Below are 115343 nucleotides of genomic sequence, written 5' to 3' on the forward strand. Positions count from 1 at the left end.
CGGTGGATCTTGCCGCCGTCTTCTTCGATCAGCTTGGTGTAACGCTCAACCATGCCGCCGACTTGCTCGCTCTGGTCCGGGTGAACCAGAAAGATGATTTCGTAATGACGCATGAATGCTCCTTACGGGTTGTAGCCTGCCGCCAGAGCGGTCAGACAAGGAGTGAAAAACACTGGTTTATCTTGCACAGGAACAGGCACATGAGCGCCTGCCATGACAGCAAGGGGCGCAATTGTAGAGAAGGGGCCGGAACGGCGCAAGGAAATTGGTGAATATTTGAGCAGAAGCAGCTTCGAGCCATGAGCCGCAAGCTACAAGCCTGAACGCGTACCGCCTTAGCTTGAAGCTTGCAGCTTGAGACTCGTCACTTCCGCAAAGCGGCAGCCTTGGCAGCGCGCTGACGCATGGCCTCGAACAGGCACACGCCAGTCGCGACCGACACGTTGAGGCTGCTGACACTGCCTGCCATCGGCAGACGCACCAGGTAATCGCAATGCTCACGGGTCAAACGACGCATGCCTTTGCCTTCGGCGCCCATGATCATGATGGTCGGGCCAGTCAGGTCCTGCTGATACAGTTCCTGTTCGGCTTCGCCCGCCGTACCGACGACCCACAGACCGCGCTGCTGGAGTTTCTCCAGCGTACGCGCCAGGTTGGTCACCGCTACCAGCGGAATGACTTCGGCCGCGCCGCAGGCCACTTTACGCACGGTCGGCGTCAGAGTCGCGGACTTGTCCTTGGGCACGATCACCGCCAGCGCACCGGCCGCATCGGCCGTGCGCAGGCAAGCGCCCAGGTTATGCGGGTCGGTCACGCCGTCGAGCACCAGAATCAGTGGCGCGCCTTCGGTACGATCCAGCAGCTCGTCGAGCATGGCTTCGCCCCAGACCTGGCTCGGGCTCACTTCAGCTACAACACCCTGGTGAACGCCTTCGACCCAGGCGTCCATCTCGCGGCGCTCGGCCTGCCCCACCTGCACACGGTTCTGCGCGGCCAGATCGACCAGGACTTGAACACGCGGCTCGCTGCGCCCTTCTGCCAGCCAGATCTGCTTGACCCGCTTGGGGTGATGGCGCAACAGCGCTTCCACGGCATGCACGCCGTAGATTTTTTCCAACTGACTCATGACTTGGCCTTCGGTTTACGTGACCCGCTGCTCTTCGCCGCCGGCGCCGACTTGGGCGGACCCTTGCGGTGCTTGCTCGGCTTGGTCGCCTTGCCGGCCGCTGCGGAATCACCGCGAGCGGATTTGCCGCCGCTCTTGGCTTCAGCCAGCAGGGCTTTCTTCATCTCGCGACTTTTGCGCACTTCGGCGTTCTTCGCCGCAGCATCGCTGGCACGGTAGGCCTCGACAGGTTCCTTGGCCGGGCGACGGCTCGGCTTGGACAGCGAGAGTTTTTCTTTCTCTTTTTCAACCTTTTCGGTCTTCTGCGCCGGCGCAGGCTCTGCAGCCTTGCGCTTGCGGGTTGTCGGCGAGACAACGGCCTTATCCGACATTTCGAAGTCGATCTTGCGCTCGTCGAGATCAACGCGCATGACCCGCACTTCCACGGTGTCACCCAGGCGGAAGCTGCGACCGGTGCGCTCGCCCGCCAGACGGTGATGGACCGGATCGAAGTGGTAGTAATCGCCCGGCAAGGCCGTGACGTGTACCAGACCCTCGACGTAGATGTCGGTCAGCTCGACGAACAGGCCGAAACCTGTCACTGCGGTGATAACGCCCGGGAACGACTCGCCCACGCGGTCTTTCATGAACTCGCACTTGAGCCAGTTGACCACGTCGCGGGTGGCTTCGTCGGCACGGCGCTCGCTCATCGAGCACTGTTCGCCCAGTTGCTCCAGAGTCGCTTCGTCGTACGGATAGATGCGCGCCTTCGGAATGGTCGCTGCACCGGCACGCCGTACATGCGGGGTGTCCTGTTTCGAGCGGATCACACTGCGAATGGCACGGTGGGTCAGCAGGTCCGGGTAACGACGGATCGGCGAAGTGAAGTGCGTGTACGCCTCGTAGTTCAGACCGAAGTGGCCATTGTTGTCGGAGGTGTACACCGCCTGACTCAACGAACGCAGCATGACGGTCTGGATCAGATGGTAGTCCGGGCGATCCTTGATCGACTCCAGCAGCGCCTGATAGTCCTTCGGACTCGGACCGTCCTTGCCCTTGTGCAGGGACAGACCCAGTTCGCCGAGGAACGCACGCAGCTTTTCCAGACGCTCCGGCGGCGGACCATCGTGAACGCGATACAGCGCAGGGATTTCATGCTTCTTGAGGAATTCGGCGGTGGCCACGTTGGCCGCCAGCATGCATTCCTCGATCAGCTTGTGGGCATCGTTGCGCGTGGTCGGGCGGATTTCCGCGATCTTGCGCTCGGAACCGAAGATGATCCGGGTTTCCTGGGTCTCGAAGTCGATGGCACCACGGGTATGGCGGGCGCCCAGCAAGACCTTGTACAGCGCGTAGAGCTGCTTGAGGTGAGGCACGACTTCGCCGTACTCGCCGCGCAGGTTTTTCGCCTCGGTGGTCTTCGGATGCTCCAGGATGGTGCTGACCTTGTTGTAGGTCAGGCGCGCATGGGAGTGGATCACTGCTTCGTAGAAGACGTAATCGGTCATCTCGCCGGTCTTGGAGATGGTCATCTCACAGACCATCGCCAAACGGTCGACCAGCGGATTCAGCGAGCACAGGCCGTTGGACAGCTGCTCAGGCAGCATCGGCACCACCCGCTCAGGGAAATACACCGAGTTGCCGCGCACCTGGGATTCGGCGTCCAGTGCCGAACCGATCTTCACGTAGCTGGAGACGTCGGCAATCGCCACATACAGCTTCCAGCCGCCGGAGAACAGGCGCAGCTTGCCGGGCTTGGCTTCGCAGAACACCGCGTCGTCGAAGTCGCGTGCGTCTTCGCCGTCGATGGTGACGAACGGCAGGTGACGCAGGTCGACGCGATGCTCCTTGTCCTTCTCCAGCACTTCGGGCTTGAGTCGGCCAGCTTCCTTGAGCACAGCTTCCGGCCAGACGTGGGGAATGTCGTAAGTGCGCAGAGCGACATCGATCTCCATGCCCGGCGCCATGTAGTTGCCCACGACTTCGATCACGTCGCCTTGCGGCTGGAAGCGCGGGGTCGGCCAGTGGGTGATTTTCACCTCGACGAACTGACCGATCTTGGCGCCGCCGTTGCGACCCGGCGTGACCAGCACTTCCTGCTGGACCTTGGGGTTGTCCGCAACGACGAAACCGATGCCGCTCTCTTCGAAATAACGACCGACGATGGTTTCGTGGGCACGGGAAATGACTTCGACGATCACACCTTCACGACGGCCACGGCGATCAAGGCCGGAAACCCGCGCCAGCGCACGGTCGCCATCGAACACCAGACGCATCTGCGCCGGGCTCATGAACAGGTCGTCGGAACCGTCGTCCGGCACCAGAAAACCGAAACCGTCGCGGTGACCACTGATGCGCCCCAGGATCAGGTCCAGCTTGTCCACAGGTGCGTAGGTACCACGGCGGGTGTAAATCAGTTGCCCATCACGCTCCATGGCACGCAGGCGGCGGCGCAAGGCTTCGATCTGGTCCTCGGTGGTCAGACCGAACTCGGCGACCAGCTCCTCACGGGCAGCCGGCGACCCGCGCTCGGAAAGATGCGACAGGATCAGCTCACGGCTGGGGATGGGGTTTTCATATTTTTCCGCTTCACGAGCGGCCTCGGGATCGAGGGACTGCCAATCGGCCATTAGAATGAGTTCACCTTATCTGTATGCAATTAGTTTGGCATATACCCGATTGAAACGCGAAGCCAGCGTTTGCTGAGACTTTTCGCTATTTCAAAAAAAATTTCGTCATGGGGGTTTACAGCTCCAAAACTCATCCGTAAGATGCGCCCCACAACGACGGCAAGCGCCACGTTGTAGTTGAAATCAAACAGCTTTTTCAACAAAAAGCCGAGTGAAATCAACGATTTGCCCAGATGGTGAAATTGGTAGACACGCCAGCTTCAGGTGCTGGTGACCTTACGGTCGTGGAAGTTCGAGTCTTCTTCTGGGCACCAATTCAAACAAAACCGAGCTTAGGCTCGGTTTTGTGCTTTCTGCGGTTTGAAAAATAGCACGCAGCGCAAAACAGTCGTCAATTTCTCTTAACTTCCTTTCCTCTCCTTCGCTCACGGGCAGGCACTTTGCGTGCGCGGATTATTTTGCCGGCATACGCCCCTCGCTGACTTTTGCAGACCCGTCACAATAGCGAGCCATGCATCACATGCAGACACTCTCCTGCTCGATCACGATAAATCGATGTTTTGCCCACTCTTTTTAAAAAAATCTGAAAATTCAGTTGCGCTCGGACGAAAAATCTAATTAAATCAGCGCCATGCCCAGGTGGTGAAATTGGTAGACACGCCAGCTTCAGGTGCTGGTGACCTTACGGTCGTGGAAGTTCGAGTCTTCTCCTGGGCACCAAACAAAACGAAACCGAGCCAAGTGCTCGGTTTTGTGCTTTCTGGGGTTTGGAAACTTTCCCAGTCCACGTGCGGCATCTTGTAGCAGCCTGGCTTGCCAGCATCAGCACTTGTTAAATCGCCGACGCCGGCAAACCGGACCGCTACAGAAATCTGCGCTACGCCTTGAACTGCCCCAGACTCGCCTTCAATTGCGCCGCCAGCCTGTCGAGCGTCTTGCCGCTCGCCGTGGTCGCCACCACCGCTTGCGCCGCTTTTTCGGCCTGGGCATGAATCACTTCCACGCGCCCTCTCACGGCTTGCGCCCCTTGCGCCTGGTGCTCTGCCGCCTTGGTCGCCAGACCGATAGCCGCGTGCACCTGCTCGACCGACGCCTGAACGGTTTGCTGCAGGCGCGCACTGTCACGCAACACTGCCAGACCTTCTTTGGCCTGACGCCCCGCCAGGCCAATTGTCGCCACCGCTTCTTTCGCACCCGATTGCAGCTTGGCGATGTGCTCCTGAATATCCCCGGTCGAACTCTGGGTCTTGCTGGCCAGCGCCCGCACCTCGTCGGCCACTACCGCAAAACCACGGCCGGTTTCCCCAGCGCGAGCCGCTTCGATGGCGGCGTTGAGCGCCAGCAGGTTGGTCTGCTCGGCGATGCCATGAATGACTTCAAGGACGACTTCGATCTGCTCGCTTTGTCGAGCCAGACGCTCGATCACCTGAGCGCCGTTATCGACCTGCCCAGCCAGCGCTTCGATCAGCCCGCCAACCTGATTCGAGGTACGAGTGTTTTCATCCGTGGCCTGACGGATATCGATCACCTGACGCAGCGCCGCCTGCATGGCGTGGCTCTCGGCCTGTGCTTCGTCAGCCATTTGCGCCAATGCCTGGAGACTCGCCGCCACTTCGTCACGCTGCAATTCCGCTGCCGCATCAGCTCCGGCATTACGCTTGCTCATCGCACCGATTTCGACGCCGGTCTGCTGCGCCACATCCCCCGCCTCACGAACGATCGGCTGCAGCTTGTCGACAAAGCGGTTGACCGCCGACGCCATATCGCCAATTTCGTCGTTGCTGGTGATCTTGACCCGCTTGGTCAGATCGCCCTCGCCCGCCGCCAGGTCGTCCAGCGCACGGTTGAGCAATTGCAGACGCAGCACCACGCGACGCCCCAGCACCACCGCCAGCGCCAGCAAAACGCCCAGCCCAACCAGCGCCAGGCCCATGCCAATGCGCCAGCGCAGATCAGCCGCGGCATCCTGAACCGCAGCACGCGTATTGGTGACCATTGCTGAAGCAGCCGTCTGCGCGGTTTGCAGACGCGAGCGCAGCGCCGTCGAGCTCTCTGCTGCGGCACCACCCAGGCTGTCGGCCACCAATTGCTCACCACTGCCAATGAGCGCGTTGAATCGCTTGTCCAGCGCAGCCAGGTTCTCCTCCACGGACGCAGTGGAAACGCCCATGCGCACCTTGCCGATCTCGACCCCGTTGGGGCTGATCGATGCTTCGACATAGAACACCGAAGCATCTTTCTGCGCCGCGTTGAGCACCTTGTCCATGGCCCGCTCACCCTCGCCTTTGGCCAGCAGCGCCTTGATCAGCTCGTTGTCACGGTTCAGGTAACGAGTCAGGTGCTCGCCCTGAGCATCGTCATACACCACGAACAGCACGTTGGGATTGCGCTGAGCGCGCCGTGCGAATTCGGACAGCGTGGGCGTGTCACCGTCCCACATGGCCCGTGGCGCTACAGCCGCCAGCAATTCAGCCATGTCGGTGGCCGATTCATGCAGATCCTTCTCAAGCGTGGCCCGCAGCTGTTTCTGCTCATCTTTAAGACGTGTGGACAGCCCGCTGCTCAAACGCTGACGGGTATTTTGCGAAAGACTGTCCAGACTGGCGGTGACATCGCGGCTTGCCTGTTCCAGCTCGGTCGACAAGTGTTGCGAATCTACACCCAGACGTGTGGTCAGGTCGGCTTCCAGCGCGGTAACGGTGCTCCGGGTCAGAGCGACAGCCACCAGCACCTGCACCAAAAGGGCGATGCCAAGGGCAATGAATACGGGACGCAGCAGACGGCTGCGCAGAAGCGAAAGGACGGCTGACACAGGAGGCTCCCCCACAACAGACGCCATTAAAATGATGGCATCTTTTCTGACGGTATTTACAGCAAGTGCCGTGCCGATGTCGTGACCACGATCAAGCAGAAAAAACAAAGGGCCGCCTGAGCGACCCTTTGTTTGCATTTCAACGACTTATCAAGCGAACGGATGACGCAGGATAATGGTCTCGTTGCGATCCGGACCTGTCGAAATAATGTCGATCGGCGCACCGACCAACTCTTCCAGGCGCTTGATGTAAGCGACGGCGTTGGCTGGCAGCGCGTCCAGGGTCTTGGCACCCAGGGTCGACTCCGACCAGCCCGGCATTTGCTCGTACACCGGCTCCAGGCCGATGTAGCTGTCGGCATCGGTCGGCGCGTCGATCACTGCACCGTTTTCGTTCTTGTAACCGACGCAGATGTTGATGGTCTCCAGACCGTCGAGCACGTCCAGCTTGGTCAGGCAGATGCCCGAGATGCTGTTGACGTCGATGGCGCGACGCAGGATGACGGCATCGAACCAGCCGCAACGACGGGCACGACCGGTGGTTGCACCGAATTCATGACCACGCTTGGCGAGGAAAGCGCCAACATCGTCGAACAGTTCGGTCGGGAACGGACCGGAACCGACGCGAGTGGTGTAAGCCTTGGTGATACCCAGGATGTAGTCGATGAACATCGGACCGACACCCGAACCGGTGGCGATACCGCCGGCGGTGGTGTTGGAGCTGGTGACGTACGGGTAGGTACCGTGGTCGATGTCCAGCAGCGAGCCTTGCGCGCCTTCGAACATGATGTCTTTGCCAGCACGACGCATCTCGTGCAGCGCAGCGGTCACGTCCAGCATCATCGGCTTGAGCTGTTCGGCGTACTCCATGCACTCGTCGAGCGTCTTCTGGAAGTCGATGGCCGGCTCTTTGTAGTAATTGACCAGCACGAAGTTGTGGTAGTCCAGCAGCTCGCCGAGCTTGGCAGCGAAGCGCTCGCGGTGGAACAGATCACCGATACGCAGGCCGCGACGGGCAACCTTGTCTTCGTAAGCAGGGCCGATGCCGCGACCGGTGGTACCGATCTTCTGCTCGCCACGGGCTTTTTCACGGGCCTGGTCCAGCGCGACGTGGTACGACAGGATCAGCGGGCAGGACGGGCTGATGCGCAGGCGCTCACGCACCGGGATGCCCTTCTCTTCCAGCTTGGTGATTTCACGCATGAGCGCGTCAGGCGCCACGACCACACCGTTACCGATCAGGCACTGCACGCCTTCGCGCAGGACACCGGACGGAATCAGGTGCAGAACGGTTTTCTCGCCATCGATCACCAGTGTGTGACCGGCGTTGTGACCGCCCTGATAGCGAACTACCGCGGTAGCATGTTCGGTCAGCAGATCGACGATCTTGCCTTTGCCCTCATCACCCCACTGGGTGCCCAGGACTACGACATTCTTACCCATAACACTTGTCCTCATTCACGCAAACTTGGGTGCCGGCTGCGCCGACAGGAAAACTCAAGAGGCCAGCGGCATTACCTGCCAGTGCTCGCCGTGCTGAATCAATTGCCGATCACAGTCGGCTTCTTTGGCCGCCGACACCGACTGACCCGGCAGCGCCTGCACCACGCGCTGACCTTCGCTGCGCAGCTGGCAAACGGTCTGCCACAGTGCCGCATCGGTGCTGTCAGGCATCCAGATACCGCCAGACGGCAGCTCGATCTGCGCCTGTCCGAGCGTGACCAGGGTTTTCAGATCGGTGGAAAAACCCGTTGCCGGGCGCGCACGACCGAAATCGGCACCGATGTCATCGTAACGACCGCCCTGAGCGATGGACTGGCCCACACCCGGCACGAACACGGCGAACACGACGCCGGTGTGATAGTGGTAGCCACGCAATTCGCCGAGGTCGAAATACAACGGTAGCTCAGGGAAACGAGCTGACAGGCGTTCGGCGATTTCCACCAGATCATCCAGCGCTTCGATCACTGCCGCCGGCGCACCGGCCAGACGCTCGCGCGCCGCTGCCAGCACTTCACGGCCGCCACACAGATCGACCAGCGCACGCAGCATGGCGGCGAGATCGCTCGGCAGGCCCTCGGTCAAAGTAATGACCTCGTCGATGGCCTTGCGTTGCAGGGCATCGAACAACAACTGCTCGGCTTCACCGGACAGACCAGCCGCACGAGCCAGACCACGGTAGATACCGACGTGGCCCAGGTCCATGTGCACATCCGGCACATCGGCCAGTTGCAGCATCGCCAGCATCAGGCTGATGACTTCGACATCGCTGCTCGGGCTGGCGTCGCCGTACAGCTCCGCACCCAGCTGAATCGGGCTGCGCGAGGACGACAAGGCGCGTGGCTGGGCATGCAGCACACTGCCGGCGTAGCACAGACGGCTAGGGCCTTCGCGGCGCAAGGTATGTGCGTCGATGCGGGCAACCTGCGGCGTGATGTCCGCCCGGAAGCCCATCTGCCGGCCCGATTGCGGGTCGACCACTTTGAAGGTGCGCAGATCCAGATCCTGGCCAGCACCTGTGAGCAGTGATTCAAGGTATTCGATGTGCGGGGTGACGACGAACTCGTAGCCCCAGCTTTGAAACAGATCCAACACCTGACGACGCGCCACTTCAATGCGCGCAGCTTCCGGCGGCAGTACTTCTTCGATGCCATCCGGCAGCAGCCAGCGGTCAACCGTTGCCATTACGCCTTTCCCCTATCATCCGGGCGGCCAACCCTCGGGCGGGCCTTGTGTGAAGCAGGCCGTGCTCTGCAGACGCCTGCCCGGGATTTCCATCTCCGGACAAAACACGTCGCAGCGTTGCCAGCACGGCCCTCGAAAAAACTGCCGCGCACGAACAACGCCACGGCCAATCAATCGTGTAGACGCAAAAAAGCCGGGAATTCCCCGGCTGCCGCATCATACACACGTTTTTACGCAGGAACACCCCGTCAGGCGGTTTTACCGCCCGACGGGGTCGTGATTCACGGCTTGGCTTTTTCCAGGTAGCGGAAGAATTCGCTGCCCGGATCGAGCACCATCACGTCGCTCTTGTTGGCGAAGCTTTCACGGTAGGCACGCAGGCTGCGGTAGAACGCATAAAACTCCTGATCCTGGCCGTAGGCCTTGGAGTAGATCGCCGCTGCTTGCGCATCGCCGTCACCGCGGGCCTCTTCCGACTCACGATAGGCTTCTGCCAGCAACACGCGACGCTGACGATCGGCGTCGGCACGAATACCTTCCGCCAACTCGTTACCCTTGGCGCGGTGCTCGCGAGCCTCACGCTCACGCTCGGTACTCATCCGCTCGAACACGCTGCGGTTGACTTCCTTGGGCAGATCGATGGCCTTGACCCGGACGTCGATGACTTCGATGCCCAGCTCTTTTTCTGCCATGCGATTCAGCGTTGCGGTGATGTCCGCCATCAGTGCGTCACGCTCACCCGACACGGCTTCGTGCAGGGTGCGCTTGCCGAACTGGTCACGCAGACCGGATTCCAGACGACGGGACAGGCGCTCATCGGCGATCTGCTTGAGGCCGGAGGTCGCAGTGTAGAAACGCTCGGCGTCCTTCACTCGCCACTTGGCGTAGGCATCGACCATGACCGCTTTCTTTTCCAGAGTCAGGAAACGCTGAGTCGGCGCATCGAGGGTCAACAGGCGACCGTCGAACTTGCGCACCTGGTTCACGTAAGGAATCTTCACGTGAAGACCCGGTGGCACATCGGTCTGAACCACGCGACCGAATTGCAGCAACACTGCACGCTCGGTCTGGGAAACGATGTAGAAGCTGTTCCACGCGACCACAGCCAGCACCACGCAGACAATCAGCGCTACCAGAGATTTATTGCTCATCAACGAGTCTCCCTAGTGCGCGTGTCACGTTGCTGTTGCATGTCCGCTGCTCGCGAGCCCGGATCCACGACCGTCGCGGCCGAGCCGCCGGTGGAGGATGCCGCACCGCTGCGACTGCTTTCGATCATCTTGTCCAGTGGCAGATAAAGCAGGTTGTTCTGCCCCTTGTCGCCGGTCACCAGCACCTTGCTGGTGTTGCTGTAGACCTCTTGCATGGTTTCCAGATACAGGCGCTCGCGAGTGACTTCCGGTGCCTTGCGGTACTCGGCGACCAGCTTGGTGAAGCGGTCGGCCTCACCCTTGGCGCGCGAGATGACTTCGTCACGGTAGCCGTTGGCATCTTCGAGGATGCGCTGAGCCTGACCACGGGCTTCCGGGATCACACCGTTGGCGTAGGTTTCAGCCTGGTTGCGTGAACGCTGCTCGTCTTCACGGGCACGGATCACGTCATCAAAGGCTTCCTGAACTTCACGCGGCGCCGCAGCGCTCTGCACGTTCACCTGGGTCACGGTGATGCCGGTGCGATAGGTGTCTAGGAAACGCTGCAGGCGCTCCTTGATCTCGCCAGCCATCTGCTCACGCCCTTCGGTCAGCACCTGATCCATGGCAGTCGAACCGACCACATGGCGCAGCGCGCTCTCGGTTGCGTGCTGCAGGCTGACTTCAGGCTGATCGACGTTCAGCACGAAATCCTGCAGGTTGGTGATGCGGTATTGCACGGTCAGCGGCACCTCGACGATGTTCTCGTCTTCGGTGAGCATCTGGCCCTGCTTGCTGTACGCACGCTCGCGCGTCACGTTTTCGAGGTACTTGCGGTCGAACGGCGGGAAATAGATGTTCAGACCCGAACCGACCGTTTCGTAGTACTTGCCGAAGCGCAGAATGACTGCCTGCTCCTGCTCGTCGACGACATAGATTGCGTTGTAAAGCCAGATGGCGAGCAGCACCACGAAGCCGATGCCGAGCAGGCCGAAGCCACCGCCCTTGCCCGACCCGCCGTTACCACCACCATCACTGCTGCGTTTCTTGCTGGCACCGAACAACCCATTCAGGCTTTCCTGCAGCTTTCGGAAGGCCTCGTCGAGATCCGGTGGCCCCTTGCGGTCGCCGCCCTTGCGTTTTCCGCCCCAGGGATCCTGATTATTCGAGTTGCCACCCGGCTCATTCCAAGCCATAGCGCTCTCCATCTGATAAAGCAAAGACGCGCCCGCGGCGCGCCGACCAATGCTACAGAATGCCTGTGGAAGCCGTACAACCGCTTCTTCAGGCTTTTATTGCAAAGTGTGTTGCTCGATGAATTCCAGCGGCTGCAGTCCTTCGCGACTCACCAGGCGATTGAATTCAACTCGGGGCAGCCTTACAGCCAGCAGACTCTGGCCTTCTTCGTCATGCTCCTCGCTCTGCACCGCACCCAGCTGAAAGAACTGGGCACGCAGCCGTGCGAAGCGTTGCGACAGGCACAAGGTGCCAATGAACAGATCGTCCCCCAACAGCTCGGCGATGGCCTGTTTCAACAGGTCCAGACCACGCCCGTCACGCGCAGACACCCAGACCCGCTGCGGCTTGCCATCGGCATTGCGCTGAATCTGGGGCTCGACCCCTTCGAGCAAATCGAGTTTGTTATAGACCTCCAGCATCGGCAAGTCCTGGGCACCGATCTCGCCCAGCACCGCCATCACCTGTTCGATCTGCTCCATGCGGTCCGGCTCGTGAGAGTCGATCACATGCAGCAACAAGTCCGAGTTGCTCGATTCTTCGAGCGTAGCCCGAAAGGCCTCGACCAGCTTGTGCGGCAGGTGGCGAATGAAGCCCACGGTGTCAGCCAGCACGATCGGTCCCAGGTCGTCGAGATCGAGACGGCGCAGGGTCGGGTCGAGGGTTGCGAACAACTGGTCAGCAGCGTAGACGTCGGAATCGGTCACCGCATTGAACAGGGTCGATTTGCCGGCGTTGGTATAACCGACGATGGAAACCGTAGGGATTTCGGCACGGGAACGGCCACGACGGGCCTGATCACGCTGGCTGCGAACCTTCTCCAGACGGCTCTTGATCTGCCGCAGGCGTACCCGCAACAGGCGCCGGTCGGTTTCCAGCTGGGTTTCACCCGGGCCGCGCAGACCGATACCGCCACCCTGACGCTCAAGGTGAGTCCAGCCGCGAACCAGTCGGGTACTCATGTGCTCGAGCTGTGCCAGCTCGACCTGCAGCTTGCCCTCGTGAGTCCGGGCGCGCTGGGCGAAGATGTCGAGAATCAGCCCGGTACGGTCAAGCACGCGACACTCGAACACACGTTCAAGGTTACGTTCCTGACTGGGCGTAAGGACATGATTGAAGATGACGAGATCGACTTTCTCGGCACTGACCAGGTCACGCAACTCTTCGACCTTGCCACTGCCTACGAGAAACTTGGCGGTTGGCCGATGTCGTGGCACGTTGACGAATGCGACGATATCGGCGCCTGCCGACAGAGCCAGTTCCTGGAACTCCTGCGGATCTTCGCGCGCCTCAGGGTCCTGACCATCCAAGTGAACGAGGATTGCCCGCTCACCACCACCGTGGCGCTCAAAGAACAAGGCAGACTCCTATCAGACGTTACCTGGCTCAGCGTCACCCTGGTCGGACTCGGATGCGCTAGGCAGACGAATCGGACGGACAGGAACGACGGTGGAGATAGCGTGTTTGTAAACCATCTGGCTGACAGTGTTCTTCAGCAGAATGACGAACTGGTCGAAAGATTCGATCGTGCCCTGCAGCTTGATGCCGTTGACCAGATAGATCGAAACCCCGACCTTCTCTTTACGCAAAGTATTCAGGTAAGGGTCTTGTAGCGAATGCCCTTTTGACATGTGCCGCACTCCTTTAAGGATCAATAGAATAAATTCGAAAACATTGGCTTGGGCCGTTACCCCCCAAGGATAGACGGCTATTGCAGAGACTCAGCTCAATATGGAGAGTGATCCCAGGTATTTCAAGGTGCGTGGCAGATTGTCGCAAGCCAGGCTGTCCAACCAGTGTAAATTTTCCCAGCTTCGCAACCAGGTGAACTGTCTCTTGGCCAATTGACGCGTGGCGATGATGCCGCGTTCCTGCATCTCTTCACGGTCCAACTTGCCGTCCAGATAATCCCAGACCTGGCGATACCCTACAGCTCTTATAGACGGTAAATCCGAGTGCAGGTCACCCCTCGAACGTAACGTCATCACTTCTTCAATGAATCCTTCGTCGAGCATTTGCCGGAAACGCAGGGCGATCCGCTCATGCAAGACCTTGCGATCCGTCGGTGCGATCGCAAGATTCGCGACAGTATAGGGCAATTGATGTCGCCCCGAAGCGCTGGCTTGAGCAGTTTGCGCACTTTGTTGCTCACGGTGCGCGGTCATACTCATGCCGCTGACCCGATAAACCTCCAGCGCACGAACCAGCCGCTGCGGGTCATTGGGGTGAATCCGCGCCGCCGACACCGGGTCGATACGCGCCAGCTCGTCATGCAACGCCTGCCAGCCAAGGCTGGCCGCTTCGGCCTCCAGCTGCGCACGCACTTGGGCATCGGCGGCCGGCATGTCGGCGAGGCCCTCCATCAGAGCCTTGAAATACAACATGGTGCCGCCCACCAGCAGAGGAATTTTTCCTCGACCGGTGATTTCTTCCATCGCCTGCAGCGCATCGGCGCGGAAATCCGCCGCCGAATAGCTTTGCGACGGGTCGAGAATATCGATCAGCCGGTGCGGATACTTGTCCAGAAGCGCTTTTGAAGGCTTCGCCGTGCCGATGTCCATGCCGCGATAGACCAGCGCCGAATCGACGCTGATCAGCTCGCAGGGCAGCACTTTGGTCAGTTCGATCGCCAGGTCGGTCTTGCCGGCGGCGGTCGGCCCCATCAAAAAGATGGCAGGAGGGAGAGCACTCATCAGCGACCGCGCAGGAACAGTTTGTCGAGATCATCCAGACCCAATTGGGTCCAGGTCGGCCGTCCATGGTTGCACTGACCGCTGCGCTCGGTGTTTTCCATGTCGCGCAACAGGGCGTTCATCTCCGGAATGGCCAGACGCCGGTTGGCGCGCACCGCGCCGTGGCAGGCCATGGTGCCCAGCAATTCGTTCATGTGCGCCTGCACGCGGTCGCTGGTGCCAAACTCCATCAGGTCGGACAGCACGTCATGCACCAGCCGGTTGGCCTCGGCCTGTTTGAGCAATGCGGGGATCTGCCGGATCGCCAGGCTTTCCGGGCCCAGACGCTGCAACTCGAAACCCAGTTGCTGGAAAGTCGCCATGTGCTCCTCAGCGCAATCGGCCTCGCGCTGACTCACCGCAATCGACTCCGGCACCAGCAGCGGCTGGCCGCTCAGGCCTTCGCTGGCCATGGCGATCTTCAGCCGTTCGTACATGATCCGCTCGTGGGCAGCGTGCATGTCGACCAGCACCATGCCCTGAGCGTTTTCCGCAAGGATATAAATGCCTTTGAGCTGCGCCAGTGCATAACCCAGCGGCGGTATGTCGCCCTGAGACTCCGGCAGCGCCACCGCGCCAGAAGCCATCGGCGCCGGGGCAGCCGGCGTACCGGGCAGCGGCGCGAAGAATTCGCGATAGGCCGCCTGAGCCTCTGCCGCCGGCAATACCGATGCCGGACGCGGCGTGTATTGATACTGATAACCCGCACCACTGCCGGAACCGGCCGGAGGGTTCCAGGCCTGCCCCTGCGGGGTTTCCAGCACGTTATTGGCCAGACGCATCTCGCCCTGCGGGCCGAACTCGCCGGCTTCCGCGCCGGTCGGACGCACCAGCGCCGTCACCGACGTGGTACCGGCCAACTGGTCTTCCGGGCGTACATCGCCCAGCGCACGGTGCAGCGTGCCATACAGGAAGTCATGCACCATGCGGCCGTCACGGAAGCGCACTTCGTGCTTGGTCGGGTGTACGTTGACATCGACCGCCGCCGGATCAATCTCGAAAAACAGCACAAAGGTCGGATGGCGACCGTTGAACAGCACGTCGCGATAGGCCTGACGCACCGCGTGGGCGACCAGTTTGTCGCGCACCGCACGGCCGTTGACGAAGAAATACTGCAAGTCGGCCTGGCTGCGCGAGAAAGTCGGCAGACCGACCCAGCCCCACAGCCTCAGGCCATTGCGCTCGATCTCGATCGGCAGGGCCTGTTCCAGAAAACCCGGACCGCAGACCGCCGAGACACGCCGGGCACGGGCCACTTCATCGCGGGCCTCGTGCAGGCTGAGCACGGTCTTGCCGTTGTGACGCAGGTGAAAAGCCACGTCGAAACGGGCCAGCGCCATACGTTTGATCACTTCTTGCAAGTGATCGAATTCGGTTTTTTCGGCCTTGAGGAATTTACGACGCGCCGGGGTGTTGAAGAACAGATCGCGAACTTCCACCGAGGTACCCACCGGATGCGCCGCCGGCTGCACCCGCGAAGCCATGTCGCGGCCTTCGGTTTCCACCTGCCAGGCCTGGTCGGCATCACGGGTACGGGAAGTAAGGGTCAGACGTGCGACCGAACTGATCGACGCCAGCGCCTCGCCACGGAAACCCAGGCTCATGACCTGTTCCAGGTCCTCCAGTTCGCGAATCTTGCTGGTGGCATGTCGCGCCAGAGCCAGCGGCAGGTCATCGGACGAGATACCGCCACCGTCATCACGCACCCGCAACAGCTTGATGCCGGCCTGCTCGACGTCCACGTCGATACGCCGCGCACCGGAGTCCAGGCTGTTTTCCAGCAGCTCCTTGATCACCGAGGCCGGCCGCTCGACCACTTCGCCGGCAGCAATCTGGTTCGCCAGTCGCGGGCTGAGCAGTTGAATACGCGCCGCCTGGAGTGCCGGACTGTCAGTTTTCGCAGTGATGTCGAAGCCGTGTTCGTCGAGCAGCAGATCGGTCATGGCTCGCCCGCCAGTTCCCCGCTCGGGATTTTCAGTTGCTGGCCAACCTTGAGCTCGTCGGAGCTCAGATTGTTGGCCGAACGCAACGCCGCCATGCTCATGTCATAACGCACCGCGATCATGCTCAGCGACTCGCCGGGACGAACGGTGTGCTCACGCGGGCCCATGGCCAGCTTGCCGTTATCACGCAGCCAGGCAATGTAGGTGCCCTGTGGCGGGTTCTGCTGGAAGAATTGCTTCACGCCGGCCGTGATCGAACGTGCCAGCGCCTGCTGGTGGCTCGCACCTTCCAGCTTGTTGGCTTCGGCGGCGTTGGAAATAAAGCCGGTTTCGACCAGGATCGACGGGATGTCCGGCGACTTGAGCACCATGAAGCCAGCCTGCTCGACTCGCGATTTGTGCAACGAAGTCACGCGACCAATGTTGGTCAGCACTTTCTGCCCGACGTTGAGGCTCGACGTCAGCGACGCGGTCATCGACAGGTCCAGCAGCACGCCGGCGAGCATGCGATCCTTGTCGTCGAGGCTCACGGCCCCGGCACCGCCGATCAGGTCGGAGCGGTTTTCGCTGTCCGCCAGCCAGCGCGCGGTTTCCGACGTCGCGCCGCGCTCGGACAGGGCGAACACCGACGCACCGAAGGCGGCGGAAGACGGCGCGGCGTCGGCGTGAATGGACACGAACAGGTCAGCGCCCTTGGCCCGGGCGATCTCGGTACGTTTACGCAGCGGAATGAAGTAGTCGCCAGTACGGGTCAGCTCGGCGCGATAACCTTTTTCGGCATTGATCTGGCGCTGCAACTCCTTGGCGATGGACAACACCACGTTCTTTTCCTTCTGCCCGCGACCACCGGACGCACCCGGGTCTTCCCCGCCATGACCGGCGTCGACCACGACCACGATGTCGCGCTTGCCGTTGGGCACTGGGGCGAGCTTGATTTCAGGCTTGGACGGGCTGACCGGCACCGCAGGCGTGGCTGGAGCCGCCGTTGCCGGGGTGTCCGCGACGGTCGGCGTCGGGTTGGCATCGGCCGGGTTGTCGTACAGATCGACCACCAGACGGTTACCGTATTGCTGGTTCGGCGCCAGGGTGAAGCTTTTCGGGGTCACGGCCTTTTTCAGGTCGATGACCACGCGCAGGTCGTCAGGCGTACGCTGAGCCGAACGCATGCTGGTGATCGGCGTGTTGGCGGTGCCGATGTTCAGCGAACCGGCCAGCGTCGCGCCATTGATGTCGATCACCAGACGGTCGGGCGATTGCAGGGTGAAAACGCTGTGCTGGACCGGACCGGACAGGTCGAACACCAGTCGCGTGTTATCCGGCGCACGCCATAAGCGAACACTTCGTACCTGTGAAGCGGCCAACACGTCGACAGCCAATGTCGTCAACAGCAGTCCTATCACAGTCACCAGCGCGCGCATGCGCATACCTAACCCCATATCTATTTGAATTCCAAAGCCAAAGCGGCACACCATCGCTCACCGCGCGAGCTCTCCGGGCTCAGCGTCAGCACTCGACCTTCCGCGTGCGGCCTAATGGTAATGATCAGGTCAGGCTTTGGCAAAAAGCCTGCACCGAGATTGGGCCACTCGATCAGGCAAAGCGCGTCTCCCTCGAAGTAGTCGCGTATGCCGAGGAATTCTAGCTCTTCTGGATCAACAAGTCGGTAAAGATCAAAGTGATACGCGCGATTCTTGCCAATTTCATAAGGTTCCACGAGCGTAAAGGTCGGACTTTTCACCGCCCCCGTATGGCCCAGACCACGAATGATGCCTCGGGAAATCGTCGTCTTGCCGGCGCCGAGATCCCCTTCCAGAAAAATAATCCCATTACTTTCAGTCACTTGGGCAAGTTGAGTGCCCAGGTTCGTCATGGCTTCTTCACCGACCAGGTGCAGGGTTAGCTCAGACACGGTTGTTGCTCCTCCAGAAGCAGACGAATGACAGGAATCAGATCAGCGGCAGCCAGCCCGCGGCCGGTGCGGCCGCATTGCTCGCCGGCACGGGCGTGCAGCCACACCCCCAGGCACGCCGCGTCGAAAGGTGACATGTGCTGCGCCAGCAGGGCGCCAATCAGCCCGGCCAGCACATCGCCCAGACCGGCGGTCGCCATCGCCGGGTGACCATGGTCGGCCAGCGCCAGCTCGCCGGCGGGGTTTGCAATCAGGCTGCCGCTGCCTTTGAGCACACACACGGCGTTGAATTTCTTCGCCAGCGCCCGCGCAGCCGCCGGGCGATCCGCCTGGATTTCCCGGGTACCGACGCCAAGCAATCGCGCCGCTTCGCCGGGGTGCGGGGTGATCACACAACCCTTCGGCAAGCTGACCTGCCCGGCGGCCAGCAGATTCAGCGCGTCGGCATCCCAGACTTGCGGGCGTTCGGCATTGGCGGCCGCCGACAGCAGGCTGCGGCCCCACGCCTGCTGACCGAGGCCCGGCCCGACCACCAGCACGCTGGCCGGTTCGATCAGCGCCATCAATTGATTGGCCGAGCCGACCGCGGCGGTCATCACTTCCGGGATGCGCGCCAGCGCCGCAGAAACGTGCTCGGCGCGGGTCGCCAGGGTGATCATCCCGGCACCGCTGCGCAGGGCGCTCTCGCTGGACAGCAACGCAGCACCGCCAAAACCGCGATCACCGCCGATCACCAGTACCCGACCGAATTGCCCTTTATGGGCAGAAAGCGGTCTGGACGACAGTTTTGGCAGGCTGCCATGGTCCAGACGCTTCACGCTGACCGGTGTGGCGGCCACGATAGCGGTATCCGCCTGAAGGTCGTCGAATTCCAGCTCGCCGATCAGATCGACCGCTTCGCCGGTAAACAGGCCGACTTTCAGGCCAATGAAGGTCACCGTCAGGTCGGCGCGGACCGCCACGCCAAGGATCGCGCCGGTATCGGCACAGAGCCCCGAAGGAATGTCCACCGACACCACCGGCAGGCCGCTGGCGTTGATGGTTTCAATGGCATTGCCGTAAGGGGGGCGAACCTCGCCGGTCAGCCCGGTGCCCAACAACGCATCGACGACGATTCCGCTCAGCGTCTGCGAATGCCAGGGCTGTACGTCGACGTGAGCAGCCAGCGCTTCTTGATAAGCCGCCTCGGCATCGCCCTTGAGCACGGCACAGCTGCCGACTGCCAGTACCACGACCTGCCAGCCGGCACGCTGTGCCAAGGCTGCAATCAGATAGCCATCACCGGCATTGTTGCCATGTCCGGCCAGCACCGTCAGCTGCCGGGCATCCGGCCAGCGCCGACGGATCGCCCGCCAGGCGGCATGGGCCGCGCGCTGCATCAGTTCAAAGCCCGGCATGCCGGCGGCGATCAGGCGTGCGTCGAGGTCGCGCACCTGCGCGGCGCTGTACAGTGCGTCGGGTAATGGGGGTTTGCTGTGCAACATGCGTCTTTGGGCTCCGATGTCTGGCAGAATTATACGCACCTGCGCCCCGGTGTCCCCTTTGCATGTCCGCGATTACTGTAGATCCAACCACAAACTCAGCGCCGTTGACGGCGGCCGAACTGACTGACCTTGCCCAGAGCATCAAGGACTGGGGGCGTGAGCTCGGCTTTCAGCAAGTCGGTATCTCGGGACTGGACCTGGGCGAACACGAACAGCATCTTGAGCGCTGGCTGGCGGCCGGTTACCACGGCGAGATGGACTATATGGCAGCCCATGGCAGCAAACGTTCGCATCCCGACGAATTGGTGCCGGGCACGCTGCGCGTGGTTTCGCTGCGCATGGACTATCTGCCCGGGGATACCGAAATGGCGCAGCGTCTGGCCCAGCCGGAAAAAGCCTACGTCTCGCGCTACGCCCTGGGCCGCGACTACCACAAGCTGATCCGCAAGCGCGTGCAGCAACTGGCCGAACGCATCCAGCAGGCCATCGGCCCGTTCGGTTTCCGTGCCTTCGTCGACAGTGCGCCAGTGCTGGAGAAGGCCATCGCCGAGCAGGCCGGGCTGGGCTGGATCGGCAAAAACACCCTGGTGCTCAATCGCAAGGCCGGCAGCTACTTCTTCCTCAGCGAGCTGTTCGTCGATCTGCCGCTGCCGGTGGATGAACCGCACAAGACCGAGCACTGCGGGCGCTGTCAGGCCTGCCTCGACATCTGCCCGACTAACGCCTTCGCCGGCCCCTACGTGCTGGACGCCCGCCGTTGCATTTCCTACCTGACCATCGAGCTGAAGACGTCGATTCCGGAAGAGCTGCGCGCGATGATCGGCAACCGGGTGTTCGGTTGCGACGATTGCCAGATCGTCTGCCCGTGGAATCGCTTCGCCCGCCCCACCGACCAGACCGATTTCAAACCGCGCCACGGCCTGGACAATGCCGAGCTGACCACGCTGTTTCTGTGGGACGAGCCCACCTTCCTCAGCAATACCGAAGGCTCACCCCTGCGACGCGCCGGTTACGAACGCTGGTTGAGGAATCTGGCGGTGGGACTAGGGAACGCACCGTCGACCATCCCGGTGATCGAAGCCCTGAAAGCGCGGCGGGATGACCCGTCGGAGATGGTGCGTGAGCATGTGGAATGGGCGTTGCGTCAGCATGAACAACGCTCTCCTTCGTAGGAGTGAGCTTGCTCGCGATTGCACTTGATCAGACAGAACATTGCCGTCCGACACGCCGTCATCGCGAGCAAGCTCACTCCTACTCAGATCAAGATCAGTGCCCATCCTTGTAGACAAACTTGGGCATTTCCCAGTGAAAGCGGATTGCCAGCAGCCGCAGCAATAGCCCGCCGAACAGGGTAATCAGCGTGCCCTGCTCCAGCGGCAACCCTGCGTACTGACACAGCAGAAAGCACCAGGCCGCAGCAAAGGACACACTGGCGTACAGCTCGCGGCGGAAGATCAGCGGGATGTCGTTGCAGAAGATATCCCGCAGGATGCCGCCAAATACGCCCGTGATCACCCCACTGACCGCCGCCACCGGAAAGCTCAGGCCCATGTCCAGCGCAGTCGTGCAGCCAATGACGGTGAACGCCACCAGCCCCAGCGCATCGAGCACCAGAAACAGCGAGCGCAGATGCCGCATCAGTGGGGCGATGAAAATCGTCACCAGCGCCGCAACGCTGGTGAGAATCAGGTATTCCGGGTGTTTGACCCAGGTCAGCGGGTAGTGCCCGAGCAGCACGTCACGCACGGAGCCGCCACCCAGCGCAGTGATGCAGGCGATCAGCACCACACCAAACCAGTCCATGCCGCGACGTCCGGCGGACAAGGCGCCGGTCATGGCCTCGGCGGTGATGGCGATCAGATAGAGCATCAGCAACATGGTGGCAGTCCCTGCAAGAAAGCGCGCAATCTAAAACGGTAGGAGCGCGCTTGCCCGCGATTGCTTCGGGCCTGTACCGCATGGGCAATCTGACAACACGCTATCGCGCCCCTGCATCGCGAGTCACACCTTGATGAAGTGCTCGCGATAGAAACGCAGCTCGGCGATGGATTCGCGAATGTCGTCCAGAGCCAGGTGCGTGCTGCCCTTCTTGAATTTCAGCTCCGGCGACCAGCGCGCAGCCAGTTCCTTGAGGGTCGACACGTCAAGGTTGCGGTAATGGAAGTAGGCTTCCAGCGTCGGCATGCGCTTGTACAGGAAGCGGCGGTCCTGGCAAATGCTGTTGCCGCAGATCGGCGAGCTGCGCTCTGGCACCCACTGCTTGATGAAGTCCAGGGTCATGGCTTCGGCTTCGGCCGCAGAAATCCTGCTCTCGCGCACGCGCTGGGTCAGGCCCGAGCCGCCGTGCTGGCGAGTGTTCCACTCATCCATGCCGTTGAGAATCTCGTCGCTCTGGTGCACGGCGATCACCGGCCCTTCGGCCAGGGTGTTGAGTTCGCTGTCGGTGATGATGGTGGCCATTTCGATGATGACGTCGTTGTCCGGGTCCAGACCGGTCATTTCCAGGTCGATCCAGATCAGGTTCTGCTTGTTCTGCATATGTCGGCTCCTCAGCGTAGGCGCGCAGTTTAGCCCAGACAGGCGTGGTAGACTCGCGGCGTTTTATCTTCTGCAGTTTTACGCGTCATCAAAACGGAACACTGAATTTCCATGGCCAAACGCCAACTCAACCGCCGCCAGAACTGGCGCATCGAAAAGATTCAGGGCGAGCGCGCCGCGCGTGCCGCCAAGCGTGAATCCCAAGCTCTGGAAACCCTGGAAGGCGGTGATCTGGGCCCGGAACAGACCGGCCTGGTGATCGCGCACTTCGGCGTGCAGGTCGAGGTCGAGGCGCAGGATGGCGAACTGAAAGGCCAGGTGTTCCGTTGCTATCTGCGGGCCAACCTGCCGGCGCTGGTCACCGGTGACCAGGTGGTCTGGCGGGCCGGCAATCAGGGCACCGGCGTGATCGTCGCGCAACTGCCGCGCGATACCGAACTGTGCCGCCCGGACTCGCGAGGCCAACTCAAGCCGGTGGCGTCCAACGTCGACCTGATCGTCATCGTCTTTGCACCGATGCCGGAGCCTCACGCCAATCTGATCGACCGTTATCTGGTGGCCGCCGAGCACGCCGGCATTCGCCCGCTGCTACTGCTGAACAAGGCCGACCTGATCGACGAACAGAACGCCCCGGCGCTCAACGCCCTGCTGGCGGTGTATCGGCAATTGGGTTATCCGCTGCTGGAAGTGTCGGCGCACCATGGCGACGGCATGCAGCAACTGCAGGACTTGCTGGATCACCACACCAGTGTGTTCGTCGGCCAGTCCGGCGTGGGCAAGTCGTCGCTGGTCAACAGCCTGCTGCCGGAAGTCGGAACCCGGGTCGGGCCGCTGTCGGAGTTTTCCGGTCAAGGCACGCACACCACCACGACCGCGCGACTGTTCCACTTCCCCCGTGGCGGCGACCTGATCGACTCGCCGGGCATTCGCGAATTCGGTCTGGTCCATGTCAGCCGCGCCGATGTCGAAGCCGGGTTCATCGAATTCAACGACCTGCTGGGCCGCTGCCGCTTCCGCGACTGCAAACACGACCGCGAACCGGGCTGCGCGCTGCTCAAGGCCCTGGAAGAAGGCCGCGTGCAACAGCAACGGATGAACAGCTACCGCTCGATCATCGCCAGCTTGCCGGAGAACAGCTACTGAACTCAGGCGACGCCACTGACTGTAGGAGCGCGGCTTGTCCCGCGACCGGCGACGGAGTCGTCGTAAATCCAGTAAACGTGGTGTGTCTGGGCTGCATAGTCGTCTGGGTTTACGACTGCTTAGCAGCCGGTCGCGGGACAAGCCACGCTCCTACAGGTTGACCAGCAGCCACAACGAAAAACGCCGCGATGATCGCGGCGTTTTTATTGGGGACGAGCCTCAGTTCTTGGTTTCGTCGATCTTCAGTTGCCCTTGATCGAAGAGGTTCAGCTTCTGCCGGATCTCGTGAGGTTGGGCGTAGGCCTGTGGATCGACCGCCGGTGCGCCGTTCGATGCCCCCGGTTGGCCGGCCGGTGCAGCCGGTGCCGGAGCCGGGGTGGTCTTCGGTGCTTCGCCGGCGTTCTGGTCGCCTTCGATGCGGCTCTGCGCCTTCTTGGTCAGCACCACGATGTCGATGCGGCGGTTGATCGGGTTGTTCGGGTTTTCCTTGTCGTACAGCGACGACGAGGCATAGCCGACCACCCGTGCAACCTGCGGGTCCGGATAGCCACCGGCGATCAGCGCACGGCGAGCGGCGTTGGCGCGGTTGGCCGACAGCTCCCAGTTGCCGAAACCGTTGTTGCCCACATAAGGCGTCGCGTCGGTGTGACCACTGATGCTGACCTTGTTCGGCACAGCCTTGATGGTGTCAGCCATCGCCAGCAGGATGTCCTCGAAGTACGGCTTCAGACGCGCACTGCCGATGTCGAACATCGGGCGGTTCTCGGCATCCATGATCTGGATGCGCAAACCGTCCTGGGTGATCTCGAACAGGATCTGGTCCTTGAACTTGGCCAGCTGCGGGTTCTCGTTGACCTTGGTCTGCAACTCTTGCAGCAGCATCTCCAGACGCTCCTGCTCGACCTGCTCGGCCGCCGCATCCTGCTGATCGGCATCCACCGGCACCTTGTCCGGTGCAGGCGTGGACTTCACCTCGGGATTGAGGGTCTGGTCCGGCGACATTTCCGGCGAACCGCCAAGGTCGATGACGTAAGGCGAGCCGCTGTCGGAGAAGCCCACCGGGTCCTTGAAGTAACCGGCGATGGCAATCAATTGCTCAGGCGTGGCCGAGGACATCAGCCACAGCACCAGGAAGAACGCCATCATCGCCGTGGCGAAGTCGGCGAAGGCGATTTTCCAGGCGCCGCCGTGGTGGCCTCCGCCGAAGCGCTTGACGCGCTTGACTATGATCGGCTGATTATTTTCCATGGATCAACGACCGCGAACAGCTTGTTCCAGCTCGCTGAAGCTGGGGCGGTGGGCCGGATACAGAACCTTGCGACCGAATTCGACAGCCAGTGAAGGCGGTACGCCGGAAGCCGAAGCCACCAGAGAAGCCTTGATCGCTTCAAAGACGTTCATCTCTTCCTTGGCGTCGTGAGCCAGGCACTGTGCCAGCGGGCCGAAGAAGCCGTAGGCCGCGAGAATACCGAAGAAGGTACCGACCAGCGCCGCACCTACGTGCATGCCGATCGCCGCCTTGTCGCCGGAACCCAGCGACGCCATGGTCACCACGATACCCAGTACCGCCGCGACGATACCGAAACCGGGCATGCCGTCGGCAACGCCGGTCACCGCGTGGGACGGGTGCTCCAGCTCTTCCTTCATGCTCAACAGTTCCATGTCGAACAGGCCTTCCAGTTCGTGGGGAGCCATGTTGCCGGACGACATGATGCGCAGGTAGTCACAGATGAACGCGATCATCCGCTCATCCTTCAGCACGCCGGGGTACTTGGCGAAAATCGGGCTGTTGGCCGGCTCTTCGATGTCACCCTCGATGGCCATCATGCCTTCACGGCGGCTCTTGTTGAGGATCTCGTAGATCAGGCCGAGCACTTCCAGGTAGAAACCGTGAGTGAAGCGCGAGCCGAACATCTTCACGGACTTCTTGATGACGTGCATGGTCATGTAGCCCGGGTTCGCTTGCAGGAATGCACCGAACGCGGCACCGCCGATGATCATCACCTCGAAAGGCTGGATCAGCGCAGCGATCTGACCGTGTGAGAGTACGTAGCCGCCGAGGACGCTCGCGAAAACGACGATGATGCCGATAATTTTTGCCATAGAGAGAGATTACTTACTTGAAGTCCGGTTCATGGTCATTGTGCGAGAGCGCTGAAAACTCTTGTTCTACTTATCGGCATGAGTGCGCCAGACTATAGTCAAAACACATGAAAATCCTGACTGGCGCCTGGCTCGGGCACTGCAGCGCGAAGGCCAGCATGATGCCACTATTCATCGCCGTTCAAAACCTCCCAGCCGTATGGGTCTTGTGAATGCAATCAGAAAACGCTTCGACGCTCCCGGTTCCGCAAACCCTCGACAGCTGGATCAAGCAGCTGGACGGCCTGCCATTGCCGGTCCCCGCCGTGGCCCATGGCAAGGTGCTTGCCGCGCTGAACGACAGTCGCCGCTCGCTGCGTGACATCGCCGACCTGATGCAGAACAGCCCGGCGCTGGTGCTCAGCGTGCTGCGCGAAGCCAATCTCAACAGCGGCGGCCTGGCCGAACCTGCTGAAAGCCTGGAAGTGGCGCTCAATCGCCTCGGTCTGGCACGCACCGCCACCCTGCTCGCTCGCCTGCCATGCGTGGAAATGCAAAAGATCCCGGTGGCGCTGCGTCAGCTGCAATTGATCAGCCAGCATGCCACGCAGCAGGCGTATGGCCTGTTCGCCAACCAGTTGGCCCGCCTGTGGCAGGACATTCAACTGGGCAGCCTGCTGTTTCTCTCGCCGCTGTGGCCGCTGGCCCTGGCGCACCCGAAACTGCTGGAAGAGTGGGAGCTGAGAGTTATCCACAAAGGCGAATGCGCGAAGCGTGTGGAAAAGTCGCTGTTCGGCGTGCGCCTGCTGAGCCTGTGTCAGAAGCTCGCCGAGCACTGGCGTCTGCCGATCTGGGTCACCCAGGGTTACAGCCTGCTGATCCGCGAACAGCGAAGCCTGGTCCGAGTGCTGCACATCGCCCACGAAAGCGACGACCCGCTCAAGCAGCAACAGAAACTGGATGCCAACCTGCCGCTGCGCCGCTGGTTCAACCAGCCGGCCAACACCATTCTGCTGGCCAACGGTCTCGCACTGTCGGCCCAGCAGTCCTGGGATTCGCCGCACAACCTGCGCTGGCAGTTGCTGACCAGCCTCTATCTGCAACAGCCGTTGATGGAGCTGCAACAACAGGTGCACCAGAACGCCGCTGCCAGCGCGCGCCAGCATGCGGTGCCCGGCGTCTGGCACCCGGCCGAGGCGCTGCTCTGGCCCTGGGATTTCCGCCGCGTGCAAAAAGGCGCGCTGCCGGCGCCGCCGCCATCGGCCGAAGCCTTGCAGAACTGGCGCAAGCTCTGCGGCGATCTGCTCAAGGAACCCACCCTGTTCACCAACGCCATGCACCTGACCATCTGCGCCCGCGACGCCCTGCTCGCTGCCGGCCTGCGCCGGGTCGCACTGTTGATGATCGACCGCAAGACCGACAGCCTGCGGGTGCACCAGTTTGCCGGTGTGGATAACTCTGCCGCAGCCCTCACACTCCCTTACAAAGACAGCACCGTCCTGCAACGACTGCTGACTCAGGCCACGCAATTGCGCCTGACGCCGGCCAACAATGCGCAGTTCTCCGCTCTGCTACCGCCTCAATTGCGCAATCTGTTCAGCGGGGAAAACCTGCTGATCCGCTCGCTGGCCAGCCAGGGCCGAGTGCTGATGCTAGTGGTGGCCGATCAGGGCGGCGGGCCGTTCTCGGAAGTCACCGTGCAAGCCTTCGGCAAGACCGGGCAATGCATCGAGAAGGCACTGACCACCTTTAGCCAACGCAATGGCTGACGGCTGAGCTACAATTCGCCTCTTTTTTCATCATCTGGAGACGTTACATGTCTGCCTTCTCAAGCTTGCCGCTGGTGATCGAGCCCGCAGACCTGCAGGCACGCCTCGGCGCTTCAGAGCTGATTCTGGTCGATCTGACCAGTGCCGCCCGTTACGAGGCCGGCCACATTCCGGGCGCGCGTTTCGTCGACCCCAAGCGCACGCAACTGGGCCAGCCCCCGGCACCCGGCCTGATGCCGACCCAGACACAACTGGAAGCGCTGTTCGGTGAGCTGGGCCACAACCCCGATGCGGTCTACGTGGCCTACGACGACGAAGGCGGTGGCTGGGCCGGCCGTTTCATCTGGCTGCTGGACGTCATCGGCCACTCGAAGTACCACTACCTGGACGGCGGCCTGCTGTCCTGGCAAGCGGCAGGCCTGCCGCTGTCCACTGAAGTGCCTGCCGCTGCCGGCAGCCCGTTGCCGCTGACCCTGCACGACGCACCGACCGCCACTCGCGAATACCTGCAAAGCCGCCTCGGTGCTGCCGATCTGGCGATCTGGGATGCTCGTGGTCCGACCGAATACTCCGGTGAGAAAGTGCTGGCGGCCAAAGGCGGCCACATTCCCGGCGCGGTAAATTTTGAATGGACTGCCGGCATGGATCAGGCACGCCAGCTGCGCATCCGTAAGGACATGCCACAAATCCTCGAAAGCCTGGGCATCACGCCGGACAAGGAAGTGATCACCCACTGCCAGACACACCACCGCTCCGGCTTCACCTATCTGGTGGCCAAGGCGTTGGGCTACCCGCGCGTCAAGGGCTATGCAGGCTCCTGGGGCGAATGGGGCAATCATCCGGACACGCCGGTCGAAAAATAATCTGGCGCACCAGACTGTCGCACCAGACCGTATGGAACGCCGCCTTTCCGAAACGCTTTAGGATCTCTGATGAAACAGCGTCTGTTTATCCTCTTCCAATACCTGCTGCCCCATCACCTGCTGTCGCGCCTGGCCGGCTGCGTCGCCGAGTGCCGGGTGCGCTGGTTCAAGAATGCCTTCACCCAGTGGTTCGTGCGCCGTTATCAGGTCGACATGTCCCAGGCGCTGGTTGAAGACGTTACCGCTTATCCGCACTTCAACGACTTCTTCACCCGTGCCCTGAAACCGGGCGCGCGCCCGCTGGACGAAACACCGGGTGCAATTCTCTGCCCGGCCGATGGCGCCGTGAGCCAGTTGGGCCCGATCGAACACGGCCGGATCTTCCAGGCCAAGGGTCACAGCTACAGCGCGCTGGAGCTGCTGGGCGGCGATGCGCGCCTGTCAGCACCGTTCATGGGCGGTGAATTCGCCACCATCTACCTGTCGCCGAAGGACTATCACCGCGTCCACATGCCGCTGGCCGGCACCCTGCGCGAGATGGTGTATGTGCCGGGTCGCCTGTTCTCGGTCAACCAGACCACCGCTGAAAACGTACCGGAACTGTTCGCCCGCAACGAGCGCGTCGTCTGCCTGTTCGACACCGAACGCGGCCCAATGGCCGTGGTACTGGTCGGCGCGATGATCGTGGCTTCGGTGGAAACCGTGTGGGCCGGTCTGGTCACCCCGCCAAAGCGTGAACTGAAAAGCTTCAAGTACGATGAAGCCTCCCGCGCGCCGATCCATCTGGAAAAAGGCGCCGAAATGGGTCGCTTCAAGCTGGGCTCCACCGCCATCGTCCTGTTCGGCCCGAACCAAGTGAAATGGGCGGAACAATTGGTCGCCGGCTCTCCTGTACAGATGGGCCAAGCCTTGGCAGCACCTGTCCAGGCCTGATTCTTGCCTTCCAAAAATTGTCTGCGATTTCTCTGACGGGGCTGCGTTCATGCAGCCCTGTCAGAGGCTGTCATCAATCTGATGTAACAGTTCTGAGACAATGTCACTTTGATATTAAAGCTGCGATATCTGACCGATGCTGTTACAGTCGTCTGTCGGTGCTGTAGGAAACTTCGCTTTAACTTGACGTACACTTGCTCGTTTTTCGCTCGGCCGACGTGCCACTGCCCTGCAGTTCACCCAGCCACCCGAGCCAGTAGTTGTTGGAGTTTGCCTGTCACATGAACCAATTAAGTCTCCCACTGTTGTTGCGCGCCCCCGTGCCGACTCAGTCGAGCCTGTCGTTCTGTGATGCGACACCCAAAGATCTCAAGCGCTGGATCGCTACCCTTCCCAAAGCCAACCTCGGCGAAATGGCCCGCCAGCTCTATCAGGGCCTGGGCGAGCTGAATCAGTTGCTGACCCCCAGCGAAAACCGCCTGCAATTGCTCGAACTGCTGCGCCCGGAAGTATTTTTCGTGTGCAAGCACCTGGAGCGGCATTTCCTCAACCAGTCGGTGGTGCTGGAAGAACGCCCGCGCAAGGTCGCCAACCTGTGCCAGGCCCTGCAAAACCATCTGGCCATCGGCTACAAACAGATCATTGCTCGCGTTGCGCCTCGGCCCAGCAAGGACCGCATGCAACTGCTGACCACCGCATTGCAACGCGCGCTGCATTGCCTCAACGGCCCGCTGATTCGCGCCAACCAGCTGTATTGCCCGGTACAGGACGGCCTGTGGCTGGAGTTGCACCTGATCTATCAGATCGCCCGGCAAAATCAGCTGCACACGATCCCGGTGGCCGACAACCAGGCACATCACACTCGCACACTGACCGTCGAACAGACCTATATCGTCGCGCTATTGATGGGCTGCTCGCGCTGCAACCAGATGCGCCAGCACAACATCGGCAAACTGGCCGACGCACTGGACGCCTGGAGTTCGATGGTCACGCTGCAGGCGCCAGCCGACAGCACCAGCCTCTATGCCGTGTCGCCGACCACCGACACGGCGCCGCGTTACACCTCGCTGTACGCCGAAGAGCAGCGCGGCAACCTGCTGGGCTTCGACCCTCGCGCACTTTCGGCAGCCCTGCTGCGCTATGTCGACATGCCAGCCGAGCAGCGTTCGCAGTCCTATCTGCATGTACCGCCCGGTCTGTCGCTGGACGTGTTGCAGCATCTGGCCGCAGCCTGGGGTGACGTTGCCGAGCGTGCATTCCAGCGCACACCGGGCCAAGGCACGCTGACCGTCTGCATCGGCATGAGCGCACTGCACTATTTCGTCGGCGGGCAGAAATGCTTCAGCGACCTGCTGCTGGTCCCAACGGCCGAAGTCAGCAAGATCACCGAATACACGCTGGAGCCGCTGGAATCCACCAAGCATGATCCATGGGGTCAGGCGATGGACGTGCAACGCAGCGGCACGGCGAGTCATCTGCTGCCGTTCGAGGAAATCGAATATCAGAGCGGCGAGGCTGACAACAGCTCACCGCTGGACGGTCAGAAGGGTTTTCCCACTTACAGTCTGCAGATCGTCAACCACAGCCCGGGCGGATACTGTCTGGCGTGGCCGAAGGATGTGCCAGATCAATTGCAGGCTGGCGAGATGATCGGCATTCAGGATCACGGCCACGGCTGGAGTATCGGTGTGGTGCGCTGGGTCCGTCAGGTCCGTGGCGGCGGCACGCAGATGGGCGTCGAGCTGATCGCGCCTTTCGCCCAGGCGTGCGGCATGCAGTTGCTGCGCGCCGAACAGAGCAGCCAGTACCTGCGTGCCCTGTTGTTGCCGGAAGTGCGCGCCATCGACGTGCCAGCCACCGTGATCGCGCCGCGCCTGCCGTTCGAAGACGGCTGCAAGGTGATGATCAACACCTGCGGCGATGAGCGTCAGGCCAGCCTGAGCAACCGCAAGGCCACGACCGGCAGCTACAACCAGTTCGAATATCAGATGCAGGAAGACCCGAAAAAGAACGACGCCAAGGCGGGGCCGGAGCAGGAATTCGATTCGTTGTGGACGTTGCTGTAAGAACGACGAACATATTGTCGAGATCGCACACCTTGTAGGAGTGAGCTTGCTCACGATTGCGTTGCAACAGTCAGCACAGTTGGCACTCAACAATGGCAATCGCGAGCAAGCTCACTCCTACAGGTCATGCATCACGCCACAAGCGCTACTTACCGCCCCTGCCCTTCACGATCACGGAAGCCCAGCAGGTACAGCACGCCATCCAGACCCAGGGTCGAGATCGCCTGCTTCGCCGACTGCTTGACCAGCGGTTTGGCACGGAACGCCACACCCAGACCGGCAATCGCCAGCATCGGCAGGTCGTTGGCACCGTCGCCGACTGCAATGGTCTGCTCCAGGCTCAAGCCTTCCTTCGCCGCCAGTTCACGCAACAGATCAGCCTTGCGCTGCGCATCGACAATAGGCTCGATGGCATTGCCGGTGCACTTGCCGTCCACCACTTCCAGCTCGTTGGCGAAGATGTAGTCGATGCCCAGTTTCGCCTGCAACTGACGGGCGAAATAGGTGAAACCGCCGGACAGGATCGCCGTCTTGTAGCCCAGACGCTTGAGCTCGGCGAACAGGGTTTCGGCCCCTTCGGTCAGCCGCAGCGACGCACCGATTTCGTCCAGCACCTTGATGTCCAGGCCCTTCAGCAACGCCAGACGCTCCTTGAAGCTGGCACGGAAATCCAGCTCGCCGCGCATGGCCCGCTCGGTGATCTCCGATACGCGATCACCCACGCCATGGGCCTTCGCCAGCTCGTCGATCACTTCGGCCTCGATCAGCGTCGAGTCCATGTCGAACACCGCCAGACGGCGATTGCGACGGAACACCGAATCCTGCTGGAAGGCGATATCGACGTTCAGTTCCTGGGCCACATGCAGGAATTCGGCACGCAGTTGCTGCGGATCGGCCGGTTCGCCGCGCACGGAAAACTCGATGCAACCCTTGCCCTTGTCGGTCGGCATGTCCAGTGCCATGCGCCCGGACAGACGATCGATACGGTCAATGTTCAGGCCGTATCGGGCGGTGATGGCGCTGACCGTTTGCAGTTGCTCGGCGGTGACCTTGCGGGTCAACAGCGTCACGATGTGCCGGTCCTTGCCCTGGTCCTCTACCCAATGCTGGTAGTCGTCATCGCTGACATGGGTGAACAGCACCTGCAGGCCAAGCTCGTCGGCCTTCAATTGCACCCGGTCCAGCACCGTCGAGCCGCTTTCGGTGTCCGGAATCTGCACAAGAATGCCGAACGACAGCGTGTCATGGATCACGGCCTGACCAATATCCAGAACATCGGCGCCGCCTTGAGCCAGAACGCCGGTGATGGCCGCTGTCAGACCCGGACTGTCTTCGCCGGTAATGTTTATCAGGACAATTTCGCGCAAGGCGCACCCCCGCTGTGGAAAAAAACCGCATTCTACGCACTTTCAGTGACCGCCGGGCACAGCGAGCGCTTTGCCGCCTCCGGGTCGCTCGCTATACTGCGCGGCAACTTCTCCAAGAGAGCCGTGCTCAGTGAACCGGCCCACGCCAGTAAAAACCGATAATTTCTTCTTGCTGATCTTCCGGGCATTGCGTCATCGACGCGTTCCGATTGCTTTGCGCATCGCCAGCCACAACGTGATTCTCGTCGCGCTGGCGCTGGTGATCTACGCCTGCGTGATGGGTCTGCAATTCAAGCAGGCCATGCACGAACAGGCTGACGCGCTTGGCCAGGCCCTGACCACGCAAACCGCGACGTCCGCCACGGAGCTGTTGGTGTCCAACGACATCCTCAGCCTCAACGTGCTGCTTGGCAATCTGGTGAAGAACCCGCTGGTGGCCCATGCGGCCATCTACAGCATGGACAACCGCATTCTGGCCGAAGCCGGCCAGCGCCCGAAAAACGGCCTGCTGGGTGAAGCCGAAGGGCTTTACGAGATCAAGATCACCTTCCAGGACGTGGTTGCCGGTACGCTGCGCATCAGCCTGGACATGAGCCAGTTCCAGCAGCCGCTGACCATCAGCCTGCAAAGCATGGGCATTCTGGCCGGTATTCTGCTGGCGCTGGCGCTGGCCTTGAGCCTGCGTCTGGGGCGGCACATTTCCACGCCGATGCTGCAATTGCGCATGTGGCTGCGTTACATCGACCCGTACACCCCGGCCACCGACCGTCAGGACGAGATCGGCGACCTGGCCCGCCAGCTCAAGGCCTCCTACGCACCGCCAGAGCCGGAACCTGCGCCATTGCCTGAGCCTGTGGCAGCGGACGATGAAGATGAGATTTCACCTGAATTCGACGCCAGCGACCTGCGCGACCCTGACTTCGACGACGAGCCGAAGCCACGCGCCACGGCAATCCCGGCCCGACGCATCGTCGCCGAGGAAGATCAGGACGACGAAGAAGATCCGTTCGCCGATTTGCGTGACGAAACACCGGTCGCGCAGAAACCGGCGCCTCGCCCGATCCTGCCGGTCGTACCTTCGCAACCGCAATACAGCGCCGTGCTGGCCGTGCAGCTGGGTTCGCAGGAGCAACTGCGACGCCTGCCTCGCGCACGCCTGACTGAACTGCTGGAGCGCTATCGCGATTGCATCGATCAGGCCGCTTCGCTGTACGACAGCGAACTGCACACCCTGAACGACGGCAGCTCGCTGATGGTGTTCAGCACCCAGGACAGCGGCGACGACTACCTGACCAACGCCATCTGCTGCGGCGAGCTGCTGCGTGCACTAAGCCATGCCTTGCAGATCGAAGTGGCCGACAGCGGCATCACCCTGCAGCTGCAACTGGGCCTGACCCTGGGCGAAGGCCTGCACGGCATGGACCAGATCGACCTGCTGCTGACCGAAACCGCACAGGATGCCCTGGCCCTGTCGCAACACAGCCGCAACCTGCTGCTGGTGGAGCGCAAGATCAGCGAAGACCACACCATCCGTCAGCGTGCGCGTATCCGCCCGATTGCCAGCCCTGAAGGCGCCAGCTGCGTGGAACGCCTGATGGAGCCCTACCCGTCGATGCTGGAGCGCCAACTGGCGCGCATGCATGAGGCGCGCAAGGCCTGATCGAATCGGCTGCCGCCGGATAGGCGGCAAGTACGACCTGTGGGAGCGGGCTTGCCCGCGAAGAGGCAGTAACAGTCGCAACATCTGTGGAGGGCGGGCATAGCTTTCGCAAGCAAGCTCGCTCCCACAGGTCACAGGTCACAGGTCACAGGTCAGCCTTCAGCCGCCCACAAAAAAGCCCGCATCGCTGCGGGCTTTTTGTTGTCTGGCTGAACCTCAGAAGCGGAACACTTCCAGATCGGTGCGGATCGGCGAGGCCATCGGGATCTTTGGCTTGTCCTGATCGGTACGCGTCTTGGCCGGCTGCGCGGCTTTCTTCGGCTCATCGGCGACCAGCGGTTGCGACGCAACCGGTTTGACCGCCACGCTGAGCTGCTCGGCCAGACGCTGCAACAACACGCCCTGAGCCTTGACCTGCGCGGCCGACGTGCCGGCATGCGGCTCTTCCAGGTGGACCAGCTTGCTGTCGCGCACAGTGCCGCGACGATCAAGCAGACGCCACTGAGCATCCAGTACCGCCGGTTGGTTTTCGCCGGAATCCAGACGGGTGATCGACAGCACGACCTGCACGTCCGGCGTGAAATTGGCCGCCGCTGGCGCCATCACCACACGCTGGCTGTCGAGTTTCCAGGCCAGCTGACGCAACAGCAACTGATCGATATCCGCCGACAGGCTGCCGGCCCAGCGACCATCCGTCGACGCCGTCAGGCTGCCGTCGGGCTGACGCTGAAGCAATGTTTCCCGTTGCAGGTAGTCGGCAACGGAGACCGGACCCAGCAATACCGCCACGCCCGCACTTTGTTTAGGTTGTCCAGGATCGCCACTGTCGAGTTGATAGAGCGATGTTGGTTGATGAACGCTGCACCCGGCCAAACCCAGAACGCCGGTCAATAACAATACAAAAGGAACGCGTAGAAAATTCATCATTCCGTCCAGGTGGACGCATACGGCGCGCCCACAAATGTCAAATACTCGAAAAACATGAAGGCACACAGCCACGCCTGTGCCAAAGGACGTCATATCATCCGTGAATATGCGCAATGACTCCAGCGATTCTGCGTCGATCTTCGTGACGAAACGAAGATCGACAGCCGAAATCGCCGCTTTAAGTAGCGCTTTCCACCAACAATGCGTCCACACGCTGGAATCCGCGCGGTAGCTTATTGCCACGTCTGCCACGCTCACCCTTGTAGTGTTCCAGATCGTCGGGCTTGAGTGACAGCGTACGCTTGCCGGCCTGAAGCACCAAGGTGGCGCCGTCCGGAATCACTGCCAAATCGGTCACATATTCCTCACGACTGGCGACGCGCTCACCCGGAATACCAATGATCTTGTTGCCTTTGCCCTTACCCAACTGCGGCAGGTCGCTGATCTTGAACACCAGCAGGCGACCTTCGGTGGTCACCGCCGCCAGCCAGTTCTGCTCGCGGTCAGCCACAGGACGTGGCTGCAGGACCTTGGAGCCGTTCGGCAGGCTCAACAGCCCCTTGCCGGCCTTGTTCTTGGCCTGCAGGTCTTCGCCCTTGACCACGAAACCGTAACCGGCATCGGACGCGACGACATACAACGCGTCATCATCGGGCAGCAGCACGCATTCGAAGGTGGCCGCTGGCGGCGGCGTCAGACGACCGGTCAGCGGATCGCCCTGTCCGCGCGCGGACGGCAGTGTGTGGGCTGCCAGCGAGTAGCTGCGCCCGGTGGAGTCGATGAACACTGCGAACTGGTTGGAACGGCCTGCCGCGGCAGCCTTGAAGCCGTCGCCGGCCTTGTAGGAAAGCCCGGTGGCATCGATGTCATGACCCTTGGCGCAACGCACCCAGCCTTTTTCCGACAGTACGACGGTGACCGGCTCGGTCGGCATCAGCTCGTTTTCCGACAAGGCCTTGGCTTCGGCGCGCTCGACGATCGGTGAACGGCGCTCGTCGCCGTAGGTTTCGGCGTCCTTGATCAGCTCGCTGCGGACCAGCTTGCGCAGTTTGCTTTCGCTGCCCAGCAGCGCCAGCAGTTTGGCCTGTTCCTTGAGCAACTCGTCCTGCTCGCCGCGCAGCTTCATCTCTTCCAGCCGCGCCAATTGGCGCAGACGGGTGTCGAGGATGTAGTCGGCCTGAATCTCGGACAGTTCGAAACGGGCGATCAGGTCGGCTTTCGGTTGATCCGACGTGCGGATGATATGAATCACTTCATCCAGGTTGAGGTACGCGGTGAGCAAACCTTCCAACAGGTGCAGGCGCTTCTCGACCTTGTCCAGGCGGAACTGCAGGCGGCGGCGCACCGTGGTGATACGGAACTGCAACCACTCGGTCAGCAGCGCCTTGAGGTTTTTCAGCTGCGGCTTGCCGTCCAGACCGATGATGTTGATGTTGACCCGGTAGCTGGATTCCAGCTCGGTGGTGGCGAACAGATGCTGCATCAGTTCGTCGGCATCGACGCGGTTGGAGCGCGGGATGATCACGATTCGGCAAGGATGCTCGTGGTCAGATTCGTCACGCAGGTCGGCGACCATCGGCAGCTTCTTGGCCTGCATCTGCGCCGCGATCTGCTCCAGCACCTTGGCACCGGAGACTTGATGCGGCAGCGCGGTGACGACGATATCGCCATCCTCGACGCGATAGACCGCACGCATGCGTACCGAACCACGGCCGCTTTCGTAGATTTTCAGCAAGTCGGCGCGTGGCGTGATGATTTCCGCCTCGGTCGGGTAATCCGGGCCGAGCACGTGTTCGCACAGCTGCTCGGTAGTGGCCTTCGGCTCGTCGAGCAGACGCACACAGGCAGCGGCGACTTCACGCAGGTTGTGTGGCGGCACGTCGGTGGCCATGCCCACGGCGATACCGGTGGTGCCGTTGAGCAGGATGTTCGGCAGACGCGCCGGCAGCACGGCCGGTTCGTCGAGAGTGCCGTCGAAGTTCGGCACCCAGTCCGCGGTGCCTTGACCCAGTTCGCTGAGCAGCACTTCGGAGTAACGCGACAGGCGCGCTTCGGTGTAACGCATCGCGGCGAATGACTTCGGATCATCCGGCGCACCCCAGTTACCCTGGCCGTCGACCAGCGTGTAGCGGTAGCTGAAGGACTGTGCCATCAGCACCATGGCTTCGTAACAGGCCGAGTCACCGTGGGGGTGGAATTTGCCGAGCACGTCACCGACGGTACGCGCCGATTTCTTGTGCTTGGCGTCGGCATCCAGGCCCAACTCGCTCATGGCGTAGACAATCCGCCGTTGCACAGGCTTCAGACCGTCGCCGATATGTGGCAGGGCACGGTCCATGATCACGTACATGGAGTAGTTGAGGTAGGCCTGTTCGGTGAAGTCAGCCAGTGAGCGGCGTTCTACGCCATCCAGGCTGAGGTCAAGGGAGTCGCTCATGCGGGCCTCATCATTTTGTCGTCTGGCGCAGCAGCAAGATGCCACCACGCTGGGTAAATTCGAGTTGTTTCATGGCGCTCATGCCCAGCAGCACCTCGTTGCCGTCAAAGCCCGACACCACCACCGCGCTGACATCGTTGAGCACGATGTCGCCGATCTGCACGCGCTGCAGCGTGGTGCGGAACGCTTCCGTACGGCCATTGGCGGTGCTGACCTCGACACGTGCGCCGCGCGGCAATTGCAGGGTATCGGCCACCGCCTCGGGAATCGCGACATGGGTCGCGCCCGTGTCGAGCATGAATTGCACGGGGCGGGCGTTGATCTGCCCGCTCATGACGAAATGGCCCTGACGATTGCTCGCCAGCTGCACTTCGACATAACCGTCGCCGTGTTGCGACTCGACGACGGTATTGGGATTTTCCTGACGCTGCTCCCATTCACCGAAGAACCGCGTCGCCAGAAACAGCGCCGCAGCCCAGGCCAGGATCAGCATCACGCGCCCAGCGCGTTTCCCGGGTGGATTCTGGGTCAAGGCTTGCCGACCCAGCCGCCGGCCGGTGCGGCAAAGCGCCAGACAATCGGGCGTTTTTCACCGTCGGCACGGGCACCGAAATTGTTGTCGATGCCGACCCAGGCGCCGCTGTCGTCGACGATCAGCGCTTCGGTCAGGCCGTATTTCTGGTCGTACAGCCGATTGGGCTGCAACGCCTCTTTGGCGAACGACCAACAGGTTTCCAGCTCGCCGGTTTCCAGGCTGCGGCGGCAAATGCGATAGGCCGCGCGCTCCAGGCTGAACAGCTTGCCCTTGTACAGCGAGATATCGGAAAAGTCCTTGGCCACGGATTTGCCGCCCAGTTGTGGCGGCAGAATGTCGTTGCCGGACTCGACCCGCAGAATGCAGCTGCCATCGCAGTCCCAGCCATCCTGCCCCAGGCGTACGCTGAGCAGACCGCGCTTTTCACGCTCGGCCGCCAGCCATAGCTGATCGCCGGCCGGGCTGATGGCAATGCCTTCGAAAATCGCGTTGAAGTGCTGCAACATGCCAGCGGACTGAGCTTCCTGAACCACCTTCTGTGGCAGTTCCAGCCAGCTTGGCGCACCATTGACCGGGACTTTCAGCACCGTCGCATAGGCTTCGCTGACCAGATAACGATTGCCGGCGGCGTCGCAGGTCACCCCCTCGAAATCCAGATCACCGCCGCGCACCAGCGCCGAAGCCTTGGCCATGCCGCGCAGGGTCGAAGACAGGCCGCTGTCGGGAATCGGCGGAATCTCCAGCACCTGGGCGCGGGCCTTCCACGTCGTCGCCGAAGTGTCGAGGCTGTACAGCAGCGTGTCGTCGCGGTCGGACACCGTCCACAGCACGCCATTGCACGACGCCAGACCCGACAGGTTGCCGCCGACCATGTCGTCGACCGCATGCTCGGACAGCAGCTTCAGCTCTGGCAGCGGTGCTGCGAAAGCGGGGGTGGCAATCAGCAGCAGCGCTGCGAGCCAGCCTCGCATCAAACCAGCACCTCGGCCAGGTTGCCCTTGGATTCCAGCCAGGTCTTGCGGTCGCCCGCGCGCTTCTTGGCCAGCAGCATGTCCATGACCTCGGACGTCGCTTCGAAATCTTCCAGGGTCAGCTGGACCAGGCGACGGGTGTTCGGGTCCATGGTGGTTTCACGCAGCTGCGGCGGGTTCATCTCGCCCAGACCCTTGAATCGCGTGACCTGCGGCTTGCCGCGTTTCTTCTCGGCCACCAGCCGGTCGAGAATGCCGTCGCGCTCTGCCTCATCCAGGGCGTAGTAGATGTCCTTGCCCAGGTCGATGCGATACAGCGGCGGCATGGCGACGTAAACGTGACCTGCCTCTACCAGCGGACGGAAATGCTGGACGAACAGCGCGCAAAGCAACGTGGCGATGTGCAGACCGTCCGAGTCGGCGTCGGCAAGGATGCAGATCTTGCCGTAGCGCAGTTGGCTCATGTCTGCAGCGCCCGGATCGACACCGATGGCCACGGCGATGTTGTGCACTTCCTGGCTGGCGAGCACTTCGCCGCCGTCGACTTCCCAAGTGTTGAGGATCTTGCCGCGCAACGGCAGGATGGCCTGGAACTCCTTGTCCCGCGCCTGCTTGGCCGAACCACCGGCGGAATCACCTTCGACCAGAAACAGCTCGGCGCGCATCGGGTCCTGCCCTGCGCAGTCGGCCAGCTTGCCCGGCAACGCAGGGCCCTGGGTGATGCGCTTGCGCTCGACCTTTTTGCTCGCCTTGAGACGACGGCCGGCGTTGCTGATCGCCAGCTCGGCCAGTTGCATGCCCATTTCCGGATGCGCGTTGAGCCACAGGCTGAACGCGTCCTTGACCACGCCGGAGACAAACGCCGCCGCCTCGCGGGACGACAGACGCTCCTTGGTCTGGCCGGAGAACTGTGGTTCCTGCATCTTCATCGACAGTACGAAAGCGATGCGCTCCCAGACGTCTTCCGGCGCCAGCTTCACGCCGCGCGGCAGCAGGTTGCGGAACTCGCAGAACTCACGCATGGCGTCGAGCAGGCCCTGACGCAGGCCGTTGACGTGGGTGCCGCCCTGGGCGGTCGGGATCAGGTTGACGTAACTTTCCTGAACGCTCTCGCCACCTTCGGGCAGCCACAGCAGCGCCCAGTCCACGGCTTCCTTGTTACCGGCAAAGGCACCGCAGAACGGCTCCTCCGGCAGACGCAGGAAGTCGTTGACCGAATCCTGCAGGTACGAGCGCAGACCGTCTTCGTAATGCCACTCGACCTTCTCGCCAGTGCCTTTGTCTTCAAAGCTGACGGTCAGGCCCGGGCACAACACCGCTTTGGCCTTGAGCACATGCTTGAGGCGGCTGACCGAGAATTTCGGGCTGTCGAAATATTTCGGATCCGGCGAGAAGTACACGCTGGTCCCGGTGTTGCGCTTGCCGACCGTGCCGACCACCGCCAGTTCGCTGGCCTTGAAGCCGTCGGCGAAGGTCATCTCGTATTCGTTGCCTTCGCGCTTGACCCGCACCCGTACCTGGGTCGACAGCGCGTTGACCACGGAGATACCCACACCGTGCAGGCCACCGGAGAACTGGTAGTTCTTGTTGGAAAACTTGCCGCCGGCGTGGAGCTTGGTGAGGATCAGCTCGACACCCGACACACCCTCTTCCGGGTGAATGTCCACCGGCATGCCGCGACCGTCGTCGGCCACTTCCAGCGAGTTGTCGGCGTGCAGGATCACCTGCACCGATTTGGCGTGGCCGGCCAGGGCTTCGTCGACGCTGTTGTCGATGACTTCCTGCGCCAGGTGGTTCGGCCGCGTGGTGTCGGTGTACATGCCCGGCCGTTTGCGGACCGGGTCGAGGCCCGAGAGGACTTCGATGGCGTCTGCGTTATAAGAGCTAGCGCTGGGATTGGCCATGGGGTCTCGTCGTCAAGTCGTTCATGAAATTGTGCAGTGACACTGTTCTACAGGTTTGTTGCATTACGCGCTTGGCTCACAGCACCGAAAGGTCGATGGCCTGGAGCAGTTCCGGCGCGAAACCGGCAAAACTCAGCAGCGCTGGCAGTTTTTCGGCAAAACCCTGGAAACCATGATCGCCGCCGGCCTCGATGCGCAATGCACAGGCGCGGTAGAAGGCTTGCGCGCGGCGATAATCCAGCGTCTCGTCGCCGGTCTGCAGCCACACCTGAATACGCTGCGGGTCCTGCGGGGCCGGCACTTCAAGCTCGGCCAACGCATCGACATGGTCGTGCGTCAGCTCCCAGCGTTCGCCGGTGTAGAGGTTTTCCTGGGTGCCGAGAAAGCCGTCGAACAGCTGATGCGGGTTCACCGCCGGGTTGATCAGCACAGCCTTGAGGCCATGGCGCTCAGCCAGATGAGTCGCATAGTAGCCGCCGAGCGAGCTGCCGACCAGTAATGGCCGCCCGCCCAACTCGTCGATGGCCGTCTCCAGCTGCGCGATGGCCTGGCGCGGATGGTGGTGCAATTCCGGCACGCGCAGTTGTTCGCTCAAACCCAGCGCCTGCATCAGCGCGGCCAACTGGGTGGCTTTTTTCGACATCGCCGAGCTGTTCAGGCCATGTATATAAAGAAGAGTCGAGTGATCCTGGTTCACGCTGCCGCCTCCGTAAGCCGCCAATCGATACATCTTCTGCAAGAGCCGGCTCCCACAGAGATAAAGCCACGCAGTCTACAGCGACCGTGGCGATAAGACTTGTGGTCGTGAACGATGGCGCAGCAACTAAGGAAATTTCCTTCAATATCCGTCGCCATTGAGGTCGACTTCGAACCGCCCTGCCTCGATCCGCGAGACACCGGTGTCGATCTGGCCGTCATCGTGCAGACGCAGCCAGCGATAACCCGGCGCCAGATTATCGAGTTTGAAGTCTTCGCTACCGGGCGCGAACTGAATGCAGGTTGACGGCGAAGCCATCAGGCGCAGGCCGTTTTGCGTCTGATCGAAGGCCTGATGCACATGCCCCCAGAGCAAGGCGCGGGCCTGTGGAAAGCGCTCCAACACGGCAAACAGCGCCTCGGGATTGCGCAGGCCGATGGGTTCCATCCACGCCGCACCGATCGGCACCGGGTGATGGTGAAGACAGACTAAATGATGCCGCTCCGGCGCCTCACTCAACGCCTGCGCCAACAACTGCAACTGCTTGTCTTCCAGATAGCCGGGCACCGAACCGGGCACCGCCGAATCGAGCATGGTGATACGCCAGCTGCCGACGTCGGTCACCGCATCGAGAAAATCGCTCTGCTGCGCAGCAATCGCCATCTCACGCAGCTCGTCATGATTGCCCGGCAACCAGCGCTTGGGCGCGTCGAGCCGGTCGCTCGCCTCGCGAAACGCCTGATACGACTCCACCGAACCGTCCTGAGACAAGTCACCGGTTGCCAGCACCAGATCGATCAGCGGCTGTTCGTCCAGCACCCGATCCACTACGGCATGCAGACTGTCACGGGTCGTCATGCCCAGCAGACGACCGTCCGCCTCGCCGAACAGATGACTGTCGGACAGTTGCACCACCAGAACGGAAGACGAAGGTAAGGATGCGCTCGGCAAAGGCCATCTCCTTGAGCAGATATGGCCGGATTATGGTGGTTGATTGTTTCAACGGCAAACCCGCAAAAGGGCCGCAGTTCTCATTTGCACGACATAGCCCCGGGGTTGAGGCTCACCTCACGCAGAACACAAGCAGCCGTAGCCGCCACGCGCTGCTTGTGCCCCCCTGTTTTCACGCCGCAATACTGGAATCGAGAACACCGCGTGTCGCTTTTGATTCTGCCCGGAGGGCGTAGGAGCGCGGCTTGTCCCGCGACCTGGCGCGAAGCGGCAGTAAACCCGGTGAATGCGGTGTTTCAGATAGATCGCGTGGGCAGGCTTTACGACGACTTCGTCGCCGGTCGCAGGACAAGCCAGCTCCTACGCCCTTCGGGCAGATGCGGTGCGTACCGCCATTGGAGGTCTGGTTTGCGAGATGAAAGCGAGAGGTCGCACGCTCAACGCACCACCTCAAACTCATGCCCGCACGCCAGGCAATGACTCAGCCACTCCCCGAGAAACAGGTTGAGCTGGGCCTTTTCATCCGGTTGATGCATGTGGGCATTCGGATACGGATAGATGCCGCGAAAGCGTCGGGCGTGTTCGGCGCCGATGACTTCGGCCATGCGGGCGTCGTGGTAGACCTGCACTTCCAGTACCGGCACCGGCAGCCACGGCAGGCTGTGTTCCTGGCGGACCAGCAGGGTGGAGGTGTACGGGCAGTTCTGCACGACTTCGATCGCCAGCACGCCCAGCATCTGATCGCCCTGGGTGACGGCCACCCGGCGGGCACGTTGTTCGTTGCGCATGTCAGGTAACAGACGCATCAAGCGCGCGTAGTTGGCCTCGCAGGCTGCCTGCAGCCCGGCAAGGTCGACACGATAGCGCTCGCGCAGAAGATTCACGACCACAGCCCCCTGATTTCGGCACGGTTCAGTGCCAGCCACTGTATTGCGATGATAGTTGCCGCGTTGACGATACGTCCGTCTTTCACGGCCTGAAAGGCATCGTCGAACGACCAGACCGACACACGGATGTCTTCGGCCTCTTCCTCCAGACCATGCAGCCCCCCTGCTCCCTCACTGTCGCACTTGCCCAGGTACAGATGAACGAATTCGTTACTGCCGCCGGGCGAAGGAAAGTACTTGGTGATCGGCCACAACGCGTTGAAGACAAGTCCAGCTTCCTCCTCTCCTTCGCGGTGAGCAACCTCCTCGGGCTGTTCTTTTTTATCGATCAGCCCGGCAACCATTTCGATCAGCCACGGGTTGTCATGCTTGCCCACGACGCCGACACGGAACTGCTCGATCAGCACCACTTCGTCGCGTTTGGCGTCGTACGGCAGTACACAGACAGCGTCGTGGCGAACGAACAGTTCGCGGCTGATTTCCGGGCCCATTCCACCGTTGAACAGCTCGTGACGCAAGTGCAGCCGGTCGAGTTGATAAAAACCCTTGAAGCAGGTTTCCCGCCGGATGATCTCGTGTCGGGTCGGAGTCGAACGGGTGGTATCGGTCATAAGGTTCTCACTGCGCAAGCGTGGCTGCTTTGCCGTCATCCTAACGTGCCGTCACGCCGGATGCAGCCCCTAAAGTCCGTCAAATCCAGCCGGCGGACTGGACGGCGGCGGGCGAAACGCACTCTAATCCGCCCAGCGGCGAACTGATGGCGCCGCGTGTAGTCGAAGCACGTTGCCATTGCGCTTACGCGATGGCCTTGTCTGCCAACGCCAAGGATCAACATGTCGTTTTTGAAGATCATTTCAATGGCCTGCCTGGCCCTGATACTGGGCGCCTGTCAAAGCCTGTTCCAGCCCAACTTTCGCAGTCCGCTGACCGTTCAGCGCGACGCGTCCGAGCTGATCAAGCCCGGCTGCACCACCGATGATTGCCCGCTGGTGAACATCGACACCGTGCACTTTCCGGATGAGCCGAAACTCGACGCCATCGTCCAGCGCACCCTGCTGCAATTGACCCGCAGCGACAGCGACGGCCCGGTGCCGGCGAGCCTGAAGGACTACCAGGAGCAGTTTCTGGCCCGCGCTCAGGCGCGTAACGCCAGTTATCTACAGGCCAAGGTACGCGAACAGCATGACGGAATCGTGGTGGTCGAGCTGTCCAGTTACCTGGACAGCGGCGGCGCTCACGGCAATCCCGGTCGTGCCTTCATCAACTATTCGCGCCAGCAGCAACGCGTGCTGACTCTGGCTGACATGCTGGTGCCGGGTCAGGAAGCGGCCTTCTGGGAGAAGGCGCAGCTGGCGCACCAGGCCTGGCTGGTCAGCACCAAGCTGGACAAGGACGCCGAGTTCCAGAAGACCTGGCCATTCAAGCGCACCTCCAACGTGGCGCTGACCTACGGCGCGGTGATCCTGAAATACCCGGTGGTGACCATCGCTCCGTACGCCATGGGCCATATCGAGCTGAAGATTCCTTATCCGCAGCTCAACGGCATCATCAAACCGGAACTGTTCCCCGGTCGGAGCTGATCGCTTTACCCAACACCAGTTGCAGCACGCCAGCGACGATCAGCGCTGGCAGTGTTGCCCCCACGTCCGGATACAGATTGGCCAGCAGGTGATAGGTGGAAATCCCGCCGAGCCAGGCCAGCAGGCTCATCCAGCGCAGCCCCACCGCCGTGCCGCCATGGCTGCGACGGCGCAGGACGAAGTGATCGACCAGCACCACGCCGAACAACGGCGCAAATACCGAGCCGATCAGCAACAGGAAGTTCTGGTACTGCGCCAGCGGCGCGAAGCAGGCGATCAGGGTGCAGATGACGCCCAGTGCCAGCGCCAGGTGCTCGACCTTGGCCTTCAGCAGAATGCCGCTGGACACCGCCGCCGAGTGGATGTCGGCAAAGGCGTTTTCTGACTCGTCGAGCAGGATCAGCAGCAATGGAATGCCCATGCCCGCCCCGGCCAGCGCCAGCAACAGCGCGTTGGCTTCACCGCTCGGCGCGAACGCCAGGGTGTAGGCCACGCCCAGGCTCATCAGCCAGAAATTGCCGATAAAGAAGCCCAGCACCGTGCCGCCGAACACGCCGGTGGCGCGCTTGCCGAAGCGTGAGTAGTCGGCGATCAGCGGCAGCCACGACAACGGCATGGCGATGGCGATGTCGAAACCGACGGCGAACGGCATCGAACCATCGCCGGCGCGAACCCACAGCGCGGGCAGATCAGCCTTGGCCAGCAGGTTCCAGGTCAGCCAGACGCAGGCGGCCAACAGCAACCAGATGCCCCACTTGCGCAGGATCTGGCGGACGAACGTCAGCGGCCCACTGACCGCAAGCAGTGTCGCTAACCCGCCGAACAGCAGGGTCCACAGCAATGGGCTGGCCCACAGGCTGTTTTCGGAAAAGGCGCCTGCACTCAGTAGCGTGGCGGCATCGCGCATGACGATGATTTCGAACGAGCCCCAGCCGACCAGTTGCAGCAGATTGAGCACCGCCGGCAGACCGGCACCTTTACTGCCCAGGCTGAGCTTGAGTGCAGCCATGGACGACAGGCCGGTGTCACTGCCGATGACACCGACCGCCGCCAGCAGCAGGACGCCGACCAGGGTGCCGAGAAAAATCGCCAGCATCGAGCCGGACAGGCCCAGCCCCGGCGCGAGCAAGGCGCCGGTCTGCAGGACCATCAGGCCGATGCCGAGGGAAAACCACAGGGAAAACAGATCGCGCCCGCCGAATACACGCCGGTCGGCGGGTACGGGGACGTCGGGGGAGTAGGTACCGGGTGTGTTCACGTTGTTGTCTCGGATGAACAATGACGCATTGATTTGTGGTGTTTGATCCATCGCTATCGCGAGCAAGCTCACTCCTACAGGAACGCGTGGTCCTGTAGGAGTGAGCTTGCTCGCGATAGGGTCGACGCGGTGTTCGTGACACACCGCATCAGTGTCAGACCTTTTTGTACAACTGACTGCCTTCCTGCCGGAACCGCTCGGCCTGCTCGCGCATGCCTTCGGCCACCGAGATATCCACCGCCTCGATCTTTTGGTTGGCCGCGTACTCGCGGACTTCCTGGGTGATCTTCATCGAGCAGAATTTCGGCCCGCACATGGAGCAGAAATGCGCGACCTTGGCCGAGTCCTTCGGCAGGGTTTCGTCGTGGAACGAGCGCGCGGTGTCCGGGTCAAGACCGAGGTTGAACTGGTCTTCCCAACGGAATTCGAAGCGCGCCTTGCTCAGGGCGTTGTCACGGATCTGCGCGCCCGGATGGCCCTTGGCAAGGTCCGCCGCATGGGCGGCGATCTTGTAGGTGATGATGCCGGTCTTGACGTCATCCTTGTTCGGCAGGCCCAAGTGCTCTTTCGGCGTCACGTAGCAAAGCATGGCGCAGCCGAACCAGCCGATCATCGCCGCACCGATGCCCGAGGTGATGTGGTCGTAACCCGGCGCAATGTCGGTGGTCAGTGGGCCAAGGGTGTAGAACGGCGCTTCGTCGCAGCATTCCAGCTGCTTGTCCATGTTCTCCTTGATCAACTGCATCGGCACGTGACCCGGGCCTTCGATCATGCACTGCACATCGTGTTTCCAGGCGATCTTGGTCAGCTCGCCGAGGGTTTCCAGCTCACCGAACTGCGCTTCGTCGTTGGCGTCGGCAATCGAGCCCGGACGCAGGCCGTCGCCCAGCGAGAAGCTGACGTCGTAGGCCTTCATGATTTCGCAGATTTCTTCGAAATGGGTGTAGAGGAAGTTTTCCTTGTGATGCGCCAGGCACCACTTGGCCATGATCGAACCGCCACGGCTGACGATGCCGGTGACGCGCTTGGCGGTCAGCGGCACATAGCGCAGCAGTACGCCGGCGTGGATGGTGAAGTAGTCGACGCCCTGCTCGGCCTGTTCGATCAGGGTGTCGCGGAACAGCTCCCAGGTCAGGTTCTCGGCAACGCCGCCGACCTTCTCCAGCGCCTGATAGATCGGCACGGTGCCGATCGGTACAGGCGAGTTGCGAATAATCCACTCGCGGGTTTCATGGATGTGCTTGCCGGTGGACAGGTCCATGACCGTGTCCGAACCCCAGCGGATGCCCCAGGTCAGCTTGGCCACTTCTTCTTCGATGGACGAACCCAGCGCGCTGTTGCCGATGTTGCCGTTGATCTTCACCAGGAAGTTGCGGCCGATGATCATCGGCTCCAGCTCGACGTGGTTGATGTTGGCCGGAATGATCGCGCGGCCACGGGCGATTTCCTCGCGGACGAACTCGGGGGTGATCTCTTTCGGAATGCTGGCGCCGAAGCTGTGTCCAGCGTGTTGCTGCTTGAGCAGGCCGGCGGCGCGGGCTTCCTGCAGCTTCATGTTCTCGCGGATGGCGACGTATTCCATCTCGGCGGTGATGATGCCCTGACGCGCATAGTGCATCTGGCTGACGTTGGCCCCGGCCTTGGCCCGACGCGGGTTGCGCACATGGGCGAAGCGCAGGCGAGTCAGCTCGGCATCGGCCAGGCGCTGCTGACCGAAATCCGAACTCAGACCGGCCAGACGCTCGGTGTCGCCACGGGATTCGATCCACGGCGAACGCACATCGGCCAGGCCTTTGCGCACGTCGATGATGACGTTGGGGTCGGTGTAGGGGCCCGAGGTGTCGTACACACAAACCGGGGCGTTGATCTCGCCACCGAAGTCGGTCGGCGTCACATCCAGGCTGATTTCGCGCATCGGCACGCGGATGTCCGGGCGCGAACCCTGAACGTAGATCTTCTGCGAACGGGTGAACGGTTGCACCGATCCCGAATCGACCTGGGCGGATTCACTCAGGTTGGCGTTTTTTAGTGTTGTACTCATCACGGGCTCTCCAGACATCATCCAGCGGCGGAATGCGTTGTCGGAGCGTGAGCCTGATTCGAACGGACGGATGCACCCATGGACGGATGCCGAGAATCGAAAACCGGAGACTGTTCAATAATTGAACAAAAGACGACCCCGGACGACACTCAAGAGGACTCGCCGGGAGACGAGAAATCTTGTTCCCTACGCAGGCGCTAACCTGATCAGGTTCAACGGGATCCGGATTATCCGATCTCAGCCTCACATCAAGGCACCCCGACAAGAACGGCGCCAGTCTAGTCGCCATCCGCAGCAAACGCCAAGCGCGGAATTCAAACGCTCGTTAAATGGCCGATATGTCCGATTGTTGTCGCGAACGTGCGGAACTACACTCGCTACGCGGCGCCAGAGCCATTCGGGCCGCGTTGGCGATCACGACTACTAGGGAATGTTTATGCTGCGCAAACTTTCACTGACCCTCGCGGTGTCATGCGCTTCAGGTGCGACGGTCTGGGCAGCGGACATGCCCTTGCCGACCCGTACCGGGCTGGTCAGCGTCTATCAGGAAGCGGTGAACAACAACGCCGATCTGGCCGCCGCCCGCGCCGAGTACGACGCGCAAAAGGAAATCGTGCCCCAGGCCCGCGCCGGGCTGCTGCCAAACATTTCCGGCGGTGCCGACGTCAACAACACCCGCACCAAGATCGACGAGCCGTCGGCGGTGATCAATCGCAGCGGCACTGTCTACCGCGCGACCCTGAGCCAGCCGATCTTCCGCGCCGACCGCTGGTTCCAGCTCAAGGCAGCCAAGGACGTCAACGAACAGGCCCTGCTGCAACTGTCGGCCACCGAGCAGAACCTGATCTTGCAGAGTGCTGTGGATTATTTTTCGGTGCTGCGCGCCCAGGACAACCTCGCCTCGACCAAGGCCGAAGAAGCGGCGTTCAAGCGCCAGCTCGATCAGGCCAACGAACGTTTCGACGTCGGCCTCTCGGACAAGACCGACGTGCTCCAGGCCCAGGCCAGCTACGACACCGCCCGTGCGGCACGGATCGTCGCCAAGCGCCAGGTCGACGACGCCTTTCAGGCGCTGGTGACCCTGACCAACCGCGATTACAACTCCATCGAAGGCATCGTCCACACGCTGCCGGTGCTGGCGCCGTCGCCCAACGACGCAAAATCCTGGGTCGACACCGCCTCGCAACAGAACCTCAATCTGCTGGCGAGCAACTATGCGGTCAGCGCCGCCGAACAGACCCTGCGCCAGCGCAAGGCCGGCCACGCACCGACCGTGGACGCGGTGGCTCAGTACGAAAAAGGCGATAACGATCCGCTGGGCTTCACCAACCCGAATTACACCGGGCGGGATTTCCACGGCAGCGTCGAGCAGCGCACCATCGGCCTGCAGGTCAACATCCCGATCTACAGCGGCGGCCTGACCAGCTCGCAGGTGCGTGAAGCCTACGCCCGCCTTGGTCAGACCGAGCAACAACGCGAAGGCCTGCGCCGTCAGGTGGTGGAAAACACCCGCAACCTGCACCGCGCGGTGAACACCGATGTCGAGCAGGTGCAGGCGCGCAAGCAATCGATCATCTCCAACCAGAGCGCGCTGGAAGCCACGGAAATCGGCTATCAGGTCGGTACCCGCAACATCGTCGACGTGCTCGATGCCCAGCGCCAGTTGTATGCCTCGGTGCGCGACTACAACAACACCCGCTATGACTACATCCTCGACAACCTGCGCTTGAAACAGGCTGCGGGCACCTTGAGCCCGGGGGATCTGCAGGATCTGTCGCGCTACCTCAAATCCGACTACAACCCGGACAAGGATTTCCTGCCGCCGGACCTGGCGAAAGAAGCCGCGAAGAATTTCGAGCGGCCGTCTGAACGGTAGGTGGGCCACTGATAGCGTAGTAGGGGCTGGTAACGCGTATTTCCGTAGGAGCCGGCTTGCTGGCGAACCGGTCTGCCAGCCGACATCGTCGTCACAGATCCATTGCATTCGCCAGCAAGCCGGCTCCCACAAGTCGAGGTGATTGAGCCAGATCGTCAGCGCAGCAAACTACCGATCCCGTCGAGCAGCTTCTGCAACGCACCCTGATTGGCTTTCATCACCGCCAACCCGGCATCGGCCATGCTTTTCGCCGCCTGTGGCTGGTCGATCAGGCGTTGCACCGTCGCTGCCAGCCCCGCAGCATCACTCACCTCCTCCAGCGCTCCGGCTTCGCGCAACATCGCCGCGATTTCGAGGAAGTTGAACAGGTGCGGGCCACTCAAGACCGGCTTGTCCAGCGCTGCAGGCTCCAGCAGGTTATGCCCGCCGTTGGGCACCAGACTGCCGCCGACAAAGGCGATGTCGGCCAGCGCATAGAGAAACAGCAGCTCGCCCATGGTGTCGCCGACCAGCACCGAGGTGTCCGCCGTCGCCGCCTCTCCCGTCGAACGGCGAACGCTGGCGAAACCCTGCTGCCGGCTCAACTCGAACACGCTGTTGAAACGCTCGGGATGGCGCGGTACCAGCATCAGCAGCGCGTCGGGATGGCTTTGTAGCAGGCTGCGGTGGGCCGCCAGCACCACCTCATCCTCACCGGCGTGGGTGCTGGCCGCGATCCATACCGGGCGCCCGCGGGTCTGCCACTGATCTCGCTGCTCGCTGGCACGTACCAGCAGCTGCGGGTCGATGGTCAGGTCGAACTTGATCGAACCGGTCACCTTCACGCGCTCAGGCCGTGCGCCCAGGTCACGGAAGCGCTGCGCTTCGGTTTCGGTCTGCACCGCGATCAGACTCATCTCTGCCAGCATCGGACGGGTCAAACCGGAAAAACGGGCATAGCCACGGGCCGAACGCGCCGACAGCCGGGCATTGGCCAGCACCGTCGGGATGCCTCGTTTGGCACATTGATGAATGTGGTTGGGCCACAGTTCGGTTTCCATGATCACGCCGATCTTCGGCTGGATATGATCGAGAAAGCGCCCCGCTGCCCAGGGAAAATCGTAGGGCAGATAGCAGTGCTGAATGCGCGGTTCGCTGGCAAACAGCGAGCGGATCCGCTCCGAGCCGGTCGGGGTCATGCAGGTGATGGTGATCGGCAGCTGTGGATAACGTTGCAGCAACGCGCGAATCATCGGCGCCGCAGCGATGCTTTCGCCCACGGAAACCGCATGGACCCAGATGCCACCACGCTCCATCGGCGGCAGGCCCATGGCGAAACGTTCGCCGACACGTTTGGCGTAAGCCGGCGCTTTTCGCGCGCGCAGCCACAGGCGCAGGGCGATCAGCGGCAGGCCGAGGTGAAACAGGACGGAGTAGAGAGTTCTATTCATGGGCGCGGAGTCTATCAGCCAATAGCCTTCAAATGACGGGTAAAACATTCGGCCAGCCAGCGCGCGGCCGGCCCCAGCGGCTCGTCGCGACGCCAGACCATTTCCACCACCAGCGCGGGCGGCGTCCACTCGCTGCTTAGCTCGATCATCTGGTTCTGATACGCCGGGTACTGCACCACGTGGCGCGGCAGCCAGGCCCAGCCCAGACCACGCATCAACAGCTCGGCCATGACGTAGAAACTGTCGGCGCGCCAGACCTGCGGACTCAACTGTTCGCCGCCGGGATAGCCACTTTGCTGCGGCGCGATCAGCAATTGCCGGTGCCGCGCCAGTTGCTGACGGGCCACATGGGGCTCGCTCGCCAGCGGATGATCGACCGCGCACACCGTAACCATTTCCACGCTGCCCAGCACCCGCCGCTCCAGCGCTTCGGGCATCTGCTCATGGTGAAACAACAAGCCGAGGTCAGCGCGTCGCTCCAGCAGCTTGCGCGCCACGTCGCCCTGTGCGCCGCTGGCCAGTTGCACTTCGACGCTGGGGAAACGCTCATCCAGCGCTTCCAGGCTGTCCAGCACCGGTTGATACGGCATGGCTTCATCGTGGGCCAGCCGCAGCCGGGCCTCCTGCCCGCGCATCAGCGCCAGCGCGCGACCGTCGAGACGCTCGCACTGGCGCAACAATTCCCGAGACTCTTCCAGCAACGCGGCGCCCGCCTCGGTCAGGCGCGGCTGACGTCCGCTGCTGCGGTCGAACAGGCTGACCCCGAGGTCGTCTTCGAGCGAGGCAATGGCGCTGCTGACCGCCGACTGCGCCCGTTTCGAACTGCGCGCCACTGCCGAAAACGAGCGTTGTTCGGCGACGCTGACAAACAGGCGAATCTGTTCCAGATTCCATTCCATCTTCCGACAACCTATCAGCCATTGAGATAGGTAATGACTTTACCCCATCTGCACAATCTCTAGAATCGCCAGCATTCAGAAGGAGTAACCGTCATGTCCGCCTACTATCTGCTCGCTATCGCCATCTGCGCCGAAGTCATCGCCACCGTGTCCATGAAAGCCGTGAAGGGCCTGAGCACTCCCCTGCCCCTGCTGCTGGTGATCGTCGGCTATGCCACGGCGTTCTGGATGCTGACGCTGGTGGTGCGCAGCATCCCGGTGGGCGTCGCCTACGCGGTGTGGGCCGGGATGGGCATCGTCATGGTCAGCGTTGCCGCGCTGATCATCTACGGCCAGAAACTCGACCTGCCCGCCATCGCCGGCATGGCGATGATCGTCGCCGGGGTGGTGGTGATCCAGCTGTTCTCGAAAACCGCCGGACATTAAGACGGCCATTGAAAAGCGCGTTCCCCTATAATGGCGGCATTCGTTCCGCCACTTAGGGGTGCCCATGCCTTCCGCTATTTCCACTGACGTACTGATTGTCGGCGCTGGTGTTGCCGGTCTCTGGCTCAACGCCCGCCTGCGCCGGCAAGGCTTTTCGACGATCGTGGTGGAAAGCGCCAGCCTCGGCGGCGGGCAGACCGTCAAATCCCAGGGCATCATCCACGGCGGCGCCAAATATGCACTGCACGGCGCGTTGTCCGGTGCTTCGGAAGCCATCGCCGACATGCCGCGTCGCTGGCGCGAAGCATTGGCCGGCAAAGGCGAATTGAACCTGTCCGGCGTGCGCCTGCTGTCCGAAGCCCATTACCTGTGGTCGCCGGGCACAATTGCCGGCAACCTCACCAGCTTTTTCGCCAGCAAGGCCGTGCGTGGCCGCGTCGATCAGGTCAAGGGCAGCGAACTGCCGCCAGCCCTGCAGGATCCGCGCTTCAAGGGCAAGGTCTACCGCCTTGCCGAACTGGTCATCGACGTGCCCAGCCTGATCGGGCAACTGGCCGAACTGGCCGGTGACAGCCTGCTGGCCGGCGAACATATCGAGCCACTGCACCACGAAGGCGAGCTGGTCGGCCTGCGGGTCGACGGCCGTGATATCCATGCCCAGCGCATCGTGCTCAGCGCCGGTGCCGGCAATGCCGACCTGCTCAAGGCGCTGAATGTCAGCCATCCAGCCATGCAGCGGCGCCCCCTGCACATGGTGATGCTCAAGGGCCCGGCGCTCAAACCGCTGTACGCCCACTGCCTGGGTGGCGGACCGAAACCGCGGATCACCGTGACCACGCACCCGGCGGCCGACGGCCAGTGGGTCTGGTATCTGGGCGGCGACATTTCCGAAGGTGACGCGGTTGCCCGCGAGCCGGCCGAGCAGATCGCCGTGGCGAAAAAGGAACTGGGCCAGTTGCTGCCCTGGATCGACCTCAGCCAGGCGCAGTTCGCCACATTGCGGGTTGATCGTGCCGAACCGCAACAGAGCGGCCTGACGCGCCCGGACAATGCTTTCCTCGATGTGCAGGGCCGCCTGATGGTCGGCTGGCCAACCAAGCTGGCGCTGGCGCCGGACTTTGCCGACCGCGTACTGGCGTCGCTGTCGCGGGACGACATTCACCCGATCCCGCAACCGGCCCGCACCGACCTGCCGCGTCCGCCGCTGGCGCAACCTGTCTGGGACGTGCTGCTGCCATGAAGACGCTGCACGATCTGCATCGCCCGCTGGGCAATCTGGGTATCGACGTGTCGCCGATTGGTCTGGGCACGGTAAAGCTGGGCCGCGACCAGGGCGTGAAGTACCCCAACGGCTTCACCATCCCCGACGATGACGAAGCGCGGATGCTGCTCAAGCTGGCCCGGGATCTGGGCATCAACCTGATCGACACCGCGCCGGCTTATGGCCGCAGCGAAGAACGCCTCGGCCCGCTGCTGCGCGGTCAGCGTCAGGACTGGGTGATCGTCAGCAAGGTCGGCGAAGAATTCGAAGCCGGTCAATCGAGCCACGACTTCAGCGCTGCCCACACGCGGCTGTCGGTGGAGCGCAGCCTGAAACGTCTGGAAACCGATTTCATCGACCTGGTGCTGGTACATTCCGACGGCAACGACCTGCATGTGCTCAATGACTGCGAGGTGTACCAGACCCTCGCGCAGCTCAAGGCCGAAGGCAAGATTCGCGGCTTCGGTTTCTCCGGCAAGACCGTCGAGGGTGGCCTGCTGGCGCTTGAGCAGGGTGATTGCGCGATGGTCACCTACAACCTCAACGAACAGGGCGAAAAGCCGGTCCTCGACTACGCTGCTTCCCACGGCAAAGGCATTCTGATCAAAAAGGCGCTGGCCAGCGGCCACGTCTGCCTGAGCCCCGGCGTCGATCCGGTGCAGGCCAGTTTCGAGCTGCTGTTCGCTCATCCGGGCGTGACCGGTGCGATCGTCGGAACGATCAATCCGCTGCATCTGTCCCACAACGTGGCCACTGCCGCTGCCGTGATCCGTCAGCGCGTCTGACGCGGGCGGCCGACCCCAACGCAAGAAGGAGCCGATATGCCGCGAACCCTGATCCGCAAGAACCCCAGCAACTTCAAGACCCTGCCCCTGTTCGTCGAAGCCACTCCCGACAGCCTGAGTTACCAGAGCGTCGGGATGCCGCTGAACTTCTCCCAGACCCTGTCCCGTCGGCGCAAGATCGAGGTGGAGAACAACGAGCGCTTTTCCGCCGAACTGGCCAACCTCGGCGTGTCGGTGCGGCTGACCCTGAACTGGCAGAATCGTGATTACTGGGTGCTGGTGCGGCAACGGCGGCAGGATCGCGGCGACGTGGTACTGAAGCTGATTTCCGGCTATGTCCCGGCCCATGAACTGAACCTGCCGCTGCACACGGCGATCCAGGAAGTGGCCGAGGAATGCCTGATCGAAACACCCCAGGGCTGGCTGGGCGGTCGTTTCAACGACACCTGGCTGCCGGCGCCCTATTCGGCGGCGCTGCATTACCGTGAAGCCATGCCCTTTCGCCTCAGCCCGCTGTCCGGCGCAGCCCGCCCGGTGCGTTGCGGCAACATGACCCTGATCGAACGGCCACGGGCGTACGTGCACCTGCCGACCGCTTCGCTGCAATTGATCTACGACATGCGTCTGGAGGTGCCGCGGGAAGCGCGTCCGCTGAGCCTGTTCCACGTCGACGAAACCCTGGAAAACGACCAGTTGGTGGCACGGCTCAACCGCAGCAAGCCGGACCTGTACCTGATGCCGCTGGAAAACGGTTCGCCCCTGCCGGAGCTGTATACGCTGAAGCGCGACAAGCTGACCCCGGCGGGCACCCGGGGGCTGTATCTGGCGGAGAGTTTCGCGGCCCAACAAGGCTGGGTGGTGCACGACGAGCGGATTCGCTGGAAGGACTGGTTGCTGCAACAAGGGCTGACCCCGCCGAAAGCCGGCAAGACCGGAATCAAACGCCGCCTGACCGTAGGCGCCAAACAGCTGCTGCGCATTGCGCGCAAGCGCTTGCAGAAGGCTTGAGGCTGTCGCCGGGATTCTGAACTGTAGGAGCCGGCTTGCTGGCGAACTCGCTGGATCAGTCAACACTGATGTCGATTGAAACTCCGCTTTCGCCAGCAAGCCGGCTCCTACAGGATTGTGCTGTGCAGGGTGCTACTGCTTGCGAATCTTCTCGACAATCGCCGTGGTCGAGCTGTTTGCCACCAGCCCCAGCACGCGTACTTCGCCGCCGTAGGCCTGGACGATCGGCGCGCCGACCACCTGCTCTACCGTGTAATCGCCGCCTTTGACCAGCACGTCCGGTTTGACGTGGGTCAGCAGGTTTTCCGGGGTGCCTTCAGGGAAGCTGATCACCCAGTCGACCGCGCCCAGACCGGCCAGTACTGCCATGCGTCGGTCGACGCTGTTGATCGGCCGACCCGGACCTTTCAGGCGACTCACCGAAGCGTCGTCGTTGACCGCGACGATCAGCCGGTCGCCTTGCGCCCGAGCCTGCTCCAGGTAGGTCACGTGGCCGGCGTGGAGGATGTCGAAGCAGCCGTTGGTGAACACGATTTTCTCGTTGTGCGCACGGGCATCTTCAACCGCCAGCATCAGTTGCTCCAGCGCCAGCACACCACGCTCGGAACCTTCGGCACGCTGAATGGCGCGGCGCAGTTCCGGCGCGCTGATCGCCGCTGTACCCAGTTTGCCGACCACGATACCGGCCGCCAGGTTAGCCAGGGCCACGGCATGGGGCAGTTCTTCACCCGCTGCCAGCGCCGCCGCCAGCGTGGAAATCACCGTGTCACCGGCACCGGTGACATCGAACACTTCACGGGCACGGGCCGGCAGGTGCAGCGCGTGCTGATCGGGGCGCAGCAGGGTCATGCCATGCTCGCCACGAGTGACCAGCAGCGCACCCAGCTCCAGATCGGCCATCAACTTGCCGCCCTTGGCGACCAGCTCGGCCTCATCAGCACAATGGCCGACGATGGCTTCGAATTCACTGAGGTTCGGCGTGATCAGGCTGGCGCCGCGATAGATGGCGAAGTCCTTGCCCTTGGGGTCGGCCAGCACCGGAATGCCGCGGTCGCGGGCGGTCTTGATCAGCACCTGATGGTTTTTCAGCGCGCCCTTGCCGTAATCGGACAGCACCAGCACCTTGACGCCGTCCAGCATCGAGTCGACGTCTTCACTCAGGGACAAGGCATCGGTGGCGAACGGCTCTTCGAAGTCGATACGCAGCAGTTGCTGGTGGCGGCTCATGACGCGCAGTTTGACGATGGTCGGCTGATGGGCAATGCGCTGGAAGCGCGCGGTCACGCCTGCGGCAGCCAGACTGTTGCTCAGGCTTTCGGCGGCTTCGTCCTCGCCGGTCACACCGACCAGCGATGCTTTTGCGCCCAGCGCGGCGATGTTCAGTGCCACGTTGGCGGCACCGCCCGGACGGTCTTCGATCTGGTCGACCTTGACCACCGGCACCGGGGCCTCAGGCGAAATCCGTGAGGTACCGCCATGCCAATAGCGGTCGAGCATGACATCGCCCACCACCAGAACTGGTGCCTGATCGAAACGCGGCATGGACAACTTCATCGAAAAACCCGTAACCAAGAATGAACAAGGCCGGAATCTTAGCACAGGGTTCTGAAAGGCTTGATGCTCTAAGGAAAAACCAGTTTCAAAGGATTTCACCATTCTCCTGTAGGAGCTGGCTTGTCCTGCGAGCGGCTGCGAAGCAGTCGTAAAATCAGCAAACGCGGTGTGTCAGTAAAATACGGTTGCCAGGTTTTACGACGGGTGCCCCGCCGCTCGCAGGGCAAGCCAGCTCCTACAGGCCGGGGTCGGGTATCGGTTTCCGGTCAAACAGCCCCGACCGGCGCTGGCTCGTCCAGGCCCATGGCGTGCAGACGGGAATAGAAGCCGTTCTGCGCCAGCAGCTCGGCGTGGGTGCCACGCTCGACAATGCGTCCCTGATCCATGACCAGAATCAGGTCGGCCTTCTCGATGGTCGACAGCCGGTGGGCGATGACCAGCGTGGTGCGGCCCTTCATGACGTGATCCAGTGCCGCCTGGATGTGCCGCTCGGATTCGGTGTCCAGCGCCGAGGTGGCTTCGTCGAGAATCAGCAGCGGCGCATTCTTCAGCAGCGCACGGGCAATCGCCAGACGCTGGCGCTGACCGCCGGACAACAGCACGCCGTTTTCGCCGACCTGGGTGTCGAAGCCTTCCGGCAACTGTTCGACGAACTCCTTGGCGTAGGCATCGGCCGCAGCCGCCTCGATGTCGGCACGTGGCGCACCGGCCAGATCGCCATAGGCGATGTTGTTGGCAACGCTGTCGTTGAACAGGGTGACGTTCTGGTTCACCTGAGCAACGTGCCGGCGCAGGTTACGCAGGCGATATTCCTCGATTTCGACGCCATCGAGCAGAATCTGCCCGCTCGTGTGATGGTAGAAACGCGGGATTAGGTTGGCCAGCGTCGACTTGCCGCTGCCGGAACGACCGACCAGCGCGATCATCTGCCCCGGCTCTGCCGAGAAGCTGATGTCGTTGAGCACCTGACGCTCGGTTTCCGGGTAGGTGAAGCTCAGGTTGCGCACTTCGAGGCGACCACTGACGCGCTCTTTCTCGACGGTGCCAGTGTCGACTTCCGGCTCGACGTCCAGCTGTTCGAAGATACTTTCCGCGCCAGCCACACCCTTCTGAATGGTCGAGCTGACTTCGGACAGCTGACGGATCGGCTTGGGCAGCAGGCCGGCCGCAGTGATGTAGGCGACCAGATCACCGGCCGTCGCATCGCCACGCAGGAACAGCACGAGGAACATCAGCACCGCCATGGCGGTGTAGATCACCAGTTGCAGCATCGGCGTGTAGACCGCGCCGGTCTTGGTCATGCGCAGCTGCTTGTCGGTGTTGCTGGTACTGGCCCGGGCGAAGCGATCTTCTTCGTACTTCTCGCCGCCGAAGCTGCGCACCACGCGGTAGTTCTGAATGGTTTCCGAAGCGACGTGGGTCACGTCGCCCATCGCCACCTGGATTTTCTTGCTCTGCTTGCGGAATTTCTTGCTGGCGTTGCCCACCATGAAACCGATCAGCGGCAGGATCGCCAGCATGACGATGGTCAGTTTCCAGTTCATCCACACCAGATAACCGAACAGGAAAACGATGGTCAGGCCTTCACGGATCACCACTTTGATCGCGTCGGTCGCAGCGCCGGTGACCATGGTCACGTTGAAGGTGATCCGCGAGATCAGATGGCCCGAGTTGTGGGTATCGAAATAGCGGTTGGGCAGTACCAGCAGCTTGTTGAACAGCTCGACCCGCAGGTCGTGGACCAGCCCGAGGGAAACCTTGGCCAGGAAATAGTTGCCCAGGTACGAACCCAGCCCCTGCCACGCGGCGATCAGCACGATCAGCAGCGGCACGGCCTGCAGCAATTGCAGATCGCGCAGGTAAGGCACGTCAGGAAACAGCACGGCCTCGGGGTTGGTCAGACCGTCGACGAAGTACTTGAGGATGCCGGCCAGCATGGGCTGGGTCGAGGCGAAAATGACGAACCCGACGATGCTGAGCAGAAAGATACCCACGTAGGGTTTCACGTAGTTCAGCAGTCGGAAATAGATTTTCAGGCTGGAAGATTCGCGGTTCTCTGGCGTGCTCATGGTCATCGATACGATAAAAAGAGCCCGAATACTATCACACGCCCGGGCATTGGGCCTCAGGCCGCCAGCTGGGGTATCATGGCCGCCATTTTCGAAGGAGCCCGCATGCGCGCACTTGCCTACTCTGACTACCAAGCCCTACGCAGAGATGCCGAAGTCCTAGAAGCGGACGTCTTCGGCGACAAGGTGCTACGCCTGACCGATGGCAACTTCATGAAGCTGTTCCGGCGCAAGCGCCTGATCTCTTCGGCAGCCTTTTTCCCCTACGCCAAACGCTTTGCCAACAACGCGCAGATGCTGCGCAAGCGTGGCATTCCATGCCCCGAAGTGCTGGCGACCTACCGCGTTGGCGACATTGCCCGCGACGTGGTGCACTACCAGCCGCTGCCCGGCCTGACCCTGCGCCAACTGATCGCCGAACCGGCGCAGTTTCAGGATGCGGACTTGCTCAGGAAGTTCGGCCGTTTCGTGGCAGAACTGCACAACCAGGGCATCTACTTCCGCTCGCTGCACCTGGGCAACGTGGTGATGACGCCGGAGAACGAACTCGGCCTGATCGACATCGCCGACATGAAAACCCTGCGCCGCCCGCTGCGCAAAAGCCTGTGTCTGCGCAACTTCCAGCACATGCGTCGCTACAAGCACGACCATGCCTGGCTGCTGCAGGAGAACGGGGATCTGTTTTTCGACAGTTACATCGCCCACAGCCAGCATCGCTGGCAGCGCCAGACACTCCAGGAGCATCTGGCGGCGAACGGCAAAGCCTGACGGCTAGTTGACGACCTGCTGTCTTTTCTCGGACTTACCCAGACACAGGGACAGCACGAACGGCATCCAGACGATCATCCACATGGCGCGTGCGCGGCCAAAGACGGTGAACACGTCGAACTGCACGGCCACCGTGGCGAAAATCCAGACCATCAGGATGGCCATGCCCAGGCTTTCGTCGCGATGGCGCCACGCACGGTAACCCAGCCACAACCACAGCCAGATCCACAGCGCAGTGAAGATCACGCCGTACTGCACGGCCGTGTCGAGAATCAGGTTGTGGCAGTGACCGAATACAATGCCAAGCGCCGACACTTCATAGTCGCTGCTCAGGCCGATCCCCAGCCAGGGGCGTTGCTGAATCAGCGCCAGCGCACCTTTCATCAATTCGAGGCGCTCTGAATCGCCACGGAACAGAATCGTCGGCTCGATAGCCACCAGCGTCACCCCTGCCAGCAATACCAGCACAGCCAGGGTGCGATAGAAACGCCCGCCGCCCAGCAGCGAGACCACCGCAGCCACGGCCGCCATCGACACGATGGCTCCGCGACTGCCGGTCATGACCACGAAAATCACCGAACACGTCTGGATCAGCGCCCAGACGATGCGCCCGCGCAGGCCTTGCGGCCACCAGGTGCAACTGAGCACCACCAGCCCTGCGATGGTGTAGGCCGCCGGGTTGGGGTTGTCCATGAAACCGCCGAAACCGTACATGCGGTCGATCCCGCGCAGCGGATAGGCGATGAGACAGGCCAGCGAATACAGCCCCGCCAGACCGCCCCAGAGAATCATCATGCTCTGCAGCTGGCGGTTGAACGTACGCCCCCAGACGATCCAGCCGAGGATCAGCATCAGGAAGAACAGCTCGCGCTTGATGATGGTCAGGTAGCGCTCGGCGTCATGGCTCCAGCTCAGCGACACCAGCGACCAGAGAAACAGCAGCAGAAACAGCCACAACTCGCGCCGGTTCAGCACCGTGTAACGAAACTCGTGGAAATGGCGCACCAGCAAATAGAGGCATGGCAAGTAGACGAACGCGGTCAGCAGCCAGCTGTAGAACTTCATGGTCGGGGTCAGCATCACCCCGGCGACGCTCCAGAACAGGCCGAACGCCAGCAACACACCAAACACGCCCAGGTGACCGGACACTCCCCGCACCTGCTCGACGCTCAGCGCGATGATTCTGTCGAAACCCCGCTGACCCTGAATAAGCTGACTCACTGCGCACCCTTTGGCTTGCCATGTTTGAAAACGAAGTGCCTGAAGCGCTTCCACGTCACGCGGTTCCAGCGGTGGACCGGAATGCTGGCGAACAGGCTGCGGGCAAATGGCTTGTCGATCACCACCGATTCTTTCAGCGCTTTGTTAATGATTGCCAAGCGCCCCGACTCATAAGCCGGATTATCGATATAGGCTTCGATGACTTTCAGGTCGTACGTGAGCTGACTCTTGTAGGCCGTCTTGGAAATATTGGTTTCGTGCCGCCGGTACAGGGTCACGTTGTCGGGCAGGATATCGACCTGATAACCAGCCTCGGCAATGCGCAGGGTCATCTGGAAGTCCTGCACCTTGATCGACGGATCATAACCGCCCACCTTGTCGATCGCTTCGCGCCGGTACATGGCGACCGGTGCGCCGACGGCATAGGCGTCGGCCAATAGCTGATCGAAACTCAGGCGCCGGACCGGGCCACCGGTGGTCTTCTTGTGCTTCAGGGGCTTGCCGGCGGAATCAATGTAGATCACCTTGGCGCCCAGCAGGCCGACTTCCGGATGCTCCTGCATGTACGCCACCTGACGGCGCAGGCGACCGGCCAGCATCACGTCATCGGAGTCATGGGTGATCACGAATTCGCCGCGCGCGTGGCTCAGGGCATTGTTGAGCGCGGCGCTGACGCCCTGGTTTTCCTGTTGATAGAACTGAAAGCCGTGGAGCTGCCGCAGTGCTTCGATGCGTTCGGCGCTGCTGTCGGTCGAACCATCGTTGACGACGATCACTTCGAAGTTGTCGTAGTCTTGGCTGAGGATGCTCTTCAGGCATTCCTCGATGTAGTGCTCATGGTTGAAACACGGCACCAGAACCGAAACTAAAGGCCAGCTCATATTCACACCCGATCCCTGGCATCTTCTGGTTGTACCGTCAGGAGCCAGATTCGCGCTGGCTCACCGTAAATATCGCAACAGCCGGGCATTGAAAAGGCAGGCATGGTGTCATCGACTATTGAATGGATGCCGCTATCTTCGGCGCGCAATGCGTTCACATCATATCCCGAGCGCCGCTCGCCATTTTTCCAGCCAACCCACCGGCGCCTGCTGGCGCAACGGCGGTTCCAGCTCCCTCACGATCCGCGCACCAATGGCCGCGAAGCTGAACTGCGACACTGCCAGATCGCGCCCATTGACTGCAATACGTGCAGCGAGGTCCGGATCATTGCGCAGCACCGCGAGCTTTTCCTGCAACTGCGGGATGTCGCTATAGAACACCACGTTGTGCATGTCCTGCAGGCCCAGCGCACGGTTTTCCGCCTCCCCTTGATCATAGGCAAACAGCACGCAGCCACAGGCCATCGCTTCGAAATTCTTGATCATGTATTCGCCCATGCCGACGTCGGCACTGACGAAGAAACGGATGCGGTTGAGGGTGTCGCAGTATTCCTCACCGGACTTGGTACGGGTCACCACCAGTTTTTCCACCTGGCCCAGCTCGTCGAGCAACGCCTTGCGACCGCTGTAGGCGACGCTGTTGGTGCTGCCGACGAAGGCCAGTTCGATGTCACGCTCGCGCCCCTGATCGGCCAGCAGGCTCTGGTCATAACCCTTGGGCACGAACACTGCGTCGAAGCCTTCGCCGCGCAGGCGCTCGCTGACCACGAAGCCGGAGCTGAGCACGCGAGCCCACGGCAGTTTGCGGTAATGGGCGCTGAATTTTCCGGTGTACTTGCAGGGGATGTAATTCTGGTAGGCGTCGTGCTCCAGGATCACCAGATTGGGCACGGTGCGAATGAACGATGCCTGGCGGATCTCCTGCTTGAAGCGCAGGAAGAACACGATGCGGTCGTAGCGCGTGACATCGACATGCTCACGGAAATAACGCCGCAGGTTGCGTTGCTCGTCAGAGCTCAACCAGCGCAGGTCGCACTCGCAGTGTTCGGCGACGCCTTCGTAGAGTCGGTCCAGAATCGCGCGTTGCTCTTTCTGGACCAGGAATAGAACCTTCATGGGTGCCCTTGTAAAACCGGATGACTGTCGGCCCGACCGCTCGATTGCCTCAAGGGCGATCCCGCGCGATCAAAGCTCCCTGCGCCAGAACAGCTCGTGGCGACGCACCGCTTTTCTGAAAAATTCGTTCTCGCCCTCGGCCGGCCAGCGTCGGCCGGCCAACAGCTGTTGCAGACAGCGCCGGATACGCCGCTTGAGCGGAGCCGGCGGTTGCAGGTCGTGCATCATACCCAAGGCCATGGCTTTGTCGCGTTGTTGTGCGGTATCAAGTTCGACACTGTAGGGCACCAGTTCCTGGGCGGCATCGAACACCGGTGGCAACGCCACGCCACTATAGGCATCGCCCATGGGCCAGCGGTCGTTGTCGTGCAGGTGGTTGGCGTAGCCGAGAATCGTCGTCGGCTGCCATTCCAACCCTTGCAACGCTTCCAGCACGGCCGCTTGGGCGCAGATGTGATCGGGGTGCGGATCGATGGTCGCGTGGGGCATGACCAGCACTTGCGGCCGGGCCTCCAGCAGCAGCGCCTTCAGATCGGCGATCAGGTTGCGCCAGGTCGGCGCGCCGTCGACATCGCCTGGCAGGCTCATGCTGTTGAATTGACGGAACAGGCGGGTATCGGCCAGATCGGCCTCACGGGACGCGACAGGTTGATCCGGTGCCGCCTGCATCGCCGGCAGTTGCAGGCAGAAATAGCCCAGTTGCACGCAGCGCGACTCCGGCACGCCGGCCCAGCGCGGCACGGCGATGCTGTCCCAGGCACGCAAGCGGCCCTTGATCCGCGCAGCCTCGGCGCGGTTCATGCCCATCTGCTGATAGTGTTCGGCCTCGATTTCCCCGGCGGTCAGGGTGACGACCCAGCTCTCGTCGGCTTCGCTGTACAGGCCGAACGCTGCCAACTCGGCATCGTCTGCGTGGGGCGCGATGACCATCACCCGTTGACGACGGGCATCGGCATGGCGGAACGACCACAGCCGGGGCGCGCCCTGAATGCGCAAGCGATGACCACGAATCCGCAGGCGCCCGGCACTCAGCGCATCACCAAGGCCAGTGAGGTTGAGGTAGCGCACGCCGTTGACGCCGCGCTCGAAGGCCTGACGGTCGCGCACGTCGCCCGTCAACAGTTCGACGAACGGATCGAAGAAGCGTCCCGTCCACGAAGCCTTGAGCGGCAACGCCAGCACCAGGGTGTCGGCGTCGGTGAGTGTCTGCGGCTGATCCAGCACCAGCGTGTCGCCTTGCAGACGAACGCCAGGCACTTCGTTTTCTGCCGGAAAACGATACTGATAGTCGTCGCCAGGTGCGTAGAACAGGTGATCGGAAAACCAGGCCTCATGGGCCACCCAGCCCAGCACGGCGAGCAACAGCGGCAACCACCACGCCACGGCAACGCTGAGCACGATCAGCACCAGCAATGCCACCACCAGCGCCACGCGCTTGTTGCGGCGGTGGCGTTTGAGCAGTTCCTGTTTGCGGCTCAAATCTGAAACACCGGTACGGGGTTGCACCAACGATCCTTGTACTCACGATCGGCGCGACCAAAGGAGAAACGCAGCGCCTTGCCGCGAGCCCGCGCGTCTTCCCAGGCGCTCTGCGTATTGAGGAAGCTCAACACGCTGCCGGGGCTGAAGTCACGGGTTTCGGGGTCGACGCCACCGTTGATGTATTCGATGCTGATCCACTCTGGCGCTTCAACCCGATAGATCAGTTGAATGGCAATGGGCGCATCGTTGAGAAAGATCACCGAACCGATCAGCAGTTCCCGCAGCAGTTCGATGACCTCAGCCATGCGCTCGGCGCCGGTGGCAGGGAAACCCCAGCGGCGCTGGAACAGATCGCAGTACATACGCGCCATCTCGGCGCTGCTGAAGTCGCTGACCGGACGCACCACACCACCCGCTTCCTCAAGCAGGCGCAGCTCACGGCGCTGGTTGTAGCGGAATTTCTTCGACAGGTCTTCCGGCGCACGGGCCATCGCCAGCGATTCGGCCTGTGGCTTGAGGGTGGCGATCCGGCCAGCGCTCAGCTCGGACAGATAGCGCCCGCGATGGCGGACCGGCACCTGCGCATCAGCGGCGGCCGGCAGAATCAGCTCGGCATTGCCTAGATCGTACAGACCTTTCTTGCCACGGTTTTTCAGCACGTCCTTGGACAGCGCCAGAAAGCGCCCCCAGGTCGGAATCGCCGCTTTCAGTTCGCCGTCCTGCTGCCAGCCCAGGTAACGCACCGGAATTTCAGCAAGACCCGCCAGACGTTCGACCACCAGCGGATGCGTCGCGACGCTGCCGCCGTAGCGCTGCCAGACATCCTGATAGGCGCTCGCGTCGATGGCCGTCCAGCCGCGCTCGCGCCAGGTTTGAAAACGATTGAGCATCAGGATTCCGCCGTCAGATCGGTCACTTGCGGCAGACGCCAGAATACCCGGCGCACCGCCTCGTCGGAGAAGCGCTCATGCAGACGTTCAAGCATCAGCTCGGCGCAGGACTGGCGCTGTTCGCCGTCCAGGTGCGACAAGTGCACCAGCCCCTGGGCCAGATGCTCCGGGTCGGCCAGCGGAAACAGAATGCCCACGCCTTCGACCACTTCCTTCGCGCCGCCTGCCGCCGTAGCGATCAGCGGCACGCCAGCGACCATGGCCTCCAGCAGAACCATGCCGAACGGCTCGTGATCGGAACTGAGCGCAAATGCATCGAAGGCCTTGAAGTAACGACTGGCCTGCGGCACCTGACCCAGCAGCATGACCTGTCGGCCAATACCCAGCTCCATGGCCAGCTCTTTCAGATCCTGCTCCAGACGGCCCTTGCCCATGATCACCAGCTGGCTGCCGGCGGGCAGTCTCGGTGCAGCTTCGGCAAAGCCGCGCAACAGCGTGGCCTGATCCTTGTCCGGGTGCAGGCGTCCGACGTTACCGACGATCCACGCATCCTGCGGCAGACCCAACGCTTCGCGGGCCTGTTCACGAGGCAGTTGCAGTGCCGCGAGCGACTCGACATCGATCCGGTTGTAGAGGGTCTGGATGCGCCCGGTCGGCCATTTCGGCAAGCACTTGCGCATGTCGTCACGCACCGCGTCCGACACCCCAAGCAGGCTCAGGCGCTTGCGGAACAGATGCGCGAACAGCTTGCGGCTGCGGCGCTGGTAGTCGCCGAACGCATGATGCACGCCAATCACCGGCAGGCCGGTGGCGAGCAAGGCGATGTAGATCGGCTTGAAACGGTGGGCAATGCAGAAGGAGAAATCGCGCGAAGCGGCGATCTTGCGCAGATCGCGAATGGCACCCAGCTTCAGGCCACGAATGGCCTTGGAGCTGTATTCCATGAACAGCACTTCATCGGAGGCGCAGCCATTGGCCACATCGGCGTCGGCTGCGCCGGTCAGGAACACCGTGGTGACACGGTACCCCTGGCCGGCGAACAGACTGGCGTACTGACGGGCGCAGTCGAGAAACGGCCCGTCATAGCCGTGGCAGAACTGCAACACATGACGCTCAGCCGAGCGTGTCATAGGCGTCCGCACCGTCTTTGACCACGAGGATGTCTTCCATGATCAGGTACTGCAGATCCGAACCAAAGAACATGTTCAGCGCGTCGGTCGGCGAACAGATCATCGGCTCGCCACGGCGGTTCAGCGAGGTGTTCAGCGACACGCCGTTGCCGGTCAGGTCTTCCAGCGCCTTCATCATGTCGTAGTAGCGCGGGTTGTATTCGCGCTTGAGCACCTGAGCACGGGAGGTGCCGTCTTCATGGACGACTTCCGGTACACGGGTCTTCCACTCTTCGGCGACTTCGAAGGTGAAGGTCATGAACGGCGCCGGGTGATCGATCTTGATCATCTGCGGAGCGACGGTGTCGAGCATCGACGGGCAGAAAGGCCTCCAGCGCTCGCGGAACTTGATCTGGTGGTTGATACGGTCAGCCACGCCTTCGACGCTCGGGCAACCGATGATCGAGCGGCCACCGAGGGCGCGCGGACCGAACTCCATGCGGCCCTGGAACCAGGCCACCGGGTTGCCGTCGACCATGATCTTGGCGATCTGCTGCGGCATGTTTTCCAGCTTGCGCCATTTCGGCGCGCTTGGATGGCGTGCGCAGGCCGCGATGACGTCTTCGTTGCTGTACGACGGGCCGAGGTAGACGTGCTCCATTTTCTCGACCGGCACACCGCGCTGGTGCGACACATAGGCCGCTGCACCGACCGCCGTACCGGCGTCACCGGAAGCCGGCTGCACGAACAGCTCTTTGACTTCAGGACGGGCGATGATCTTCTGGTTCAGCTTGACGTTCAGCGCGCAACCGCCGGCGAAGGCGATCTTGCCGGTTTCCTTGAGGATGTCACCCAGGTAGTGATCCATCATCTGCAGCGCCAGTTTCTCGAACAGCGCCTGCATGCTGGCCGCGTAGTGGATGTACGGCTCGTCGGCGATGTCGCCTTCGCGCTTCGGACCCAGCCACTCGATCAGTTTTGGCGAGAAGTAGAAACCCTTGCCCTTCTCTTTATAACGACGCAGGCCGATGACGTTCGCGTATTCGGTGTTGATCACCAGTTCGCCGTTTTCGAAGCTGGCCAGACGCGAGAAGTCGTACTTGGTCGCGTCGCCGTACGGCGCCATGCCCATGACCTTGAATTCGCCGTCGAGCATTTCGAAGCCGAGGAATTCGGTGATCGCACCGTACAGGCCGCCCAGGGAATCCGGGTCGTAGAATTCCTTGATCTTGTGGATCTTGCCGTTTTCGCCGTAGCCGAAGAACGTGGTGGCGTACTCACCCTTGCCGTCGATACCGAGGATCGCGGTTTTCTCTTTGAAACCGGAGCAGTGGTAGGCACTGGAGGCGTGCGCCAAGTGGTGTTCGACCGGCTCGATCTTGACCTTTTTCGGGTCGAAACCCAGTTGCTCCAGGCACCAGACGATCTTGTTGCGGTAGCGCTTGTAGCGACGGTTACCCATCAGGATCGCGTCCAGCGCACGATCCGGGGCGTACCAGTAACGCTTGGCGTAGTGCCAGCGCGCTTCGCCGAACAGGCTGATCGGGGCGAACGGAATCGCCACCACGTCAACGTCGGACGGCTTGATGCCGGCTTGTTCCAGGCAGAACTTCGCCGATTCGTAAGGCATGCGGTTCTTTGCATGCTTGTCGCGCACGAACCGCTCTTCTTCAGCGGCGGCCACCAGCTTGCCGTCGATGTACAGGGCCGCGGAAGGATCATGGCTAAGGGCGCCGGACAGGCCAAGGATCGTCAATGCCACTAGGGTCTAGCCTCTTAAAGTCTGCGTGCAGGCGGCGTGCGCCTGATCGATAAGGTGTGCCCGGCGCCTGGGCGGCGGGCAGCTAAAGGGCGGGATTATAGCGTAATGCCGAGGGATTGGTCGCGGCCCGCTGAAAAGCATCGCGGGCCTTAGGCTCCGTACGAAAAGTTCTGACGCGAAGGTGAGGCAAGGCGAAAGCAGGCGAGGAACGGCCGGGGTCGCGCCCGACTTTACGAGTTTGTAAATGAGCATTCCGAGCCTGCTTTCAACGCAGCATCACCGAGTGTCAGGACATTTCGTACAACGCCTAGGGTGCCTTGGGCAGGCGCTGCTCCAGCAACTGATGCAGCGCGCTGTCGGCCGGCCAGTTGCGCATGAAGCGCGCCCGGTCTTTGGCAAAGGCGCTGGCAAAGCTGCTGGCCGAACGGTGCTGGCACATGGCATCGAGGTCGATCAGCGCCCAGCGATCCTGTTGCCAGAACACGTTGTGGCCCTTGAGGTCGCCGTGGCTGATGCGCTCGCGCAGCAGTTGCGCAAACAGCTGGTCCAGCGCCAGCAACTCGTTTTCCGGCGCTTCGCCCGACTCTACGTACGGCGCGAAACGCTCGATGATGTCCGGCCCCGACAGGTATTCGGTGACCAGATACGCCCGACGACGCAACCAGAAAAAGCGCTTTTCCAGCAGCGCCAGCGGCTTCGGCGTGGCGATGCCAAGGAACATCAGGCGGTTGCCTTCGCGCCACGAATGCCAGGCCCGGCTTGGGCGCCAGAAGCGTTTTAGCCAGTGGGCGAAATTCTTTATGTTGTAGCGCTTGATCACCAGTTCGCGACCATCGACCTCGGCTTTGGCGACACTGGCTGCGCCACCGGTCTTGTACAGGTGGCCGTTGTCGATCAACGCATCGGCGCGCTGCAACACGGGCTGCATCGCGGCGGTCTCTTCGCGGCGAATGGCACGCAGGGCGAACGGACCGTCGAACACGCTGAACAGGCTGCACTCGCGACCGACCTTGATCAGGTAATCGCGCAGACGCCAGCTGCGCACCTTGTCGATCTGCTTCTGCAAGGCCTCGACCGGCAGACCGTGTTCGCCGTTGCTAAGCAAGTAATACACCAGCAGTTCTTCGGTGAACGGCTCCAGCGATTTGGGCAGTTGGGCGAAGAACACGCCGAGGTTTTCCAGCACCTTTTGCCGCGACAGCGGCTTGCCGGCTTCTTCGGCGCGGATGCCGGCGCCGTCGATCAGGTACAACTGGCCGCCCTGACGCAGCAGGTTGTCCAGGTGCAGGTCTTCCTGCCACAGCCCCTTGGCGTGCATCTTCGCCACGGCTTCCAGTGCTTCGCCGAGCACGGCGCTTTGCTCATCGGCCAGAGGCGGCAGGTTTTCCACGGCCTTCCAGGCATCGCCGAGGCTTTCGGCCTGATCGAGAAACTCGAACAACAGCCAGCCGCCCTCGCCTTCGTTCAGGCCTTCGGCGAGCAGCTGCGGCGTGGTCAGTTGCTGTTCGGCGAGCAACTGCACACCGGCACGCTCACGCTGAAAGTGCCGGGGTGCCTTGCTGCCCACCAGCAACTTGGCCAGCACCGGACGCCCGCGCCAGATCCCCGCGCCGACGTAGCGCTGCCCCGGCAACACCCGCAACAGGCTCAACAGTTGCAGATCGGCCGGACCGGCCGCATCGGCCAGCGCAATGCTCATGGGCAGCGTTGGCGTACGACCGGCGTTTTTCAGTTCAGACAAACGCATCGGCGCCCTCTTCGATCAAACATGGATGAAACGCAGACCTTATGAACGGTGAAGCATTTGTGGGAGCGAATTCATTCGCGAAAAATCCTGCAGGCGATAAAAACGTGTCGACCGTTCGATCGCCTCGCGAATGAATTCGCTCCCACAAGGAACAGCGTTTACCGCCCCGCACGCTTATGACTGCCGCGCTTGGCCAGCCGCTGCCACCAGGCATCCACCAGACCGCTGTCGCTCGGGGCTTGCAGGTACGCGCCGAGCATCTCGCGCACTTCTGCTTCGTTCCACACCGGCGCACGGCGCAGCAGCGGTTCGAGATCCTTGACCCGGTCGCGTCGACCGAAAATCGATTTGCGGGTTTTCTCCAGGTCGATCAACTGTGCGAGGTAAGCACCGCCGCGGGCCTTGAGAAAAATATGCTTGGGGTAAAAGCAGCCATGTACCTGACCAGCCTTGTGCAGCGTGCGCGCCAGTTGTCCACAGGCCTGCAGAATCGCCAGACGCTGGGTCGCGGACAGTTCGCTCCACTGCGTCAGCAAGGCATCCAGGTCGGTCCAGCCGTCCAGCGCGCGGGTCATCAGAATCGCCCGGCGCTCGCCGTCGACCTTCTTCTCGCCGTAGAACACGGCATGCAGCGCCGGAATACCGAGTTTCTGGTACAGGCTGATGTTGCGAAACTCGCGGGAAAACGACGGCTCGCCCAGTGGATGATGCAGGGTGCGAGTCAGGTAGTTGCTCTGGCGCTTGAGGTAATAGCCCGAACCTTCCAGCTCCAGGCGGAACACGCTGCTCCAGCCACCGCGCCCGGTGTTCGGTTCGTCGACGGCATCCAGCTCGACGTCCCACAACGAATCGAAATCCGCCAGACCATGGCGCTCCAACAGGCCACGGTCGGCGTCAGCAATGAAAACACTCATTCGCGCCCCTCGAAAAAGCTGACGATATGACGAATGCGCTTTTTGTCTGAGGCGTTCAGGCGCTGGCGTCCACGGTATTGCAGGTAGAAGCGCAGACGCTGGGTCGCCGAAAGGTGATATTTGGCCACCTTGTCCAGACACGCGAGATCCTTGGTGATGCGGTAGCGCAGCATGAAGCTGACCCAGAACGCACCGTTGGGGCAGTCGATCAGGAACACTGTCGACCGGTCATCGACCAGCAGGTTGCGCCATTTCAGATCGTTATGGGTGAAATGGTTGTCGTGCATGGTGCGGGTGTAGCGCGCCACCTGACGGCTGACGGCGTCGACCCAGGAGCGGTCGGTCAGACGCGCATCGTGATGCCGGGCCAGCTCGGACAGGTCTTCGGTGCGCGGCAGCTCGCGGGTGATCAGCGCGCCACGATCATACGCCGCGCCCTTGCGCTCCAGCCCCCAGGCCACCACCTCGGCGGTCGGAATGCCCCACTTGGAGAAGCGCTTGAGGTTCTGCCACTCGGACTTGACCCGTGGCCGCCCCAGATAACGGCGCAGCCCCTTGCCGGCGGCCACGTAACGCTTGACGTAATAGTTGATGCCGCCTCGTTCGACACGGATCACTTCCGACAGCGGGTCGCGGGTCAGACGCTCGCCCTGCAAGGCGAACACTGCATCCAGCGAACCGAAGTCATCGGCCAGCGCCGTGTAGCCAGGTTCCAGATTCCATCCCGCCATCAGAGCGCATCCCCGTACCGCAGCTTGCGCTGGTAAAGCTTCTCGGCCTTGGCCTCCAGCCACACCAACAGCGCCGACTCTTCGGCAAGGATCTTGCGCAGCGGTTGCTGAAGGTAGCCCTTGAGGAAACGCATCTTGTCGCGACGGGTCAGGCCGATGTCCAGCGCCGAGAAATACAGCGCCGCCAGATCCTTGTTGCGCCAGCGCATGGTAATCGCCGGACGGGTCTGGGCACGGTGCAAGTCGATCACCGAGAGCTTGAAGTCGTCAGGCGTGACCGGTTTGTCGGTGTGCAGCAGAAAATGGCAAAGGTAGCAGTCGCGGTGGTTGACCCCAGCACGGTGCATCATGCCGACCAGTCGAGCCACTTCGGCGATGTAGGCGCGCTTCATACGCGGCTCGGGCGGCTCCTTGAGCCAGTTGATGCTGACATCTTCCAGGCTTTCGGTCGGCGCCAGCTCTTCGGTGACGATGAACGAATGCTGCGCCGCCGGGTTGTTGCCACGCTCGCCGTAGGCCACGCAGGTCATGGTCGGCACACCGACTTCGGTCAGGCGGTTGATCGCGTCGTATTCCTTGCCGGCACCGAGCACCGGCAATTTCGCGGTCAGCAGGTTCTTCGCCACTTCACCCCAGCCGATGCCGCGATGGATCTTGACGAAATAACCGCGCCCGTCGACTTCCGTGCGCAGCGTGCGGCGGTTTTCCAGCTCGCGGTACACCTGCCCCTGCAACGCCTCGACGGCGTCGAACGCATCGCGCCCGACCCACAGGCTTTTGAAGGGTTCTGCGAGAATCAGCTTCATCCGCGGTGCTCCGCCAAAATCACATCCGCAGCGTGCTGCGGCATGCTGTAAAGATCGGCCGTGTCGGCGAACGCCAGACCATTGCGGCCCCAGGCCGTGCGCGCGGCATCGTCCTTGAGCATGCGGGCCAGATAGTCGTTGAGCTGGCTCTGTTCGAACGGCTCATCGAGCACCAGACCGCTGTCGGCCTCGGCGATGTAATGGGCGTAACCGCACACCGCGCTGACCAGCACCGGCAGCCCGGCCACCAGCGCTTCCAGCAAGACGGTGCCGGTGTTTTCGTTGTACGCCGGGTGAATCAACACGTCGGCGCCCAGCAGGAAACGCGGGATGTCGCTGCGGCCCTTCATGAAGGTGACGTTGTCGTTCAGGCCCAGCGTGGTGCTTTGCAACTGGAAGACCTTGGGGTCGTCCTGGCCGATGACGAACAGCCGGGTGCGCTTTCTCAGCTCCGACGGCAAGGCCGCCAAGGCCTTGAGACTGCGGTCGACGCCCTTGGTCTTGAAGCCGGAACCGATCTGCACCAGCAGCAGGTCATCGTCGCCCAGCTTGAACTCGCGACGGAAGTCGGCGCGGATCTCGGCGGCATTGGCCGGGGCGCGACGGTCCTGGGAAATCCCCGGCGGCAGCAGGTGGAAACGCGCCAGCGGGGTGTCGTAATGCTTGATGAACAGCGGCTGCTGCACTTCGGAAATCATCAGCACTTCGGTCTTCGCATCCCTGGCGAACACCGCGCGCTCGTAGTCGGCGAAGTGACGATAACGACCCCAGTATTTGTACAGGCCGTGGCGCAGGTTCTGCGCCTTGTCTTCGTAGCAGCCGTCGGCGGCGTAATAGACGTCCAGACCGGGCATCTTGTTGAAGCCGATCAGGCGGTCGACCGGGCGCTTGGCCAGGTCGGCGTTCATCCAGTCAGTGAGCTTTTCGTTGCGCCGATGGTTGAAGATCGCCTTGACCGGCGCCACCAGCACTTCAAAGCCCGGCGGCACGTCGCCTTCCCAGATCAGCGTGTAGACGCGGATCTGATGCCCGCGCTGCTGACACTCCAGGGCGATGCGCATGAAATCGCGCTGCAAGCCACCGAAGGGAAAGTATTTATAAAGCACGAAGGCCAGTTGCATTACGGATGTTCCTTTGCCGGCAGCAGCGCACCCAACTGGGTCGCCACACGCTCGGGATTCAGGCGAGTGAAGCACATCGGCCACTCGCGTTCGGTATCGACCCGACGCTGATCTTCAGCGGTCGGGCGATAGGTGCATTTCTTTTGCAGGCACGGCGCGCAGGCCGGGTAATCCGCGGCCAGATGCACCTGCGATTTGCCGTAGGCGCCGGTCAGGCCCGGATTGGTCGGGCCGAACAGCGACAGGGTCGGCACGTCCAGCGCCGCCGCCAGATGGCCCAACCCGGTGTCGACCGCGACACAGCCCTGGGCACCGGCGAGCACGCGAGCAACGCCAGCCAGATTCAATTTGGGGAGCACCACGGCGTTATCAAGGCCATCGGCGATCCGCTCGGCCCGCGCCTTCTCCGCCGGGTTGCCCCACGGCAGGCGAACTTCGAAGCCCTGACCAATCATGCGCTCGGCCAACTGACGCCAGTACAGCTCGGGCCAGTGCTTGGTGACCCAGGTAGTGCCGTGCAGGAACAGCACGAACGGCACGCCGCTTTCGGCGTCCAGCAAGCGACTGCGATCCAGGCCGTAATCGCCGAGGCCCGCCGGGACTTCATAACCCAGCGCCTGAGCGAACAACTGACGCAGACGTTCGACCGCATGTTGCCCACGGGCCACAGGATACGCCTGATCGTAAAAACGCGCGGCCAGCGGCTCGCGGGCGGAGTTTCTGTCCAGACCGGCAATCGGCGCCTTTACGTAGCGGGTCAGCCAGGCGCTTTTCAGCAGGCCTTGAGCGTCGATCACCAGATCGTAAGGGGTGTCGCGCAGGCGCTGCTTGAACTGGCGCCACTCACCGTTCTTGAAGGTCTGCCAAAGGTTCTTGCGCCAGCGGCGGATCGCCACCGGAATCACCCCAGCCACCGCCGGATGCCAGGTCGGGATCTCGGCAAAGCCTTCTTCCACCACCCAGTCGAACTGAATGCCGGGAATCGCTCGCGCTGCATCGGTCAGTGCCGGAAGCGTGTGAATCACGTCGCCCAGCGACGAGGTCTTGATCAGCAGTACCCGCAAGTCAGGCAACCTCTACCGGGCTGCCGCCCAGCCGTTCCAGAGCCTGAACCACGGACTCGGGCTCAAGCTGGCGCAGGCAGTTGTAGTGACCGAAACGGCAGGTGCGCTCGAAGCATGGGCTGCATTCGATGCCCAGTTGCACGATCTCGACATGATCGGCCAGCGGCGGCGTGAAGCCCGGCGAGGTCGAGCCATACACGGCCACCAGCGGGCGGTTCAGCGCCGCAGCAACGTGCATCAGGCCGGAGTCGTTGGATACCACTGAATCGGCGCAGGACAGCAGGTCGATGGCCTCGGCCAGCGAGGTCTCGCCGCTGAGGTTGGTCGACTCTTCGCGCAGGCCGGGAATCAGCCGCTCGCGGATGCTCTCGCCCACCGCATGGTCATTCTTCGAGCCGAACAGCCAGACCTGCCAACCCTCGCGGATCTTGGCTTCGGCCACCTTGGCGTAATGCTCGGACGGCCAGCGCTTGGATTCGCCAAACTCGGCTCCCGGGCACAGCGCCAGCACCGGACGGTCCAGGGCCAGGCCGAACTTGGCCAGCGCGGCGTCGCGGCTGGCGGTTTCGATCTGCAGGCTCGGCTTGGGGTAAGGACGCGGAATCTCGGCGCCCTTGTCATAGGCCAGCGCCATGAATCGCTCGATCATCAGCGGGTATTTCTGCTTGTCGAGCAGGCGCACGTCATTGAGCAGGCCGTAGCGGAATTCGCCGCGCCAGCCGGTGCGTTTCGGGATACCGGCGAAGAACGGCACGAACGCCGACTTCAACGAGTTGGGCAGCAGAATGGCCTGATCGTACCGGCCCTTGAGCGACTGGCCGATGCGCCGGCGGGTCGCCAGCTCGAACGCGCCGTGGCCGAGCGGAAAGCTCAAGGCCTGACGCACTTCCGGCATGCGCTCAAGAATCGGCCGGCTCCACTCGGGCGCCAGCACATCGATTTCGCACTGCGGGTGACGCTGTTTCAGGCACTGGAACAGCGTTTGCGCCATCACCATGTCACCGACCCAGCTGGGCCCTACGATCAGAATTCTCATGCTCAATCCAAAACGACCAGAAACGAGCAGGGAGGCCCATCAGGCTGCGTGACGCTTCCACACAGCCTGACGCCTCCCTGTCATAGCTTTATATAGGTCCCGAAGTTCAGACCTTGTAGTGTTCTGCCCGGCCTTATCGCGAGCAAGCTCACTCCTACAAAGGCATGCGATACCTGTAGGAGTGAGCTTGCTCGCGATGAGGCCAGCACTGCCACCATCAATATTTCAGGCCAGTCAGCTCAACCCCAACTGCGCCCAGATCCGCATCACTTCACGCCGTTCGCTGACGAACTGATCACCACTGACCACGCCTGCATCCTTTTGCAGGGCTTGCCGGTGGGCGGCCGAGCGATACGCCTTGTACACCTCCCGCAGCAGAGTGGCGTCATCGGCGGACATCAGTCCGGCCTGCTCCAACCCTTCCAGAATGCGGATGTTATCGGTGTAACGCAGCAGCGCCGGATGCTCCCGGGACCACGCCAAGGCGGCGTATTGCACCATAAATTCGATATCGACGATACCACCGGCATCCTGCTTGAGGTCGAAGGAGGACGCGGCCTCGAAGGCATTTTCGCCCTTTCCGGCCTGGGTCCCCTTGGTGCCGAGGTTGTCGCGCATCTTGGCGCGCATCTCGCTGACTTCCTGGCGCAGCGTGTCCAGATCGCGCTCGCGACCCAGCACCGCAGCGCGCACCGCCTCGAAACCGGCGCCCACATCGGCACTGCCCACCAGCACCCGCGCGCGCACCAGCGCCTGGTGCTCCCAGGTCCAGGCTTCGCTCTCCTGATAACGGCCGAACGCCCCCAGCGAACTGACCAGCAGGCCCGACGCTCCGGACGGCCGCAAGCGCATGTCGACTTCGTACAGCTGGCCGGAGTTGGTCTGGGTCGTGATCAGGTGAATGATCCGCTGGCCCAGTCGGGTGAAGAATTGCGCGCCATCGATGGGTTTGGCGCCATCGGTTTCGGCCTGCGGATCACCGTCATGGATGAACACCAGATCCAGGTCCGAACCATGCCCCAGCTCAATGCCGCCGACTTTGCCATAACCGACAATCACGAAGCCGGGATCGCATATCGTGCCGTCCGGACGCCGTGGCGCACCGTGACGGGCGACCGTGTGGCGCCAGGCCAGCGCCAGCACCTGTTCCAGAATCGCTTCGGCCAGCCAGGTCAGGTAATCGCTGACTTTCATCAGCGGCAGGCTGCCGGTGATTTCCGAGGCAGCCACGCGCAGGCTATGGGCCAGTTTGAAGTGGCGCAGCGCTTCCATCTGCTGTTCAAGGTCATCTTCGGGAATCCGCGTCAGCCGCTCGCGCAACTCAGCGCCGAGTTCCAGCGCCTGAGGCGGGCTGAACAGGCGCCCCTCATTGAGCAACTCGTCCAGCAGCAGTGGGAAACGGGCGATCTGTTCGGCGATCCACGGGCTGGCCGCACACAGGGTCAGCAGACGACGCAAGGCCCCGGGGTTCTCCGTGAGCAGCACCAGATACGCCGAGCGCCGGGCCACCGCCTCGACCAGCGGCAGCACACGCTCCAGCACCAGATCGGGGTTTTCATGCTCCACCGCTTGAGCCAACAGCCGCGGGATAAACGCATCCAGACGCTCGCGCCCCAGACGCTGCATCGAGCGCAGCTGCGAGCTGTTACGCAGATTGCTCAGATGCTTGAGAGCCTTCGGCGCATCGGTAAAACCACCCTCTTCCAATTGCCGGCAGGCGCTTTCCTCATTCTGGGATTCTTCCCAAAGAGGCAGCCACTCGCCGCCGACGATCTCTTCGCCGCCGTCCTGCTCGCTTTCATCTTCATCGGGGTCGGCAATCACCTGGCGGAAATGCCAGTCCACGCGACCGCGCCAATACATCAGTTTTTCGTGGAAGCTGCCCCAGTCGGCGAAGCCCATGATCAGTGCAACCCGCGCCTGATCCTGCTCGTCGTCCGGGAGCATCTGAGTCTGGCGGTCGGCAATCGCCTGAATCGCGTGTTCGGTGTAGCGCAGGAATTCGTAGCCTTCGCGCAGTTCTTCAATCACCGGAGCCGGCAGATAACCCTGCCCTTCCAGCGTCTTCAGCACCTTGAGCAATGGCCGTTGCTGCAGGCTCAGATCGCGCCCGCCGTGAATCAACTGGAAAGCTTGGGCGATGAACTCGACTTCGCGGATGCCGCCGGAACCCAGCTTGATATTGGCCGCCATGCCCTTGCGCCGGACTTCCTGCTGAATCAGCTGCTTCATGGTGCGCAGCGCTTCGATGGCCGAGAAGTCCAGGTAACGGCGGTAAACGAAAGGTCGCAGCATGCCCAGCAACAGCTCGCCCTTTTCCTGATCGCCACCGACCACCCGCGCCTTGATCATCGCGTAGCGTTCCCAGTCGCGGCCCTGGTCCTGGTAGTACTGCTCCAGCGCGTTGAAGCTGAACACCAGCGCGCCGGACGAACCATAAGGACGCAGGCGCATATCAACGCGGAACACGAAACCGTCGACGGTCACCGGGTCCAGCGCCTTGATCAGACGCTGGCCGAGGCGGATGAAAAACTCCTGGTTATCCAGCGGCCGTTTGACGCCCTGGGTTTCGCCGCCTTCCGGGTAGGCGAAGATCAGATCGATGTCCGAAGACAGGTTCAATTCCACGGCGCCCAGCTTGCCCATGCCGAGGATGACCATCTGCTGCGCTTCGCCGCTGCGACGCCCGGTCGGCGTGCCGAATTGCTGGCAATGACGTTCGTACAACCAGCGATAGGCGAGGTCGATACTGCCATCGGCCATGTCGGACAGGTCACGACAGGTTTGCACCAGATCCGCCTGACGGGTCAGGTCGCGCCAGATAATTCGGACTTGCTGCCGCGTCCGTTGCCGACGTAGATTACGCCCCAGTTCATCATCGCTGGTCGCCTGCAGTACCGCAGTGGCGATCTGCTCACGCAGTTCACCCGGCGCAAAACTGCGCTCCAGCTCGCCGGCTTCGGCGAGGTCGAGCAGCATCTGTGGATCACGACACACGTGGTCGGCGACAAAGTCGCTGGCTGCGCACACGCGATCGAAAGCCATCAGCCGAGCCTCGGGCCAGGCGTCGAAACGTGTTTCGGCGTCAGTGCCAAGGGCAGTCAGGGAATTACGAAAAGACTGTCGCGCACGCGCGACCAATGGCAGGAGAGTGGCTGGCAGATCGGCCAGCAAAGGCAGGCTCATGGTCTATCCTTTCTCGGCGCTCAAAAGGCTACCCGAAGCGCGGGTTGTACACACGTTGCGGGGCAGACTGTCGAACAAAGGTTAAAAATTGCTGATGACTGATTATTTTTGGTTGCCAGCATCATGCTTATGATGATCTGTTTGTTATTTCCACCAGTTTTTGCAATTTGCTTCACCGCATGACACGAGCGAAAACATCGTTCAGCTGTAGTTTTACTACTGTATATACAAGTCGAAAAGCTGAAACGGCCAAAGATTTGTAGTAAAACTACACAACGCCGGGTACAACGCCGGCGATCCAAGAATTTTTACATCGTCTGCCCACAAGGCCAGTCGCAACAAACTCAGGCGACCGATTCTGGAAGCCTTTCCGCCCTGGAGCAAGCCATGCAAGACCTCGATCCCGTCGAAACCCAGGAATGGCTGGACGCCCTGGAATCGGTTCTCGACAAAGAAGGCGAAGACCGTGCTCATTACCTGATGACCCGTATGGGCGAGCTGGCCACACGAAGTGGTTCGCAGCTGCCATACGCCATCACTACGCCTTACCGCAACACCATCCCCGTCACCCGCGAAGCACGCATGCCCGGCGACCTGTTCATGGAACGCCGCATCCGTTCGATCGTTCGCTGGAACGCGCTGGCAATGGTAATGCGCGCGAACATGCAAGACCCTGACCTGGGCGGCCACATCTCCACCTTCGCCTCCAGTGCGACCCTGTACGACATCGGCTTCAACTACTTCTTCCAGGCACCGACCGAAGAACACGGCGGCGACCTGATCTACTACCAAGGTCACGCATCGCCAGGCATCTACGCTCGCGCCTTCCTCGAAGGCCGCTTGAGCGAAGAGCAGATGCTCAAGTTCCGTCAGGAAGTGGACGGCGGCGGTCTGTCTTCGTACCCGCACCCGCACCTGATGCCGGACTTCTGGCAGTTCCCTACCGTTTCCATGGGTCTGGGCCCGATCACCGCGATCTACCAGGCACGCTTCATGAAGTACCTGGAAAACCGTGGCTTCATCCCGGCCGGCAAGCAAAAGGTCTGGTGCTTCATCGGCGACGGCGAGTGCGACGAGCCGGAAACCCTGGGCGCCATCTCCCTGGCCGGTCGTGAAAACCTCGACAACCTGATCTTCGTCATCAACTGCAACCTGCAGCGCCTCGACGGCCCGGTTCGCGGCAACGCCAAGATCATCCAGGAACTGGAAGGCGTGTTCCGTGGCGCCAACTGGAACGTCAACAAGGTCATCTGGGGCCGCATGTGGGACCCACTGTTCGCCCAGGACGAAGACGGCCGCATGCAGCGTCGCATGGACAAAGCCATCGACGGCGAATACCAGAACTACAAGGCCAAAGACGGCGCCTACGTGCGCAAGCACTTCTTCGGCGACGATCCGGAACTGCTCAAGCGCGTCGAGAACCTGTCCGACGACGAGATCTGGAAACTCAACCGTGGCGGCCACGACCCGTACAAGGTCTACGCAGCGTACCACCAGGCGGTCAACCACAAAGGCCAGCCTACCGTCATCCTGGCCAAGACCATCAAGGGTTACGGTACCGGTGCGGGCGAAGCGAAGAACACCGCGCACAACACCAAGAAAGTCGATATCGAATCGCTGAAGAAATTCCGTGACCGCTTCGACATTCCGCTGAACGATTCCGAGCTGGAAGCACTGCCGTTCTACCGTCCGGCCGAAGACAGCGCGGAAATGAAATACCTGCGCAAATGCCGCGAGAAGCTCGGTGGCTCGCTGCCGCAACGCAACCGCGGCAACATCAGCATTCCGACGCCGCCACTGGAAACCCTCAAGTCCGTTCTGGACGGCTCGGGCGACCGTGAAATCTCCACCACCATGGCGTTCGGTCGTATCCTCGCCTCGCTGGTGAAAGACAAGGAACTGGGCAAGCGCATCGTGCCGATCCTGGCCGACGAAGCCCGTACCTTCGGTATGGAAGGCATGTTCCGTCAGCTGGGTATCTACTCGCCTGTCGGCCAGCTGTACGAGCCAGTCGACCGCGACCAGGTGATGTACTACCGCGAAGAGAAAGACGGCCAGATCCTGCAGGAAGGCCTCAACGAGGCAGGCGCGTTCTCCTCGTTCATCGCTGCCGGTACCGCCTACAGCAACTACAACACCCCGATGCTGCCGGTCTACATCTTCTACTCGATGTTCGGCTTCCAGCGTATCGGCGACCTCGCGTGGGCTGCTGGCGACGCACAGACTCGCGGCTTCCTGCTGGGCGGCACCTCCGGGCGCACCACGCTCAACGGTGAAGGCCTGCAGCACGAGGACGGTCACAGCCACCTGCTGGCCAGCACCATCCCGAACGTGCGCAGCTTTGACCCTGCCTATGCCTACGAGCTGGCAGTGATCATGCGTGAAGGCACGCACCGGATGATGACCCTGCAGGAAAACGTCTACTACTACATCACCGTGATGAACGAAAACTACCACCAGCCAGCCATGCCGGCCGGTGTGGAAGAAGGCATCATCAAGGGTATGTACCTGCTGGAAGAGGACAAGCGCGAAGCCGCTCACCACGTCCAGCTGATGGGTTCGGGCACCATCCTCAACGAAGTGCGCGAAGCGGCGAAGATCCTGCGCGAGCAGTTCAACGTCGGCGCCGATGTCTGGAGCGTCACCAGCTTCAACGAACTGCGTCGCAACGGTCTGGCCGTCGAGCGCAGCAACCGTCTGAAGCCAGGTCAGAAGCCACAGTTGAGCTACGTTGAAGAGTGCCTCAACGGCCGTAAGGGTCCGGTGATCGCTTCGACCGACTACATGAAACTGTTCGCTGACCAGATCCGTCAGTGGGTTCCGACCAAGGAATACAAAGTCCTGGGCACCGACGGTTTCGGCCGTTCCGACAGCCGCAAGAAGCTGCGTCACTTCTTCGAAGTCGACCGTCACTTCATCGTGCTGGCAGCCCTGGAAGCCTTGGCCGATCGCGGCGATATCGAACCGAAGGTCGTGGCTGAAGCCATCACCAAGTTCGGCATCGACCCAGAGAAGCGCAACCCGCTGGACTGCTGAGCGTAGATCGAGAAGAGCGCTGAGAGCGTGCGCGAAACAGCCGCCGATGCGGAATTTACTTCGGTAAATGAGCATCCCAGGCTGTTTCGTTGCTACTGCACCGGCGCAATCGAGTGAACAGGTTCTCCTGAGGAGAGACATTGTGAGTGAGCTAATTCGCGTACCCGACATCGGCAACGGTGAAGGTGAAGTCATTGAGTTGATGGTCAAGGTCGGCGACCGTATCGAAGCCGACCAGAGCATCCTGACGCTGGAATCCGACAAGGCGAGCATGGAAATCCCTGCTCCGAAAGCCGGCGTCGTCAAAAGCATCAAGGTGAAGCTGGGCGACCGTCTGAAAGAAGGTGACGAGCTGCTGGAGCTGGAAGTCGAAGGCGCAACCGAAGCGGCTCCGGCTGCTGCTCCTGCCGCCGCGGCTCCTGCACCTGCTGCCGCGCCTGCCGCTGCCCCTGCTGCTGCCCCGGCCCCTGCTGCCGCTGCCAGCGTTCAGGACATCCACGTGCCGGACATCGGCTCGTCGGGCAAGGCCAAGGTCATCGAAATCCTGGTCAAGGCCGGCGACAGCATCGAAGCCGACCAGTCGCTGATCACCCTGGAGTCCGACAAGGCCAGCATGGAGATTCCATCTCCGGCTGCCGGCGTGGTTGAAAGCATCATCGTCAAGATCGACGACGAAGTCGGTACTGGCGACCTGATCATCAAGCTGAAAGTTGCAGGTGCTGCGCCCGCCGCTGCCCCGGCTGCTGCCGCTCCAGCCCCTGCTGCCGCGCCTGCCGCAGCTCCGGCTCCAGCCGCTGCACCTGCCGCCCCGAGCGTGCAGGACATCCACGTGCCGGACATCGGTTCGTCGGGCAAGGCCAAGGTCATCGAAGTCCTGGTCAAGGCCGGCGACAGCATCGAAGCCGACCAGTCGCTGATCACCCTGGAATCCGACAAGGCCAGCATGGAGATTCCATCCCCTGCTGCCGGCGTCGTTGAGAGCGTGATCGTCAAGCTGGATCAGGAAGTCGGTACCGGCGATCTGATCATCAAGCTGAAAGTTGCAGGCGCCGCGCCTGCTGCTGCACCGGCCGCCGCTGCCCCAGCTCCTGCTGCCGCGCCTGCCGCTGCTCCAGCTCCAGCTCCAGCTGCCAAGGCTGCTCCGGCCCCCACTGCCGCACCTGCTGCGGCCAGCGGTGCCAAGGTTCACGCAGGCCCGGCGGTTCGCCAGCTGGCCCGCGAGTTCGGCGTCGAGCTGAGCGCCGTTGCAGCCACCGGCCCGCACGGTCGCATCCTGAAAGAAGACGTGCAGCTGTACGTCAAGAGCATGATGCAGAAGGCCAAGGAAGCACCGGCCGCTGCTGCCGGCGCGACTGGCGGCATGGGCATCCCGCCGATTCCGGAAGTCGATTTCAGCCGTTTCGGCGAAATCGAAGAAGTGCCGATGACTCGCCTGATGCAACTGGGCGCAACCGGTCTGCACCGCAGTTGGCTGAACATCCCGCACGTGACCCAGTTCGACCAGGCCGACATCACCGACCTGGAAGCTTTCCGCGTTGCACAGAAAGCCGTCGCCGAGAAAGCCGGCGTCAAGCTGACCGTGCTGCCGCTGCTGCTCAAGTCCATCGCGCACCTGCTCAAGGAACTGCCGGACTTCAACAGCTCGCTGGCACCAAGCGGCAAGGCCGTGATTCGCAAGAAGTACGTGCACATCGGTTTCGCGGTGGACACTCCGGACGGCCTGCTGGTCCCTGTGATCCGCGACGTCGACCAGAAGAGCCTGTTGCAACTGGCTGCCGAAGCCGCTGCGCTGGCTGAAAAAGCCCGCACCAAGAAGCTGACCGCCAACGACATGCAAGGCGCCTGCTTCACCATCTCCAGCCTCGGCCACATTGGCGGCACCGGCTTCACGCCGATCGTCAACGCGCCGGAAGTGGCGATCCTGGGTGTGTCCAAGGCCACCATGCAGCCGGTCTGGGACGGCAAGGCCTTCCAGCCACGCCTGATGCTGCCGCTGTCGCTGTCCTACGATCACCGTGTGATCAACGGTGCAGCGGCTGCGCGCTTCACCAAGCGTCTGAGCGAGTTGCTGGCGGATATCCGTACGATTCTGCTGTAAGTCTCAACAGGCCCGCGTCCAGCGACGCGGGCCTGCGCTGTTTTTCGAGCTGCCACGCTCGTACCTCAACCCCGCTCATTTGGCGGGGCTTTTTTTGCGCGGTGGTTTTGTGAATACCCGCAACTCTGGAACGCCCCCACCTGTAGGAGCTGGCTTGCCCTGCGACCGGCGACGAAGTCGTCGTAAACCCTATGCCCCCGGTTTATCTGGCGAATCGCTTGGTCTGCTAACGCAGCCCTGTTTCGCCTGGCGGCGAGTTACACGAACCTGTAGGAGCGTGGCTTGCCCGCGATCGGCGACGGAGTCGTCGTAAAACCTGTGCATGCGGTGTGTCTGATGTATTGCTGAGTCTGCTAACGCAGCCCTGTTTCGCCTGACGGCGAGTTACTTGGAAAAGCCCCAAGTAACCAAGGGCTCTTCACCCCGCCATACGGCATCTCGCCTAGGCTCGATGTTCCCTCACTCCGCCGACGCTCCGTGGAGCCCGCCGCGAATGGGCCATCCATGGCCCACGCGGCTCTCGCGACATCCTGTCGCTCAACCCACTCCACATCGCCTGCGTTCGGCCTTCTGGAACGGGGCCCCAACATCAAAAGCTGAAAAGCAAAAGCATGTGCTCCTACGGATGCATGGACGTCAAACAAGGTTGAGGTCACTTAAGATCCTTGTGGGAGGGAGCTCTGCTCGCGATGGCGTCAGTCCGGGCAATGCTGTATCAAGTGGCCCAGCGTCATCACAGACAACACGCTCCTACAATCAAGTCTGCGTTGTACCGGGCAAACGGCATGCGCAAGTTTCACGCACACCCCTGAAAACAACCCAGTGCCCCAATAACAAGCACTTAGCACTTATTCCCGACAAATCCGACCAATAACCTTCAGTTAATCCCGGTTTTGCCGACAGATTTATAGCACTAAGCCATCGCGCTCACTTGTCAGCCCGTTCGCCATGATGCAACCTTGCGACACGCGACTTAACAATGGGCCCCTGGCCCGGACGCGACCGTACTCTCACAGCGAGTTCCTTCATGAAAAGCCAACCTGATGCTGCCGCCCGAACGGCAGCCGAGGTCGTGACGCAATTGCCGGTGCCCTCGCGGCTCGGCATGCTGCGTTTCGAGCGGCTGAATGAACCCAGCTGGGCGATGCTGTACCTGGACCCCAATTGCGAAAAGCAATTCAGCATGCCGGCCATGGAGCTGTGCGCGCTGATCGGTTCGCCGTACGCGAGCCTGATGGAGCCCGAGGCGCGCTATCAGTTGCACGACTCGGTGCAGATGCAACTGGCCGCCAACTCTCATTACGTGATCCGCTACACCCTGCACACCGCTCGCGGTTCGCTGGGCCTGCTGGAGATCGGTGAGGGTTATCGGCAGCACAATCGCCATCTGCTGCGCGGCTATCTGATGGTGGTCGACGACGTGTTCGCCGCCGCAGAGCTCGATTTCGATATCGACGACCTGGAAGTGCAGAACTCGCGCCTGCAGATCGCGCTGGAACTCAACCAGCGCGCCCAGCACGAGCAGTTGCGCCATCTGGAGCGGGTTCGTGCCCAGCAAAGCCTGATTCTGCGCCTGACCCGACATCGCTACAGTTCGAACAACTCGCTGCAGGAAGCGGCCGAGCTGATCACTAAAAGCGCCTGCGAAATCTACGACATCGACCGCGCTGCGATCTGGAACCTCAATGGCAAGACCCTTGAGCCGATCGCCGAATACCGCCGCGAAACCGATGAGTACCTGAAGCCTGCGCCCATCGACATCAGCCGCTTCCCCAGCTATCTGGAAGCGCTGCACACCAGCCGCGCCATCGACGCCAACAACGTGCAGCACGACCCGCGCACCCGCGAGCTGGCCGACAGCCTGTTGCCGCGCAACATCAATGCGATTCTTGACGCCAGCATACGCATCGACGGCCAGGTGGTCGGCGTGCTGTGCCTGGAACAGAATGGCGCCGCGCGGGACTGGCAGTCCGACGAGATTGCCTTTGCCGGCGAGCTGGCCGATCAGTTCGCCCAGGCCATCAACAACCACAACCGCCGCACCGCGACCAACGCCCTGCACCTGTTCCAGCGTGCTGTCGAACAGAGCGCCAACGCGTTTCTGCTGGTCAACTGCGACGGCGTGGTCGAGTACGTCAACCCGAGCTTCACCGAGATCACCCAGTACACCGCCGAAGAAGTCCACGGCCACCGCCTGTCGGAACTGCCGGCGCTGGAGAACCTCAACTCGTTGCTGCTCGACGCCAATTCCAGCCTGGCCAGCGGCAACAGCTGGCAGGGTGAATTCAAGAGTCGGCGCAAAAACCTCGAACCCTACTGGGGCCAGCTATCGATTTCCAAGGTGTATGGCGACAACCGCGAGTTGACCCACTACATCGGCATTTACGAAGACATCACTCAGGCCAAGCTGTCCCAGCAGCGCATCGAGCGCCTGGCGTACACCGACAACCTGACCAATCTGGGCAACCGCCCGGCGTTCATCCGCACCCTCGACGAGCATTTCGCCCGTGATATCGAGACGCCGATCAGCCTGCTGCTGGTCGACATCGACAACTTCAAGCGGATCAACGACAGCCTCGGCCACCAGACCGGCGACAAGCTGCTGATCAGCCTGGCCCGGCGCCTGCGCAACAGCCTGAGCCCGACCGGGATTCTGGCGCGCTTTGCCAGTAACGAATTCGCCGTGCTGCTCGACGATACCGGTCCTGAAGACGGCCAGCGCATTGCCAGCCAGGTGCTGACCACGCTGGACAAGCCGATGTTCGTCGACAACCAGTTGATCAGCGTGACCGGTTCGGTGGGCCTGGCCTGCGCGCCGCTGCATGGCCGCGATCCACAGACACTGATGAAGAACGCTGGCCTGGCCCTGCACAAGGCCAAGGCCAACGGCAAACATCAGGTGCAGGTGTTCACCGAGGCGCTGAACGCCGAAGCCAGCTACAAGCTGTTCGTGGAAAACAACCTGCGCCGCGCGCTGACCCAGAACGAGCTGGAAGTCTTCTATCAGCCCAAACTGTGCCTGCGCACCGGCCGCCTGCTGGGCATGGAAGCGCTGCTACGCTGGAACCATCCGGAAAAAGGCATGATCCGTCCGGATCAGTTCATCAGCGTGGCGGAAGAAACCGGCCTGATCATCCCGATCGGCAAGTGGGTGGCGCGCCAATCGTGCCGCATGAGCAAACAACTGAGCGCCGCCGGTTACGGCAAACTGCACGTGGCGATCAACGTGTCGCCGAAACAGTTTTCCGACCCGGACCTCGTCAGTTCGCTGGCCAGCATCCTGCGCGAAGAACAGCTCGACCCGTCGCTGCTGGAGCTGGAGCTGACCGAAGGCCTGCTGCTGGAAGCCACCGAAGACACCCGCCTGCAACTGGACTCGCTGAAAACCCTCGGCCTGACTCTGGCGATGGACGACTTCGGCACCGGTTACTCATCGTTCAGCTACCTGAAGAAATTCCCCATCGACGTGATCAAGATCGACCGCAGCTTCATCCGCGACATCCCGGATGACCAGGACGATATGGAAATCACCTCGGCGGTCATCGCCATGGCCCACAACCTCAAACTGACCGTGGTCGCCGAAGGCATCGAAACCGCCGAACAGCTGGCGTTCCTGCGTCGTCACCGCTGCGATGTCGGCCAGGGCTACCTGTTCGACAAGCCGATCCCTGGCGAAGAACTGATCAACAAGCTGAGCCGATACCCCCGCGGCGCTCAGGCCTGACCGCTCCTCCGTAATCCCCTTCCCTGCTGCCCGGCTTCTACGGCACACTGGTCGCCTTTCATTTGAACCAGAAACGTCTGACCCCCATATACGGCGGTCACTGACATTACTTGTCCAAAGAGGATTGACCTCATGGCCCTGCGCTCGGAAATTCTTGTGAACAAAAACGAAATGCCTACTGCCCAGCAAGCGCTGCCGGGCCGCGAAACCCCGATGGTTCTGCCGGAGACTCACTTCGTCAACGGTCGCCCGTTGCTGGGTCCATTTTTTGAAGATGTCGAATTTGCGATTTTCGGCCTGGGTTGCTTCTGGGGCGCCGAACGTCGTTTCTGGCAACGTGATGGCGTTGTCAGCACCGTGGTCGGCTATGCCGGCGGTTTCACGCCGAACCCGACTTACGAAGAAGTTTGCTCGGGCCTGACCGGCCACAGCGAAGTGGTGCTGGTGGTGTATGAGCCGGCGAAAGTCAGCTACGAACAATTGCTGGCAATGTTCTGGGAATTGCACAACCCGACTCAGGGCATGCGCCAGGGCAATGACATCGGCACCCAGTACCGCTCGGTGATCTACGCCACCAAACCGGAACAACTGGACGCCGCCAAGGCCAGCGCCGAGGTGTATCAGGCCGAACTGACCAAGGCCGGTCTGGGCGAGATCACCACCGAGATCGACCAGGCGCCGACCGTGTACTTCGCCGAGGCTTATCACCAGCAATACCTGGCGAAGAACCCGCAGGGTTATTGCGGTATCGGTGGCACCGGGGTGTGCATGCCGCCGTCGTTGAATCAGGCTTGATGCGCTGACGCGCCCTCAAGACAGGTCACCGACCTTGTGGGAGCCGGTTTGCTGGCGAAAGCGGTTTGTCAATCACAGTTGAGCGGTCTGACACATCGCATTCGCCAGCAAGCCGGCTCCCACAGGAACTTGGGACACCGCAAACAATCAATCAGGATTCGGCAATCAGCCAGTCCAGCCGCCAGTCGCCTTTGGTCTGCGCCAGCTTTTCGGCCAGCCATGGCAGCAGCTCACGCAGTTCTTCCTCCAGCCCCCACGGCGGGTTGGCAATCGCCATGCCGGAGCCGTTGAGGCTGTTCGGCGTGTCCAGCGGGTGCACCAGCAACTCCACGCGCAGCAGCTTAGGCGCGCCGGTTTCGGCCAGTTCCTGATAGAAACGCTTGAGCGCACGCTGGTCCTTGATCGGGTACCAGATGGCGGCGACGGTCTGGCGCATGCGACCGATGGTTTCCTTGAGGGCCACCGAGCAGCGTTTCATTTCGTCCAGCTGCTCGAACGGCGGATCGATCAGCATCACCGCGCGCTTTTCCTGCACCGGCAGCAAGGCACGCGGCACATGCCAGCCCTCGCCCAGATGCACGGCCACGCGCTTGTCGTATTTCATGTTGTCCTTGAGCAGCGCACCGTCTTCCGGGTGCTTCTCGTTGAGCAGCACGCGGTCCTGCTCACGGGTCAGGCGCCGCGCCAGTTCGGGCGAACCGGGGTAATAGCGCAGCTCGCCAGTCTTGCGGTTCATGTGTCGCAGCACGTCCATGTAACCGGCGGCCATGGCCGGCACGTCCTCGGCATCCCACAGACGCCCGATGCCTTCGATCCACTCACCGGTGCGCGTGGCCTGATCGCCCTGCAGGTCATACAGGCCGATGCCGGCGTGGGTGTCGAGATAGGCCAGCGGCTGCTCCTTGCGCGACATCAGCGCGATCAAGCGAGTCAGAACGATGTGTTTGAGAACGTCGGCGTGATTGCCGGCGTGGAAGGCGTGACGGTAGTTCATGGCGGCTCCTGGAAGGCTGCGGAGTTTAGCAAAACAGCCCGCCTTGCGCAGACCGCTCATGCCCTCGCCGACCGGGATGCCTGAACGACAGGCAAAAAAAGCCCCGGTTAAGCCGTTACAAAACCGGGGTTGAGGGACTTGCGCGGGCCAGAGGGTGACCAAACCGTCACCCGCGCAATTTTGAGTGGGGCCATTATGCCGAGTTAACTAAATGGTTACATAGCCAAAACCGACACGCTGTTGTGCATGCCAGACATTGCCGACGACAGGTATTGCCGAGCGTGCGGCGCGCTACCAGAATCGGTTCAACCTCAATAAAAGGAGCGAGCGTCATGATGCATGCAGACCTGATCGACCAGGACGATCTACTCGGTCAACTCAGATCCATTGGCTTTGAAATGCCATCAGGCGCCACCGCAGAACAGGCCTGCGCCCAGGCCGTATGCGGCCTCAACGACGACCGCGCCCGGGCTTTGCGCCAACTGGTGGAAAAAATGCTGATGGGCAGTGCAACCATCCTGCCGGCCGTGCGCCAGGCCATCGATCAGCAACTGTTGCCAGCGTTGGCGACGTATAACAACACTCGCCCTCACTGACCTTTCAAATTGTGGGAGCCGGCTTGCTGGCGAATGCGCAGGGTCAGTGACATTGATATCCACTGACCGATCCGGTTCGCCAGCAAGCCGGCTCCTACAGGTAAACGGTGTTCGTCTTTACAACCTCACACTCGCAAACGTCGATTCGTTGCGCGCCTGGCTCAGGGCCGAGAGCGGGCCGGACAATGGTGCCAGCACCATGGCCTGCGGAATCGGCATCATCGCCACTTGCTGTGCAGTGTTGGAACCGACGCGTTCGTCACGCGGTGGAATGCCGAAGTATTCGCGGTAGCACTTGGAGAAGTGCGGCGTGGACACGAAGCCACAGACCGACGCCACTTCGATGATCGACATCGGTGTCTGCTTGAGCAACTGACGCGCGCGGATCAGGCGCAGCTTCAGGTAGTAGCGGGACGGCGAGCAGTGCAGGTATTTCTGGAACAGCCTTTCCAGCTGACGTCGCGACACCGACACGTACACCGCCAGTTCGTCGAGATCGATCGGCTCTTCCAGGTTGGCTTCCATCAGCGCGACGATTTCCTGCAGTTTCGGCTGGTTGGTGCCAAGCATGTGTTTGAGCGGCACGCGCTGGTGATCCTGTTCGTTACGGATGCGCTCATAGACGAACATTTCCGAGATCGCGGCGGACAGTTCACGGCCGTGATCGCGGCTGATCAGGTGCAGCATCATGTCCAGTGGCGCGGTGCCGCCGGAGCTGGTGAAGCGGTTACGGTCGAGGGTGAACAGGCGTGTGCTCATGGCCACCCGTGGGAAGGCTTCCTGCATCGCCGCCAGACATTCCCAGTGCACGCTACAATCGAAGCCGTCGAGCAGGCCGGCGCAAGCCAGTGCCCAACTGCCGGTGCACACCGCGCCGAGGCGACGGGATTGGCGAGCCTGGCTCTGCAGCCAGCTGACGTGTTCGCGGGTAACAGTGCGTTGAATGCCGACGCCGCCGCAGACGATCACGGTGTCCAGCGAAGGAGCCTTGTGCATGGCGGCGTCAGGGGTGATCTGCAGGCCGTCACTGGCCCAGACCTGACCGCCGTCGACGCTGAGGGTGGTCCAGCGATACAGCTCACGGCCGGACAGCTGGTTGGCCATGCGCAGGGGTTCAACCGCGGAGGCGAGGGAAATCAATGTGAAATTGTCCAGCAGCAGGAAGCCGATGGATTGAGGCGCACGGTTCTGGGGTTGGGCCCCGGAGTTGAACGAAGTCATCACGGTATCTCCTCACGCGAAAGCGGTTGATGGCCCCAAGTAGAGGCTTCTTGTTGTTTTGCCCTCGCTACCGGAGAGCTTTGCTATTGCAACGCAAATGCCATGCCTAAAGTTGAATGGACATTCAATAAACCCTGATAACGACGTCGCGATGCGTCTATTCGGGAGCGACATGAGGAGTCGATTAGCGACCTATCGATCGCAAAGCCACGGAAATGGCTGGAGGGATGAGCAATTCGGTAGCACTTGTGTGAACTGCCGAATTGCCAGCAGGGGTCAAGTGTCACCCCATGCACGGCGGACGAACGGTACAGCGGGTAACGTCCCGTGTGGCATGGCGTTGCGCCATGTCCACACAATGAACGCGCCAAAAGGCGGCGGCGGGTTTGAAGCGTGATCTAAAAGCGAGCAGTGGGTGAATGACAACGCATTATCCTGTGGGAGGGAGCCCTGCTCGCGAACGCGTCAGTTCACACACAACAACTTCAACTGACACATCGCTTTCGCGAGCAGGGCTCCCTCCCACGGCCTGCGGCCAGAAACCTGCGCTACCTCAACACTCCACCGCACTGACCGCCAACCCGCCACGGGATGTCTCTTTATATTTGTCATGCATGTCGGCGCCGGTGTCGCGCATGGTGCGGATGACGCGATCCAGCGAGATAAAGTGTTTGCCGTCGCCACGCAGAGCCATCTGCGCGGCGTTGATGGCTTTCACCGCCGCGATGGCGTTGCGTTCGATGCACGGCACCTGAACCAGACCGCCGACCGGATCGCAGGTCAGGCCCAGGTTGTGTTCCAGACCGATTTCCGCCGCATTGCACAGTTGCTCCGGAGTGGCGCCGAGGATATCTGCCAGGCCCGCCGCCGCCATGGCGCAGGCCGAGCCGACCTCGCCCTGGCAGCCCACTTCCGCGCCGGAGATCGAGGCGTTCTTTTTACAGAGGATGCCGATGGAGGCGGCCCCCAGGAAGAAGTCCACGACGTTGGCTTCGCTGACTTCATCGCTGAATTTGACGAAGTAATGCAGCACCGCCGGGATGATCCCGGCCGCGCCGTTGGTCGGTGCTGTGACCATACGGCCGCCGGCGGCGTTTTCTTCGTTGACCGCCAGGGCGAACAGGTTGACCCACTCCATGGCGTTCAGCGTCGAGCCGATCACGTTGGGCTTGCCCAGCTCCTGCAAGCTGCGGTGCAGACGCGCGGCACGACGGCGCACGTTGAGACCACCCGGCAGCACGCCCTCTTCTTTAAGGCCGTGCTCCACGCAATCCTGCATGGCACGCCACAGCCGCATCAGGCCGGCGCGAATCTCGTCTTCACTGCGCCAGACCTTTTCGTTGGCCAGCATCAATTCCGACACACGCAGCCCGTGCTTCTCACACAGCATCAGCAATTCGTCGGCGCTGGAGAAATCGTAAGGCAGCACGGTGTTGTCGGCATCCAGCACACCGCTGGCAGCCTGGGCCTCATCGACGACGAAACCGCCGCCGACCGAATAATAGGTGTCGCGGTGCAGCTCACCTTCTACCGAGAAAGCGATCAGCGTCATGGCGTTAGGGTGATACGGCAGATTCTCGTCGAGCAGCAGCATGTCGCGCTGCCAGACGAACTGCACCGGGTGATTGCCGTCGAGCTTGAGGGTGTCGGTTTCACGCAACTCGGCGATGCGCTGACCGATCAGCGTCGGGTCGATTGCGTCCGGCCATTCGCCCATCAGGCCCATGATCACCGCGCTGTCGCTGCCGTGACCGACACCGGTCGCCGACAGCGAGCCGTACAGCCGCACTTCGACGCGATTGACCTGCGCCAGGTGGTCGCGTTCACGCAGGTGCTGAACGAACAGTGCCGCTGCGCGCATCGGCCCCACGGTGTGGGAACTGGATGGGCCGATACCGATCTTGAACAGGTCGAACACGCTGATAGCCATTAACCGCAAGCCTCCGAAACAGGGTTTCCGGCACGCCAGGCGGCCGGCGACGGAGCTGCTACGCTGAAGCTGCGGTCCGTCGAGATAGCGGCATCATCAGCCTTTTATTTCGTCGGGCGGCGTCTCATTCCGACCCACTCATGCCCACAAACGTCGCGCCGTATCAGGAGCCTGTCCCCAGAAAGAAACGCCACTGTTTTCGACACTTTTTGCCGCACAGACACTCGAAAAACCCGCGGCGGGCGGGGAAAAAATCTGTAAGCGACGTCACTGACACTGGAAGCGACCCCCTCTGTACTGGTTACGACGCCCCCTGTAGGCGTTTGATTTTCGCTGTTACATGATCGTTATCGACTCAATCGCCACACGCAGTGATAGAGCTGTTTTCCCTTTTGACTCGCCGACACCAAAAAAACGCGCCAGCCCCGGCTGGTGACGAGAAGAAAACACCTGAGGAGTCCAAACCATGAAAGGTTCACATAAGCTGTTGCTGGGCGTCGCGCTGAGTCTGCCCCTGATGGCCCAGGCAGCCGAGCCTGCAGCTTGCCAGATGGTCAATTTCTCCGATGTCGGCTGGACCGACATCACCGCAACAACAGCAGTCACCAGCGTTGTGCTGCAGTCCCTCGGTTACAAGACCAAGACCACCATGATTTCCGTTCCGGTGACTTACAAGTCCCTGGCCGACGGCAAGAACATGGACATTTTCCTCGGCAACTGGATGCCGACCATGGAAAACGACATCAAGGCCTACCGTGATGCCGGCACCGTCGAAACCGTGCGCGCCAACCTGGAAAACGCCAAGTACACCCTGGCAGTGCCTCAGGCGCTCTACGACAAGGGTCTTCACGACTTCGCCGACATCGTCAAATTCAAGAAAGAGCTGGACGGCAAGATCTACGGCATCGAGCCTGGCAACGACGGCAACCGTCTGATCCAGAGCATGATCGACAAGAACGCCTTCGGCCTGAAAGACGCCGGCTTCAAGGTCGTCGAATCCAGCGAAGCGGGCATGCTGTCGCAGGTCGACCGTGCATCCAAACGCGGCACCGACGTGGTGTTCCTGGGTTGGGAACCGCACCCGATGAACACCCGCTTCAAGATCAAATACCTCACCGGCGGTGACGATTTCTTCGGCCCGAACTTCGGCCAGGCCACCGTCTACACCAACGTGCGCAAGGGCTACACCAGCGAGTGCGCCAACGTCGGTCAACTGCTGAAAAACCTGTCGTTCACCTTGCCGATGGAAAGCTCGCTGATGGGCAACATCCTCGACGACAAGATGAAACCCGACGCCGCCGCCAAGGCGTGGCTGAAGAAGAACCCGCAAATCCTCGACACCTGGCTGGCGGGTGTCACCACAGTGGACGGTAAACCAGGCCTGGAAGCCGCTAAAGCCGAGCTGACGAAGTAACTCGACAGGCAGGCGGGCCATGCCCGCCTGTTGTCATCATTTCCTCCCGCACGCGGACACCCGATATCATGCTGACTGATCACAAAATACCACTGGGCCAGTACATTGCCGGCTTTGTCGAATGGCTGACACAGCACGGCGCCAGTACCTTCGACGCCATCGCCTCCTCCCTCGAAGCCATGATCCATGGCCTGACCGCCGGCCTGACCTGGTTCAACCCTTACGTCCTGATCGCCCTGATCGCCGCACTCGCCCACTTCATTCAGCGTAAATGGGGCCTGACCGTTTTTGTCGTACTGTCGTTTCTGCTGATCCTCAACCTGGGTTACTGGCAGGAAACCATGGAAACCCTGGCCCAGGTGCTGTTCGCCACCCTGGTCTGCGTGGTCATCGGCGTGCCGCTGGGCATCGTCGCTGCGCACAAGCCGTGGTTCTACACCGCGATCCGCCCGGTCCTCGACCTGATGCAGACCGTACCGACTTTCGTGTACCTGATTCCGACCCTGACTCTGTTCGGCCTGGGCGTGGTGCCCGGTCTGATTTCGACGGTGGTGTTCGCGATTGCCGCGCCGATCCGCCTGACCTATCTGGGCATCTGCGATGTCCCGCAAGAACTGCTCGACGCCGGCAAGGCCTTCGGCTGCTCCCGCCGTCAACTGCTGTCCCGTATCGAACTGCCCCACGCCATGCCAAGCATCGCGGCCGGTATCACCCAATGCATCATGCTGTCGCTGTCGATGGTGGTGATCGCGGCGCTGGTGGGTGCCGACGGCCTGGGCAAACCCGTGGTCAACGCACTGAACACTGCTGATATCGCCCTGGGCTTCGAAGCCGGGCTAGCGATCGTATTGCTGGCGATCATGCTCGACCGTATCTGCAAACAACCCGACGCTAAAGTGAGGGCCGACGCATGAGCATCATCAAATTCGACCAGGTAGACGTCGTCTTCTCCAAGGACCCGCGCGAGGCTCTCAAGCTGCTGGATCAGGGCCTGGCGCGGCCGGAAATCCTGAAGAAGACCGGACAGATCGTTGGTGTCGAAAAAGCCAGCCTGGAAATCAACAAAGGTGAAATCTGCGTCCTGATGGGCCTGTCCGGTTCGGGCAAGTCCAGTCTGCTGCGCTGCATCAACGGCCTCAACACGGTCAGCCGTGGCTCGCTGTTCGTCGAGCACGAAGGCAAGCAGATCAACATCGCCAACTGCACCCCTGCCGAGCTGAAGATGATGCGCACCAAGCGTATCGCCATGGTGTTCCAGAAGTTCGCCCTGATGCCTTGGCTGACGGTGCGCGAGAACATCAGCTTCGGCCTGGAAATGCAGGGTCGCCCGGAGAAGGAACGTCGCCAACTGGTCGACGAGAAACTCGAACTGGTCGGCCTGACGCAATGGCGCAACAAGAAGCCCGACGAGCTGTCCGGTGGCATGCAGCAGCGTGTCGGCCTGGCCCGCGCGCTGGCGATGGACGCCGACATCCTGCTGATGGACGAACCGTTCTCCGCCCTCGACCCGCTGATCCGTCAGGGTCTGCAGGACGAACTGCTGGTCCTGCAGAAAAAACTGCACAAGACCATCGTGTTCGTGAGTCACGACCTGGACGAAGCGCTCAAGCTCGGTACCCGCATCGCGATCATGAAAGACGGCAAGATCATCCAGTACAGCGTGCCGGAAGAGATCGTGCTCAACCCGGCGGACGAATACGTGCGGACCTTCGTGGCCCACACCAACCCGCTGAACGTGCTGTGCGGTCGCAGCCTGATGCGTCCGATCACCGATTGCACGCGCATCAACGGCTCCCAGGTGTGCCTGGACCCGGGCGACGATTCGTGGATCGACCTGGCCGACGGCAACACCATCAAGGGCGCGCGCAAGCATGGCGCAGTCCTCGACCTGCAAAGCTGGGAACCGGGTCAGGCGGTGGAAAACCTCGGCCGTATCCCGACTGTGGTGAACTCCAACATCGGCATGCGCGAAGCGCTGCAGATCCGCTACCACACCGGCAACAAGCTGGTGCTGCAAGAGAACAACAAGCTGGTCGGCATTCTTGGCGACAGCGAGCTGTACCACGCGTTGCTGGGCCGTAACCACGGCTGAATACGCTTTATGTAGGAGCTGGCTTGCCCTGCGACCGGCTGCGAAGCAGTCGTAAACCCTGTGTATGCGGTATTGCTGACACTGCCAATGCGTATGGTTTACGGCGACTTTGTCGCCGGTCGCAGGACGAGCCAGCTCCTACATAGGTCGCGGGAACAGCCGCGTTCATTCACATGATGATTCAAGGCTCTGAACCGGCGGTTTCACGCGGTTTTCCGCACGCCCACGGTTTTTTGTTGATTGAACGTTCAATTAAAAGGAAATAGACTGAACGCCGTTTATTCAGTCATTCACGCTCACTGACGAGCTTCGGAGACCCGCACATGCCCAAGGTCGGTATGCAACCCATTCGCCGCCAACAACTGATCCAGGCCACGCTGTCAGCGGTCGATCAGGTGGGCATGGGCGACGCCAGCATCGCGTTGATCGCCAAGCTGGCCGGGGTCTCCAACGGCATCATCAGTCACTACTTTCAGGACAAGAACGGCCTGATCGCAGCGACCATGCGCCACTTGATGAACGCACTGATCGTCAACGTCGCCGAACGGCGCCAGGCGCTGACCGATGACAGCCCGCGGGCGCATCTGAAAGTCATCATCGAGGGCAACTTCGATGCCAGCCAGGTCAACGGCCCGGCGATGAAAACCTGGCTGGCCTTCTGGGCCACCAGCATGCATTCGCCGTCGCTGCACCGGTTACAGCGGATCAACGATCATCGCCTGTATTCCAACCTGTGCTGCCAGTTCCGCCGGGTGTTGCCGCTGGACGACGCGCGCAACGCCGCCCGTGGTCTGGCGGCGCTGATCGATGGTTTATGGCTGCGTGGAGCGCTGTCGGGCGATGCGTTCGATACCGATCAGGCGCTGAAGATCGCCTTTGAATACATGGATTTCCAACTGGCGAAAGCGGCGGACTGAAGCCGCTCGCCTGACCCGGTCAGCGCTGCGCCAGACGCCGCCGACCGCCACTCACACTGAACAGCGAGGACTCTATGGCCCGTTTCGAACTGCAAAAACTCTACATTGACGGTGGTTACGTCGACGCCAGCAGCAACGCGACCTTCGAAGCCATCAACCCGGCCAACGGCGAAGTCCTCGCCACGGTTCAGCGCGCCAGCAAGGACGACGTTGAAAAGGCGGTGGTCAGTGCAGAGAAAGGCCAGAAAATCTGGGCAGCCATGACCGCCATGGAACGTTCGCGGATCCTGCGCCGCGCGGTCGATATCCTGCGCGAGCGCAATGACGAACTGGCCGAGCTGGAAACCCTCGACACCGGCAAGGCGATTTCCGAAACCAAATACGTCGACATCGTCACCGGCGCCGACGTGCTGGAGTACTACGCCGGTCTGGTGCCTGCCATCGAGGGCGAACAGATTCCGCTGCGCGCCTCTTCATTCGTCTACACCCGTCGCGAGCCGCTGGGCGTGACCGTCGGCATCGGCGCGTGGAACTACCCGATCCAGATCGCCCTGTGGAAATCTGCACCGGCCCTGGCCGCCGGCAACGCGATGATCTTCAAGCCCAGCGAAGTGACTTCGCTGACCACCCTGAAACTGGCCGAAATCTACACAGAAGCCGGTCTTCCCGACGGCGTGTTCAACGTACTGACCGGCAGCGGCCGCGAGGTCGGCACCTGGCTGACCGAGCACCCGCGCATCGAGAAAGTCTCGTTCACCGGCGGCACCGACACCGGCAAGAAAGTCATGGCCAGCGCCTCCAGTTCGTCGCTCAAGGAAGTGACCATGGAGCTGGGTGGCAAGTCGCCGCTGATCATCTGCGACGACGCCGATCTGGACCGCGCCGCCGACATCGCCATGATGGCCAACTTCTACAGCTCTGGTCAGGTCTGCACCAACGGCACTCGCGTGTTCGTGCCGAGCGCGCTGAAGGCTGCGTTCGAAGCGAAAATCGTCGAGCGGGTCAAGCGCATCCGCGCCGGCAACCCGCTGGACGACAACACCAACTTCGGCCCGCTGGTCAGCTTCGCCCACATGGAAAGCGTGCTCGGCTACATCGCCAAGGGCAAGGCTGAAGGCGCACGCCTGCTGGCCGGTGGCGAGCGTCTGAGCGAGGGTGATTTCGCCAACGGTGCGTTCGTGGCGCCGACCGTATTCACCGATTGCACCGACGACATGACCATCGTCAAAGAGGAAATCTTCGGCCCGGTCATGAGCATCCTCAGCTACGACAGCGAGGAAGAAGTCATCCGCCGCGCCAACGACACCGAATTCGGTCTGGCCGCCGGTATCGTCACCCGCGACGTCACCCGCGCGCACCGCGTGATTCATCAACTGGAAGCGGGCATCTGCTGGATCAACGCCTGGGGCGAATCCGACGCGAAGATGCCAGTCGGCGGTTACAAGCAATCCGGCGTGGGCCGCGAAAACGGCATCAGCTCGCTGGCGCAATACACCCGCCTGAAATCGGTGCAGGTCGAGCTGGGCGATTACGTGTCGGTGTTCTGACCACCTGATTTCAATCGCGACCTCGATCAACTGTAGGAGTGAGCTTGCTCGCGATAGCGTCGGCACATCCGGCATCAGCGGATGCTGACAGACAGCTATCGCGAGCAAGCTCACTCCTACAGGCCTTGTTCACCTATTCGAAAGGGGAGTGTTCCATGTCCCAGGAATTCGACTACATCATCATCGGCGCCGGTTCCGCCGGTAACACCCTGGCCACGCGCCTGACCGAAGACGCAGGTGTCAGCGTCCTGTTGCTGGAAGCCGGTGGTCCGGACTACCGCGCCGACTTCCGCACCCAGATGCCCGCCGCGCTGGCGTTTCCGCTGCAAGGCCGTCGCTACAACTGGGCTTACGAAACCGAGCCCGAGCCCCACATGAACAACCGCCGCATGGAGTGCGGTCGCGGCAAAGGCCTGGGCGGTTCGTCGCTGATTAACGGCATGTGCTACATCCGCGGCAACGCCATGGACTACGACGGCTGGGCGAAGAATCCGGGCCTGGAAGACTGGAGCTATCTGGACTGCCTGCCGTACTTCCGCAAGGCAGAAACCCGTGACATCGGCCCCAACGATTACCACGGAGGCGAAGGCCCGGTCAGCGTGACCACGCCCAAAGCCGGCAACAACCCGCTGTTCGCCGCCATGGTCGAAGCAGGTGTGCAGGCCGGTTATCCGCGCACCGACGACCTCAACGGTTATCAACAGGAAGGCTTCGGCCCGATGGATCGCACGGTCACGCCGGGTGGCCGTCGCGCCAGCACCGCCCGTGGCTACCTGGACGAAGCGAAGAAGCGCGACACCCTGACCATCGTCACCCACGCCCTGACCGACCGCATTCTGTTCGACGGCAAGCGCGCCATTGGCGTGGCCTATCTGGTCGGCGACAGCGACACCCGCATCGAAGCCCGCGCGCGCAAGGAAGTGCTGCTGTGTGCCGGTGCCATCGCCTCGCCGCAGATTCTGCAACGCTCTGGCGTCGGCCCTGCCGCGCTGCTGAAAAAACTCGATATCCCGCTGGTCCACGACCTGCCTGGCGTCGGCGAAAACCTGCAGGACCATCTGGAGATGTACCTGCAATACGCCTGCAAGGAACCGGTGTCGCTGTACCCGTCGCTGCTGTGGTGGAACCAGCCGGCCATTGGCGCGAAATGGATGTTTCTCGGCAAGGGCATCGGCGCCAGCAACCAGTTCGAGGCCGGCGGTTTCATCCGCTCCCGCGAAGAGTTCGAGTGGCCGAACATTCAGTACCACTTCCTGCCGGTCGCGATTAACTACAACGGCAGCAACGGCGTGCAGGAGCACGGTTTCCAGGCCCACGTCGGTTCGATGCGCTCGCCGAGCCGTGGCCGCGTGCAGGTCACGTCGAAGAACCCGCGCGAATACCCGAGCATCCTCTTCAACTACATGTCCACCGAGCAGGACTGGCAGGAATTCCGCGACGGTATCCGCCTGACCCGCGAGATCATGGCCCAGCCGGCGCTGGACAAGTACCGTGGCCGCGAAATCAGCCCCGGCATAGACGTGCAGACCGACGAGCAGCTCGACACCTTCGTGCGCGAACATGCCGAGACCGCGTTCCACCCTTCGTGCTCGTGCAAGATGGGCACCGATGACATGGCCGTGGTCGATCATCAGGGCCGCGTGCACGGCATGCAGAGCCTGCGCGTGGTCGATGCCTCGATCATGCCGTTGATCACCACCGGCAACCTGAACGCGCCGACGATCATGATCGCCGAGAAAATCGCCGACCGGATCCGCGGCCGCCAGCCATTGCCGCGCAGCACCGCCCGGTACTACGTCGCCGGTGATGCCCCGGTGCGCGGCAAGCCGATGCGTGAGGTCAAAACCCCGGCCTGAACCTATAGGAGTGAGCTTGGTCTGGGCCGCACTCGGACGATTGCGTCATCACATTCACCATCGTTGGTGTCTGACCCACCGCAATCGCGAGCAAGCTCACTCCTACAACAGCGGTGAACACCACGAAATTGGGTATACCCAATCCCCGTGGGAGGGAGCCCTGCTCGCGAAAGCGTCGGATCAGTCGGCATCGTAGTGTCTGACCCAACGTATTCGCGAGCAGGGCTCCCTCCCACAGGTTTTTGTGTTTATCGATAGATCAGGCACCACCCGCCATCAGGACCATCCGCGCTATGATTCGGACCGTTGCCCGTCCTGATCGTCAAGGAGCCCTCCTGCATGTTCGACTTCACCGCTCAACTCAGGCAGCGGTTCGCCGCCCTGCGCAGCAGCGCGCCTTTCTTCTCCCTGCGTTACGTCAGCCAGACCAGCCAGCACCTGTCGGTGCGCAAGAACGTCGCCGAGCCGCCGCAGTTGAGCCGCGACGAAGGCGCGATGCTGACCGTGCGTATCGATGGTGTCGAAGCCTACGCCGCGACCAACGATCTCTCTCAACGTGGCCTGCAAGCCGCCCTTGAGCGCGCCGAAGCCCAGGCCCGCCAGCTCGCGCCCCATGCCTTGCTCGACCTGCGCGAACACAGCGTTGCCACCGCCCGCGCCGATTACCTGTCGCCGAACCTGGCCAGCGCCTTCCCTTCGCTGAGCGATTGCTATGCCCTGCTCGGCGCCGAATCCGCGGCCGTGCCGAAGGACGAGCGGCTGGTCAACTGGCAGGTCAGCCTCGGCCTGGAAAACGTCGAGCAGATCTACCTCAACAGCGCCGGGGCCGAGATTCGTCAGGCCCAGCGCTTCGTCTTCCCGGGCCTGGGCGTGACGGCCTACGACGGTCAGGACAGCCAGAGCCGCAGCCTTGGCCGGGAGAATTTCGGCCAGCAAGGTGGCGCCGAAGTGATCGCCGCCTGCGGCCTGATCGGCGCTGCGCCACGGGTGGCCGATCAGGCGCTGCAACTGCTGCTGGCACCCAACACGCCCAGCGGCCCGCGCGACCTGCTGCTGACCCCGGACCAGATGATCCTGCAGATTCACGAGTCCATCGGCCATCCGCTGGAGCTGGACCGCATCCTCGGTGACGAGCGCAACTACGCCGGCACCAGCTTCGTCAAAGCCAGCGACTTCGGCAGCCTGCAGTACGGCTCGCCGCTGCTCAACGTGACGTTCGACCCGGAGATTCCCGAGCAACTGGCGAGCTACGCCTTCGACGACGACGGCACCCCGGCGAGCAAGCAATTCCTGATCAAGGACGGCGTTCTGCTGCGCCCGCTCGGCGGCGCGCTGTCGCAATACCGCAGCGGCATGGATGGCGTCGCTAACAGCCGCGCCTGCAGCTGGAACCGCGCCCCCATCGACCGCATGGCCAACCTCAATATCGAGCCGGGCGACCGCTCGATGGCGCAACTGATCGAAGGCATCGAAAACGGCATCCTGATGAGCACCAACCGCTCCTGGTCCATCGACGACGCGCGCAACAAATTCCAGTTCGGCTGCGAATGGGGCCAGTTGATCGAAAACGGCGAACTCAAGGGCGTGGTGAAAAACCCCAACTACCGGGCGATTTCCGCGCAGTTCTGGCGCAACCTCAGCGCGGTCGGCGATGCCAGTACGTTCAAGGTGCTCGGTACACCGAATTGCGGCAAGGGCGAACCCAATCAGGTGGTGCGCGTGGGCCATGCCTCGCCCGCCTGTGTTTTCGCCAACGTCGATGTATTTGGAGGTGACGCCTGATGTCCCATCAACAACAGTTCCATGCTCTGGTCGACTGGCTGCGCGACGCCCTCGTCAGCGGCGAACGTTTCACCCTTGGCTACAACGCCGAGGCGTCGGATTTCATCCGCTTCAATCACGCCAAGGTGCGCCAGAGCGGCCATGTGCAACAGGCAAGCGTGTACTTCAAGCTGATTGCCGACGGCCGCCATGCCGACCTCAACCTGACCCTCTCCGGTGACGGCGGAACCGACCGGCAACGTTTGAGCGAAGCGCTGCAGCAATTGCGCGACACCCTGCCGTTGCTGCCGGAAGATCCGTACCTGCAGCTCAACGACGCGCCCTGGCAGAGCAGCAATATTCAGGAATCGCCACTGCCGGACAGCGCCCATGTGGTCGAGCAGATCGCACGCCTGGGTGAAGGGCTGGACCTGGTCGGCATCTACGCCGCCGGGCCGCTCTATCGCGGCTTCGCCAGTTCAAGCGGCGCGATGGGCTGGCATCAGGCCAACAGTTTCAACTTCGACTGGAGTCTGTTCCACGCCAACGGTCAGGCGGTGAAAGCCAACTACGCCGGTGATCAGTGGAACGACGAAGCCTTCGCCCAGCGCTTCACCCTGGCTCGAGAGCAACTGGGTTTCCTCGGTGAGCCGGCACGCACTCTGGCGCCCGGCCAATACCGCGCCTACCTGGCGCCGGCGGCGCTGGAGGAAGTCATGGGCATGCTCGGCTGGGGCGGTTTTTCTGCGCAGTCGCTGGCCAACAAGACCAGCCCGTTGCAGCGGCTGTACGACGGCCACGCCACGCTGAGCCCGCTGGTGAATCTGGATGAGCAGGTGACCGGTTCGCTGTCGCCGGCGTTTTCCGGCGAGGGTTACCCGCGCGTCGACCTGTCGCTGGTGGCCGAAGGTATCGCCTGTGACCGCCTGATCGACTCGCGCAGCGCCGCCGAATACGGCCTGACCGCCAACGGCGCCGGCTGGGGCGAATCGCCGGGGTCGCTGAGCATGCATGGCGGCGATCTGGCACTGGATGACGTGCTGAACGAGCTGGGCACAGGGCTGTACATCAGCAACCTGTGGTACCTGAACTTCTCCGACCGCACCGCCGGGCGCATCACCGGCATGACCCGCTTCGCCACGTTCTGGGTCGAAGACGGCCAGATCAAGGCACCGGTCAGCACCATGCGGTTCGACGACAGCATTTTCAGCCTGCTGGGCGGTGCGCTGGAACAATTGACCACGCAAAGGGAACTGATCCTGTCGACAAGCACCTACAGTCAACGGCAGACAGCCTCGAACCTGCTGCCGGGGGCGTTGCTGAGCCGGTTGACCTTGACCTTGTGAGGTGCCCGGCTTTTGATTCTGCCCGGAGGGCGTAGGAGCGTAGCTTGCTCGCGATCTGGCGCGCAGCGGCAGCAATGGCAGCGAACGCCATGGAACTGACAATCTGCGTCAGCAGGCTTTACTGCCGCTGCGCGCCAGATCGCGAGCAAGCTCACTCCTACAGGCCTTCGGCCAGAAGCAGAGCGCACAAGGCAGCAAGACGACGCGCCAAACCTATGACCTGATAAGCACAAGCCGCCAAAAAGGACCGACGATTTCCATGCCGACCACCACTCCGCAGTTGGACGCCCGCACCCTGCGCTGGATGCCCTGGGTCATAGCCATCGCGTTTTTCATGCAAAGCCTGGACGGCACCATCCTCAACACCGCGCTGCCGTCCATGGCCCGTTCACTGTCGGAAGACCCGCTGCGCATGCAGTCGGTGATCATCGCCTACATGCTGACCATCGCTCTGCTGATTCCCGCCTCGGGCTGGATCTCGGACCGGTTCGGCATCAAGCGCATCTTCTTCAGCGCCATTCTCCTGTTCAGCTTCGGCTCGCTGCTGTGCGCGGCGTCCAACTCCCTCGGCATGCTGGTCGCTGCCCGCGTGGTGCAGGGCCTGGGCGGTGCGCTGATGATGCCGGTCGGGCGTCTGATCGTGCTGCGTGCCTATCCGCGAACCGAGCTGGTGCGCATCCTCAGCTTCATCACCATGCCGGCGCTGCTCGGCCCGCTGATGGGGCCGACCGTCGGCGGCTGGCTGGTGGAATACCTGAGCTGGCACTGGATCTTCCTGATCAACATCCCGGTGGGCCTGATCGGTTGTTTCGCCGTGCGCACCTTCATTCCCGACCTCAAGGGCGGCGGGCGCACGCCGTTCGATCTGGTCGGTTTCACCCTGTTCGGCGCGTCCATGGTGCTGATCACCATCGCCCTGGAAGGCCTCGGCGAGCTGCACCTGCCGCACCTGCGCGTGGTCATGCTGCTGTTCGGCGGCATGGCCTGTCTGGCGGCCTACTGGCTGCGCGCGGGACATGTCGAAGCGCCGCTGTTTTCGGCCAGCCTGTTCCGCACCCGCAGTTTTGCCGTCGGCATCATGGGCAATCTGTTCGCCCGCCTCGGCAGCGGCGCCCTGCCGTTCCTGGTGCCGTTGATGCTGCAGGTGGCGCTGGGTTACTCGCCGTCCCATGCCGGGATGAGCATGATCCCGCTGGCACTGGCGGCGATGTTCGCCAAACCGCTGGCGACTCGCGCCATCGAGCGCCTGGGCTATCGCATCGTGCTGACCGGCAACACCCTGCTGCTCGGCGCTCTGCTGGCAAGCATGGCGCTGGTCGATGCCGACACGCCGTACTGGATGCTGCTGATCCATCTGGCGCTACTGGGCGGGGTCAACTCGCTGCAGTTCTCGGCGATGAACGCGGTGACCCTGATCGACCTCGACGACGCCAGCGCGGCCAGTGGCAACAGCCTGCTGTCGGTGGTGGCGCAGTTGTCGTTGAGCCTGGGGGTCGCCTGCGCGGCGGCGTTGCTCGGCGGGTTTACCGACGATGTGGCAAGCGGCGAGGTCAGCAGTGTGCTCGGCGCGTTCCAGCTGACCTTCCTCTGCGTCGGCGTGCTGGCGATGCTGGCGGCGTCGATCTTTCTGCAACTGTCGCCGAAGATGCCGCCGGAAACCCCGCCGCGCAAACCGCAGGCGGAGCCGGAAATCGAGGCGTAAGGATGCGCAAAACCTCCTGCGGGTGCAGAACCTGTGGGAGCGGGCTTGCCCGCGAAGAGGCCAGCACACCCACAGAATGGTTGTCGTCTGGCATATAGCTTTCGCGGGCAAGCCCGCTCCCACAGAGGGCATTTTTCCCAAACAGATCATTCAGCAACAATGGCCGCCATCAACGAGGTGCCACCATTTATCGCCCGCCGCCCCTGATCCGGGGCCGTGAACTGATACACTGCGCGACATTTTGTTTTGCAGGCCACCCCCGTGACTAACTTCAACACCTTGCCCCTGTCCGCCGCCATGCTGGCTAACCTGGAATCCCTCGGTTATGCCGAGATGACGCCGATTCAGGCCCAGAGCCTGCCGGTGATGCTCAAGGGCATGGACCTGATCGCCCAGGCCAAGACCGGTTCGGGCAAGACCGCCGCGTTCGGCATTGGCCTGCTCAACCCGATCAACCCGCGCTATTTCGGCTGTCAGGCGCTGGTCATGTGCCCGACCCGCGAGCTGGCCGACCAGGTGGCCAAGGAAATCCGTCGTTTGGCCCGCGCCGAGGACAACATCAAGGTGCTGACTCTGTGCGGCGGCGTGCCGTTTGGCCCGCAGATCGGCTCGCTGGAGCACGGCGCGCACATCATCGTCGGCACGCCGGGACGCATCCAGCAGCACCTGCGCAAGGGCTCGCTGATCCTCGACGGCCTCAACACCCTGGTCCTCGACGAAGCCGACCGCATGCTCGACATGGGTTTCTATGACGCCATCGCCGACATCATCGAACAGACCCCGGAGCGCCGTCAGACCCTGCTGTTCTCCGCGACCTACCCGGTGGGCATCAAGCAGCTGGCCTCGAAGTTCATGCGCGACCCGCAGACCGTCAAGGTCGAGACGCTGCATGCCGACAGCCAGATCGAACAGATCTTCTACGAAATCGCCCCGGAGCAGCGTCTGGAAGCGGTGGTGAAAGTCCTCGACCATTTCCGTCCGCAGTCCTGCGTGGCGTTCTGCTTCACCAAGCAGCAGGTGCAGGACGTGGTCGATCACCTGACCGCCAAAGGCATGTCCGCCGTCGGCCTGCATGGCGATCTGGAACAGCGCGACCGCGATCAGGTGCTGGCGATGTTCGCCAACCGCAGCACCTCGGTGCTGGTTGCCACCGATGTCGCCGCGCGCGGTCTGGACATCGATGCGCTGGACATGGTGGTCAACGTCGAACTGGCCCGCGACTCCGAGATTCACATCCACCGCGTGGGCCGTACCGGTCGCGCCGGTGAGAAAGGCATCGCAGTCAGCCTGGTGTCGCCATCGGAAAGCCAGCGCGCCCGTGCCATCGAAGAGTTGCAGAAAGCGCCGCTGAATTGGCAGCAGTACGACGCCCTCAAGCGCAAGGAAGGCGGCAAGCTGCTGCCACCGATGACGACGCTGTGCATTGCTTCCGGCCGCAAGGACAAGCTGCGCCCCGGCGACATCCTCGGCGCGCTGACCGGTGAAGCCGGCATTCCTGGCACTCAGGTCGGCAAGATCGCGATCTTCGACTTCCAGGCCTATGTGGCGGTAGAACGCGGCATCGCCAAGCAGGCGCTGGATCGCCTGAACAACGGCAAGATCAAGGGCAAGTCGCTGCGCGTGCGGATTCTCTGATCCCCCGCGACACCGCGCCGCCCTTATCGCGAATGAATTCGCTCCCACAGGTTGAATCGAGCTCTTTGTGGGAGCGAATTCATTCGCGAGACGTATTCCCAGACACCCCCGCATTCCAGAGGACACCGCTTTGCCCGCTACAGACGTTGTGATCATCGGCGCCGGCGCCGCAGGTTTGATGTGTGCGTTCACCGCCGCCAATCGTGGCCGCCGGGTGATGCTGATCGATCACGCCAACAAGCCGGGCAAGAAAATCCTCATGTCCGGGGGCGGTCGCTGCAACTTCACCAATATGTACACCGAGCCTGCCAACTTCCTTTCGCAGAACCCGCACTTCTGCAAATCGGCGCTGGCCCGCTACACCCAGTGGGATTTCATCGAGATGGTGGGCAAGCACGGCGTGCCCTATCACGAGAAGAAGCTCGGCCAGCTGTTCTGCGACAACAAGTCCAGCGACATCCTCGGCCTGCTGCTCAGCGAGTGTGACGACGCCGGCGTCAGTCTGCACATGGACACCTCGGTGCAAAACATCGAGAAGATCGAGTCCGGCTACGTGCTGCAAACCACCCTCGGCGAGCTGCGCTGCGAGTCGCTGGTGATTGCCACCGGCGGGCTGTCGATTCCGACGCTGGGCGCCACCGGTTTCGGTTATCAGGTCGGCAAGCAGTTCGGTCACACCCTGCTGCCAACCCGTGCGGGCCTGGTGCCGTTCACCATCACCGATCAGCTCAAGGAGCTGTGCACCGAGCTGTCCGGCACCTCGGTGGATTGTCTGGTGAGCTGCAATGACACCAGCTTCCGCGAGAACATCCTGTTCACCCACCGCGGCCTCAGCGGCCCGGCGATCCTGCAGATTTCCTCGTTCTGGCACCCCGGTGACACGGTTGAAATCAACCTGCTGCCGGACCACGACGCCCACGACTGGCTGACCACCCAACAGCGCGAGCGGCCGAACAGCGAGCTGAAAACCCTGCTGGGGGAAATCTTCACCAAGAAGATGGCTAACCTGATCGCCGAGCAGTGGTTCGTGTCCAGACCGATGAAGCAGTACACCCACGGCGAACTGGTCGACATCGCCAACAAACTGGCGAGCTGGCAAGTGGTGCCGGCGGGTACCGAGGGCTATCGCACCGCCGAAGTGACCCTGGGCGGCATCGACACCCGCGAAGTCTCGTCCAAGACCATGGAATCGCTGAAATCGCCGAAGCTGTATTTCATCGGCGAGGTGCTGGATGTCAGCGGCCACCTGGGCGGCTTCAACTTCCAGTGGGCATGGGCTTCGGCATATGCGGCGGCGCAGTACGTCTGATTTCGACAGCGCAACACTGACGCTTTTTGTGGGAGGGAGCCCTGCTCGCGAAAGCGTCATACCGGACAACGCTGCAGTGTCTGACCCGACACCTTCGCGAGCAGGGCTCCCTCCCACAGAGAATTGCGCCATCGTCCAGCCCGGTGAATGACGCGTATGACGGAATAAATTTTGCTATCCGGATGTACAGCCATCAGTGATCGCTGTACATACTCACTCAGCAAAACCGAAAAGTAGCGAACAAGGCTGTTGGCGTTCATGGCATCGAAATCGTTGCGCAATACCTTCCGTCGCCTCTGGGCACTGGACAAGTTTTCCTACAGCGTGCGGGTTTTCATCGCGCTGACCGGCAGCATGGCGCTGTGCTGGTATCAAAACGAGATGTCGCTGCTGATCCCGCTGTTTCTGGGGATTATCGCCAGCGCCCTGGCGGAAACCGACGATAACTGGCAAGGCCGCCTCAACGCGCTGGCGGTGACGCTGGTGTGTTTCAGCATCGCTGCGCTGTCGGTGGAATTGCTGTTCCCCTATCCCATCCTGTTCATCTGCGCCTTCGCCCTGGCGGCGTTCTGCCTGACCATGCTCGGTGCGCTGGGCGAGCGTTACGGTGCGATTGCCTATGCCACGCTGATTCTGTCGGTCTACACCATGATCGGCGTCGATCAGCGCGGCGGCGAGGTGCTGGATTTCTGGCACGAACCGATGCTGCTGGTGGCCGGTGCCGCCTGGTACGGCCTGCTCTCGGTGCTGTGGCAGGTGCTGTTTTCCAACCAGCCGGTGCAGCAGGCGCTGGCCCGGCTGTTCCGTGAACTAGGCCTGTATCTGAAGCTCAAGTCCGAGCTGTTCGAGCCGATCCGCACCCTGGATGTCGAAGCCCGCCGTCTGGAGCTCGCCAAGCAGAACGGCAAAGTGGTGGCAGCACTCAACGTCACCAAGGAAATCATCCTCAACCGCGTGGGCAGCGGGCGGCCGGGATCGAAAGTCAGCCGCTACCTGAAGCTGTATTTCCTCGCCCAGGACATCCACGAACGCGCCAGTTCTTCGCACTATCCGTACAACTCACTGGCCGAAGCGTTTTTCCACAGCGACGTGCTGTTCCGTTGCCAGCGCCTGCTGCGCCAGCAGGGCAATGCCTGCCGCGATCTGTCGGTGTCGATCCAGCTGCGTCAGCCGTTCATCTACGACGACAGCTTTGCCCACGCCCTGGACGATCTGCACGCCTCACTCGAACACCTGCGTATTCAGAGCAACCCGGCCTGGCGCGGCCTGTTGCGTTCGCTGCGGGCGCTGGCGAGCAACCTGGCGACCCTAGACCGCCTGCTCAGCGACGCCAGCAACCCCGACGCGCTGGCCGACGCAACCGACAGCAGCCTGCTGGACCGCTCGCCGCGCAGCCTCAAGGACGTCTGGACGCGCCTGCGCCTGCAACTGACGCCGACTTCGCTGCTGTTTCGTCATGCCCTGCGCCTGCCGCTGGCGCTGGTGGTCGGCTACATCATGGTGCACCTGATTCACCCGTCCCAGGGCTACTGGATCATCCTGACCACAGTATTCGTCTGCCAGCCGAGCTACGGTGCGACCCGGCGCAAACTGGGCCAGCGCATCGTCGGTACGGCCATCGGCCTCACCGCCGGTTGGATTCTTTTCGACCTGATCACCACCCCGGTGCTGCAGTCGATGTGCGCGGTGCTGGCCGGGGTGGTGTTCTTCGTCAACCGCACCACCCGCTACACGCTGTCGACGGCGGCGATCACGGTGATGATCCTGTTCTGCTTCAACCAGGTCGGCAACGGCTACGGGCTGTTCCTGCCGCGCCTGATGGACACCCTGCTGGGCAGCCTGATCGCAGGGCTCGCGGTGTTCCTGTTCCTGCCGGACTGGCAGGGCCGCCGGCTGAACAAGGTGCTGGCCAACACGCTGTCGTGCAACAGCATTTACCTGCGCCAAATCATGCAGCAGTACGCCCAGGGCAAGCGCGACGACCTGGCCTATCGACTGGCCCGGCGCAACGCGCACAACGCCGACGCGGCGCTGTCGACCACCCTGGCGAACATGCTCATGGAGCCGGGCCACTTCCGCAAAGAAGCCGACGTCGGTTTCCGTTTTCTGGTGCTGTCACACACCCTGCTGAGCTACCTGTCCGGCCTGGGTGCCCACCGCGACACCCAGTTGCCGGGCGAGGCGCGCGAGCAGTTGATCGAAGGTGCCGGCGCGCACTTGGCAGCGAGCATCGACGAAATCGCCCAGAGTCTGGCGACCCGCCAGCCGGTGGCGGTGCAAAGCGATGCCGAAGACGCATTGGCGGCCGATCTGGAGCAGATGCCGGAAGAAATCGACGAAGCCCAGCGACTGGTCCAGACCCAACTGGCGCTGATCTGTCGGCAACTGGGCGCTCTGCGCACCCTGGCCGCGCACCTGATCAAGGCGCCGGAGCAGGACGCCGGAGAGATTACAGACCGTGCAGCTTGAGCAGGCTGTCGTAGCTGCCGTCGGTTTTCATGGCCGCGATGGCCTTGTCGAAGTCGCCGACGATCTTCTCGTGATCGGCGGTTTTCAGCCCGACGAGAATGTGCAGGCCGTTTTCGCTGAGTGAGCGCGGCACGAACTCGACGCTGTCGCGTACCTCCTCGGGCTCGCGCCCCAGCGCAAAGCGTGCGGCAAATTCATCCTCCACCGTCAGGTCCACCCTGCCCGCCGCCAGCATGCGCACGGCGGTGGAGAAGCTCGCCACCGGCACTTTCTTCAAGTCGGCATCGCTGTCGAAAGCCGGCGAATAGGCGTAGCTGCGCACCACGGCAATCGAATAGGGATGCAGCTGGCGCAGGTTCTGGTAATGGATGTCCGAGCTTTTGCGTTGCAGAAAGCGCAGGCGGTTGACCAGATACTCACCGGAAAACTGGCCGATCTGCGTGCGTTCCTCGCTGTACCAGGCGTTGATCACCACGTCGTAGCGGCCTTCGCTCAGGCCATGGATCGCCCGTGCCCAGGGAACCTGCTCGTATTCGGTGCTGTAGCCGGCCCGTGCCAGTGCCGTGCGGATCAAGTCAGTGGCCAGCCCGCCATTGAGCAGCGTGGCGTCGGCGTAAGGCGCCCAGGCATCTCCGGCCAGCCGCAGGGTCTGCGCCACAGCGCCCTGGCTCATGAGCAGCAGGGCCAGCACTCCCATGGCTTGAAGCAAACGCGACATGCTCAAGATCCTTAGCCAGGCCAGCAGCCTGCACGTGGTTCAGCGTCGGTGGATCAATACGGTGACATCCCTGATGCGAGCATTCGACAGACGCGTAGCCGGCCGAAAGGTGAGGCGGTTTTTTCCAACCCGATGCCGTTCCTTGCGAAGACGGGCAAGGATCGATAGCAACTGGCCTTCATTGAAGACCCGAACCGGGCTTTGTACAACCCGCAAACAGATGACGTTTGTGCCGCAGTTCAAGAAAAACGCGCCTGTTCATTCTCGCCCTGACCCACAGTGGCTTTGGGCTCAGGCCGATATGCGTTTAGTATCCGCCATGGATTTCTTTTCGCGAGCCGGCCTCATGTCTATCAACTGGATTTGCAAACACCATACCGACCTGAGCAAGGAACAGCTGTACGCCATCCTGCAACTGCGCGCGCAGGTGTTCGTGGTGGAGCAGAAGTGCTGGTATCAGGATGTCGACGGGCAGGATCTGCTGGGCGACACCTGCCATTTGATGGCCTGGCAGAACGAACAACTGGTCGCTTACCTGCGCCTGCTCGACCCGATTCAACAGAACGGCGACGTGACCATCGGCCGCGTCGTGACTGCACCGTCAATGCGCAACAAGGGCATGGGCCATGAGCTGATGGTGCAGGCGCTGGAACACGCCGAACGCAAATGGCCCGACCAGCCGATCTACCTCTCGGCCCAGGCGCATCTGCAGGGCTACTACAGCCGCTATGGTTTCAACCCGGTGGGCGAGGTGTACGTCGAAGACGGGATTCCGCACATTGGCATGCGTCGGGATCTGGATTGAAATAGCCAGCCCTCTGAAAACCTGTAGGAGTGAGCTTGCTCGCGATAGCGTCCGAACTGACACAGCCTTGTTGAATGTACTGTCGTTATCGCGAGCAAGCTCACTCCTACAATGGCCCTGTTTTTCCCAAGGGATGCCTGGCAAGCCGTTCACGGATACCCCAACACCGCCTTGACCTGCGAAAGGTTATCCACAATCCACTGCCGGTCGATGGCACCCCAGTCACGAATCCGGTAGCCACCGGCGTGGTTGCGCGCGCCTTCCTGTTGTTCGAACTCACAGACGATGTCCAGATCGGCCAGCGCGGCAATGGTGTCCTGAGCCGTGCGCCGAGGCATGCCGGTGACTTCGGTCAGCGCCGGCACACTGGCGGCGACACCGCTGTCGATCAGGTGCGCCACGTACAGGCGGCGGTAGAAACTGCTCTTGGTCTTGCTGACGTCCATCCTCGGTCCTTGTGTGGAAGTAACTGATTGTCCCGCGCCCCTTAAAAAACCGTCACCCCGCCTGCATGTCCCGCCAGGTCAGGTAAATGCGCAGGTCGAACTCCAGCTGGTGATAGCCCGGCTGCATGTGCTCGCACAGTTTGTAGAACGCCTTGTTGTGCTCGGTTTCCTTGAAGTGCGCCAGTTCGTGGACGACGATCATTTTCAGAAACTCGGGCGCGGCGTCCTTGAACAGCGAGGCCACGCGGATTTCCTTCTTGGCCTTGAGCTTGCCGCCTTGCACCCGCGACACCGTGGTGTGCAGGCCGAGCGCGCGATGGGTCAGGTCCAGACGGTTGTCGAACAGCACCTTGTCGATGTTCGGTGCATTGCGCAGGTGTTCCTGCTTGAGCGCCAGCGCGTAGGCATACAGCGCCTTGTCGCTCTGCACATCGTGGCGTGCCGGGTAGCGTTGTTGCAGATAGGCACCCAGCCTGTTCTGGGCGATGAGTTGCCGGACCTGATCCTGCAACGCTGCCGGGTAGGCCTGCAGGTATTTAAGCGGCGTCGTGACAATGGCAGTCATGGTCGGAATCGGGGCCGGGCAGCAGAAACGGAGCGCAAGTCTACCGCTTTCGTTCGGTGCCGACAGCCTTGCCGCTGTCCGGCAGCTTGATCGGCTCGATATAACGCAGGGCATCCTGCGGATCGACAGGGTGGGCCAGCAAGAAGCCCTGGATCACTTCACAGCCGTTGGACACCAGCCATTGGTACTGATCGATGTTCTCCACGCCCTCGGCGATCACTTCGATGTCGAGCATCCGGCACAAGTCGATGATCGCCCTGGCCACCGCCATGTCACGCGGCGAACCGAGCATGCCACCGATGAAATGGCGGTCCAGCTTGAGGGTGTCCAGGTCCAGGTTGCGCAAGTGCGCCAGCGAGCTGTCGCCAGCACCGAAATCGTCCAGCGACACCCGCACGCCGATGTCATGCAGGTTCTGCAGCTGTTTGCGGCTGTGCGCCAGGTTATGCACCAGCGATGGCTCGGTGATTTCCACCTCCAGTTGACGAGGGTGCAACCCATGCATATGGATGGCACGCTGCAGCTCGGCGGCGAGATTGGGCATGCTGAACTGCGCCGGGCTGACGCAGACACTCATGATCAGATCGTCGGCAAACACCCCGGCCCAGCGCTTTCTCTGTGCCGCACCCTGCTCATAGATCCAGCCACCGAGCTTGTTGATCAGGCGGGTTTCTTCCAGCAGCGGAATGAACAGCCCGGACGGCACATCGCCAGCGGACGGGTGCTGCCAGCGCAGCAGAGCCTCGAAGCCCCGAATGCGACCGGTGACGACGTTGATCTGCGGCTGGTAGACCATGGAAAAGTCTTTGCCGTCGATGGCCGTGCGCACGCTTTCTTCGAGCATCAGCCGCGACCGTGCCCGGCCGTTCATGTACTGATCATAGAAACGGTACTGATGTCGGCCCGCACGCTTGGCTTCGTACATGGCGATATCGGCGGCGCGCAGCAGG

The 115343-nt window shown here is 62.0% G+C and carries 89 protein-coding genes, 2 tRNA genes, 2 pseudogenes and 1 riboswitch (1 of these 94 cut by a window edge); of the genes and pseudogenes, 35 read left to right on the forward strand and 58 right to left on the reverse strand.

Translation table 11 applies throughout. The features are described 5' to 3' along the window. From ACIPL0_RS00435 to rnr, 3 genes are all read right to left on the reverse strand, one after another. On the reverse strand, window positions 1-113 hold a 113-nt coding region (locus ACIPL0_RS00435; RefSeq protein ID WP_170946356.1), incomplete at its 3' end, for a 30S ribosomal protein S6. 251 nt (window positions 114-364) lie between these two features. Then, the gene (gene rlmB / locus ACIPL0_RS00440; RefSeq protein ID WP_400594980.1) at window positions 365-1126 is read right to left on the reverse strand and encodes a 23S rRNA (guanosine(2251)-2'-O)-methyltransferase RlmB; all 762 of its coding nucleotides are present in this window, start codon (window positions 1124-1126) and stop codon (window positions 365-367) included. Further along, window positions 1123-3735, reverse strand: coding sequence for a ribonuclease R (gene rnr, locus ACIPL0_RS00445; protein ID WP_400594977.1), 2613 nt, complete (start codon window positions 3733-3735; stop codon window positions 1123-1125). The genes rlmB and rnr overlap by 4 nt, the downstream gene beginning before the upstream one ends. A 227-nt stretch (window positions 3736-3962) precedes the next feature. Here rnr and ACIPL0_RS00450 point away from each other — a divergent pair. Both ACIPL0_RS00450 and ACIPL0_RS00455 read left to right on the forward strand, forming a co-directional pair. Beyond that, window positions 3963-4049, forward strand: a tRNA-Leu gene (locus ACIPL0_RS00450). 319 nt (window positions 4050-4368) lie between these two features. After that, window positions 4369-4455, forward strand: a tRNA-Leu gene (locus tag ACIPL0_RS00455). A 157-nt stretch (window positions 4456-4612) separates the two neighbouring features. Here ACIPL0_RS00455 and ACIPL0_RS00460 read toward each other — a convergent pair. The 13 genes and pseudogenes from ACIPL0_RS00460 to ACIPL0_RS00520 form a co-directional block, all read right to left on the reverse strand. Continuing rightward, window positions 4613-5128, reverse strand: a pseudogene (locus ACIPL0_RS00460) (methyl-accepting chemotaxis protein); the annotation flags it as partial. Window positions 5129-5518: 390 nt separating this feature from the next. Further along, window positions 5519-6685: pseudogene (locus ACIPL0_RS00465) on the reverse strand (methyl-accepting chemotaxis protein); the annotation flags it as partial. A 12-nt stretch (window positions 6686-6697) separates the two neighbouring features. Next, window positions 6698-7990, reverse strand: coding sequence for an adenylosuccinate synthase (locus ACIPL0_RS00470; RefSeq protein WP_400594974.1), 1293 nt, complete (start codon window positions 7988-7990; stop codon window positions 6698-6700). A 54-nt stretch (window positions 7991-8044) separates the two neighbouring features. After that, window positions 8045-9232, reverse strand: coding sequence for an ATP phosphoribosyltransferase regulatory subunit (locus ACIPL0_RS00475; RefSeq protein WP_400594971.1), 1188 nt, complete (start codon window positions 9230-9232; stop codon window positions 8045-8047). Window positions 9233-9513: 281 nt separating this feature from the next. Beyond that, window positions 9514-10383, reverse strand: coding sequence for a protease modulator HflC (gene hflC, locus ACIPL0_RS00480; RefSeq protein ID WP_400594968.1), 870 nt, complete (start codon window positions 10381-10383; stop codon window positions 9514-9516). Further along, window positions 10383-11558, reverse strand: a complete 1176-nt coding sequence (gene hflK, locus ACIPL0_RS00485; RefSeq protein WP_400594965.1) for an FtsH protease activity modulator HflK — start codon at window positions 11556-11558, stop codon at window positions 10383-10385. The genes hflC and hflK overlap by 1 nt, the downstream gene beginning before the upstream one ends. 96 nt (window positions 11559-11654) lie before the next feature. After that, on the reverse strand, window positions 11655-12956 hold the full coding sequence (hflX, locus tag ACIPL0_RS00490) for a ribosome rescue GTPase HflX (protein ID WP_400594962.1): 1302 nt from the start codon (window positions 12954-12956) through the stop codon (window positions 11655-11657). A 12-nt stretch (window positions 12957-12968) separates the two neighbouring features. Beyond that, window positions 12969-13229, reverse strand: coding sequence for an RNA chaperone Hfq (hfq, locus tag ACIPL0_RS00495; RefSeq protein WP_400594959.1), 261 nt, complete (start codon window positions 13227-13229; stop codon window positions 12969-12971). Window positions 13230-13319: 90 nt separating this feature from the next. Further along, the gene (miaA, locus tag ACIPL0_RS00500; protein ID WP_400594956.1) at window positions 13320-14291 is read right to left on the reverse strand and encodes a tRNA (adenosine(37)-N6)-dimethylallyltransferase MiaA; all 972 of its coding nucleotides are present in this window, start codon (window positions 14289-14291) and stop codon (window positions 13320-13322) included. Next, the gene (gene mutL / locus ACIPL0_RS00505; RefSeq protein WP_400594953.1) at window positions 14291-16273 is read right to left on the reverse strand and encodes a DNA mismatch repair endonuclease MutL; all 1983 of its coding nucleotides are present in this window, start codon (window positions 16271-16273) and stop codon (window positions 14291-14293) included. Before mutL ends, miaA begins: the two co-directional genes overlap by 1 nt. Next, on the reverse strand, window positions 16270-17709 hold the full coding sequence (locus tag ACIPL0_RS00510; RefSeq protein WP_400594950.1) for an N-acetylmuramoyl-L-alanine amidase: 1440 nt from the start codon (window positions 17707-17709) through the stop codon (window positions 16270-16272). The genes mutL and ACIPL0_RS00510 overlap by 4 nt, the downstream gene beginning before the upstream one ends. A gap of 2 nt (window positions 17710-17711) precedes the next feature. Next, on the reverse strand, window positions 17712-18182 hold the full coding sequence (tsaE, locus tag ACIPL0_RS00515) for a tRNA (adenosine(37)-N6)-threonylcarbamoyltransferase complex ATPase subunit type 1 TsaE (protein ID WP_400594947.1): 471 nt from the start codon (window positions 18180-18182) through the stop codon (window positions 17712-17714). Continuing rightward, window positions 18170-19666 (reverse strand): NAD(P)H-hydrate dehydratase, encoded by a 1497-nt coding sequence (locus ACIPL0_RS00520; protein WP_400594944.1) that lies wholly within the window; start codon window positions 19664-19666, stop codon window positions 18170-18172. Before ACIPL0_RS00520 ends, tsaE begins: the two co-directional genes overlap by 13 nt. Before the next feature lie 62 nt (window positions 19667-19728). Between ACIPL0_RS00520 and queG the strand changes: the two genes are divergently transcribed. After that, on the forward strand, window positions 19729-20838 hold the full coding sequence (gene queG, locus ACIPL0_RS00525; RefSeq protein WP_400594941.1) for a tRNA epoxyqueuosine(34) reductase QueG: 1110 nt from the start codon (window positions 19729-19731) through the stop codon (window positions 20836-20838). A gap of 94 nt (window positions 20839-20932) precedes the next feature. Here queG and ACIPL0_RS00530 read toward each other — a convergent pair whose 3' ends face one another. Both ACIPL0_RS00530 and orn read right to left on the reverse strand, forming a co-directional pair. Continuing rightward, window positions 20933-21544 carry a trimeric intracellular cation channel family protein gene (locus ACIPL0_RS00530; protein ID WP_400594939.1) on the reverse strand — a complete coding sequence of 204 codons (612 nt, stop codon included), beginning with the start codon at window positions 21542-21544 and terminating at the stop codon, window positions 20933-20935. Between the two features lie 123 nt (window positions 21545-21667). Beyond that, entirely contained in the window at window positions 21668-22204 is a 537-nt protein-coding gene (orn, locus tag ACIPL0_RS00535) for an oligoribonuclease (RefSeq protein ID WP_400594936.1), read from the reverse strand. Window positions 22205-22315: 111 nt separating this feature from the next. Between orn and rsgA the strand changes: the two genes are divergently transcribed. Further along, window positions 22316-23347 (forward strand): small ribosomal subunit biogenesis GTPase RsgA, encoded by a 1032-nt coding sequence (gene rsgA / locus ACIPL0_RS00540; RefSeq protein ID WP_400594933.1) that lies wholly within the window; start codon window positions 22316-22318, stop codon window positions 23345-23347. A gap of 219 nt (window positions 23348-23566) precedes the next feature. Here rsgA and motB read toward each other — a convergent pair whose 3' ends face one another. Both motB and motA read right to left on the reverse strand, forming a co-directional pair. Then, window positions 23567-24595, reverse strand: coding sequence for a flagellar motor protein MotB (gene motB / locus ACIPL0_RS00545; RefSeq protein ID WP_400594930.1), 1029 nt, complete (start codon window positions 24593-24595; stop codon window positions 23567-23569). Window positions 24596-24598: 3 nt separating this feature from the next. Continuing rightward, complete coding sequence (motA, locus tag ACIPL0_RS00550) at window positions 24599-25450, reverse strand: flagellar motor stator protein MotA (RefSeq protein ID WP_400594927.1); 852 nt, start codon at window positions 25448-25450, stop codon at window positions 24599-24601. Between the two features lie 212 nt (window positions 25451-25662). Between motA and ACIPL0_RS00555 the strand changes: the two genes are divergently transcribed. The 4 genes from ACIPL0_RS00555 to ACIPL0_RS00570 all read left to right on the forward strand — a co-directional run bounded on the left by ACIPL0_RS00555 (window position 25663) and on the right by ACIPL0_RS00570 (window position 31060). Further along, window positions 25663-27198, forward strand: coding sequence for an HDOD domain-containing protein (locus ACIPL0_RS00555; protein WP_400594924.1), 1536 nt, complete (start codon window positions 25663-25665; stop codon window positions 27196-27198). Between the two features lie 47 nt (window positions 27199-27245). Next, window positions 27246-28061: a thiosulfate sulfurtransferase gene (gene rhdA, locus ACIPL0_RS00560; RefSeq protein ID WP_400594921.1), complete on the forward strand. Its 816-nt coding sequence runs from the start codon at window positions 27246-27248 to the stop codon at window positions 28059-28061. Window positions 28062-28130: 69 nt separating this feature from the next. Next, the gene (asd, locus tag ACIPL0_RS00565; RefSeq protein WP_400594918.1) at window positions 28131-28994 is read left to right on the forward strand and encodes an archaetidylserine decarboxylase; all 864 of its coding nucleotides are present in this window, start codon (window positions 28131-28133) and stop codon (window positions 28992-28994) included. A 281-nt stretch (window positions 28995-29275) separates the two neighbouring features. Then, the gene (locus ACIPL0_RS00570) at window positions 29276-31060 is read left to right on the forward strand and encodes a molecular chaperone (RefSeq protein ID WP_400594915.1); all 1785 of its coding nucleotides are present in this window, start codon (window positions 29276-29278) and stop codon (window positions 31058-31060) included. A gap of 149 nt (window positions 31061-31209) precedes the next feature. Here the strand turns inward: ACIPL0_RS00570 and serB are convergent, their stop codons facing one another. Further along, window positions 31210-32418 carry a phosphoserine phosphatase SerB gene (gene serB, locus ACIPL0_RS00575; protein WP_400731276.1) on the reverse strand — a complete coding sequence of 403 codons (1209 nt, stop codon included), beginning with the start codon at window positions 32416-32418 and terminating at the stop codon, window positions 31210-31212. On the opposite strand from serB, the gene ACIPL0_RS00580 reads away from it, so the two are divergent. Further along, window positions 32305-32589 (forward strand): hypothetical protein, encoded by a 285-nt coding sequence (locus tag ACIPL0_RS00580; protein WP_400731284.1) that lies wholly within the window; start codon window positions 32305-32307, stop codon window positions 32587-32589. The genes serB and ACIPL0_RS00580 overlap by 114 nt on opposite strands. Then, on the forward strand, window positions 32558-34087 hold the full coding sequence (locus ACIPL0_RS00585) for a histidine kinase (RefSeq protein ID WP_400594910.1): 1530 nt from the start codon (window positions 32558-32560) through the stop codon (window positions 34085-34087). Before ACIPL0_RS00580 ends, ACIPL0_RS00585 begins: the two co-directional genes overlap by 32 nt. A 216-nt stretch (window positions 34088-34303) precedes the next feature. On the opposite strand, the gene ACIPL0_RS00590 is transcribed toward ACIPL0_RS00585, so the two are convergent. The 9 genes from ACIPL0_RS00590 to ACIPL0_RS00630 all read right to left on the reverse strand — a co-directional run bounded on the left by ACIPL0_RS00590 (window position 34304) and on the right by ACIPL0_RS00630 (window position 44007). Beyond that, window positions 34304-35011, reverse strand: a complete 708-nt coding sequence (locus ACIPL0_RS00590) for a membrane integrity-associated transporter subunit PqiC (protein ID WP_400594907.1) — start codon at window positions 35009-35011, stop codon at window positions 34304-34306. A 181-nt stretch (window positions 35012-35192) separates the two neighbouring features. After that, window positions 35193-37451: a DNA topoisomerase IV subunit A gene (gene parC / locus ACIPL0_RS00595; RefSeq protein ID WP_400594904.1), complete on the reverse strand. Its 2259-nt coding sequence runs from the start codon at window positions 37449-37451 to the stop codon at window positions 35193-35195. Window positions 37452-37461: 10 nt separating this feature from the next. Next, complete coding sequence (locus tag ACIPL0_RS00600; RefSeq protein WP_400595197.1) at window positions 37462-37944, reverse strand: TIGR02281 family clan AA aspartic protease; 483 nt, start codon at window positions 37942-37944, stop codon at window positions 37462-37464. A gap of 35 nt (window positions 37945-37979) precedes the next feature. Continuing rightward, entirely contained in the window at window positions 37980-38957 is a 978-nt protein-coding gene (locus tag ACIPL0_RS00605; protein ID WP_400594901.1) for an esterase-like activity of phytase family protein, read from the reverse strand. Then, window positions 38957-40861, reverse strand: a complete 1905-nt coding sequence (parE, locus tag ACIPL0_RS00610; protein WP_400594898.1) for a DNA topoisomerase IV subunit B — start codon at window positions 40859-40861, stop codon at window positions 38957-38959. Before parE ends, ACIPL0_RS00605 begins: the two co-directional genes overlap by 1 nt. A 76-nt stretch (window positions 40862-40937) precedes the next feature. Beyond that, window positions 40938-41504 (reverse strand): YqiA/YcfP family alpha/beta fold hydrolase, encoded by a 567-nt coding sequence (locus ACIPL0_RS00615; RefSeq protein WP_400595195.1) that lies wholly within the window; start codon window positions 41502-41504, stop codon window positions 40938-40940. Between the two features lie 195 nt (window positions 41505-41699). Next, complete coding sequence (gene cpdA / locus ACIPL0_RS00620; RefSeq protein ID WP_400594895.1) at window positions 41700-42509, reverse strand: 3',5'-cyclic-AMP phosphodiesterase; 810 nt, start codon at window positions 42507-42509, stop codon at window positions 41700-41702. Window positions 42510-42946: 437 nt separating this feature from the next. After that, window positions 42947-43399, reverse strand: coding sequence for a DUF1249 domain-containing protein (locus tag ACIPL0_RS00625; RefSeq protein WP_400594893.1), 453 nt, complete (start codon window positions 43397-43399; stop codon window positions 42947-42949). Beyond that, entirely contained in the window at window positions 43390-44007 is a 618-nt protein-coding gene (locus ACIPL0_RS00630) for an NUDIX domain-containing protein (protein WP_400594891.1), read from the reverse strand. The genes ACIPL0_RS00625 and ACIPL0_RS00630 overlap by 10 nt, the downstream gene beginning before the upstream one ends. 222 nt (window positions 44008-44229) lie before the next feature. Between ACIPL0_RS00630 and ACIPL0_RS00635 the strand changes: the two genes are divergently transcribed. Continuing rightward, on the forward strand, window positions 44230-44976 hold the full coding sequence (locus ACIPL0_RS00635) for an RsiV family protein (protein WP_400594889.1): 747 nt from the start codon (window positions 44230-44232) through the stop codon (window positions 44974-44976). Here the strand turns inward: ACIPL0_RS00635 and cytX are convergent. Further along, window positions 44945-46234, reverse strand: coding sequence for a putative hydroxymethylpyrimidine transporter CytX (gene cytX, locus ACIPL0_RS00640; RefSeq protein WP_400594886.1), 1290 nt, complete (start codon window positions 46232-46234; stop codon window positions 44945-44947). The two genes, ACIPL0_RS00635 and cytX, sit on opposite strands and share 32 nt — an antisense overlap. Before the next feature lie 154 nt (window positions 46235-46388). Next, window positions 46389-48275, reverse strand: a complete 1887-nt coding sequence (gene thiC, locus ACIPL0_RS00645; RefSeq protein ID WP_400594883.1) for a phosphomethylpyrimidine synthase ThiC — start codon at window positions 48273-48275, stop codon at window positions 46389-46391. Window positions 48276-48441: 166 nt separating this feature from the next. Further along, window positions 48442-48546, reverse strand: a riboswitch (TPP riboswitch). Window positions 48547-48711: 165 nt separating this feature from the next. Between thiC and ACIPL0_RS00650 the strand changes: the two genes are divergently transcribed. Next, window positions 48712-50151 (forward strand): TolC family outer membrane protein, encoded by a 1440-nt coding sequence (locus tag ACIPL0_RS00650; protein ID WP_400594880.1) that lies wholly within the window; start codon window positions 48712-48714, stop codon window positions 50149-50151. A 155-nt stretch (window positions 50152-50306) separates the two neighbouring features. On the opposite strand, the gene waaA is transcribed toward ACIPL0_RS00650, so the two are convergent. Beyond that, the gene (gene waaA, locus ACIPL0_RS00655; protein ID WP_400594877.1) at window positions 50307-51581 is read right to left on the reverse strand and encodes a lipid IV(A) 3-deoxy-D-manno-octulosonic acid transferase; all 1275 of its coding nucleotides are present in this window, start codon (window positions 51579-51581) and stop codon (window positions 50307-50309) included. 14 nt (window positions 51582-51595) lie between these two features. Further along, window positions 51596-52480: a LysR family transcriptional regulator gene (locus ACIPL0_RS00660; RefSeq protein WP_400594874.1), complete on the reverse strand. Its 885-nt coding sequence runs from the start codon at window positions 52478-52480 to the stop codon at window positions 51596-51598. Between the two features lie 93 nt (window positions 52481-52573). Here ACIPL0_RS00660 and ACIPL0_RS00665 point away from each other — a divergent pair, with 93 nt between their 5' ends. From ACIPL0_RS00665 to ACIPL0_RS00680, 4 genes are all read left to right on the forward strand, one after another. Further along, window positions 52574-52906, forward strand: a complete 333-nt coding sequence (locus ACIPL0_RS00665) for a DMT family transporter (RefSeq protein ID WP_400594871.1) — start codon at window positions 52574-52576, stop codon at window positions 52904-52906. 64 nt (window positions 52907-52970) lie between these two features. Continuing rightward, window positions 52971-54146, forward strand: a complete 1176-nt coding sequence (locus tag ACIPL0_RS00670) for an NAD(P)/FAD-dependent oxidoreductase (RefSeq protein WP_400594868.1) — start codon at window positions 52971-52973, stop codon at window positions 54144-54146. Beyond that, window positions 54143-54952 carry an aldo/keto reductase gene (locus ACIPL0_RS00675; RefSeq protein ID WP_400594865.1) on the forward strand — a complete coding sequence of 270 codons (810 nt, stop codon included), beginning with the start codon at window positions 54143-54145 and terminating at the stop codon, window positions 54950-54952. The genes ACIPL0_RS00670 and ACIPL0_RS00675 overlap by 4 nt, the downstream gene beginning before the upstream one ends. A gap of 36 nt (window positions 54953-54988) precedes the next feature. After that, complete coding sequence (locus ACIPL0_RS00680) at window positions 54989-55960, forward strand: metal ABC transporter ATPase (RefSeq protein WP_400594862.1); 972 nt, start codon at window positions 54989-54991, stop codon at window positions 55958-55960. 132 nt (window positions 55961-56092) lie between these two features. On the opposite strand, the gene hldE is transcribed toward ACIPL0_RS00680, so the two are convergent. Both hldE and msbA read right to left on the reverse strand, forming a co-directional pair. After that, complete coding sequence (gene hldE / locus ACIPL0_RS00685) at window positions 56093-57514, reverse strand: bifunctional D-glycero-beta-D-manno-heptose-7-phosphate kinase/D-glycero-beta-D-manno-heptose 1-phosphate adenylyltransferase HldE (RefSeq protein WP_400594859.1); 1422 nt, start codon at window positions 57512-57514, stop codon at window positions 56093-56095. Window positions 57515-57780: 266 nt separating this feature from the next. Next, a complete protein-coding gene (gene msbA / locus ACIPL0_RS00690) occupies window positions 57781-59583 on the reverse strand; it encodes a lipid A export permease/ATP-binding protein MsbA (protein ID WP_400594856.1) in 1803 nt (600 codons plus the stop codon). A 105-nt stretch (window positions 59584-59688) separates the two neighbouring features. Between msbA and ACIPL0_RS00695 the strand changes: the two genes are divergently transcribed. Next, complete coding sequence (locus ACIPL0_RS00695) at window positions 59689-60351, forward strand: toluene tolerance protein (protein ID WP_400594853.1); 663 nt, start codon at window positions 59689-59691, stop codon at window positions 60349-60351. Window positions 60352-60354: 3 nt separating this feature from the next. On the opposite strand, the gene ACIPL0_RS00700 is transcribed toward ACIPL0_RS00695, so the two are convergent. From ACIPL0_RS00700 to glnE, 15 genes are all read right to left on the reverse strand, one after another. Beyond that, window positions 60355-61572, reverse strand: a complete 1218-nt coding sequence (locus ACIPL0_RS00700) for an O-antigen ligase family protein (protein ID WP_400594850.1) — start codon at window positions 61570-61572, stop codon at window positions 60355-60357. Continuing rightward, a complete protein-coding gene (locus tag ACIPL0_RS00705) occupies window positions 61569-62453 on the reverse strand; it encodes a glycosyltransferase family 2 protein (protein ID WP_400594847.1) in 885 nt (294 codons plus the stop codon). The genes ACIPL0_RS00700 and ACIPL0_RS00705 overlap by 4 nt, the downstream gene beginning before the upstream one ends. A 159-nt stretch (window positions 62454-62612) precedes the next feature. Beyond that, window positions 62613-63569 carry a glycosyltransferase gene (locus ACIPL0_RS00710; RefSeq protein ID WP_400594844.1) on the reverse strand — a complete coding sequence of 319 codons (957 nt, stop codon included), beginning with the start codon at window positions 63567-63569 and terminating at the stop codon, window positions 62613-62615. Window positions 63570-63638: 69 nt separating this feature from the next. Further along, window positions 63639-65048: a PIG-L deacetylase family protein gene (locus ACIPL0_RS00715; RefSeq protein ID WP_400594841.1), complete on the reverse strand. Its 1410-nt coding sequence runs from the start codon at window positions 65046-65048 to the stop codon at window positions 63639-63641. Beyond that, window positions 65045-65941 (reverse strand): antimicrobial resistance protein Mig-14, encoded by an 897-nt coding sequence (locus ACIPL0_RS00720; protein ID WP_400594838.1) that lies wholly within the window; start codon window positions 65939-65941, stop codon window positions 65045-65047. The genes ACIPL0_RS00715 and ACIPL0_RS00720 overlap by 4 nt, the downstream gene beginning before the upstream one ends. Then, on the reverse strand, window positions 65941-67071 hold the full coding sequence (locus tag ACIPL0_RS00725) for a glycosyltransferase (protein ID WP_400594835.1): 1131 nt from the start codon (window positions 67069-67071) through the stop codon (window positions 65941-65943). Before ACIPL0_RS00725 ends, ACIPL0_RS00720 begins: the two co-directional genes overlap by 1 nt. Continuing rightward, window positions 67055-68812 (reverse strand): carbamoyltransferase, encoded by a 1758-nt coding sequence (locus ACIPL0_RS00730; RefSeq protein ID WP_400594832.1) that lies wholly within the window; start codon window positions 68810-68812, stop codon window positions 67055-67057. Before ACIPL0_RS00730 ends, ACIPL0_RS00725 begins: the two co-directional genes overlap by 17 nt. Before the next feature lie 307 nt (window positions 68813-69119). Further along, the gene (locus ACIPL0_RS00735) at window positions 69120-70559 is read right to left on the reverse strand and encodes a lipopolysaccharide kinase InaA family protein (protein ID WP_400594830.1); all 1440 of its coding nucleotides are present in this window, start codon (window positions 70557-70559) and stop codon (window positions 69120-69122) included. 158 nt (window positions 70560-70717) lie between these two features. Continuing rightward, entirely contained in the window at window positions 70718-71473 is a 756-nt protein-coding gene (locus ACIPL0_RS00740) for a lipopolysaccharide kinase InaA family protein (RefSeq protein ID WP_400594827.1), read from the reverse strand. After that, window positions 71470-72204, reverse strand: a complete 735-nt coding sequence (locus ACIPL0_RS00745) for a lipopolysaccharide kinase InaA family protein (protein WP_400594825.1) — start codon at window positions 72202-72204, stop codon at window positions 71470-71472. Before ACIPL0_RS00745 ends, ACIPL0_RS00740 begins: the two co-directional genes overlap by 4 nt. Continuing rightward, entirely contained in the window at window positions 72204-73010 is an 807-nt protein-coding gene (gene rfaP / locus ACIPL0_RS00750; protein ID WP_400594822.1) for a lipopolysaccharide core heptose(I) kinase RfaP, read from the reverse strand. Before rfaP ends, ACIPL0_RS00745 begins: the two co-directional genes overlap by 1 nt. Continuing rightward, window positions 73007-74131: a glycosyltransferase family 4 protein gene (locus tag ACIPL0_RS00755; RefSeq protein ID WP_400594820.1), complete on the reverse strand. Its 1125-nt coding sequence runs from the start codon at window positions 74129-74131 to the stop codon at window positions 73007-73009. Before ACIPL0_RS00755 ends, rfaP begins: the two co-directional genes overlap by 4 nt. Further along, complete coding sequence (gene waaC, locus ACIPL0_RS00760) at window positions 74131-75195, reverse strand: lipopolysaccharide heptosyltransferase I (protein ID WP_400594817.1); 1065 nt, start codon at window positions 75193-75195, stop codon at window positions 74131-74133. The genes ACIPL0_RS00755 and waaC overlap by 1 nt, the downstream gene beginning before the upstream one ends. 1 nt (window position 75196) lies before the next feature. Continuing rightward, on the reverse strand, window positions 75197-76231 hold the full coding sequence (gene waaF, locus ACIPL0_RS00765; RefSeq protein WP_400594815.1) for a lipopolysaccharide heptosyltransferase II: 1035 nt from the start codon (window positions 76229-76231) through the stop codon (window positions 75197-75199). Window positions 76232-76465: 234 nt separating this feature from the next. Continuing rightward, the gene (gene glnE, locus ACIPL0_RS00770) at window positions 76466-79417 is read right to left on the reverse strand and encodes a bifunctional [glutamate--ammonia ligase]-adenylyl-L-tyrosine phosphorylase/[glutamate--ammonia-ligase] adenylyltransferase (RefSeq protein WP_400594813.1); all 2952 of its coding nucleotides are present in this window, start codon (window positions 79415-79417) and stop codon (window positions 76466-76468) included. Window positions 79418-79804: 387 nt separating this feature from the next. Between glnE and aceE the strand changes: the two genes are divergently transcribed. From aceE to msrA, 4 genes are all read left to right on the forward strand, one after another. After that, on the forward strand, window positions 79805-82453 hold the full coding sequence (aceE, locus tag ACIPL0_RS00775) for a pyruvate dehydrogenase (acetyl-transferring), homodimeric type (protein ID WP_400594811.1): 2649 nt from the start codon (window positions 79805-79807) through the stop codon (window positions 82451-82453). A 142-nt stretch (window positions 82454-82595) separates the two neighbouring features. Further along, window positions 82596-84551: a dihydrolipoyllysine-residue acetyltransferase gene (gene aceF / locus ACIPL0_RS00780; protein WP_400594808.1), complete on the forward strand. Its 1956-nt coding sequence runs from the start codon at window positions 82596-82598 to the stop codon at window positions 84549-84551. Between the two features lie 1027 nt (window positions 84552-85578). Beyond that, window positions 85579-88275 carry a putative bifunctional diguanylate cyclase/phosphodiesterase gene (locus ACIPL0_RS00785; protein WP_400594806.1) on the forward strand — a complete coding sequence of 899 codons (2697 nt, stop codon included), beginning with the start codon at window positions 85579-85581 and terminating at the stop codon, window positions 88273-88275. A gap of 132 nt (window positions 88276-88407) precedes the next feature. Continuing rightward, complete coding sequence (msrA, locus tag ACIPL0_RS00790; protein ID WP_400594803.1) at window positions 88408-89070, forward strand: peptide-methionine (S)-S-oxide reductase MsrA; 663 nt, start codon at window positions 88408-88410, stop codon at window positions 89068-89070. Between the two features lie 151 nt (window positions 89071-89221). Here the strand turns inward: msrA and ACIPL0_RS00795 are convergent, their stop codons facing one another. Then, window positions 89222-90064, reverse strand: a complete 843-nt coding sequence (locus tag ACIPL0_RS00795) for a 23S rRNA (adenine(2030)-N(6))-methyltransferase RlmJ (RefSeq protein WP_400594800.1) — start codon at window positions 90062-90064, stop codon at window positions 89222-89224. A 332-nt stretch (window positions 90065-90396) separates the two neighbouring features. On the opposite strand from ACIPL0_RS00795, the gene ACIPL0_RS00800 reads away from it, so the two are divergent. Further along, on the forward strand, window positions 90397-90660 hold the full coding sequence (locus ACIPL0_RS00800) for a hypothetical protein (protein WP_400594797.1): 264 nt from the start codon (window positions 90397-90399) through the stop codon (window positions 90658-90660). A 117-nt stretch (window positions 90661-90777) separates the two neighbouring features. Here ACIPL0_RS00800 and ACIPL0_RS00805 read toward each other — a convergent pair whose 3' ends face one another. Both ACIPL0_RS00805 and ACIPL0_RS00810 read right to left on the reverse strand, forming a co-directional pair. Then, the gene (locus ACIPL0_RS00805) at window positions 90778-91881 is read right to left on the reverse strand and encodes a GlxA family transcriptional regulator (protein ID WP_400594794.1); all 1104 of its coding nucleotides are present in this window, start codon (window positions 91879-91881) and stop codon (window positions 90778-90780) included. A 553-nt stretch (window positions 91882-92434) separates the two neighbouring features. After that, entirely contained in the window at window positions 92435-93811 is a 1377-nt protein-coding gene (locus ACIPL0_RS00810; RefSeq protein ID WP_400594791.1) for an L-serine ammonia-lyase, read from the reverse strand. Window positions 93812-94277: 466 nt separating this feature from the next. On the opposite strand from ACIPL0_RS00810, the gene ACIPL0_RS00815 reads away from it, so the two are divergent. From ACIPL0_RS00815 to yccS, 12 genes are all read left to right on the forward strand, one after another. Continuing rightward, window positions 94278-95225: a choline ABC transporter substrate-binding protein gene (locus ACIPL0_RS00815; RefSeq protein WP_400594788.1), complete on the forward strand. Its 948-nt coding sequence runs from the start codon at window positions 94278-94280 to the stop codon at window positions 95223-95225. Window positions 95226-95290: 65 nt separating this feature from the next. Then, window positions 95291-96139 carry a choline ABC transporter permease subunit gene (gene choW, locus ACIPL0_RS00820; RefSeq protein ID WP_400595193.1) on the forward strand — a complete coding sequence of 283 codons (849 nt, stop codon included), beginning with the start codon at window positions 95291-95293 and terminating at the stop codon, window positions 96137-96139. Further along, the gene (choV, locus tag ACIPL0_RS00825; protein ID WP_400594785.1) at window positions 96136-97317 is read left to right on the forward strand and encodes a choline ABC transporter ATP-binding protein; all 1182 of its coding nucleotides are present in this window, start codon (window positions 96136-96138) and stop codon (window positions 97315-97317) included. Before choW ends, choV begins: the two co-directional genes overlap by 4 nt. 323 nt (window positions 97318-97640) lie before the next feature. Continuing rightward, window positions 97641-98234 (forward strand): transcriptional regulator BetI, encoded by a 594-nt coding sequence (gene betI / locus ACIPL0_RS00830; protein ID WP_400594783.1) that lies wholly within the window; start codon window positions 97641-97643, stop codon window positions 98232-98234. 74 nt (window positions 98235-98308) lie between these two features. After that, window positions 98309-99781, forward strand: a complete 1473-nt coding sequence (gene betB / locus ACIPL0_RS00835) for a betaine-aldehyde dehydrogenase (protein WP_400594780.1) — start codon at window positions 98309-98311, stop codon at window positions 99779-99781. A gap of 155 nt (window positions 99782-99936) precedes the next feature. Further along, window positions 99937-101637 carry a choline dehydrogenase gene (gene betA, locus ACIPL0_RS00840; protein ID WP_400594777.1) on the forward strand — a complete coding sequence of 567 codons (1701 nt, stop codon included), beginning with the start codon at window positions 99937-99939 and terminating at the stop codon, window positions 101635-101637. Between the two features lie 339 nt (window positions 101638-101976). Beyond that, window positions 101977-103419, forward strand: coding sequence for a TldD/PmbA family protein (locus tag ACIPL0_RS00845; RefSeq protein WP_400594774.1), 1443 nt, complete (start codon window positions 101977-101979; stop codon window positions 103417-103419). Beyond that, window positions 103419-104744 carry a TldD/PmbA family protein gene (locus ACIPL0_RS00850; protein WP_400594771.1) on the forward strand — a complete coding sequence of 442 codons (1326 nt, stop codon included), beginning with the start codon at window positions 103419-103421 and terminating at the stop codon, window positions 104742-104744. Before ACIPL0_RS00845 ends, ACIPL0_RS00850 begins: the two co-directional genes overlap by 1 nt. 259 nt (window positions 104745-105003) lie before the next feature. Beyond that, on the forward strand, window positions 105004-106446 hold the full coding sequence (mdtD, locus tag ACIPL0_RS00855) for a multidrug transporter subunit MdtD (protein WP_400594769.1): 1443 nt from the start codon (window positions 105004-105006) through the stop codon (window positions 106444-106446). A gap of 297 nt (window positions 106447-106743) precedes the next feature. After that, window positions 106744-108081 carry an ATP-dependent RNA helicase DbpA gene (gene dbpA, locus ACIPL0_RS00860; RefSeq protein WP_400595191.1) on the forward strand — a complete coding sequence of 446 codons (1338 nt, stop codon included), beginning with the start codon at window positions 106744-106746 and terminating at the stop codon, window positions 108079-108081. Window positions 108082-108211: 130 nt separating this feature from the next. Continuing rightward, a complete protein-coding gene (locus ACIPL0_RS00865) occupies window positions 108212-109390 on the forward strand; it encodes an NAD(P)/FAD-dependent oxidoreductase (protein WP_400594767.1) in 1179 nt (392 codons plus the stop codon). Between the two features lie 258 nt (window positions 109391-109648). Then, window positions 109649-111859 (forward strand): YccS family putative transporter, encoded by a 2211-nt coding sequence (gene yccS, locus ACIPL0_RS00870; RefSeq protein ID WP_400594765.1) that lies wholly within the window; start codon window positions 109649-109651, stop codon window positions 111857-111859. Here yccS and ACIPL0_RS00875 read toward each other — a convergent pair. Continuing rightward, window positions 111840-112577 carry a substrate-binding periplasmic protein gene (locus tag ACIPL0_RS00875; protein ID WP_400594762.1) on the reverse strand — a complete coding sequence of 246 codons (738 nt, stop codon included), beginning with the start codon at window positions 112575-112577 and terminating at the stop codon, window positions 111840-111842. The two genes, yccS and ACIPL0_RS00875, sit on opposite strands and share 20 nt — an antisense overlap. A gap of 346 nt (window positions 112578-112923) precedes the next feature. Here ACIPL0_RS00875 and ACIPL0_RS00880 point away from each other — a divergent pair, with 346 nt between their 5' ends. Next, window positions 112924-113382: a GNAT family N-acetyltransferase gene (locus tag ACIPL0_RS00880; protein ID WP_400594759.1), complete on the forward strand. Its 459-nt coding sequence runs from the start codon at window positions 112924-112926 to the stop codon at window positions 113380-113382. A 149-nt stretch (window positions 113383-113531) separates the two neighbouring features. Here the strand turns inward: ACIPL0_RS00880 and ACIPL0_RS00885 are convergent, their stop codons facing one another. The 3 genes in view from ACIPL0_RS00885 to ACIPL0_RS00895 are tightly spaced (at most 52 nt apart) and all read right to left on the reverse strand, a layout consistent with a single transcriptional unit that may run on beyond the window. Continuing rightward, window positions 113532-113828, reverse strand: a complete 297-nt coding sequence (locus ACIPL0_RS00885) for a helix-turn-helix domain-containing protein (protein ID WP_400594756.1) — start codon at window positions 113826-113828, stop codon at window positions 113532-113534. Window positions 113829-113880: 52 nt separating this feature from the next. After that, on the reverse strand, window positions 113881-114393 hold the full coding sequence (locus tag ACIPL0_RS00890) for a YgjP-like metallopeptidase domain-containing protein (protein WP_400594753.1): 513 nt from the start codon (window positions 114391-114393) through the stop codon (window positions 113881-113883). Between the two features lie 40 nt (window positions 114394-114433). After that, window positions 114434-115343, reverse strand: partial view of an EAL domain-containing protein gene (locus ACIPL0_RS00895; protein WP_400594751.1) — the final stretch only. It continues 1241 nt past the right edge of the window; 910 of the gene's 2151 nt are visible here — the last part of the coding sequence; its start codon lies beyond the right edge, outside the window — the gene reads right to left on this strand; its stop codon occupies window positions 114434-114436.

Origin of the sequence: Pseudomonas sp. NPDC090208, assembly GCF_044746785.1 — a bacterium.
GTDB lineage: Bacteria > Pseudomonadota > Gammaproteobacteria > Pseudomonadales > Pseudomonadaceae > Aquipseudomonas.

Coding starts and splice junctions, on each gene's coding strand:
- betB (WP_400594780.1), top strand. CDS start 98,309: ATGGCCCGTTTCGAACTGCAAAAACTCTACATTGACGGTGGTTACGTC.
- dbpA (WP_400595191.1), top strand. CDS start 106,744: ATGCTGGCTAACCTGGAATCCCTCGGTTATGCCGAGATGACGCCGATT.
- ACIPL0_RS00580 (WP_400731284.1), top strand. CDS start 32,305: ATGGATCACGGCCTGACCAATATCCAGAACATCGGCGCCGCCTTGAGC.
- ACIPL0_RS00795 (WP_400594800.1), bottom strand. CDS start 90,064: ATGAACTACCGTCACGCCTTCCACGCCGGCAATCACGCCGACGTTCTC.
- yccS (WP_400594765.1), top strand. CDS start 109,649: ATGGCATCGAAATCGTTGCGCAATACCTTCCGTCGCCTCTGGGCACTG.
- orn (WP_400594936.1), bottom strand. CDS start 22,204: ATGCAGAACAAGCAGAACCTGATCTGGATCGACCTGGAAATGACCGGT.
- ACIPL0_RS00745 (WP_400594825.1), bottom strand. CDS start 72,204: ATGGCGGGATGGAATCTGGAACCTGGCTACACGGCGCTGGCCGATGAC.
- ACIPL0_RS00675 (WP_400594865.1), top strand. CDS start 54,143: ATGAAGACGCTGCACGATCTGCATCGCCCGCTGGGCAATCTGGGTATC.
- mdtD (WP_400594769.1), top strand. CDS start 105,004: ATGCCGACCACCACTCCGCAGTTGGACGCCCGCACCCTGCGCTGGATG.
- ACIPL0_RS00880 (WP_400594759.1), top strand. CDS start 112,924: ATGTCTATCAACTGGATTTGCAAACACCATACCGACCTGAGCAAGGAA.
- ACIPL0_RS00805 (WP_400594794.1), bottom strand. CDS start 91,881: ATGACTTCGTTCAACTCCGGGGCCCAACCCCAGAACCGTGCGCCTCAA.
- ACIPL0_RS00740 (WP_400594827.1), bottom strand. CDS start 71,473: ATGAGTGTTTTCATTGCTGACGCCGACCGTGGCCTGTTGGAGCGCCAT.
- waaA (WP_400594877.1), bottom strand. CDS start 51,581: ATGAATAGAACTCTCTACTCCGTCCTGTTTCACCTCGGCCTGCCGCTG.
- ACIPL0_RS00710 (WP_400594844.1), bottom strand. CDS start 63,569: ATGAAGGTTCTATTCCTGGTCCAGAAAGAGCAACGCGCGATTCTGGAC.
- choV (WP_400594785.1), top strand. CDS start 96,136: ATGAGCATCATCAAATTCGACCAGGTAGACGTCGTCTTCTCCAAGGAC.
- rfaP (WP_400594822.1), bottom strand. CDS start 73,010: ATGAAGCTGATTCTCGCAGAACCCTTCAAAAGCCTGTGGGTCGGGCGC.
- aceE (WP_400594811.1), top strand. CDS start 79,805: ATGCAAGACCTCGATCCCGTCGAAACCCAGGAATGGCTGGACGCCCTG.
- ACIPL0_RS00510 (WP_400594950.1), bottom strand. CDS start 17,709: ATGGGGTTAGGTATGCGCATGCGCGCGCTGGTGACTGTGATAGGACTG.
- motA (WP_400594927.1), bottom strand. CDS start 25,450: ATGGCAAAAATTATCGGCATCATCGTCGTTTTCGCGAGCGTCCTCGGC.
- waaF (WP_400594815.1), bottom strand. CDS start 76,231: ATGAGAATTCTGATCGTAGGGCCCAGCTGGGTCGGTGACATGGTGATG.
- ACIPL0_RS00850 (WP_400594771.1), top strand. CDS start 103,419: ATGTCCCATCAACAACAGTTCCATGCTCTGGTCGACTGGCTGCGCGAC.
- ACIPL0_RS00725 (WP_400594835.1), bottom strand. CDS start 67,071: ATGACACGCTCGGCTGAGCGTCATGTGTTGCAGTTCTGCCACGGCTAT.
- hldE (WP_400594859.1), bottom strand. CDS start 57,514: ATGAAGTTGTCCATGCCGCGTTTCGATCAGGCACCAGTTCTGGTGGTG.
- ACIPL0_RS00615 (WP_400595195.1), bottom strand. CDS start 41,504: ATGTCGAAAAAAGCCACCCAGTTGGCCGCGCTGATGCAGGCGCTGGGT.
- motB (WP_400594930.1), bottom strand. CDS start 24,595: ATGGAAAATAATCAGCCGATCATAGTCAAGCGCGTCAAGCGCTTCGGC.
- ACIPL0_RS00520 (WP_400594944.1), bottom strand. CDS start 19,666: ATGTTGCACAGCAAACCCCCATTACCCGACGCACTGTACAGCGCCGCG.
- ACIPL0_RS00680 (WP_400594862.1), top strand. CDS start 54,989: ATGCCGCGAACCCTGATCCGCAAGAACCCCAGCAACTTCAAGACCCTG.
- parE (WP_400594898.1), bottom strand. CDS start 40,861: ATGGCCAATCCCAGCGCTAGCTCTTATAACGCAGACGCCATCGAAGTC.
- ACIPL0_RS00885 (WP_400594756.1), bottom strand. CDS start 113,828: ATGGACGTCAGCAAGACCAAGAGCAGTTTCTACCGCCGCCTGTACGTG.
- thiC (WP_400594883.1), bottom strand. CDS start 48,275: ATGAGTACAACACTAAAAAACGCCAACCTGAGTGAATCCGCCCAGGTC.
- rlmB (WP_400594980.1), bottom strand. CDS start 1,126: ATGAGTCAGTTGGAAAAAATCTACGGCGTGCATGCCGTGGAAGCGCTG.
- ACIPL0_RS00875 (WP_400594762.1), bottom strand. CDS start 112,577: ATGTCGCGTTTGCTTCAAGCCATGGGAGTGCTGGCCCTGCTGCTCATG.
- betA (WP_400594777.1), top strand. CDS start 99,937: ATGTCCCAGGAATTCGACTACATCATCATCGGCGCCGGTTCCGCCGGT.
- ACIPL0_RS00705 (WP_400594847.1), bottom strand. CDS start 62,453: ATGAGCTGGCCTTTAGTTTCGGTTCTGGTGCCGTGTTTCAACCATGAG.
- ACIPL0_RS00695 (WP_400594853.1), top strand. CDS start 59,689: ATGCGCGCACTTGCCTACTCTGACTACCAAGCCCTACGCAGAGATGCC.
- mutL (WP_400594953.1), bottom strand. CDS start 16,273: ATGACCGATCTGCTGCTCGACGAACACGGCTTCGACATCACTGCGAAA.
- rsgA (WP_400594933.1), top strand. CDS start 22,316: ATGGCCAAACGCCAACTCAACCGCCGCCAGAACTGGCGCATCGAAAAG.
- ACIPL0_RS00660 (WP_400594874.1), bottom strand. CDS start 52,480: ATGGAATGGAATCTGGAACAGATTCGCCTGTTTGTCAGCGTCGCCGAA.
- hflC (WP_400594968.1), bottom strand. CDS start 10,383: ATGAGCAATAAATCTCTGGTAGCGCTGATTGTCTGCGTGGTGCTGGCT.
- ACIPL0_RS00845 (WP_400594774.1), top strand. CDS start 101,977: ATGTTCGACTTCACCGCTCAACTCAGGCAGCGGTTCGCCGCCCTGCGC.
- asd (WP_400594918.1), top strand. CDS start 28,131: ATGAAACAGCGTCTGTTTATCCTCTTCCAATACCTGCTGCCCCATCAC.
- ACIPL0_RS00890 (WP_400594753.1), bottom strand. CDS start 114,393: ATGACTGCCATTGTCACGACGCCGCTTAAATACCTGCAGGCCTACCCG.
- ACIPL0_RS00590 (WP_400594907.1), bottom strand. CDS start 35,011: ATGAATTTTCTACGCGTTCCTTTTGTATTGTTATTGACCGGCGTTCTG.
- rnr (WP_400594977.1), bottom strand. CDS start 3,735: ATGGCCGATTGGCAGTCCCTCGATCCCGAGGCCGCTCGTGAAGCGGAA.
- miaA (WP_400594956.1), bottom strand. CDS start 14,291: ATGAGTGCTCTCCCTCCTGCCATCTTTTTGATGGGGCCGACCGCCGCC.
- rhdA (WP_400594921.1), top strand. CDS start 27,246: ATGTCTGCCTTCTCAAGCTTGCCGCTGGTGATCGAGCCCGCAGACCTG.
- ACIPL0_RS00810 (WP_400594791.1), bottom strand. CDS start 93,811: ATGGCTATCAGCGTGTTCGACCTGTTCAAGATCGGTATCGGCCCATCC.
- ACIPL0_RS00570 (WP_400594915.1), top strand. CDS start 29,276: ATGAACCAATTAAGTCTCCCACTGTTGTTGCGCGCCCCCGTGCCGACT.
- ACIPL0_RS00670 (WP_400594868.1), top strand. CDS start 52,971: ATGCCTTCCGCTATTTCCACTGACGTACTGATTGTCGGCGCTGGTGTT.
- ACIPL0_RS00470 (WP_400594974.1), bottom strand. CDS start 7,990: ATGGGTAAGAATGTCGTAGTCCTGGGCACCCAGTGGGGTGATGAGGGC.
- ACIPL0_RS00815 (WP_400594788.1), top strand. CDS start 94,278: ATGAAAGGTTCACATAAGCTGTTGCTGGGCGTCGCGCTGAGTCTGCCC.
- parC (WP_400594904.1), bottom strand. CDS start 37,451: ATGAGCGACTCCCTTGACCTCAGCCTGGATGGCGTAGAACGCCGCTCA.
- msbA (WP_400594856.1), bottom strand. CDS start 59,583: ATGAGCACGCCAGAGAACCGCGAATCTTCCAGCCTGAAAATCTATTTC.
- ACIPL0_RS00475 (WP_400594971.1), bottom strand. CDS start 9,232: ATGGCAACGGTTGACCGCTGGCTGCTGCCGGATGGCATCGAAGAAGTA.
- betI (WP_400594783.1), top strand. CDS start 97,641: ATGCCCAAGGTCGGTATGCAACCCATTCGCCGCCAACAACTGATCCAG.
- ACIPL0_RS00605 (WP_400594901.1), bottom strand. CDS start 38,957: ATGCGAGGCTGGCTCGCAGCGCTGCTGCTGATTGCCACCCCCGCTTTC.
- ACIPL0_RS00735 (WP_400594830.1), bottom strand. CDS start 70,559: ATGCGTTTGTCTGAACTGAAAAACGCCGGTCGTACGCCAACGCTGCCC.
- glnE (WP_400594813.1), bottom strand. CDS start 79,417: ATGAGCCTGCCTTTGCTGGCCGATCTGCCAGCCACTCTCCTGCCATTG.
- ACIPL0_RS00755 (WP_400594820.1), bottom strand. CDS start 74,131: ATGCAACTGGCCTTCGTGCTTTATAAATACTTTCCCTTCGGTGGCTTG.
- ACIPL0_RS00800 (WP_400594797.1), top strand. CDS start 90,397: ATGATGCATGCAGACCTGATCGACCAGGACGATCTACTCGGTCAACTC.
- ACIPL0_RS00555 (WP_400594924.1), top strand. CDS start 25,663: ATGCAATCAGAAAACGCTTCGACGCTCCCGGTTCCGCAAACCCTCGAC.
- hfq (WP_400594959.1), bottom strand. CDS start 13,229: ATGTCAAAAGGGCATTCGCTACAAGACCCTTACCTGAATACTTTGCGT.
- ACIPL0_RS00665 (WP_400594871.1), top strand. CDS start 52,574: ATGTCCGCCTACTATCTGCTCGCTATCGCCATCTGCGCCGAAGTCATC.
- ACIPL0_RS00635 (WP_400594889.1), top strand. CDS start 44,230: ATGTCGTTTTTGAAGATCATTTCAATGGCCTGCCTGGCCCTGATACTG.
- queG (WP_400594941.1), top strand. CDS start 19,729: ATGTCCGCGATTACTGTAGATCCAACCACAAACTCAGCGCCGTTGACG.
- ACIPL0_RS00630 (WP_400594891.1), bottom strand. CDS start 44,007: ATGACCGATACCACCCGTTCGACTCCGACCCGACACGAGATCATCCGG.
- ACIPL0_RS00530 (WP_400594939.1), bottom strand. CDS start 21,544: ATGTTGCTGATGCTCTATCTGATCGCCATCACCGCCGAGGCCATGACC.
- ACIPL0_RS00720 (WP_400594838.1), bottom strand. CDS start 65,941: ATGCTCAATCGTTTTCAAACCTGGCGCGAGCGCGGCTGGACGGCCATC.
- hflK (WP_400594965.1), bottom strand. CDS start 11,558: ATGGCTTGGAATGAGCCGGGTGGCAACTCGAATAATCAGGATCCCTGG.
- ACIPL0_RS00785 (WP_400594806.1), top strand. CDS start 85,579: ATGAAAAGCCAACCTGATGCTGCCGCCCGAACGGCAGCCGAGGTCGTG.
- ACIPL0_RS00650 (WP_400594880.1), top strand. CDS start 48,712: ATGCTGCGCAAACTTTCACTGACCCTCGCGGTGTCATGCGCTTCAGGT.
- msrA (WP_400594803.1), top strand. CDS start 88,408: ATGGCCCTGCGCTCGGAAATTCTTGTGAACAAAAACGAAATGCCTACT.
- ACIPL0_RS00600 (WP_400595197.1), bottom strand. CDS start 37,944: ATGCTGATCCTGGCCTGGGCTGCGGCGCTGTTTCTGGCGACGCGGTTC.